Here is a 115343-nt window from a genome sequence, read left to right on the forward strand (position 1 = left end):
GTTTACTATGAAGATATTAAAGAAAAGCGGGGTAAAACTGAGAGAGTAAAGTTTGTTTTCGAGTCAATTAATTCAACCGACTAAGGGGAGTCTTTATGAGAACGATTGGTTATGTACTAATAATACTTTTTAATATATTCCTTTTTTCTGCTTGTAATAGTAGCAATGTTAATTCCAGTGACCATCCTTCTTCCAAATCCGATGTAGTAGCAAACCACACCAATGAGCCACTTTCAGAAGAAGTGAAAGTAGAAGAAAAACCATCGAAGGATATTATTACATTAATACCATCTGGATGGAGAGTACTAATTCAAGATGATGAACCTGTTACAACAGAAGGTGATTTAAATAAAGATGGAGTTACGGATGTTGCAATGATAATTGAGCAACTACAACCTAATACAGAAGAGGCTCCTGAACGGTCCTTACTAATAGCGTTTGGAACAAATGATTCTTACTTGTTATCAATAATTGCAGACAAAGTCATTTTAAAATCGGATGAAGGAGGCGTTTGGGGAGACCCTTTTGAATCTCTTTCTATTGATAGAGGATCTGTTGTCGTTAGTGATTATGGAGGCAGTAACTGGAGATGGTACAACAAATATAGATTTAGATTTCAAGATAATGAATGGTATTTGATCGGGGCGACGATGGGAGAGTACTTTTCTGGAAATGCAACTCAAGAAGAAGCAGATGAACAAGATTATAACTTACTAACTGGAGATTATATTATCCAGAAAACAAATGAAGATGGGAAGATGACGACGGAGCGGGGAAATAGAGGGAAGCGACAATTAATAAAACTCAAAGATTTCAATATTGAGAACATGTAAATGATAGAATAGATGAATTGATTATCGCCAAGCTTTTTGGCGGAAGGGAGGATTCGCGTTGAGTGGATTATTCGAAATATCTAATCTGTCCAAATACCATTGGGACACTGGAAATCATGCATCTAGATATCTGTTCTCACACATCTCTGCTCAACTCCCGGAGCCGGACCGGATTGCCCTCATAGGTGCTTCAGGCCAAGGGAAAAGCACGCTGCTGCGGATTCTGGCGCTGCTGGACTCTCCCGATGAAGGCGATTTGATCGTGGAAGGTGTCTCGTTCAAGGATATAAATCCCCGGCAATGGCGCATGGCAGTAACTTATGTAGCGCAGCAAGCGGTAATGCTGCCAGGCAGTGTGGAGGACAATTTACGGCTGGTCAGCCGGCTGCACGGTACTCCTTATGATTCGATTCTTGCCGCACAGCTCATAGAGCAGCTCGGTCTCGATTATCTGGATCTCGGGAAGAAAGCGGCAGACTGCTCAGGCGGAGAGAAGCAGCGGATATCGCTGATCCGTTCATTGCTGCTCCGTCCCCGGATACTGTTGCTGGATGAAATCACAGCTTCACTGGATATGAACAGTTCACAGAAGGTTGAAGCGCTGCTGCTAGATTGGCATCAGAAGGAAGGAACCTCCTTCGTATGGGTAACGCATGATCTGGAACAGGCCCGCAGAATCAGCAGCAGAACATGGATTTTGAGCCAAGGTAGCCTGCAGGATCATAGCAGTGATTGCTTATTTAAGGAACCGGTAGCGGAACTGGCCCGGAAATATATCCAGAGTACGGAAGGGGGAGAGCACTCATGAGCTTAACCGCGCTTAGCTTTACACTGCTGTTTGTCATCGGAACGATGCTGATCTCCATCTGGCAGAAGCTTGGGTTGGAAAAGGACATAGCCATAGGCACGATCCGTTCTGCCGTTCAGCTGCTGGCGGTAGGCTATGTGCTGCAGTTTATTTTTCAGGCGGAGCATATGGCCTTTGTCATTTTAATCATTTTTTTTATGATTGGTGTTGCTTCATTTAATGCCGCCAAGCGAGGCAAAGGGCTGCCGGGGCTGGTATGGAGGATTGCGGTGGCAATTTCCGCCTCGGAGCTGATGATGATGGGAATACTGCTCGGATTGCATATTATCGATGCTACACCGCAATATATTATTCCGATCAGTGGAATGACAATCGGAAGTGCTATGGTCGTCTCCGGCCTATTCATTAACCAGTTTAAGCATGAGGTTCAACAGAATAAAGGGGAAATCGAAACACTGCTGTCCCTGGGGGCAACCGCTCAGCAGGCTATGCAGACCGTCAGAGCCAGGGCTGTGAAATTCAGTATGATTCCTACGATTGACGGCATGAAGACTGTGGGGCTTGTACAACTGCCCGGGATGATGACCGGGATGATTATTGCTGGGGCCAATCCGGTCATAGCCGTGCGTTATCAGATACTCATCGTCTTCTCTTTCACGTCATCCGCTGCCATTACAAGCATACTGCTTAGCGTACTTATTTACCGGCTGTTCTTCACTGCCGGCCTACGTCTGCAGCTGCCGGGAGCCGGCAAATATTAGCTCATGAGCTTAGCGGATATTCACCTTAGAAGGTTGGGAACATCTCTACTCAAGAATCCCGGTATCTACAATTTTAACCTCCACTTTAGGGTGGAATTGCACTTTACGATAATCCTCAGACCAATTTTTCTCCTTCCAGACATTGTGATGATAAGCAATAAGCTTTCTCCCCACACCAAAGATATCACAGTTAGCCTTTTGGACTTCTTCCACAACCGATTCGGCTTCCTTTGTGAGAATGTCCGAAAGCGCTTGATTTATTTTTTGAAGATCTTTCTCTTTTAGCGAATGCTCTCCGGGAAACTCTTCTACGATGGCTTGAAGTTTCAACTCCAAATTGACATCAACACTTTCGTCAGCAGATACCGATACCTTGAATTTACGTTTCACTTTTTTTAAACCAACATTAATGGTAATGTACTCCTGTATATTATCCGGATAGCCCAGAACAATTTTCTTTGTGAATCGCGCATTTTTCCCCTTTTGCCCCTTCAGCAGGACTAGTAATATTGACTGATCCGGATTCAGCATCCCACTATAATACTGATCATTAAAAAGGGCCAATCCTTTCGTTATAATCTCATTGCCTTCTATAGCTATATAGGGAAGTGCAAAGTCCTGCCCCGGATCCTTCAGGAACCGGAACACGGTATCTAACGTTTCTTTTGGGAATACACTCATTTCCTCAAGACTTTCAATCTTTTGGGTAATGAAATCGCCAATTTTTAATTCCCCAACCATTTTTTGTTCAAGAATGTCGGAGGCATTTCCTTCCGCAATAATTACCCTAACGTTGGATGTCGGGTTGGTTGGATCCCTGAAGTTCACATCCAATTTAGAGTAAAGGCCTTGCTCTACCACTGACTTTCCGAGTAATTGAAAACCATTTTTCAGAAATCTTATGTTTCCCCTCACTCGATTACGCATCTCATTGCTGGCACTACGTAGGTTATGTCCATAACTCGTATGAATTTCGTTCGTAGTGGATTTTTGCTCAATATCAGGTGGAATGATTAATTCCACAGTTTCTTTTATCTTTCCATTTTCAGTTAGATCAAACCCCACACTGTAGGCCAGATGCAAGTCTTTCAAATATTCCCGGTCCCAGCATCCTGTCAGGCTGAGGGGGAAAAGAATAATCAGCACCGACAGTGCAACCGTTCCTAATTTCACGCGCCATCTCATGCAAGGCCACTTCCTTTTCTCTTTATAAATAGAGAAATGATTAACATTAGCAGCGGGAATCCAGCAATAAAGAGATAGGCGGCATTTGTAGAGGCTGTATCCAGTAGATGAATGCCAACAGAAGTTACTGGCGCAAGCGCGATCATAAATGTAATGATTTTCACAAACGGAGTAAATTTCCGATGGCTTTTCCGTCTAAATAAAGCACTGAGCCCAATGGACGCTGCATAGCAATAGCTTACGATAGAACATACAAGGGTTATGGTCCAGATCGGCAAAAACAAGATATCTGCACGGTCTACAATGAAAAAGCTTAGAGATTTCATTAAGTAAATGACCGGTTCGGGAATCATTTTGATTTGCTCGGAGTTAAAGAACATCAGACAGGTAGAGACCACAAAGAAATAGAACAGGGTCACAAACAAGTTAGAGAGACTGACCGTTATCAATTTTTGTTTATCTGTACCTTCAGACAGCGGGTAGATGATCAGCATTAATTCGAAACCATACATAGATATGGTTGTTTCCTTTGCTCCTTTCACGATATTCCAGAAGCCTTTTTCCAATAGCGGTAACATATTTTCCAGATGGGCTTGAGTTAATCCATAGATGATAAATAAAAATAGAGGAATAAAAAGCACGGAAGCCAGCGTATAAAATCTTGCCAACACTGTCAGCTTTTCTCTTGCGAGGTAGAGAGTCATGATAGAAAAAAGAGCTAGTACAGCCCATCTTGGCGTAGTTTGCAGCATCCATCTCCGGAGCACCTCAACGGTACTAAGCATAATATTGGAGCCAAGCAGAATAAAGTAACCAATATACAGAATAGTCAATAGACTGCCAATAATCGGGCCTGCAAGTTTCATGCAAATACCGAATAGGTTAAGTCCGGGGAATTTCTTCAGCAGGACCCACAGAAGAATGATGACAAGTTGGGTAATAACCCCTGCAACTAAAACAGAAAGTCCACCTCCACCTTTGGCAGTTTCGTTAAGTTTGTTAGGAAGAGACAGAATACCAACACCGATTTGGGCTTGAATAATAAAAAGGAAGAGTTGTCCCCTTGTGATCATTTTTTCTTTTTGAGCCACCGTATCAACTCCTGTAAGTACTGTGTAAATTAATGATCATTTATCCGTTTTTGGGTTGCTTGAACTCTTTCGGATAGACCAAATTGGAAAGCGTACGAAGGTATCTTTCAAGCCTTGAAATTTCAACGGACTTAAGGGTCTCAGGTAGGGTTGCCCAAATGATTCTAGCTTGCACAAATGTATGAAAATGAGTGTTAACCCAAATGATATCCCAATATATCCGAATAATGAGGCAGCAATCATCAATGGAAACCGCATAAACCGGATAGCAGAGCTCATTTCGTTGGAAGGGATAAGAAAAGATGCAATGGCAGTCAACGCTACAACAATGATCATCGAATAAGAAACCAATCCCGCCTTAACAATTGCATCCCCGATGACCAACCCCCCAACAATCCCAATAGTTTGACCTACACGGCTGGGCAGACGAAGTCCTGCTTCCCGCAGCAGTTCGAATATAAGTTCAAGCAGCATCGCTTCAATCAGCGGAGGAAAAGGGACCCGGGTCAATAAACCTTGAATCGAAAAAAACAATTGCAAGGGAAGGACATTGGAGTGGAAAGAAACGGTGGCAATGTAGAGCGCTGGCAACTGAAATGCTGTTACAAAGCCGATCAGACGGATAAACCGGACAAGAGAAGCGATCATCCATCGATTGTTATAGTCATCCGGTGTCTGATAAAAGCTGAAGAAGCTCGCCGGCAAAATCAGAGCTGTGGGGTCCCCATCCAGCAGTATGGCGACATATCCGTCCAGCAAATAAGCTGAGGTATGATCCGGACGCTCCGTATTGATTAGTTGCGGAAATATGGAGAAGGAGTTATCCTCCGTTAATTCCTGAATAAAGCCAGTGGAGATTATCCAATCGAGCGAAATTTTCTTTATTCTTGATTCTACAATCTTTATCAATTCAGGGTTGGCGATATTCTCCATATAGACTAAGCCTACCTGTTTGGGGGCGAATTTCCCAAGTGTGAAGTAGCGGACAATAAGGTTTGGGGAGGCTATTTGTTTGCGAATCAGGTATAAGTTAACCTTCATCTGTTCAATAAAACCGTTATGAGGTCCCCGAATAACCCCTTCATTCTCAGGTTCGCTAATGCTTCGTTCGTATTTGGCAGGAGTGTTGAGGACATAGAATTCAGACATTCCTTCTAAAAAATAAACACAGCTTCCTTCAAGAAGTCCCTGAATACCTTGGTTTAGTTCTGTTTCCAAACTGAAACTAAGTGTTGTGAAAAGCTTAGAGAGGTCTTTGTCCTGATTACGGCTAAAAGGAACAATCACGTTCCGTTCAATCAATTCCGTATCAGTGAGAGACTCCAGATAAAAGACCATTCCTTCCCTTCCCTGAAAGGATAAGTTTCTTTTTTTGAGGTCACTTGTATAGAATAGTGCGGCTTCGATATAATCGGAGTTTTGATCTACAGAAGGAAATGAGGTCTGAGTTTGGTTAGTCATTATAAGGCGCTCAACTTTCGATTAGTTTTGCTTTTAACGTTCCCGGATGATTTGCAGAATATTCCTGACGGGAGCTTTAACGTGTGATACAGAAGAGTACGGCGGATGATGTTGAGCAGCAGAGGTTTCTGTTTTGTTTTCCTAGGGACATGAAGTAGAGCAAAAATGAGCAAATCATCAATCGCTTAAGAGTAAAACCAAAGAATGCGCATTCATTCGTGAAGTGGTGGCATTTTGGGCTTCTTTTGCCATCCGCAACGTTTTACATTAAATGGTCACAGGCGTAAGATTCAAATCAACAACCGAATGTAATATAACTGTTCTCAAATGGCTGAATTCCGATAATGGGAACGGGGGAACCAATGGTGAATGCGGCTTTTGCTCAGATAGCTGCCGCTCACTTGGGGTGAATCCTTGTGCGTGCTGAACAGCCGCTTCTTACAAGGTAGGGCAATCTCGCTGCCCGAATCCGTCAGCTAACCCCGTAAGCCTCGAAGAGAGAGGATGAGCGCCATGATCGATTAACCGACCACGGAGAGCCCTGATGCTTCTGTGGTCTTTTTGCTGAGCATGCAGAAAGGAAAGTTGATCTGTATAAGAGTTTAATAATCTTATAACAACGTAAATCAGAGTCATTAGGCAACTATCTAAAATGCTTTAAAGGGGGGATTGTTATCGTTACTGTATTTATCGTGTGCTTCTGGGTTGGATTGCTGCTTCTCCTCAGCGGCGGATTTCATGGGCATGGCCTGGCGGGTCATCTGCATATGGGAGGTGGCGATGCTGGTGGTCCGGGCTTTGTGCCCATACTCCCTCTGATGGTGTTTGTCACGGTCTGGGGCGGCAGTGGTTATGTGCTTACCCGGTTCAGCGGAATGAATATGCTAGCAGTGGTGCTGATCTGCACCGTGCTTGCCTTGCTGCTGGGCTGTCTGATATATGCGGTGCTGGCCCGGGTGATGACTCGGTATGATAGTAGCATGAATAAAATGGATTATGAGCAGGCGGGACAACTCGGGTACATCAGTATTTCTGCAGTGGATGGAGCAGTGGGAGAGATGAAATATGTGCTGCATGGAACGATGCGTTCCATTGGAGTGCGGGCAGAAACCGGCCAGCAGCTCGCCAAGGGTGACAGGGTGATTATTTTGAAGGTGGATAAAGGAATGGCGGTAGTCACCCTCTTCGAGAGGGGAAACGAACAATTATAAATAACGGGGAGTGTCGAACCGAATGGTTATTCTTTATTTAATCTCGGCAATTGTTGTTGTTATCCTGCTGGCTTTGTTCAGTATCGTGAACGCTTATAAAAAGGTTCCGCCCAATCAGGCGATGATTGTATTCGGCCTCGGCGGAAAAAGAGTGGTTCAGGGCGGCGGGACGTTCGTCATTCCCGGCTTCCAGAACAATAAGACCATCTCCATGATGCTGATGAGCTTCGATGTCATCCCGGCGCAGGCGATGTTCTCCCGGCAGGGCATCAAGCTCAACCTGGAGGCGGTAGCCCAGATTAAGATTAAAAGCGATCCTACCGCTATTCTGACTGCCAGTGAGCAGTTTATCGACAGGCCGGAAGAAGACCGTGAGACGATTATCCTGCATTCGGTGGAAGGTCATTTGCGCGGCTTGATCGGACAATTAACGGTAGAATCCATTCTAAAGACACCTGACGAAATCAACAGCAAGATGCGGGAGACCTGCTCGGAAGACCTCGACAAGATGGGGCTTGAGGTAGTCAGCTTCACCATTAAGAAAATTACTGACGACAAAGGGTATATCGACAATATGGGGGTTCCGGAAATTGAGCGCATCCGCCGTGATGCCAGCATCGCCAAGGCGGAAGCAGAACGCGACATTCAGATCAAACAAGCCGAGGCGGAGAAGGAATCCGCCATTGCCAAAGCCAATGCGCATCAGGCCACCATTGAAGCGGGAACCGCCGCCCGCGCCAAGGAATCTCTGTTCGAGAAGGATTTGAACATTAAGCAGGCGGACTTTAAGCTGGAGACTGAAGTGAAGAAAGCACAGGCGGATCTTGCGTACGAATTGCAGCAGAACAAAATCAAACAGTCGCTGGTTACCGAACAGGTCAAGATCACGCAGATGGAAGCGGAGGCCAACCGGACCGTCCGGGAAATCGAAGTTGAGCTGAGACAGAGGGAGCTGGAGGCAACGGTGATCAAGCCTGCTGAGGCGGAGAACCAGGCTACGATCATGAGAGCGGAAGCAGCTAAGCAGCGGCAAATTCTTGAGGCGGAAGCAGAGGCGGCCACAATGACCAAACGGGGGCTGGCAACAGCGGAAGCAGAACTGGCGAAGGGAAAAGCCAACGCGGAAATTGTTCAGCTGGCCGGAGCAGCGGAAGCGGGGGCACTGGAGAAGAAAGCTGAAGCGTACAAACAGTTCACGCAAGCCGCCCTTATAGTGGAATTCTTGAAGGTTCTGCCAGAGCTGGCTGACAAAATCGCTTCCCCGCTGGCCAAGGTCGATAAGATTACAGTGATTTCCCAGGATGGAGCTTCATCCGGCGTAAACAAAATTACCGGCGATATCGCCAAAATCATGGCCCAGGTTCCTGAATTGACACAGACGCTTACCGGTATGAACGTGACAGAGGCTCTCAGCGGGCTGCTCGGCCGGGATAAAGAGCAATAATTCTATACAAGCTGGGATATTGAATTCCTTGCATAAGCAACGCTCTATTATGGAAAACTTCTGTAGTGCGAATAAACAGCATGATTCCATGTTTGGAGACTTATTTTGATTTCCTAGGAGGTTAAGATTATGACAAATCAGGATCCGCAGGAGCTGCTTAAGCGAAAACACGAAATGGATGAGCAAAAAAGGCAGTTCACAAATTTTTCCCGAAGTGTTTGCGGCCATGGTGAGTTAGAAGCAGGGCAGGAATTCAGTATTGACCGGGTGCCTGACGATCAGAACCGTATGAAATCTGTTGAGAACAAACGTGATTGATCTGAAGAAAGCTATAAAAATAAGCCGATCCTTTTCTGGATCGGCTTAAAAAATGATTATTACGTTCTACCCCTGAAAGGAGGGCGGAACTATCATCCGGGACTCGTTATTTCTCCCAAAGCTCAATCAGTCGGCCTTCAGGATCTTCAATCCAAACAAACTTTCCATATTCACTAATCTCTTTGTTCTTTGCAAGAGGTACACCAATATGTTCAAGATGCTTAATAGTCTCGTTTAGATTATATACTTGAAAATTCAACATCACTTGTTGTTCTATTGGAAAATAATTGTCATTCTCGGTAAAGAAAGAAAAGATAGTCTCATTTCCTACTTGGGGTTTTATCACAGTACCATTCCAATTTTCCATTTCAATCTTCAGCACTTCAGTGTACCATTTTTTTACATCTTCAAGATTCTTAGTTCTCCAAAATATTCCTCCGAAACCTTTTATCATTGTCTCTAACTCCTGTCTGTCATCAAATTTTTAGCTATCCGATTACATTAGATATTCGATATTTAAATTAGAGTTCCTTTTTCAACTATACTGCCCGTTTAGCTTGATGAAGAGTCGACAGACAAATAATTTATTATCTCAATCAAGAACATAATCCTTCATGACCCGCGCCCCACGCGGTTTTTTTTGTTTTAAGGGACCAAGGTTATAGATTCAACTATAAATATAAAGCGGCATTATCAGAACAACCGCTATTGACAAACCACTACTTTGTGTTACTATATAGTGGTAGTAAGTAATACTGAATACCAGTCATACAGAATAGCAAGGGGTGATTGTGCTGGAAAATCTGACGGAAATGCTCAAAGGCGTGCTTGAGGGCTGTGTCCTTGAAATAATAAGCCGCAAAGAAACCTATGGCTACGAAATCACGCGGCGGCTAAACGCCCTCGGCTTCACAGATGTTGTGGAGGGAACGGTGTACACCATCCTGATCCGGCTTGAAAAAAGCAAGCTGGTGGATACCACCAAAAAGCCCTCCGACATGGGTCCTCCGCGAAAGTTTTTTGCGCTCAACGATGCGGGGCGTGAGGAGCTGCGGAGGTTCTGGGAAAAATGGGGATTTGTTGCGTCGAAAATTAACCAATTAAAGGAGGAATAGTAACAATGCTTGATTCAATCATAAAATTGATAATAGGTGACATGGAAGAAAAACGGGCCTATAAACAAATGATGAAGCGGGTTGACGCCTTGCCGAAAGATTATCGGTTTGCATTTCGCAAAATTCAACATTATATGTTTAGCGTTGGCCCCCTTGGCGGCGGTGACATGACGATATTTACGGACTTGACGATGTTTAAGGACTTAGTGGATTTATTTGAAGCAAGTGCGGCAGAGGGCAGGCAGGTTCTTGATGTCATAGGCAGTGACGTCGGCAAGTTTTCTGATGAGTTTATGCGCGCGTCGGTTACCAATACCGAAACAGTGCGGGAAAAACTAAACAAAGAGATTATGGAAAAATTCAATAAGGAGGAGCAATGACTATGCTGGAGCTTATCAAAAAAATGATCGGGGATAAAAAAGAGTATAAGCAGCAAATGGCAAGGGTAGAAGCGCTACCTGAAGACTATCGGTTCGTATTTGAAAAAATCCATGGATACATGTGGAGTTTCGCAGTAGGAGACGGCTCAGATATGTTGAAAATTCAGCACGAATTGATCGAGTTGTTTGAAGCGAGCGCGGCGGACGGCAAACACGTTCTCGACGTGACGGGCGAAGATGTTGTCGGGTTTTGCGACGAGCTTCTGCGCGGCACGAAAATGTGGACCGATAACTTTCGCAATAAATTAAACCGCGACATGATGAACAAACTCGGAAGGGGGGACGATTCTAAATGAAAGACATCGCAATTCAAGTAAAGGATTTAAAAAAATCCTACAAGACCACGGAAGTCCTAAAGGGAGTGAATTTCGAGGCGCGGCGCGGCGAAATTTTTGCCCTGCTCGGCTCCAACGGCGCGGGCAAGACGACGATTGTTAAAACCCTCACCACGCTGCTTAAACAGGACGGAGGCACCGCCTTCGTAAACGGCTTTGACGTCGCGTCAAAGCCCGACCATGTACGTCAGTCGATTAGCTTGACAGGACAGTTTGCTGCCGTGGACGAGATATTGACCGGGCGGGAAAACCTCATCATGATTGCCAGGCTCCGACACCTGACAAATTCGATTCAGATCGCGGAGGATTTACTGAACCGCTTCGGCCTGACCGAAGCTGCCAACCGCAAGGTGTCTACTTATTCGGGCGGTATGCGCCGCAGGCTCGACATTGCCATGAGCCTTGTGGGAAAACCGCAGCTTATTTTTCTCGACGAGCCGACCACCGGGCTTGACCCCGAAGGACGCAACGAGGTTTGGAAGACAGTCAAAGAGCTTGCGAATAATGGCACGACGGTATTCCTGACCACGCAGTATTTGGAAGAAGCCGAGCAGCTTGCAGATCAAATTGCCATTCTGCATGAGGGCAGGATTATCGCGAGCGGCACACTCGCGGAGCTGAAAAAGCTGTTTCCGCCCGAAAAGGTGGAGTATGTTGAAAAACAACCCACATTGGAGGAAATATTCCTCGCAATCATCGGCAAAAAGGAGGGAAAGTAAATGGAAACGATTAAGAAACACTTTTTCAGCGATATGGGCGTTATGCTTGGACGTTCCATGCGCCATATTTTCCGCAGCATGGATACTATCATCACGGTCACCATCACTCCGATCGCGATGCTGCTGCTGTTCGTTTATGTGTTCGGCGGGGCGATTCAAACCGGCACAGATAACTATGTGAATTACCTGTTGCCCGGCATCCTGCTGATTGCGATTGCAAGCGGCATTGCCTATACGGCTTACCGTCTGTTTATAGATATGCAAAGCGGCATCTTCGAAAGGTTCCACTCCATGCCGATTGCGCGTTCGGCCGCGCTGTGGGGGCATGTGCTGACCTCATTGGTGTCCAATGCGATTTCGGTTGCCGTCATCATTCTCGTAGCGCTCATTATGGGCTTCCGCTCGCCGGCAGGAGTATTGTCATGGCTTGCCGTGGCCGGTATACTTGCGCTGTTTACGCTGGCCTTGACATGGATCGCGGCGATTGCCGGACTGTCCGCAAAATCGGTGGACGGCGCAGGCGCCTTTTCCTACCCGCTTATCTTCCTTCCGTTTATTAGTTCAGCGTTTGTGCCTACCGAATCGATGCCGTCGGCTGTCCGCGCTTTTGCCGAAAACCAGCCAGTAACTTCAATAGTGGAAGCCATCCGCGCGCTCTTGTCGGGGCAACCTGTCGGAAATGATATTTGGGTTGCACTCGCGTGGTGTTTAGGGATATTGATCGTCGCATATCTATTTGCGATGCGCACGTACAAACGGAAAGCAGCTTAATGTTTGCAGGCATTAAAATGAGAGTGGTCAATTGTCCCAAGTGTAAACAGGAAACGATAATTAATGTAAAGGAACTGAATATGTCAGCTATCAAAGAGCCAGACGCTAAGACGCAGAGCCGATAACCGTGAGTGAAATCACAGTTGTCGGCTCTTTATTTATGATAACTCCCCCAGCTATATGATTGACAGCAAAGGAGAATACGACAGTTCCCTGATAAAGAATATAGTTTTTATGAACCCGCACTTGAGACAAATCAAAACACCCTTCCACATTTTAAGTTATTACAAAATTCATTTAAGGGAGTACATTTTCTTATTTGCCCCGGAAGCTATAATGAAGGACATGAGAGCTCCTTAATACAGCCGGAGGGATGAGAGAAATGAAAGCGGTTTTAGACAGTCAACGAAACCATGTCGGAATAAAAAAGAGAAATACTTTTTGGTTCAGAATAAAAAGAGATGCCATCCTGTATGCCCTTTTACTGCTGCCTCTGTCGTACATTGCCATTTTTAAATATGCTCCCATCTATGGCTTGATTATGGCATTCCAGGATTACAACATTTTCGCAGGAATCGGAGGGAGCGAATGGGTGGGGCTGGATGTGTTCCGGTTTATTTTCCAGCAGGACAGCTTTTATCGCGCACTGAAGAACACGCTTGTTCTGAATGTTCTGGATTTGATCGCGGGATTTCCGGCGCCCATTTTGCTGGCGATTTTACTGAATGAAGTAAGACAGGCAAAATTCAAGAAAATGACCCAGACCGTGCTTTATCTGCCTCACTTTATGTCCTGGGTTATTATTGGGGGAATCGTATACCTGATGTTCTCCAATAGCGGTATGGTCAATCATTTCATGGCTAGTCTTGGTTTGGAGAAGATCGAGTTTCTGTCGCAAAAAACACCTTGGCTGATCACTTATATCTCCGTTGGCGTATGGCAGAATGTCGGATGGGGGACCATCATTTATCTGGCGGCCATTACCGGAATCAATAAGGACTTGTATGAGGCCTCCGATATGGACGGCTGCAGCAGACTTCGCAAAATGTGGCATATTACACTGCCCGGCATTAAGCCAACCATCAATATTTTGCTGATCCTCCAAATTGGCCGGATGGTTTCTATTGGATTCGACCGTCCCTTTGTGATGGGGAATTCGCTGGTTAGCGAATACTCCGATGTGATCAGTACCTTCGTCTACAGAGTGGGTATTAGTTCGGGAGATTTCTCCCAAGCAACAGCGGTAGGATTGTTCCAATCCGTGGTCGGCCTGACTCTGCTGGTTTCTGCCAACTTTATCGCGAAGAAATTAGGGGAGGACGGGATATGGTGAGGATGGCGGACACTATGCGTAAAAAGAAAAAAATGAGTGTAGCGGATATTTCGATTATTGTATTTATCGTGGCTTTGTCCTTCACATGTATCGTTCCATTCCTGTACATGATAGCGCTTTCCTTTAGCTCCAACGAAGCGATTATTTCGCAAAAGGTAGGACTATGGCCGGTAGGCTTCACAACAGAAACGTACAAAACCATCTTGAGCGATGTGGATATGCTTTATACACTTGGATACAGTATTGTGCTTACGATTTTCTACACCGTCGTGTGTATGTTCTTGACCATTTGCGCAGCGTATCCGTTAACGAAGAAACGGCTGTGGGGAAGAAACTTTATTTTGTCAGCCCTGGTCTTCACCATGTATTTCAGCGGCGGTTTGATCCCCTCCTATATTCTGGTTAAGAACCTTGGCATGATGAATACGGTATGGAGTCTGGTGTTGCCGGGCGCCATGAGCGTGTTTAACTTGATTATCCTGAAGACCTTCTTCACTTCTCTTCCGGAGAGTCTGGAGGAATCGGCTGCTATTGACGGATGTTCGGATCTGGGGATTCTCATCAAGATTATACTTCCCCTCTCGTTGCCTTCGATTGCCACTTTAAGCCTTTTCTATTCGGTGGACAGATGGAACGGATTCCAGGATGCACTGTTCTACATTACCAAAAAAAATCTGTATCCTATGCAGTTAAAGCTGTACCAGATCATTTCTGCCAATCAGCAGCTCGACAGCCAACAGGGAGGAGAAGGAAGTATCGGCTCCTACATTGTGCCTGAGTCTCTGAAAGCGGCCAGTGTTATGTTTACAACCATCCCGATTCTACTGATCTATCCCAAATTGCAGAAGTATTTCGTAGATGGTGTGATGACCGGAGCGATCAAGGGCTAAGGATAAACAGTTCAGATTGAAGGGGGGGATTCCCGGACTGGTGGATAATGGATGTAAAGATGCAAGGGATTTACAGCATGGACGATTTCAATAAATAGGGGCATGAAAGGGTGGTTTAAAGTGAATACGGGCATGAAGAAGACAACCTCAATTATGTTTAGTATAATGCTTCTGGCCAGTGTTGCGGCAGGCTGTGGAGGGAATGACAAGAAGAGTGGAGAGACGGCCTCACCAGAGGCGTCAACCGCTGCATCCGCATCACCTTCTGATCCTCCTGTAACCTTGACTGTGGAAGTGTTTGACAGAGGTGTTCAGGGACAACCCGACCTCAACAACAACGCGTGGACCAAATACGTCAATGAACAATTCGGCAAGCCCAATAACGCCATTGTAGAATATGTTTCTGTACCCCGCTCCCAGGAAGTAGACAAGCTGAATGTGTTGATGGCTGCCAACCAGGCTCCTGATATTTCCTTCACCTATGACGGGACTTTAGTAACCCGCTACGCAAAAAGCAATGGCCTCTATACACTGGATGAATTGCTTGAGAGCCAGGGCCAGCAATTGAAGTCTTACCTTGGTGAGAAAGTTCTCTCCTACGGGAAATATGATGGGAAACAAGTCTCCATCCCAGGTAAGCGGACGCTGATTGCCTGGAACGGTATGTTTATCCGCAAGGATTGGCTGGACAGTCTGGGCATGCCTGTTCCGACTACCCGGGATGAATTGTATGATGTGCTGGTTGCCTTCCGCGACAAGAATCCCGGTAATGTAAACGGTGTCATTCCGTGGGCCACAGCGGCTGCGGGCATGAACTACACTTTCGGCAACCTGGTACAATCCTTCTGGGGTGACATGTCGGAGGAGGAATTCGTTACCACCACCAACTGGCTGAAGCCCGGCAACAAGGAGGCATTCGAATGGCTGAACAAGCTGTACAATGAAAAGCTGATCAGCCCCGATTTTGCTCTGGACAAAACAACCAAGCAAGCGGATGCCGATGTCAGCAACGGCAAGGTAGGCTTCTACGCTGCCAACTGGGATTATCCGCTGCTGCAGAAAATTCGTGATCCGCTGCTGCAAAATGCGCCAGATGCCAACTATGTTCCTGTAGATACCTTCAAGAACTATGAGGGGAAGTACCTGAAAGAGGTATATAATGAGAACGGGCTATTCTCCTTTATTCCGAAAAGCAGCAAGAATGCGGAGCTGGCCATGAAGTATCTGAACTGGATGGCTAACCCGGAAGTATTGTTCTTCCTGCAGTTCGGCCAAGAAGGCATCAACCACAAGCTGCTAGACGGCATACCCCAGGGGATTGCCCAGACCGGAGAAAATATGCAAATGAGCAATCTGAATCTGGATTATACTCTGGTTGTAAACGGCGCTGAGCTAGGCGATACCGAAAAGAATGTCAGAACGTATGCAGCCGCTTTAGCATCTGGAGATCAGAGCTATGAGAAACTGGCTATCGATTCATACAAGATCAACACGACAGACGGCTATACCGGCTTCTACTATGGCGTCCCGAACGAAGCTAATATCAAATACGGCAAAACGCTCGGTGACATGAATAAGCAAATGATTGACAGGCTGGTCGTTGCCAAGCCGGCAGAGTTCGATGCCTTGTATGACAAGCTGGTGAAAGAATATATGGACGCCGGCGGCAAGGCTGTTCAAGATGAGAATGTGAAGAACTACAAAGAAGTCATAGCCAACAAAAAGTAATTCATTGTATTCGGATAAGCCATCTATTGTTCTTTAATGTGGTTTATCCGAATTTCGTTTGCTATTCTCGAACAGTTTTTCTATTATTCGGAGGAATCTATATGTTCAGGAGAGGATACCCATGTACAAGGTCATGATTGTAGATGATGAGTCGTGGGCGATTAGAGGAATCCGCAACGCCTTTGACTGGGAGAAGTATGGTTTTGAAATCATCGGACAATATACAAGCGCTTACAAAGCGTGGGATGCCATAAGAACGGCAGAACCGGATTTGGTGTTTACTGATATCCGTATGCCGGACATTTCCGGACTGGATCTGATGAAGAAGGCCAAAGCACAAGGGTTGAACATTGAGTTTGTCATCGTAAGCGGATATGCGGAATTTGAATATGCCCAGGAAGCGATGCGCTACGGCGCGCTGGATTATTTCCTGAAGCCGTTGGATGTTGATATGGCTGATCAGTTCATCACGAAGCTCGCCATGCACTTCTCCCGTAGAAACGCTGCACGCAATCACCTCCTTCTAGATGCGCTGACCTCAGCGGATCAGGACGAGATAAAGCGTTTTCTACCGCTTTCCGAATTCGCAGCTGTATGCTATTACCAGGTGCTTGCTATCTATTTCGAGGGCGAAAAAAAGGATTTCAGAAAGCTGCTGTCTTTGGAAGGAAGGCCTGTTTATGCTGTGGAAGTTGAAGCCGGAACCAGAAAAATGTTGGTTGTTCTGATGACAGAGCATAGGGCTTGTTTGGAAGGGAATTGGGATGAATCGCTTCTGAATAAGACTGGCATCAATGTTGTGGGCATTAGCAGTATCTCCAGCCAGCTTAAGCATATGAGCAAGCTGATTAAAGAAGCAGACCTGTCCGCCTCCCAGGTTTTTCTGGAGGAAGCTGCAGGCGCCGTTCACTATGAGCCGAAGCTTCATCTGGTGAAACCATGTATCGATGGGCTCTATAGTATCATTCAAGAGAATCAATTTGACAACATGGATATGTACATCAAAGGGCTGCATGAATACTTTAGGAATCATCATCTGGGCATGTGTGAGGTTGTCTACTTGTGGAATCAAGCTGTCGGGATACTTGTAAACGCATATTCTGAGGAATTGAAGGATATGGAACTGGAATTCCTGAATTATTCTGAGATCAAGGAACGATTTGAACACTTTGAATCTATGTGCAGCTTTTTGCATGACGTCCTCGCCTCCATCAGGCAAGGGAACAGCCGCTCCTTGCAGGAAGGGGATATCTTGTCCTGCTTCAACCGGATGATAGCCTATATCGACCGGCACTTTGAGCAGAAATTGTATTTGAAGGATTTGTCCGCCCAATTCTTCATCAATCAGGTCTATTGCTGTCAATTATTCAAAAAAAATCTGGGCAAAACCTTCTCCGAATATGTGTCGGAACTCAGGATCAATAAAGCACGTGAGCTTCTGAAGCAAACTGGCCTGTCCATTGAGAAAATTGCCATTAAGTCCGGGTATGTTGATTATTATTATTTCAATAAAGTTTTCAAGAAGCATTGCGGGATGACGCCTACCAAATTCAGAAAAAGTTAATATGAACGGAGAGGCGGGCCATGAAGACCAGTAAAGTGAAATTGAAACATCAGATATGGCTTATCTTTTTTTTCTCTATCGTTATATTCACAGTCATGGAATTTTATTTTTTTTATAGTTTCTCTAATTTAACCCAGAAGAGAGCCGCCACTTACGGCAACCAGATGATTGAGCAAACACGCCGCAAGATTGATTCTGTGTTTAATGATATCAGGGTCAGCACCAGCATTGCGGTCAATAGCAAACTGATTCAGGAATTTTCCGTAGTGGATGATGATTACAAAAGGGCGTTTGATAGTGGTCCATATGCGCTGGATCTCATGGAATATATGAGATCCTTTAATTCGTATGTGAACGGAATTGTAATTAATGATATTCGAGGAAGGCGGCTTTACAGTCTGGCGTCCGCAAGCGGCGATATTTTTTTTATCAATCGTTATGAAACCTTTATTCGCAAGTATAAGGATGATCCTTCGCTTCGGGATAAGGGGATGTTCACCACGATTTTAAAAGATGACAGAACAGAAACGGAACAGTTTTTTTATATCGCGCCGATTGTGGAGGCTATCGGGGGAATCTATTTCTCTCAAATTACGGGTTACTGCACAGTGATGGTCAATATGGAAAAGATGCAGGGGCTTGTGGAAAATACGGAATTAACGCAGAGCTCCACCTTGTACATTCTGAATAGCCGGGACGAGGTGATTGCATCCACGAATTCCAATGCCCGAGGCACGTTGTTCAGAGATGTTCTGTCTATGGATAAGGACATCTTGCTTAACGGCGTAAAAGCAACCATCGACGGGGAAGAAATTCTTGTCCAGGTCAAGGGTTTGGAGCAGGCAGACGGGTGGCGGGTTGTTAGTATGATTCCGGTGCATGAACTGACTGCAGACATGAACCCCATGCGGAAGGTCAGCATTATCGTGGGGATTGGAATTATTCTAAGCATGATCATAACAGGCAGTTTTTTTATGAACAATCTGATGCGTCCGATGATGGGACTTGTCATGGATATGAAGAAGGTAGGGAGGCGGGATATGGGCTTCCGTATTAAAGTCCGGTTTACCAATGAGGTAGGGTTGCTAGCCTGCGACATTAACCGGATGATGGATGAGATGGAGGAAATGGCCCGAGATATGTTCAATACTCAGGCTAGATTATATGAATCGGAGCTGAGCCAGAAACAGGCGGAGTTTGCTGCCCTGCAAAGCCAGATCAATCCCCATTTCCTCTATAATACGCTGAATTGTATCAGCAGCATCGGATTGGAATACGGAAGCAGAGAGATTGCGCAAATTACGTTTTGCATGTCTAAAATCTTCCGTTACAGCATCAAAAAGGATGATCTTGTACAGATCAGTGAAGAAGTTGACTGTATTCAGGCTTATATGAAGATTATCTTAATCCGGTACGAGAATAAGTTCTCCATGGAGCTTGATGTGGAGGACAGGCTGCTCAAAATGAAAACGCCCAAGATGATACTTCAGCCCATTGTGGAAAATTCCGTTTACCACGGGCTGGAGCGGATGGACCAAGGGGGGCGGCTCCTGATTACCGGGAGCATGGATGCGCATGGGGATGTGTGCTTCTGTATTACAGATACAGGGAGGGGGATGGAGCCGGAGGAGCTGGCCGCCCTCCAGGCCAAGCTGGGTATGGAGTACCCGGAGCACGCGCCAGACGGCCAACCGACAAGAGGCATTGGGCTAACCAATATCCATAACAGGCTCCGGCTGCTGTTCGGAGAGGGTTACGGAATCACCATAGAAAGCCGGTTCGGCCATGGGACGATAGTAACCGTGAAGATTCCAGAGCTGATAAACGACCGCAAACCTTTGGAAGAGTAGCAGGAAATTTGATTTGTATTACATAAAAGAAGGGAATGTGAGCTATGACTTCATCCATCCTGCGGACAGAATATCCGCGTCCGCAATTCGTAAGACCAGACTGGCAGCATTTAAATGGAACATGGGGGTTTGAATTTGATGACGAATGTGTTGGCGATACCGCACAATGGAGCAGCGGCCAGCAAGCCTTCAGCCGCCAGATTCAGGTCCCCTTCACTTACCAAAGCAAATTGAGCGGCATTGGAGAAACGGCCTTCCATGATCTGGTGTGGTACAAGCGCAGCTTCACGATTCCGGCGGAATGGGCGGGGCAGCGGGTTATCCTGCACTTCGGCGCTGTAGATTATCAGGCTACGGTCTGGGTAAACGGCAGGCAAGCAGCCTATCATGAAGGCGGCCATACGCCGTTCCAGGCGGATATCACGTTCGCTCTGCTGGATGGAGAGAATACTGTGGTGGTGCGGGCCGAGGATTTCAGCAGGGATGTGACCTTGCCACGGGGGAAGCAATATTGGAAGGAGGATTCGGCTTCCATCTTCTATACCCGGACGACGGGAATCTGGCAGACCGTATGGCTGGAGCCTGTTGCGGAGCTTTATATCAAGAAGCTAAAGTTCAAGCCGGACATTGACCGTAATGAAATCCAAATCCGCACGTTTATTAATCAAGCTCCGGTTGGCTGCAAGGCGGAAGTCCGCATCGACATCCGCTTCAAGGACGAATATCTGGCTACTACCAGCTACTCGATGGATCATGCGGAAGAAGCCCGCACCATCGGACTCCATGATTTTAACGATCACGGATTAGGGCGCTGGTGGTCGCCGGAGCATCCGAATCTGTACGACGTAACCGTTACGCTCATCGTGGACGGCATTCAGGACGACCAAGCGGAAAGCTACTTCGGCATGCGCAAAATAGCGGTGGAAGCCGGCAAGCTGATGCTGAATAACCGGAACTATTTTATGCGGCTGGTGCTGGATCAGGGGTACTTCCCGGACGGGATTCTGACGGCTCCCAGTGATGAGGCATTGAAGCAGGACATTGAATTGGCTAAACAAATGGGCTTTAACGGCGCACGCAAGCACCAGAAGATAGAGGACCCCCGCTTCTTGTATTGGGCCGACCGGCTCGGTTATCTGGTATGGGGGGAGATGGCCAATGCCTATGCGTATTCGGAGGAATATGTGCGCAAGGTAACGGCGGAATGGCAGGAGGCGGTGGAGCGGGACTACAACCACCCGTCTCTGGTGGTGTGGGTTCCCCTTAACGAAAGCTGGGGGGTGCCCAACATCTTAATCGATAAACGGCAGCAGCGCCATGCCATGGCGATGTACTATCTGACCAAATCCCTGGATGACAGCAGGCTGGTTATCTCCAATGACGGTTGGGAGCAGATGACCACGGATCTGGTCACCATCCATGACTATGAATGGAGGCGGGAGGATTTGACGGAGCGCTACAGCACCTTGGAGCGGATGTTGGAAGGAAAGCCGCCGCGCAGGGAGCTGTTTGTAGGGGGAACCGCATATGCGGGTCAACCGGTTCTGGTGACGGAGTTCGGGGGTATTGCCTATAAGAAAAGCGATTGGGAGGGCTGGGGCTATTCCGGTGCAGACAACGATGAGGATTTCCTGGCTAAGCTGGCCGACGTGATAGAGCCGCTGCTGCAATCGCCTCATGTCCAAGGCATTTGTTATACCCAGCTGACCGATGTGGAACAGGAGATCAACGGCTTGTTGACCTATGACCGGGCCCTCAAGGTTCCGTTGGACAAAATAAGACAAATCGTTGCCGGGATGTAATATAGAATGAGTTTGTAAAGGTTCGCCTTCAGGACACATCCTTTAATTGGGGATTGTGTCCTTTTTGTTTGCGGTCAGGGCTCCTTTTCTAAAACGGTTACAAAAACAATTTAAGATAGTACATTTTTATAATTTTCTTCGGAAGGTAGAATGAGGGCAATAGCCAGAAAAATCAGTACAACAGGGAGATGAAAAAATGAAAGCGGTTTTATGTGGCCCATAGGGCTGGGGAATGACGCATTTCTATAGTCCAGTATCTTACTATGATTCGAGGGAGGACTGCAAATGCTCAGGAAAAGATTCAGATATCTGCTACTATGTCTCGCAGTGCTGCTGATGCTGCCGCAATGGAGCGGAGCGGCTGCGGCGGCAGAGTCGACGCCAGATACGCCAGATTCGGCGTCGGTGCAGGGGGGGAAGAACGTGTCAGATTTCTACAATGTTATCATGCAGGCAGGAGCCGATCCTTGGGTTTACAAGCACACGGACGGCTATTATTACAACGTATTTGTCAACGCCAGCGGCATCATGATCCGCAGAGCGAAGACCATCACAGGCATTGATGCGGGCGAGAGGAGCCTGGCCTGGACACCGGTTAAGGGTACCATGTACAGTTCCAATGTTTGGGCGCCAGAAATGCACTATCTCAAAGATACCGATGGCAAATACAAATGGTATATCTACTTCGCGGCTGACAACGGAACCAACGCAAACCACCGTATGTACGTGCTGGAGAACGCCAGTGATAATCCGATGACCGGAACCTGGGAGTTCAAAGGGAAGATTACCGATTCTACCGACCGTTGGGCGATCGACGGCACTGTGCTGACTGTAAATGAGAAACACTATTTCATCTGGTCCGGCTGGGAGGAGACGGACGGAAGCTTCCAAAATTTATATATTGCAAAGATGAGCAGTCCTCGGACCATTAGTTCGGAACGGGTATTAATTTCGACGCCTGACCATGATTGGGAAACGTCTCCGGGCAGAATCAATGAAGGCCCCCAAATAACTATAAAGGGCGACACCATCAATCCGGTCTATTCAGCAAACGGAAGCTGGACAGACAGTTACTGCCTCGGGCTGATCACTGCCAAGATTGGCAACGATTTGATGAATACCAGCTCCTGGGTAAAACAGGCCAAACCGATCTTCTCCAGCGCCAATGGCGTTTATGGCCCGGGCCACCACAGCATCGTCACGTCTCCTGACGGTGCGGAGGACTGGATCATCTACCATGCCGCCCGCTGGCCGGGATCAGGATGGACCCGCAATGTCCGCACGCAGAAATTCACCTGGAACGAAGACAATACGCCGAACCTGGGAGAACCCGTCGATCCGAACAGACCGATTGTGAGGCCTTCGGGCGAGCCGGTGCGGAAGCGCTATGAAGCGGAAAACGCGTTACTGGTGAAAGATCCGAGTGGCGAAACTTCACCCGGTGTCTGGCGAGAAAGCACCGCTTCTGGCGGGATGAAGATCGCAAACATCAAGAACGCCAATGATTATGCACAGTTTACAGTTAACGTGCCGAAGGCGGGATTTTATGCGCTGTCCGTGCGCAATGCCAACGGCTCACCTAATGCGGCGGATGCCTCTCATTTCTTGTCGGTCAACGGCAGTTCCGGCGCCAATTTGAACATTGTCTATTCCGGTTCGAATCGTTGGGGAGCCTCCACGGCGAAAGTCTATCTTAAGAAAGGCGACAACATCATCCGCTTCTCGAAGGGTAACAACCTTGCCGAAATCGACAGTATGGATATATTCAAGCTTGATACGTCGGAAATTTTATTCGAATCTCCGGGGTACACGCTGGGGTTGGGTGAAACCCGCAGTTTCCCCCTGTATATGGTAACAGGCACTACTTATGCCCCTCTTAACACAGGAGTTTTCTTCAGTTCTTCCAACACCAGGGTCGCCGTTATTGACGGAGGGGTTAGGGTTAAGGCTGTCGAGGCGGGTAGTACCACTATCACCGCGACATATAACGGGAAAACGACCACGGCCACGGTTACCGTTGCTGCTGAGCCTAAATCTGTACAGTCCGTTGTCATCAGCGGATTGGACAACATCCTGACCAGCGGGAAGACTAGCCGGCCATTGCAGGTAACAGCACGCTATAACAACTATGAAGTTCAGAATGTGACAGATGATGCTCAGTATACCAGCAGCGATCCCGAGGTCGCCAGGATTGATTCTGATTCGGTCACCCAATCGGTATATGCGGTTAAACCGGGCAAAGCTCTTATTACAGCCGAATACAGCGGCAAGAAAGCGACACTCAACTTGACGGTAATTGCAGCTTCTGACGCGATTCAGGTTGTTTCATTAGTGAAGACTCCTTCTGGAGTGACCCCTAAGCTGCCCAGCGTTGTTGATGTTATCTACAATAGCGAGTCGAAGAAGGCAGAAGTCGTCAGCTGGGAGCTGGAGGGACTTGACTTCAACTCTCTTGGCACTGTCCAGGTGCCTGTCACCCTGAAACTGGGGGGGCGTAATATTTCTTCCACCGTTTCCGTAAAAGTTATTCCGGGATGGGGCCTTGATGAAATTGTGAATCAGCTCCGCAACAAGCTAGCCAATTTCTCCTATCCTTTGGGCAACGGTGTGGGCAACTATAGTCAATCCAAGTATAATGCCCTCCTGGCTGCGCTGGACCATGCGGATGAGTTGTCCACAGGCGGAAATATGACTGAAGAGCAGTTTAACCTGGCGCGGAATTCCCTTGCTGAAGCGGAAGCAGCTCTATCAGCATCACTCAACCTTACACAGGATGGCGTGACTTATAATGTTTACCGGGATTTCGAGAATGACACAACGGGTAAACAGCCTTTCGGAATTGAAGCCACCCGAATCCAGAGTGGCGGTGCAGCGCAGATCGTGGAAGAATCCGGGAATACGTTTTTGCGGCTTAGTACTGGACCCACGAAAGGATATGTAAATATGTTCCTTCCATATATAGGTCAGGTATCTGCGACCGGCGACCAAAGAGTCGTTGTAGAGTATTCCGCACGCTTTCAAACGGGTCTTCAGTATGCGAATGCTTTCCAGCCGAAAAACCAAGCAGGCGCCTACGCAATGACAGTAGCCTTTGAGAACGCCGGCAATGATCCATGGATTAAAGTGGCTGAATCATCCGTTAGGAAAAATGTGAAACCTTTCAGCTACGATACTTGGTATCATTTCAAAATCATTGCTGATATGGATGCGCAGACTTACAGCGTTTATATGGGGGATGAGGTCATTGCGGAGAACTTTGCATTCCGTACGGAGGGCAGTACTGTACTAACGGGACATGTCTTCGGCATCGACGGCTTCCCCAATGGGCAGGTGGATTTCGATAATATCCAAGTCAAGATTGCATCGGTGGCGGAAAAAGCCGAACAGGATGCGCCTTTGGGGCTTGGGCACCAAAAGGTTAGTTTCATTACAGGGACTGTCAACGGTACGATCGGTATTATAAACCAGCGGGAATCATGGAGGGATGGATATGTCGAATCCGACATATGAAAAATTTGAGCCTTTAAGGAATGCGAAACTTGTTTTGGGGTATCTGACATCCATGGTGGATGAGAAGGCGGACAACCTTCCGTATTGGCTTGTGCTGCCGCATAAAAATCCTGCTGAAGCAGCTCACTGCCGGGTAGACGATGCGGAGCTGGTTGGCTCCTGGTATGAAGCCATTGACGCCGTCCGGAAAATGCTGAAGACGGAAGAAGGCGCCCAGGTTCAGTTATCCTTTTACCGCCATCTCATGAAGTCTTGGGGAGAGCATGGGCTGCGCTTTCATGAGCCATACCCCTGGACCCATACGAATCATAGCTCCTTTCATGAAATGGGCTATATCCTTCCGGCGCTTAACAGGATGCTGGAGAACAACCCAGGGGATCAGGAGCCGGAGAAGAGGGCTTCTGAGCTTGTAAGAGGGCTCCGCTCACTTGTAATCGAAAGAAAGGTCAGAACCTTCTGGTCAGGAGATTTTGAGGAAAAGGAGCCGGTTTATGAATTCCCCAATGACGTGTATTTGAAAGACGGCGGGTTCGATCTGTCAAGGCACACCGGGCGGGGGGAGCAGGGGATCCGCAATGCAATTGTGCTTCACTCACTGGTGCGCAGATATGAAATCGCCGGTGACGAGGTTGCGCTTGATTTGGCTACTGGCATTGCCAACCACCTCTTAGGACCCTCGCGCTATTTTAATTACAAAATGGAGTTTTTCGGCCATGTCCATTCGGCAGGATGGGTTGCCTCTGGACTAGTCCGGCTTGGCCGCATCACCGGCAACCAACGCTACATTGCCGCAGGCAAAGGGATATATGACTATATCCGTTCCCTGTCCTCCTCCTTCGGCTGGGTACCCGAATATGCCCAATGGCATCCGCTGCATGAGGAGCACTGTGAAACCTGCTGCATTAAGGATATGATCGAATGCGCTAATGAATTGATTCTGGCCGGGTACGAGGAATATTGGGAGGATATGACCCTGTTTGCGCGGAACCAGCTGGTGGAAAATCAGTTGAAGGTGTCTTCCTATGTAGTTACAGACAATACCCGGCCTGACGCAGAGGGGATTAGCTACAGGGAGATTGACAAGAGAATGATTGGCGGCTTCACCGGAGGCTCCCTCGTCAATTCCATTTCGTTGTCCAAGTTCCGCTCCATTGCAGGCTGCTGCGTCGGCATGGCTCCGGTGGCCCTGGAAATTGTATGGAACCGGTCGGTGGAATTCCGCGATGGGAGGGTGCTCGTCAATATCCCTGTTGATAAGGAAACTGAGGAAGCCACGGTGTGCATGAATTATCCCGAAACAGGCTATATTTCCATCACGCCCAAGCGGCGGTGTGATGTTGCGGTACGGGTTTACGACTGGATGGGTCAGGATCTGGGCGGGAGGATTAATGGAATAGCCTGCGCATCCTCAAGGGAGGGCAATCTGGTGATATTCCGCAACGTAGCGGCAGGGGACCTTGTGGAGCTGGAGCATCCTTTGGAGACGGCGGTGGTGAAAGAAACGGTGCGGGGCGAGGAATATTCGGTATCATGGAGAGGCTGTGATGTCATCGATATTTTTCCGCGCGGAGAGCACTTGAGACTGTACCAGCGGAATTTACACATACCGAAATACTATCCGTCCGCGGAAGATGTTCATTTCACCGGGGCCGTCAATTATGGTCCTACCCAGCAGGCGCAAGGGGAAAAAGTAACGGCAGACACACCCATTACAGGACAATAATCAAGCAGTAATAAATCCTAAAAGAATGAAGCACACCGGAATCGGTGTGCTTTTTGCGCATTGCAATGCATGGAAGCAGCTTTACAGGGCTGCTTCCATGCTGGGTCACTCATAGAGTGTGGACCAACTCAGTGCTGACGCGGATTTTCTGTTTTAAGAGATCAAGTATTTTTCCTTTTGAACGGTTATGTTGCTGAACACCATGTTGCCATTCCCATATTTGCAAGTATGGAATTTGACCAAAATCTAAATAACAAGATACACCGTACGATAAACCTTGATAATATCAGGATTTCATTATAGTTTAGGAACCTTGTTACTCTCTAAGTATTGAATAAAAAAACCTTCCAAAGGCAAAATAAAAGATGAACTTAGGAGGGGTGCTCATGACATTGATGGAGAAGGTTCTTACAACGGATCTTGAGGATAGTGAGGCAATTCTGCGGGAGCTTCTCCATAATTCATCTGACGTAATGTTTCGGAAGCTGCATACAGATGGTCAAACCCTTCTGTTCATTTACGTGGAAGGATTATGTGATACTAATTTAGTGGAACAAATCATTCTTAAACCATTTTTATACCGAGGATTTTCGGGTGATAACTGTGAAGGGCCTCCGTTTACACACACGCTTAGACAACTGATGCTTCCGGTGCTTAATAAATCCTCGGCAACAAAAGCCGGAGAAGTTGTCAAGGGCGTTTTGGCAGGATACGTGGCTCTCCTTGCCGAAGGAGAATCCGAGGCCCAGATAGCAGACTTCCAGCACTATCAGCAGCGTAATGTTGAAGAGCCCTCGACTGAACCCGTCGTTAGGGGTCCTAGAGATGGCTTTACTGAGTCTCTTCGAGTAAATACGAGTTTGATCCGTAGGCGGCTCTGCACCCACGAATTGGTCAACAAATCGTTCCAGCTCGGAGAAAAAACCGGAACAAAAGTAGAAATTCTCTACTTAGAAGGGGTCGCTAAAGCTTCCATCGTGGAAGAAGTAACTCGACGCATCGGTGAAATCCGAATAGACGGAATATTAGAATCGGGATATATTGAGGAAATGATCGAAGATACTCCTTACTCACCCTTTCCTCAAATTCAGAATACAGAGCGACCTGATGTTGTTTGTGCTGCATTGTTGGAAGGCAAAGTGGCAATTGTCACGGCAAATACTCCTTTTGTGCTCATCGTTCCCATGACGTTCTGGTCCGGCCTTCAAGCATCAGAAGATTATTACGAAAGATCCATTTTCACAACACTTGTAAGGTGGGTTAGGTACTTCATGTTCCTGATCGCCCTGCTGCTTCCGTCAGTTTATGTGGCTTTAACTACTTTTCATCCGCAGATTCTTCCGACAGTCCTTCTAATCAGCATCGCAGCAGCAAGAGAAGGTGTCCCCTTTCCTGCCGTCATGGAAGCCTTCCTGATGGAATTTATGTTCGAGGCACTTCGCGAAGCGGGCGTCCGACTCCCGAAGACAATCGGTTCAGCCGTTAGTATTGTGGGAGCACTGGTTATCGGACAATCAGCTGTAGAAGCTGGCATCATCTCAGCTCCCATGGTCATCATCGTGGCAACGACGGGGGTCGCTTCCTTCGGAATACCCCGCTACAATCTCGGCACTGCTTTGCGTGTTCTACGTTTTCCCATGTTGTTGCTAGCTGGATTTATAGGAATTTACGGTATCTTAATCGGTATTACGGCGATCCTTATCCATCTGTCATGTTTGCGTTCATTCGGTGTTCCTTACCTCACACCCGTATCATCCGAAACGACAGGCTATGTTAAAGACCTCATCTTTCGCGCTCCTAGATGGAGCTTACGTTATCGTCCTAAAAACACGACAGGGAGTAAAGGTAACCGAATTTCATGATAAGCTCCTGTCTTTATTTCAAAGGAAGGTGACAGCTCATGTATCTAAAATTGGGGATTATCCTGCTACTGATTCTATCGCTCACAACGGCATGCTGGGACCAGAAGGAGCTTAGCAACCGGTCCCTCTGGATCGCCTCTGGGTTCGACAGGAACGAGAGAGGGGATATCGTCTTGAGTGGCCAAGTTTTGATACCGGGTCAACAGGGTGAAACCGGAGGGAAAGGGGGTTCCTCTGGCAAGGGTATAGGTAATTTCGTTGTTTCGGGAAAGGGGGAGAGTGTCAGTCAGGCAGCAGCCGATTTACAAGCAAGTCTTTCCCGAGAAGTATTTCCCAGCCACCGCAGGGTAGTTTTTGTAGGAGAACACTTCGCGAAGGACGGGATCGCCGACATCCTGGATGAACATTCCCGGAATCCGAAGGTCAGGTTGCGGTCCGATATCTTTGTCGTGAAAGGTGGTACCGCCCTTGAACTGCTCAAATCTTCGTATCCCTTAGAGAAGATACCCGCGATTGGCGCTTACAAAGAACTGGAATATACAAGTGGCCTGAAACAGGCGACATTAATGAGATTTTTAAGAGCAGCTAGCAGCGATGGTGTTAGCCCGACCTTACCCGTAATTTCTTTAGATCGGAAAGGTGACGAGAATCAGGAAGTGAAACAGCAAGAAATTTTTCGGATGAATGGCATAGCCATTTTTGATAAAGAAAAGTTGAATTTAAAAGGTTATATCAGCCAAATGGAAGCATTGAATGTGAATTGGATTACAGGTGTGCTAAACAGCACAACAGTAACAACTCTCGTGCCTAAAAATCAAGGGAGAGTCAGCCTACACCTATCCCGGATGGGACGAAAAATTTGGTCAGAATACAAAAGAGATAAGCTTGTCATTCATGTTCAGTTGATCGGCAAAGGATTAATTAGGGAGAACCAAGGCCGGTTGGATCTTCGTAATCCTGCCAATGTCAAATTGGTCAAGCAAGCTCTAGAAATTGAAGCAGCAAAGAGAGTTAAAGAAACCATCTTTAAAATTCAGAAGACTTTCCATGAGGATATCTTCGGGTTTGGTGAGGTACTTCACCAAAGAAGTCCGTCGTATTGGAAGAAATTAAAAAATAACTGGAATTTTTATTTTACTGAGGCAGAATTCGATGTGAAAGCTGATTTGACGGTAACCCAAATAGGGCTGACGGGACCTGCCCTGCATTTACAGGAGGAGGAAACGATACCGTGAACACGACTAAAATTTCTAACATTCAAGTGTTTTGGATAACGTTTTCGATGGAGAGTGCAATAACATTATTCTTGACCCAATCGCTTGTCATTCAGATGACGAAGCAGGATGCTTGGATTTCTTTCCTAATCGGGGGTGTTATCGCCTGCGGGATCACTCTCCTGTGCAGGGCCTTGTCCCTTCTGTACCCCGAACAGACACTCGGCGAATTCAGTGAAAGAATTTTAGGCCGCTGGCTTGGGAAAATAATAATTACTCCCTTTTTTATAGTGTGGATAATCACTTCGGGAACGCTTCTTCGCCAATTTTCGGATTTCTTCCAAATGATCTTGTTTGACCGAACCCCTTCAAGCGTGCTGATGTTACTCATGATGGTAATCGTAGTAAGCTTGGTCTGGGCTGGAGGAATCGAGGCGATTGGGCGGTGCAGCCAAATGATGGGGCCCTTAATTTTGGTGATTGTCATTGTGGTCACTTTCTTGAGCTTTAACAATTATGAATTCGCGCAAATTCTTCCTGTTTTCTCGGAATCAGGTGTAGGAACGATTATGCGAGGAAGTCTAGCGCCCGCCTCGGTGCTGGGAGACACCGTTTTCCTGTTGATGGTGACAAAATTCATGAAGAACCCCCGTCAGGGAACGAAATTTGCTGTTTGGGGCGTCGCGGCCGTTTCAATCATATCCTCTATAATGACCTTGACTGCTCTATCAATTTTCGGTTCAGCGTTAGCGGCAAAGATGCTGATTCCAACATTTGAGTTGATGCGATTCGTCTCCCTTATGGAGTTCATACAGAATATCGAAATTTTTTCGTCGGTTTTATGGTTCTTCAGTGTGTTTATCAAATTGAGCTTATATTTATTTATAACATGCTATGGAATGTCCCAATGGTTAGGATTAAAACGTTGGACCAATTCAATCTGGTTGATTGCACCGGCAGTGTATCTTATAGCATGGAAGAGTCCCCAAGCTGTTCTGTACAATTCCCAAATCCAGCTTTATCTGGGCGTTCGTTACGTAATGCCGTTTGAGCTGATTGGGATCCCATTCCTGCTGTGGATGGTTGGCACTATTCGTAAACGACGATCACGTCAGTAAATACATTTAAAAGCGCTCAGTGATCAAATCACCCGAAATACTTACAGCTTTTGAGCTTGAGCTCTCCGAGGAGAAACAAGGGGGGGATAGTTTGAGAAAATCTCTATTTTTGATAATTCCGCTTTGGCTGGCAAGTACTTTTTTTGCAATTTGGCCAATTCAGGCGGATTGGGCATATAATTTTGTTGTAAACGACGGTAAATCCTATATCATTTCTGACAATCGAGTGGAAAAGGAACAAATCGGTTCAATAATAGGCAAAGTTACATCATTTTCAGACAAGGAAGGCACATACTCAGGTAATTTTTCGAATCACTATCCGAAGGGCACTGAATATTACAATATCAAAGACGTGGACAAAAATGAGGCTATTGCGATTAAGATAAATGATGGGTCATTCATTAAAGCTAATTATGAGGGTGAATATGCCGGTTCCAGATTTGATTGGGGAAAAGTTGTATGGTATACCGCCGGCTTATTCTTGCTAGTCCTTGTCATTGTCATTGTGAAAAATAATCGGAAACGAAGCTAAGACTAAAAAGAAGGATCATTAAGATAACGGGAAACGTTAGTTAAATAAAACAGCGGCAGTCTAGGACTGGTTTTCTCGTCCTTTTACTGTCGCTGTTTCGGCTTCTGGTGTCAGTCTAATTATTCATTGGTGGCATCGCTAGGATTCAATCGGAATAGGCAACGGGCATCCTGGTAGGTTGTGCTTTAGCAGGGATGCGCAGACTCGTCGCCATAACAACCGGGATACCCGGCCATGCCTGCGTACAACCAATTGTGAATTGAGGTACCGAATGACCGGACAGGTGATGGAAATATGAAACATTCACCACATATAGAGCTCACTGAGCTTAATAAAAGTGGCAGCTTCCGGCAGTGTGCAGCAGCTTGAACAAGCGGCGGCTTTGTAGTCTGGGGCGATAGTATAGGTCTGTAAGTACATTGATTCCGCTTGTGTGATCAGACTAAAGCTGCCATCTTCACGCTGTTGTACCGTAAATGAATCAAGCGGCCGGGACAGCCCCGTGCCAATCGCCTTGATATAGCTTTCCTTTAATGTCCACAAGTCATAAAAAAAATCCTGCCGCTCCCCGGCAGACTTGCCTTGTAACGCCGCTCGCTCCTCCACAGAAAAAAAACGCTCTGCTATTTGAATATCTATGGGCCGTATCTGCTCAATATCTACTCCGAGTGAACCCTCATTCGTTCCCCAGATCATCAGCACCCAATCTCCTGAATGAGACACATTATACTCAAAATCAGGCAGCCCAGACACCCCCGGTTTGCCGAATGGATTCTCCTCGAACTGAATATTGCCATTCCGTTGACCGAGCTGGCTGCAGAGGATGTACCGCACCAGTATCTCGCCAAATAAAGACCGATATGCATCTTCCTTATGGAAAAACCGGGCGAGACGTGCGCGCCGGGCTTCCGATACCTGTGCTGCAAAATAAGCATAGCTCTCCAGACTTAGCTGCTCCGTGAGCTTAAAAGCAAGAATTTTGGACATAAACAACACCTGTCTTAGGAGATTTTATTTTGTTTTCGTTATTGTGAATATTGTGAAATATGAAGTCCGTTCTCTAAACAGGACAGCTATACGATTCTAGCATATTTATCTGAACTCACTCCATATCTAAATTGGTACTAATAGCTCTTTCCGAAATTTGCACATTATTGAACTACTGGCATTTTACGACATAATAGGACGTCGAATGCTGCAGATATATACACCATTCCATTAACTTACTTAAAATTATATTAATTATCTTTATTGTTATATAGTCCTAAAGAATGGTATTTATTTAAATATTTTCATAGTATAGTTGGTATTATCAAGACATCGTCAAAATCAGTTTTAATACTACAATAATATTGAATGAAAGCAATATTACGGGAGTGATATCATGTCATTGGAGAATGAATGTGAAGATAATAAGGCGGATATTGCCATTATTGGCCTCTCCATCCGTCTGCCTGGCATTGATACCGTTTCACAGTTTTGGGAAGCAATCCTGGGTGGAGAAGAGGTGGTTGCTAACACATCCCCGCAGGATAAAGCAGAAGTTGCTTCTGCGGAGGGAAGGCCAAACTTTATTCGCACAAACACCAACATTCGGAACATTGAGAATTTTGATGCTGCTTTCTTTAATTTCAACATAAGAGAGGCGTCCTTGATGGACCCGCAGCATCGTCTGCTTCTGGAGATGGCTTGGGAAGCGCTGGAGGCAGCCGGATATGATCCGGGAACTTATGACGGTCTTATCGGGATGTATGCGGGCGTGTACGCGAACTATTATCAAATGTTCAACCTTATGCCGCTTCTCAATGGCAACAGAGCAGCCTCCGAACTCCAAATGCAGATTGCAAGTGAGAAAGACCATGCAGCGACGATGGCCGCTTACAAGCTAGGCCTTACCGGACCAGTGCTGAATGTTCAGTCTGCCTGTTCCAGCTCGCTGGTTGCTGTACATCTGGCTTGCGAGAGTCTGCTCACTTACTCCAGTGACATGATGGTATGTGGAGGTGCAACACTCGGCATTCCCCAAGCCAACGGCTATTACTATCAAGACAACGGGTTGTTGTCCGCTGATGGGCATCTCCGGGCGTTCGATAAGCAGGCTACTGGAACCTTGTACAGCGATGGGGCAGGTTGCGTCGTACTGAAAAGATATAGTGATGCCCTTGAGGATGGCGACACCATTCATGCTGTTATTAAAGGTTCTGCCGTCAATAATGACGGAGCCCTCAAAGCCGGATATACAGCTCCCGCAGTCAAAGGTCAGATTCAGGTTATTGAACGCGCACAGATGAACGCAGACGTAAGCGCCGAGGACATCTGTTACATAGAAGCTCATGGTACCGGCACTCCTCTAGGAGATGCGATTGAGCTTGAGGCACTGCATGAGGTATTTGCCAGACATACTGAAAAAAACGCTTTTTGTGCTTTGGGTTCGGTCAAATCTAACGTCGGTCATACGGGGCCATCCGCAGGTATTGTTGGGTTAATCAAAGCAGTCATGGCCCTGCGAGAGAGGATACTGCCACCCGCTATTCATGCAGATACACCACACGACAGATTAATGACGGGCCAGAGCCCGTTTTATCTGAATCCTGTTCCGCTGGAGTGGAGCAGCCCCAATCAGCGGCGTCTGGCTGGGGTCAGCTCCTTTGGGCTTGGAGGCACCAATGCACATGTTATCCTGCAAGAAGCGCCCGTGTTGCCAAAGGAACCTTCCTTACGGCGCAGCAAATTGTTCGTCCTCTCCGCCAAAAGTGCAGAAGCGCTCAAGAGGCAAAAGCAATCCTTGCAGCAATTTCTAAGCTCTGCTTCAGAAGAACAGTTAGCGGATGCAGCCTATACACTGCAAACCGGACGGAAGCTGTTTGAGCACCGGGCAATTTGGCTATACGGCTGCGGAGGTGAGACGCAATGGATGGAACGGGAGACTAGCAGGAAGGATAACCCCGATCTTGCGGGCATGCCCTTGTTCCACTTCCCGGACCTATCCAATTTCGAGGCTCCTGAGCTTGGGGATTGGATCGCTGAGGAAACGGTATTCTACAACAACTTCGTGCAGGGTAAGAAGCTGGCAGAGGAATGGTTCGGTAAGGGAGATTCGGCATTGCAGGAACAAGCCACATACGCATTAATCGTGCAGATCTCCTTGTTCAAACTCTGGGAGAGCTGGGGAATCCATCCCTCGGGCTGCCAAGGTACGGGCAGCGGCTTATTTGCCGCCGCTTATGCCTGTGGCCTCCTGACTCATGCGGATGCTTTGTATCTGGGCAGCTCCTTTACAGCCGCACTCGCAACTTCGGGTGAGGCGCGGGGTACTTTTGTCCGAAGCTACCGGCAACGTGTCTCCAGTCTGAAAACGGGGCCGATGAAGGTTCCACTTGCAGCACCGCCGGGGAGGGACCCGATGACTCATACGGAGTGGAGCAGCAGCGATTTTTGGACAGCATATCTGGCGGATGCCCTGGAAAACGGAGCCTCATTACAGACCAGCAGTAAGAATGAAATAGATCGGCTGGTGCTTGATATGAATCTCGGTGAACCTTCGGAAAGTCATGGAGTGACAGAATGGAAGAGTATTTTCCTTCTTCTCGGCAAAGTCTGGATGGAAGGCTGCCCCGTCAATTGGAAGGCATATTATCAAGGGGAACGCCGCCGCCGCATTGAATTGCCTGCCTATCCATTTGAAAGAACACGCTGCTGGGTGGAGCGTGATGATTCTGCACTTGATACTACCGGACCGCTTCAGCCCATTTCGGAACCCGTCAACTTGCGGCCAGAGCAGTTGGATGGATACATCGCACCAAGAACAGAGGTTGAACGGGACCTGGTTGCAGCTTGGGAGCTGTATCTGGGGGTGGCCCCGATCGGAATCAACGACAATTATTATGAACTGGGAGGCAACTCGCTGCTGGCAGCTTCCTTGCATGCACATATATGTGAACAGTTTTGCGTGACGCTTAGACTTGAAGTTTTTTTGGAGCAGCAGACGATAGCCCGATTAGCCGAATCCATTGAATCCTGGAGACTGAATTCTATATCTGCGAAAGGCGGACACTGATATGGATCTTGTGAATAAGGCATTGCATCGTTTAAGCCATCCCCAAAAGAGAATTTGGTATACCGAATGCCTTCATCCCCAGACAGCCGTACATCATATTGGTGGCTGTGTGCGTATTCACGGAACGCTCGACTTCCCCCGTTTGGAAACTTCGATCCAGAATGTGATTCAATCTCATGATGGCCTGCGCCTGCGTTTGCGGGCACAAGACGGAGAACCGCAACAATATGTAGCGGATACTACTTCGCTACAGCCGTTGCCCCGCTACGACTTCAGCTCATATGCCAATCCCCAGACGGCTTATGAGAGGTGGGTGAAGGCAGAGGCGGCAAAACGATTTGAACTTTTCGATTCTCCTTTATACCACATCGCTACCTTCAAGGTGGGGGAGCAGGATAATGGTTTTCTCCTGAAAGCCCATCATATCATCTGCGACGGCTGGTCAATGGACCTGCTGACCAGACAAATTCTCGGACATTATGAATCGCTGGGCAGGGAAGACATCTCTGACTGTGCGGTGTCCGAACCCTCCTATTTGACTTATCTTGATCTCGAAAGTCAATACCTGAGCTCTCAGCGCTGTCAGAGCAACAAACAATTCTGGGAGAACAAATTTGACATTCTTCCCGAACCTCTGTTTGACAAAACTGCCACTGCTCCGGCCGGCAGCCGCTATACCCGCCTGCTCGACAAGCAGGCCACCGAGCAGATTACCCGTGTTCTGCCAGAGCTTAATGTGTCATTGCCCCTATTTTTATCTGCCGCATTCGGGTTGGTATTAGGCAGGTATTACCAGAGAGAAGATCTAATCCTGTCCATACCCGTGTCCAACCGCTCTGCACACACCAAGGCAACGGTTGGCATGTTCACTGGCAATCTGCCGCTGTCACTGCATCTTAAGGAAGGCCTGTCCATACGTACATTTTTACAGCGGGTACGCCGTGAATATTCACGTAATCTCGCTAATCACAAGTATCCGTTCGATCTCCTTGCAAAACATCTTCAGTTGCGAAAAAAAGGGCATGGCAGCTTATACCAGGCCGCTGTGAATTATTATAATACCCACCTGCTGACAACCGTGGACAGCATGATGATTAGCAATGAGGAGTTCTACTCCGGCGAGCAGGCTTATCCCGTACAGTTGATGATCAAGGACTGGTCCGAGGATGGCACGTTATTGTTCACTCTGGACTACCAGACTCAGATCATTGGCAAGGAAGAGGCAGAGTCGCTGGTGGAATGTCTCCTGCATGTGTTGAACCAGATGGTGCATACTCCAGACCTCCCATTGAAGGAACTGACGCTGTCTACCGAAAGACAATTGGAACAAACTTTGATTCATTACAACCAGCATTCAATCCATAACTATCCACTTGAAAAGACGGTTATGGATCTATACGCAGATCAGGTTCGGCTCCATCCGAATCGGATTGCCGTGAGCTGTGCAGATGAGAAGCTGACCTTTGCAGAATTGGCGCAGCAGGTCAATTGCCTTGCGGCAGCCCTGACCGTAGAATTTCCGCAAGTGTCAGGCGTTATAGGCGTACGGATGCATCATTCTCCCGAACTGATCATTGCAATTCTAGCGATTCTTCAGTGCGGTGCGGCTTTTCTGCCGCTTGACCCCGGAGTTCCGGCCGCCAGAGCGGAGTATACACTCCGAGACTCGGGAGCAATCTGCCTGTTGACCGATCTGCCAGAGGAACCGGCTTTCGTCTGGCCTATTCCAACGCGCAATCCCCGGCATCTGCTCCGGCATAGACCGTTGTCTGCGGGGGAACAGCAGAGGCCAAGGCCTGAAAAAACGGCTTACATCCTATATACCTCGGGATCTACAGGAGCGCCCAAAGGGGTTAAAGTTCTTCATTCTAACCTGGCCAACTATATCACTTGGGCAGCAGCAGAATACTTGACCTCGGAACACGAAGTGTTCGCCTTTTATTCCTCAATCGCCTTTGATCTGACGCTGACATCCTTGTTCGTACCGCTGGTCAGCGGCACCCAGTTGAGGATATACCCCTCCAGCGGCGAGGACTATACCTTGAGCCGGATTCTGAGCGAGAACAGAGCTACAGTAATCAAGCTTACCCCTTCCCATCTTGCGCTTATGGGGGAAGAACGGAGGCCGGATGCTGCCTTGCGGACACTGATTGTAGGCGGGGAGAGTCTCAAAACCGGCCTTGCAGCAGCCGTTCAGCAAGCCTACGGGCCCAATCTGGCTATTTATAACGAATACGGGCCAACGGAAGCAACCGTAGGCTGTATGATTTACCGTTATGATTCCATAAAAGACAAGGGAGCGGCGGTTCCTATAGGAGTACCTGCTGCAAATGCGAAGCTATATATATTGGATAGGGATTTGCGGCCGCTGCCTCCAGGTGCGAGGGGAGAACTCTATATCTCCGGCCCCGGTGTTGCGGCTGGCTACGTCCATCAACCCGAGCTGACGGCGGAACGATTCTTGCCGGATTCAGTGAACAAGGGCAACCGGATGTATCGTACGGGGGATCTGGTCCGGTGGGGTGAAGGCGGAGTGATGGAATATATCGGCCGCTGCGATACCCAGCTTAAGGTTAGAGGCTACCGAATCGAGACGGAAGAGATTGAACATCACCTGCTGGAGATGGAGGGCATCCGTAATGCAGTTGTTTTGACGGAGGGTGAAGGCCCCGGTATGGAACTGGTCGCCTGTATTGTCGGAGGCTCGCTTACAGCGTTGGATATCCGCAGCCGTCTGGCAGGCATCCTGCCTGGATACATGGTTCCGGGACGCATCATTTTCAGGGCAGAGATTCCGCTTACTGCTAATGGGAAGGCCAATCGGAGGCAGCTTGCACAAGATTTAAATGCCGCCGCTGCAGAGGTCCAGGAGTACGAAGGAGGGACGCAGACTGAACGCCTTTTATCCGCACTACGGACCGTTCTAGACCGTAGGGAAATCAGCCTGGAGGACCGTTTTTTCAATCTGGGCGGGGATTCCATCAAAGCGATTCAGATTTCAAGCCTGCTCAAAAACCAAGGACTTCAACTCAGCGCGGCTGACATTCTGGATCATCCCCTCATAAGCGAAATGCTGCTGCATCTCACGGAAGATAAGGTGGTTCAGCCGCAGGGTCCGCCGGAGGGAATCGTCCCGTTGACACCGATCCTGTCGTGGTTTTTCTCCCGGGAGCTTAAGAATGAAGACTACTATCTGCAATCGATGCTGCTGGAGATCAGAGAAGATGTTGCCACGCATACCCTTGAAGACAGTTTAAGGCAATTGATCCGGCTGCATGACTCCTTGCGCTTGCATTATGACTCTGTACAGCAGCAGCTAGCCTATAACAATAACCTTTCTGTGTATGAGTTCCAGCTAAATGTACTTGATTTGACCGGATTCGATCCTAAACAACGCGCTCAAGAGTTACTGTCATATACCTCCGCACTGAAGGCAGGCATACGCCTTACTGAGCAGGAACATTTCCCCTTCCGCGCCTGTCTGATTATGGAGCCGGGACGTGCTAATCGTCTGCTGCTGGCGGCTCACCATGTCTGCATAGACGGTGTCTCATGGCGGATTATTATGGAGGATTTGGGACGATTGCTTCAGGGAGAACGCCAGTGTCTGCCCAAAACATCATCGTTCAAGCGCTGGGCCCTGGCGCTGAGCGAACGCACTGAACCGCTGGTCCAGCGGGAGCGGGAATATTGGAGCGGAAATTACAACCTCCCAGATGATCATTGGCTTTGTTTAGGGCAACCGGGTAGTGGACGCACGACACTTCGTACGCTGACGTTCGGCCCTACAGAAACGGGGCTATTGCTTGAACAGTGCCAGCAGATTAACGGTCTGCAGCCCCATGAGCTGCTGCAGACTGCGCTTGCCCTGGCACTTCATGATACCTGGGACTGGCAGACGCAGGTCATTTGGCTGGAAGGACATGGCCGGGAGCCCTTGTTCCCTGAAATTGATCTCTCGCGTACCACTGGCTGGTTCACCAGTCTGTATCCGGTCAGAATTACGGTTGAGGCAGGTACAGGTGTAATCGAGAAGAGGGATAACATTCTCCAACAGTTTAGGGCGGTGCCCCGCAAAGGGCTGGGATATGGCATTTTGGCTTATGGATTAGGGCAGATTACACCGGCTGTTCCCCGGATTTTGTTCAATTATCTCGGGGAATTTCAGGAGGATTACGGGAATGGGCTGTTGCGTGTTCTGAATGAGCCAACAGGACCGGATATGGCCGAAGACAATGCAACACCATTCGCACTGGAGATCAACGCTTATATTCTGAAGCGCAGACTGTATCTGGAGTTACGTTATCCCTCCAGTATGCCGGACAAGGTCATGGAGCAGTGGATGGAGCGGTATGAAGCCCTCTTTGTGGAACTTCTCACTCAACCGCCGGTTCAGAGGGAGCCAAACTGGACACCCGCCGATTTTGATGCGGTGGATATGACACAAGAGGAGTTGGATTCGTTATTCAAATAACAGGGGGGATGGCATGAACCGCTTGCTAATCAAAATGCTCTGTGCCTGTATTCTGCTTGGTATAACTGCGCTGCCGCCAGCTTCGGCAAATACTGCTGGTAGCGGGATTTCGGCTGAGTCCGTCGACGAATATGTGCTTAGGCTGATGGATCAGATGGATCTTCCCGGTGTCTCTGTAGCTGTGCTTCGCGGTGACAAGACTTATGTTAAGGGGTATGGCAAAGCTGACGCCAGCCGGAATATACCGGTAACCCCGGACACCTTGTTCGAACTTGGCTCCAACAGTAAAGCCTTCACCGGCGTCGGTCTGCTGCTGCTTGTCGAAAGAGGGCTTGTAGACCTGGAAGCGCCGGTAACCCGCTATCTGCCATGGTTAGCACTGCAAGCGAAGGGGGAGTCTGCGGAACCAACGGTCGGGCATTTCCTCCACCAGACCAGTGGACTGGGCAGTGATTCCGTTGCGCTGATTGATCCGTCCACCGAAGACAACGCACTCCAGAATACGGTGCGCGGACTAAGCGAAAACCCGCTCTGGTATAAACCGGGGACCCAATTTCTGTACTCCACCGGAAATTATGATGTACTTGGCGCGATTATTGAAGCTGTGAGCGGGATGTCCTATGAATCTTATATGTCCGCTGAAGTTTTGCAGCCTTTGGGTTTAGAGCAAACATCCGCAGGAAGAGCGATCTTGCAAGGTGGCAAGGAAATCTCCCAAGGATACAAGCCTGGACTTATCGGCAACAGAGAGTATCAAGCCCCCGTCTACCGCGGGAATACACCCGCAGGCTACATTTTGTCAAGCGCTAAGGATATGGCCAACTGGTTGAATCTGCATATGAACCCGGCAGCAGCGCCTTCAGAGCTTAGGGGGGCCATTGCCCGTGCGCAGATTCCCGATGAAACGGTCAAGGCAACAGAAACTCCTCCGTACACGACACCTTTTCATTATGGCGGTGGCTGGCTTGTATTTAACAAAGGAGATCATACCCTCTATTCACACGGGGGCAATAATCCAAATTTCTCTTCTTACGTCTTGTTTGATCCAGTAAAACAAATCGGAGTTGCTGTCCTGGGGAATCGGAATACGACGGCGACTTACGCCATCTGCGAGGGATTGTATGCCTTGCAGCAAGATCTGAAACCTGCCGCTGCACCAATGGATACTATGGACACGGCGAATCTCGCAGGACGGATCATTATCCTCATTTGTGCGGCTCTTTGTCTCTGGATGATCTACGTATGGGTCAAGGATCTGCGTTTGATCCGCAGTGGCAGACGGATGAGCAGGAGACCTTCTTTCGCCCTATACGTCAAGACATCCGGTTTTGTTATCCTAGCCGCTTTTATTGTGGGCTTAGCCTGGTATATACCCAAAATGCTTTTTTGGGGTTATCCTTGGAGATTTATTGTCGTCTGGGCACCGTTTACGATAGTCCCGGCTATGATTTTGATCGCAATCACAGGAACGATGTTCCCGGCCTTAAGACTGTTAAAAATGTGGTTCCCGCTACATCCAGAGGTGCAAACGGACCGCCGGACACAGCCGCAAGTGATTCAAGAGGAGGCTTCCTTATGACTATCAAGCTTTTTACAATTCCGTATTCCGGCAGCTCAGCAGCCATCTACCTGAAATGGAGGACTCTGCTGCCAGAAAATATCGAAGTGGTACCCCTTGAATTTCCAGGCAGAGGCAAACGGTTCGGGTCCAAGCTATGCGGCAGTATGGAGGAATTGATTGACGATCTTGTACAGCATATTGGCAGCCAGCTTCAGGGGAGTCCATATGCGCTGTACGGACACAGCCTGGGAGGACTGGCGGCTTATGAACTGAGTGTGCGGCTCCTGGAGAGCGGACAGGCGCTTCCGGTACATGTCTTCCTCTCTGGCTGTAATCCCCCGCACCTGCGTTATGGAGAGGAGCAACTGCATAAACTGCCGGACGAGCTATTCCTTCAAGAAATCATCAAGCTGGGCGGTACCGCTCAGGAACTGGTTAATCACTCGGAGCTAATGAGAGTTTTTCTGCCGATCATCAAAGCGGACTATAGAATCTACGAGTTATATGCCGGTAACGGCCGGTGCGTGAAGCTTCCGGTGGATTGCACGGTCATGCTCGGCACCGATGATCCCTTGATGCCTGCGGAGAACGGGATAGAGTGGGAGCAGTATATCAGCGGGAGCATGGTGATCAAAAATCTGCCCGGCGGCCACTTTTTCATTCATGACCGGCAGGATGATGTGATCGCCGCCATTCAGGATGCACTTGCCGTTCATAAGTGAGGAGGCCCAAGATGAAGGTTGAGAAAAACAACGTCCAGGATATTTGGCCGCTGCGGCCGCTGCAGCAAGGGATGCTGTTTCATTATTTGCAGGGGGAATCCAAAAGTGAATACATGGAGCACCTTGTCCTTAGCCTGCAGGGGCAAGTCGATAACCGGCTGTTCAATGAGGCCTGGCTCGCTGTCTACCGTGCGAATGACGCATTGCGGTCCGTTTTCAAATGGGAGGGTCTCCGGTCACCTGTACAGGTGGTGCTTCGGAGCCGTGAACCGTTGCCGGAAATCTATGATTTCACGGGCGGAATTATCCCTGATGAATTTAAAGCCGTCATTTCCAGTGAAGATCAAGCGGCTCTGAAGCAGACGAAGAGCATAGAAGAACGGATGCAGCTAACTGCAGAAATCATTGGCAAACGGAACCGTACGATACGTTTCAACCTGACCCGGGAAACCCTAAGAATCGTATTATGTAAGTTCGACGGGGAATGCAGATTGTTCCTTACGTACCATCACATTGTGCTGGATGGCTGGAGTCTCGGCATTGTGCTGGAAGAATGGCTTCATGCCTACCGGGCACTCGCTGAAGATCAGGAAGTGTCCCTTTCAGCAAAGCCGGGAATGAAGGCTTACCTGGCTGCTGTCAAAAGCTCACGCGAACCGGAACGGGAAGCGGTGTATTGGGCCGATTGCCTGCGGGATTATGAAATAAAGCAACCGATACAGCCGTTCTACAAACCCCGGCGCTCGGGATTCAAACGGGTATCCCTGAACATACCGGAAACGGCAGCGGCGGGAATGCGGCTATTTTGCCAAAACAATGGCATGTCGGTAGCCACCTTGATGAATGGTGCGTGGGGCATATTGCTCCAGCGGTTCAAACATGTCGATGATATTGTATTTGGCTCGACGTTATCCGGCAGGGGCGTTAGTCTTACCGGCATCGGGCGTATAGTCGGGCTGTTGATCAATACGGTGCCGCTGCGTCTTTCCAGCCGAAGGATGGAAAGTGTTCTGGAGTATTTCGCGGGCGTTCATTCAGCAATCGCGGCCAGGCGTCCATATGAAATGGCTGGTCTGTCTGAGATCCGGGAATACGCTGGGATTCAAGGTACGGAGGAGTTATTTGATACCTTACTGGTCATGGAGAACTATCCGCTGGATAAGGTGCTGCTGGAGCAGCCGATGGCAGACTCAGTACCGGAAGATCTAACCGGGCAAGTTCCATTGTCGATCAGTTCCTTTGAAATGGTGGAGCACACTCATTATCCGCTTACTCTGCTCATTCGGGAGAGCAGCGGTTTCGAAATGGACTTCATCTATGATCAGGAAAGCTATGAGTATTTTGTGGTAAATCAGATGTCACAGTGCTTTGTGCAACTGCTGCATAATCTTGTCGCGCAGCCAGAGGTACTGGTGTCAGACATTAGGATCGCGGAGCCTGACGCACTAAAAATGAACGGACTGCTGTCATCCGCCGAACCCCTGAAGCAGTTCCGTGAACAATCTATTCCGCAGTGGTTCACCACGATGGCACGGAGCCATCCCCAGAACATTGCCATAATTCATGAGCAAGTCAAGTGGACCTATGCTGAGCTTGATCGGATGTCTGACCGGGTAGCCGCTGCACTGATTCGTCTTGGAGCCGGGCCGGAGCAATACATTGGAATCGAGTCTCGGCGGAGCCCGGAGACGATCATGGGACTGCTCGCGATTCTGAAATCCGGGGCGGCTTATGTGCCTCTGCACCCGGATTATCCCGAAGAGCGGATCAGGTTCATGATCGAAGATTCAGGAATGCGGCTTATGCTGTCAGACACGGATAGCCGGCTTTCTTTTATGAAATCCATGAATGTAGATACGCTGTGTTACCAAGATATCCTTGAGAAAGAAGACCCAGCACCGCTGGACAGCTTCCCTTCTCCGCATGATGGCGGACACCGTCTAGCCTGCATTGTTTATACTTCCGGATCTACCGGAAAGCCCAAAGGCGTAATGATCGAGCATAGAGGCATCGTGCGGCTGGTCAAGCATACAGAGTTTGTGAATTTCAGCGCCAGCGATGTGATTTTGCCGACATGTCCGTTTGAATTCGATGTCTCCAACTTCGAGATCTGGGGGGCACTGCTGAATGGAGCGTCACTGTACCTGATGGCTCAGGACAAGCTGCTGATGCCTCAGGTATTAAAAGAAACGCTGCTCCAGCAGAAAATAAGCTTGATGTGGATGACTACACCGCTGTTCAATCAATTAGCCAGTGTGGATGCTTCGCTGTTCCATTCCCTGCGTTATCTGATTATTGGTGGTGATACGTTGTCGCCAACGCAGATTAACAAAGTGAGACAGGCCTGCCCGGCTTTGGCACTCGTCAATGGCTATGGTCCTTCCGAGAATTCGGTGCTGTCCACCACATTTGCGATTGAACGGGAATATGAGACCAGAATCCCGATCGGCAGACCTGTCTCGAACTCCACTGCATATATTCTGGACCGGAATCAACAGTTTTTGCCTGTGGGAGCAATTGGTGAACTATGCGTCGGGCTGGAAGGCGTGGCAAGAGGGTATCTAAACAACCCTGAGCTGACCGAAGCCAAATTTATTCCCGATCCGCTTTATCCAGAGTACAGGATGTACAGAACAGGGGATTTGGCCCGATGGCTTCCTGATGGGAATATTGATTTTCTCGGGAGAGCCGACAATCAGGTGAAGGTTCGGGGATACCGGATTGAGCTGCAAGAAATCGAACATGAATTAAGCCGGCTGTCCGGAATAGAAGACTGTACGGTTATTATTATTCAGTCATCTGACCGGGAGAAGGAGCTGGCTGCATATTTTGTAGCGGGCGACAAACTGCAAGCAGGTTCGCTAAGAAAAGCGTTGCTGGAACGGCTGCCATCCTATGCGGTGCCTACGCGTTATATGCAGCTTGCTGCGCTGCCGCTGACGATCAACGGGAAAATTGACAAGAAGGCGCTGCGCAACCTGCCGTTCCCTTCCTCAGTCATCGGAGGTAAACCTGCAAAATCATTGGCCTTTATGGAAATCACGGTGCTGGAAGCCTGGAAGGAAGCACTAGGGGTGGAACAGATTAGACTTGATGACCCCTTTTTTGATATCGGCGGGAATTCGCTCCTGACGATCCGTATCAGCGATAAGCTGAATGCCTCCACCGGTATTGAGCTGTCGGTAACCGATTTATTCCGATATCCAACGGTCAGAGAGCTCGCCGCGTACATGGCCGCGAAGCAAACCGAAGGGAGCCCGAAGAACGACAACGATCATGTAGCTGTTCCCTCCCAAGTAGAGCAACAGCCGATGGAAGGCGCTTCAGCAACAACTAGTGATATTGCTGTTATCGGACTTGCCGGAAGGTTCCCAGGTGCTGCTGATCCGACGAGTTTTTGGCGCAATCTGCGGGATGGGAAGGAGAGCATTTCGTTCTTTTCCGATGAAGAATTACGCGCTGCGGGAATTGCCGAGACGCTGCTGCGTGACTCCATGTATGTGAAGGCCAAGGGGATGCTTGAGGATATCGAATACTTCGATGCGGAATTGTTCCATTACAGTCCGCAAGAGGCCGAACTTATGGACCCGCAGCTTCGCATTTTGCATGAACTCGCCTGGGCGAGCCTGGAGGATGCCGGATATGATCCCATGCGGTACCAGGATGCCATTGGCTTATTTGTGGGCGCAACGGTCCATTTGAACTGGGTAAACCGCCTGTTCGATTCGCTGGAGGACGATACAGAACGCTGGCGGGCGGCAAATCTTAATGTACATTCCTTGAGCATGCCCATCTCATATAAGCTCAATCTGAAAGGTCCGTCGTTAACCGTAGAAACCGCCTGTTCTTCGTCTCTAGTAGCGCTACATCTAGCCTGTAATTCCCTGATGCGAGGAGAGTCGGATCTGGCACTGGCAGGAGGGGTGTCGATCTCAGTACCCAAGAAATCGGGCTACACCTACCAGGATGGCATGATTAAATCGCCGGACGGGCACTGCAAAGCCTTTGATGCAGATGCCAAAGGGACAGTCAGCGGCGACGGTGCGGGTCTTGTGGTGTTAAAAAGGCTGGATCAGGCCGTTCGGGATGGCGATCATATCTACGCTGTTATTAAAGGATCTGCGATTAACAACGATGGAACGCGCAAGGCTGGATTCACGGCACCTAGTGTTCAGGGACAACTAGAGGTTGTGACGGCTGCATTGGAAGCCGCAGCCGTCCCTGCGGAATCCATCAGTTACATTGAGACGCATGGTACGGGCACCCCACTGGGTGATCCCATCGAGATCGAGGCCTTGTCCGGGTTGTTCCCCGCCTCCAATGGAACTGGAACAGCCATCGGGTCTGTCAAAACCAATATCGGACATCTCGATGCTGCTGCGGGAATTGCCGGATTCATCAAAACAGTGCTGGCACTGCATCACAAGCAGTTGCCTCCCAGCTTGCATTATAAGCAGGCTAATCCAGCCATCGGCTTCGACAAAAGTTCATTGTATGTCAATGCCACGCTTCAGGATTGGCTGCCGCCGGAAGGTTCGCCGCGCCGTGCTGGCGTAAGCTCCTTCGGAATCGGTGGAACCAACGCGCATGTCGTTCTGGAGGAGGCTCCGCTTTCCGTCGCGGCAGATCATGGGAACAGACAGAACCGGAGTGAGGGATCAACCGAATTGTTCCTATTATCCGCTGCGACAGAAGAAGCCTTGCTGCAAAAAACAGAAGACTTGCTCTGTTATCTCAGTTCGGCAGAAGGTCAAGAGCAACAGCTTGCTGATATCGCCTATACGCTGAATACAGGCCGTCAAGAATTGAACTGCCGGGTGGCATGGATTGCATCGGATGCAGCTGAGCTTGCTGCCGGCCTGCGTGCTTTCCAGAGCGGAACTCGCAACATTGCCCGTATCCGGGAGGCTGTGCATGTAGTATTCGCATTCCCGGGCCAAGGAACCCAGCATGCAGGAATGGCACGTTACCTGTATGATACGCAGCCGCTATTCCGGAGTGAAATGGATCGCTGTCTGGAGCTGGCCTCACCGATCTTGGCGACCGATTTGCGGTCCATCTGGCTGCCGCAGCGGGGGCCGGACTCGGGAGGGTCAACACTGCCGGCAACGACTTTGAAGGCTATCGACCAGACCGAAATTGCCCAGCCGCTGCTGTTCATGGTGGAGTATGCGCTGGCCCGGCTTTTGCAGCATTGGGGTATCTCACAGGCGGCTATGATCGGGCATAGCCTCGGTGAATACACGGCGGCCTGCATAGCAGGCGTGTTGACACTGGAGGAGGCTATCCGGCTGGTGATCCGCCGATCCTCGCTAATGCAGCAGATGGAACACGGTGAGATGATTAGTATTAGCCTGGGGCATGAGTGTTTGCTTCCAATGCTGGGCGAATGGCCCGATCTGTGCGTGGCTGCGACCAACAGCCCGGAACTCACAGTGGTCTCGGGACCGCCCGCATCCATTCGTGCCCTGTCAGCCGAACTGCGGCAAAACGGCCACGAGCCGTTCCGTCTGCAGGTATCGCATGCCTTTCATTCCGCGATGATGGAGCCGATGCTCGGCCCCTACAGCAAAGTGCTCCAAGAAATCAAATTGGCGGCTCCGGCAATTCCGTATATCTCCAATGTTACGGGTGAGTTCATCACAGCCGAACAAGCGGTGGACCCTGAATACTATGTGAATCATGTCCGGCAAACCGTCAGGTTCTCGGAAGGCGTGACAACGCTGGCGGAACAGCTTGAGCCTGTATTTCTGGAAGTCGGCCCGGGCCGGACGCTGGGTCAACTGATCCGCCGAAATCCGGGTATCAGCAGTACCAGTAAGATTCTTAGCATAGTACCCAAAGCCTCCGAGGCACAGGCCGCAGGTGTTCATCTGCTTCAGGCCTTGGGCGACCTATGGATGAGCGGAGTGGCTATCAACTGGGAGAAAGTATTTGAGAACCGCAAAGGACGGCGGGTTTCCCTGCCGGTGTACCCATTCGAGAAGCAATATTACTGGAAATATCAACAGGGGAAAGCAGAGAATATCCAACCGGACAGCTCGCTTTCCCGTAAACGTCCGGTTTCAGAATGGGCTTATGCCCCGGACTGGAGTGAGCAAGAGGGCAGTATGGAAGACAAACGTACTGCCTGCAACGGACAGACGGTGCTGTTGTTCACTGAGCGGAGCCTTTTCGCTGACCAGCTTACAGAGTTACTGGAGGAGCAAGGAGACCGCTGGATCAAGGTCTACCCCGAAGGGAGCTTTCAGAGGGAGTCTGCTGCTGAGTACACCCTTGATCCCGGCAACCCGGCCCATTATGCTCAATTGTTTGATGTGCTTGCCGAAGCCGGGATACAGCCGCCCGAACGGATCATTCATCTGTGGAGTCTCGGGTTGGAACAAGCCGAAACCTTGGTTCAGGCCCAAGTAGCGTCCGGTCGAAACGGGGAGAATCTTGCCGGCATTGAGGTGCTTAACCGCTGCCTGTACAGTGTACTGGAACTGGTTCGTGCGGCCGCTGTAGCCGCGCAAGGGAAGACGCTGGATCTTACACTGGTCACAAATCAAATGGAACGGGTCCATTCGAACGACATTGTAGATCCGCTAAAAGCTACCCTGCTTGGAGTAGCCAGCGTTATCCCGCTGGAGTATCCGCATATCCGGGTGCATACATTGGATCTCGACAAGGAGTCCGCCGCCGCGAATCCCGGACTTCTGCTGACACTGCCTTTCGAAGGGTCGGAGGGTAAGGCTTGCCCGCTTCCCACTCGGCAAGCGCTGCGGTCCTCACACCGATATGAACACGGCTTCATCCGGGTGCCCCTTCCCCGGAGAACCCTTCCGTGCGGCACCTTGCGCAAGGGAGCAGTGTACCTGATCACTGGCGGACTTGGCGGAATCGGCCTTGCGCTCGCCGATTATCTGGCTAGTCAATATCAGGCCAGGCTTGTACTGGTTAGCCGCAAGCCGCATCCGGTACAGGATCGGCTGGAGCAGTTAATTGTGAGCGGAGCACAGGTGCATGTGGAATATGCCGATGTCGCTGACCGAGCAACGATGGAACGCGTCATTTGCGCAGCAGCGGAGCGCTTCGGCCGGCTGGACGGAGTATTCCATGCCGCAGGAGTGCCGGATGGAAGCATGATCCACATCGCAACAAGAGAACAAATCGCAGCGGTGCTGCGGCCCAAAATCGCAGGTACCACAGCCTTATATGAGGTGCTTGCAGATATGCAGCAGCCACCGGCATTTCTCCTGCTGTTCTCTTCGATCAGCGGCACGTTCGGTGCTTTCGGGCAGAGTGGGTACGCAGCGGCCAATGCCTTTATGGACGGATTCGCCCGTGCACATGCCGGGGAGTCGTCTGGAATGCGCGTAGTCAGCATGGATTGGGATGCATGGAAGGAGACGGGGATGGCTGTTGAGGCTATGAACCGATTTAACGGGTCCGACAAAGACGATTTGGATACCCCAGCCTACAAAGAAGGGCTTACGGACCTTCCGCTGCGCATCTCCCACCCGCTGCTGACCTCCAAAAGTAATGCGGCAGGGGAGACGCAGACGGTTTATGTGTCCAAATTGTCGGCAGAGCATCATTGGGTACTGGACGGCCACCGGATGCTCGGTTCCTCCCTTTTACCGGGGACGGGTTATGTAGAGATTCTCAGGGCATCGTTTGAAGAGTTAACCGGAGATACCGGCCTGAACATTGTTGAACTGTTTTTTGTACAGCCGCTTGTGGTCGAAGAGATGTGTGAGCTAAGAACCGCATGGTCCAAAAACAGCAGCGGTTGGGAATTCTCCATGTCCTCCATAGGAGCGGCAGGAGAATGGGTACAACATGCCAAAGGCTGCGCGGAGCGCCTGGAAGAGCAGACTGATCGGACACTCAGCGACACAGAGCTCAATAAGCTCCATAACTGCCTACTGGCAGCAACGGTTCCTGTAGAAGCAGAACGATCCGAGGAGGGCGCGAAGGTACGCATGCAATATGGCCCTCACTGGAACAACATGCGCCGGTTCTTCCGAAACGAGAATGAAGCTGTTGCCGAATTGTCACTGCCAGAGGATCTGGCAAGGGACTCGGCTGATTACGGAGTTCATCCCGCTCTGATGGACCGGGCAACGAGCCTGCTCAACGAACAAACGGAGGACAGCCGTGCTTATCTGCCTTTTGCGTATAAGAACCTCCAGATTCTCCGGCCGTTTCCTGCTAATCTCTGCACCATTGTGCAAGAAGGGGAACAAAGTGAAGAAGCCCGGACGTATACCTGCCTCATTACTGATCTGGAAGGCAGTATACTCATGGAGATTGAAGAATATGTCATGAGAAAAGTCCGTGACCAGTCGCTGTCAGACAAGTTGCCTTTGGAACGCGAAGGAACGTTGCCTGTGGTCGGCAATTATCGGCTGGGATTAGCCGTACAAGGTGAACTGAACAGCCTGCATATCCTGTCTGAATACCGGATGCCTCCGGGACCGGATGAGGTAGAGATAAGAGTGGCGGCTAACGGCCTGAACTTTAAGGAAGTGCTGTATGCACTCGGTGTGCTTAAGCTGCCGGATACCTATGGTTTCAGCTTCGGCCTGGAATGCGCCGGGACGGTAACGAGGGTGGGGGCAGGCGTAACCGGTTGGCTGCCTGGAGATGAAGTGATGGCGATAGCCGGAGCAAGCTTGGGCAAATACGCGCGTGTGCCGGCAAGCTCGATGGTGCGCAAGCCTTCCCGGATATCGTTTGCTGAAGCGGCAACCCTGCCGATTGCATTTATGACAGCTTACTACGCGCTGATTATCCGTGGACAGCTCTCCTTGGGCGAGAAAGTGCTGATTCATACGGCAACAGGCGGCGTGGGTCTGGCAGCCGTGCAAATCGCCCAGTGGGCTGGAGCGGAGATTTATGCAACGGCCGGCACCGAAGAGAAACGAGACTACCTGCGTTCACTGGGTATCTCCCATGTGTACTCCTCTCGGGATCTTGCTTTTGCCGACCAAATCCGTGAGTCTGCCGGAACGGTAGACGTGGTTCTGAATTCCCTGACGGGAGAGGCTGTCGAAAAAGGCCTTTCCTTATTGGCCCCGCATGGCAGATTTCTGGAAATGGGCGTAAAGGACATTATGGAGAACAGCAAGCTGGGGATGCGGATTTTCGAGAAAGGAATTTCTGTGTCAGCCATCAGCATGGACAGTGGCCTGCGCGGCTACACAAAGCTTTTCCGCGAGATTGCCCGGCATGTGGAAGAAGGCACTTTTACACCGCTGCCTGTGATCCCCTACCGGTTCGCAGATACGGAAGAGGCTTTCCGGTATATGGCATCGGCCAAGCATATCGGCAAAATCGTCATTACCCAGGAACATGCTGCAGCTCAAAAGCCGGAGACGGTGCAGCTCCAGGATGGAATGACCAATGCTGAAGGAATGGAAGTGCTTGAGCATATTTTAACCAAAGTCATGAGTGCAGAGTTGTCCCACGTTCAGTGGCTGTTGTCAACGACCGACCTGAACACCCGGTATTCCTTACTTGAGGCTAACACGTCGGAGGGGATAAGACCTGCTAATAAGCCTCTTCCTGCGGGACGCAAGCGGAAACGGTCGGCTAACAGCACCGAATATGCACCACCGCTTACACAGACGCAGAAGAAGCTGGCAGAACTGTTCATGGACTATCTGGAGCTGGAGGCGATCGGGCTGCATGACAATTTTTTCGAAGCGGGAGCAAGCTCACTTGACCTGATTCAGATTAATGCCCAAATCAATGCTTTGTCCGTCAAAGATACCTCAATTGTCAAAATGTACTCCTACCCGACGATTCATCTGCTGGATGCCTATTTGTTCGCGGACAGGGAAGACCAGACGGACAAGAGCGAGGTTCTCAAAGATTCCGAAGACCGCAAAAGAAAAGCAAGCCGCTTGAAAACACTGGAGTCCATCAAGGGAAGAAGGTGACGTGATGAGTGAAGAGACCGCAGAGACCGGACTTGAGATTGCCATCATTGGCATGAGCGGTAAATTCCCGGGCGCGGATAATATCGAGGATTATTGGAATCTGCTGATGCAGGGCGCATCCTCCGTAACCCAATTCAGCTTCGAAGAGCTTCGGGAACAAGGGATTTCTCCAGAACGTTTGAGCCATCCTGATTACGTCAAAGCGAAGCCTTACCTGGGCAACGTATACGATTTTGATGCTTCTTTATTCGGATATGCTCCATGGGAAGCCGAGAACATGGACCCCCAGATCCGTCTGTTCCACGAAATTGTCTATCATGCGCTAGAGAATTCGGGCTATCACCCCGACCGCTATGACGGCCAAATTGGCATGTATGCCGGAGCCCCGCTCGACCTGAAATGGACGAGTGATCATCTGTCCCGTCACGGAGACGGAGAAGATGTGCTGGAGTCGGGCATCGTGTCGAGCAAGGATTTCTTAAGCCAACTGATTTCCTACAAGCTCAATCTGACGGGACCCAGCTACACCCTGTACACCGCCTGTTCAACCTCACTCGCAGCAGTCCATCTGGCTTGCCAGGGTCTCCTGCTTGGAGACTGCAATCTGGCCGTTGCCGGAGGGGTGACGCTGGAGCAGCCGGGCAAGTCGGGTTATCTCTACCAGGAGGGCACTATTTATTCTAAAAGTGGCGTTTGCCGCCCTTTCGACAGCCGGGCCGATGGCACCATCTTCGGAGAAGGCGCAGGCGCGGTGGTGCTTAAGCGCCTCTCGGAAGCTATAGAGGACGGCGACCATATCTATGCCGTGATTAAAGGCTCGTCGAGCAACAATGACGGGCGTCGAAAAGTAGGCTTTGCTGCCCCCAGCCTGGAGGGCCAGAAGGAGGTCATCCGCTCGGCCTGGAACCTTGCAGATATTGAACCGGATACCGCCGGTTACATCGAAACCCACGGTACCGGCACCAAAGTCGGTGACCCGATTGAATTTACCGCCTTACAGCAAGTGTTCGGGCAGGAGAGCCAGCACCGGCCCATCGGCTCGGTCAAGGGCAACATCGGACATCTTCATGCTGCTGCCGGGATTGCCAGCTTGATCAAGACCGCTTTGTCTCTGGAACGGCAGATGATTCCGCCGACAGCCAATTATGCTGAACCCAATCCGCTGCTGGAGATGGAGAAGTCGTCCTTTTACCTCAGCCGGGAACCCGTGGCGTGGCCTAGAGGGAAGCTGCCGCGCCGCGCAGGCATCAGTTCGTTTGGCGTTGGCGGCACCAATGTCCATCTGGTTCTCGAGGAGCCGCCAATCCGGGCGCTCAGTGAGCCGGCGGAGCTTCCGGCTGTTCTGCTTCTCTCGGCCAAAAGCCCTGCTGCCCTGGAGCGGATGCAAGGCGAATTGGCAGACCATTTGGAGAACAAGTCAAGCAGCGTACCGCTGGCCGATGTTGCGTTCACGCTGCAAATGGGACGGGGGCAATTCAAATACCGGTTAGCCTGCACTGCAGTGCAGACGGAAGAGGCTGTCCGCCTTCTAAGAGGTTCTGAAGGTGTTGGAATGATTCGATCTTCTCAGGAGCGTATCAACCGTCCGGTGGTGTTCATGTTCACGGGCCAAGGCTCGCAAGTCATGGGGATGGGCGCAGAGCTGTACCAGCGCCATCTGTCCTATCGCCAGGAAGTGGACCGGCTGTCGGAGCTGCTGCGGCCGAAGCTTGGCCTTGATATCCGCCGCTATATCGGTGTGGCGGAGGCAGAAGCTCTGACTCTTGCCGGCACTTCCTCCGATTCGGAGCTGGACCAGACCTGGCTCGCTCAGCCCGCATTGTTCGTTTTGGAATATGCGCTTGCCCGTGCCTGGATGAAGCTTGGTGTCCACCCTTCACACATGGTGGGACACAGCATAGGGGAATATGTTGCGGCAACACTCGCCGGGGTCTTCACCCTTGAGGATGCTCTCGATATTGTTGTGGCTCGCGGACGACTGATGCAGTCCGCTCCAGGTGGCATGATGTTAGCCGCAGCTATTCCTGCATCTGAAGCTGGCCGGTATGTCAGTGCAGACATATCGCTCGCAGCTATTAACCAGCCGGGGTTATGCGTATTCTCAGGCGACGAAGAAAAGCTGCGGCAGCGTCAGGAGGAGTGGAGCCGAGCGGGGATTTTCACGGCAAGGCTGAACACCTCTCACGCATTCCACTCTGCACGGATGGATGCCATTCTGGAGCCGTTCGGCGAGGTGCTCCGCTCCAAACACATGAATACACCCGAGCTGCCGTTCTATTCCTGTCTGACCGGTGAACCTGTCACTAGCGAGATGGCAGTAAATCCCGAGTATTGGACCGCGCAGCTTCGCGGGACGGTGAACTTCTCGGCGATGATCAGCGGCTGTCTAGCCAATGAGGACAATGTCTTCCTTGAAGTAGGCCCAGGCCAGACGTTATGCCGTCTGGCGAAAGCTCAGACCGGAAGTGACCGCCTCGTGCTGTTCAGCCTGGGAGCCACGGCAGCAACAAGTGAAGCAGTCGTTTTCGTGCAGACCTTGTCCCAGCTATGGCTGGCCGGGGTACCCGTCCAGTGGGAGCAGCTCTATCCGCCGCAGTCCCGCCGGCGGCTGCCCCTGCCTATGTACAGCTTTGACCGGCAGACCTATCTGCCTCGGCCAAAGCTTCCAGGGCCGCTCCGGGCGGCAACGGCGGAGCAGGACATTTCCTTGCTCTACCTGCCTGCATGGAAGCAGGAACCGCTCCCGGACGCACCAAATAATACCCGTTCGCATCCTCTAACCTGGCTCATTCTGCGGGGAGAAGGCCGTGCAGTCGAGCGATGTAAAGAACGGCTTGTTGAACAGGGAGACCGCTGTATCGAGGTGCTGGCTGCCGCGCAGTATCGACGGCTGGCACCGGATCTGATCGAGCTGAATCCGGTCCATGCCGGGGATTACCAGCGGCTCGCCGGTGACCTGCGAAGGGACGGCATTGTCATCGACCGCATTCTCCATGCCTGGATGCTGGAAGAGCAGCCGCAGCCCGGAATTCCGTCCGCTGCAGAGATGACGGGAGCAGCAGCAGCCGAGCGCGGATACCTGTCGCTCATTCATCTAGTCCCTGCCCTGGATAAGGATCTCTGCGGAGCGCAAGTCCAGCTAACGGTGGCGGCCAGCCGGATCTTTACGATCTTCGGAGCAGGAGGAGGTGAGGCGGAACGACGGGCCATCCTTGGGCCGCTCCTGACCTTGGGCCAGGAGCAGCCCGGCTGGAATGGCCGGCTGGTTGACTTCCAGCCTGAGGAGCCCGAAAGACGTCTGACAGACAAGCTTTGGCTGGAGCTCATGTCGCCCCCCGGCACTTCGATAGTAGCCGCTTACCGGGGCGGGACGCGGCTGGTGCAGGCTTTTGAACCATTTACAGCTCCAATTCAATTGGTCGAGCCTGCTATCTTCCCCGAAACAGCGGCAGCAACACCCGGGGAGGTTTATCTGGTTGTCTCTGCCGCTGGTGGCGCGGAGTTGATCCGCAGCTTTTTGGCAGCCCGGCCTGGTGTGGAGGTCATAGCGTCCGAAGGTCTAGGATCAGATCAGCTTCGTCAGGCCATTGCGGCAGCGGCTGGAATCTGCGGCCGGATTGACGGGGTGGTATACGAACCGGAGCTGCAAGCCTTGGAATGGCAGACACTTGCGGCGTTGTCTGCGGCGGCGAACCCCAAGGTTCCGTCGCCCCGCACCTTCCAGGAACTGAACAAGCTGCTGCAGAGCTGCGGTGCTGAGATCGGTTTTGGCTGGCTATTATCTTCCTTGTCTTCCGTAGTTGGCGGACTGGGCCTCACCGAACTGGCAGCGGCAGCAGGCGTGCTTGATGCCGCTGCGGAAGATGCGGGCAGCAGGAATATCCCCTGGCTGTCGCTGAGCCGGGATTTCATCCGCAGCACGGCAGCCCCGGGTCCGGGCATTACCCGGGAACAGGAATATGCCTTATATGAGCAACTGTGGCCGATCCGGGGACAGATCAGCCGGGCTATCATCTCTGCTCAGCCTCCAATATTCCGGTTGAAGATCGCCTCAGAGGGACAGCCGCTTCCGGCGGAAGCCCATCCCTCCGCCCATCCTTACGATGCTGCGGGCAGTCGCGAGCGCCCGGCTTATCTGGGAGCATACAAACCACCAGTGACGGAGCAGGAGGCCATCATCTGTGAGATTATCGCCGAACTGCTTGGAGTACATCCGGTAGGTGTGGATGACCATTTTTACGATTTGGGTGGACATTCGCTGCTGCTGACACGACTCCTGTCACGAATCAAGGATGTGTTTCGCGCCGAACTGCCGCTTCGTACCGTGATGGAGAATCCAACGGTGGAAGGGATGATCCACAGCCTGGTGAGCGAGTGGGGAGATGCCGGAACCGTAGCGGACATTGCAGATGCCTACCGGGAATATCAACGGCTGACCTATGAAGGTGTACAGTGAGCAGAATTCAGGACGGAGGAAGAACGATGGAACAGAGGATTGGCGTTGTAGGCTCAGGTGTGATGGGAAGCGGCGTAGCCCAGGTCTTCGCTCAAGGAGGGTACGACACGGTAGTTGTAGATGTATCCGAAGCGCAGATGCGCCGAACCCGGGAGAAGATCCGGGAGAGCCTTCGTTTTCAGAAAATGATGACGGGTGTGGCCCCGCGGGAACGTGCCGAGGTGGTGCTGGACCGCATCCACTTCACCCGGGAGATCGAAGACCTCGCTGCGTGTTCGTTCGTGGTGGAGAATGTAACCGAGAGCTGGGAAATCAAGCAGGCGGTATACGAACAGCTTAACAAGGTCTGCGCGAAGGATTGTATTCTGGGGGTCAACACGTCGGCGATTTCAATCACCCGAGTTGCCGCATTGGTGGAACGCCCCGAACGGGTTGTCGGGATTCATTTCATGAATCCGGTGCCGCTCAAACCTATGGTTGAGGTCATCAAAGGATACCATACCACCCCGGAGACGCTTCAGATGACGCAGGAAATGCTGGGAACCCTCGGCAAGCAAAGTGTAGTCGTTGACGACTCGGTCGGGTTTGTGACGAACCGGGCGATGATGATTTTTGTCAATGAGGCCATCTTCATGGTGCAGGAGCAGGTGGCTTCCTCGGAGGACATTGATATTTTGTTCAAACAGTGTTTCGGGCATAAGATGGGCCCCTTGCAGACAGCCGACCTCATTGGTCTGGACACCATTCTCAAGTCACTTGATGTGCTGTACGAAGGTTATAACGACAGTAAATACCGCCCTTGTCCCTTGCTCAAAAAAATGGTCGATGCCGGGCTTCACGGTATGAAATCCGGTCAGGGTTTTTATTCTTACAATTGATTACAGGAGGCTGATCCCTATGAATCATGAGGAAATCAAAGCACAGGTGACTACATTTCTTACCCGCTCGCTGCGTACCAAGGAACTTAAGGAGGACGATAACATCCTGGAGCTGGGCCTTGTGCATTCCCTGTTCATGATCCAGTTGATTATGTTCATCGAGAAGACCTTTCATCTGGAGCTGGAAGAAGAGGATTTGGATATGGACAATATCAAGACAGTCCGCGATCTGGTAGTGCTGATTGAACGCCATCAACCTACGGGAGCTGAAATCTAATGACTACGCCGCTAAAAGCGACCTCCGTCCCTACCGCCCTTGCCATCCGCCAGTTTGTTGACAAGCACATCCTGCCGCAGGCCGCCCAGATGGATCAGGAGCAGGAGATTCCGCGCGCATTGTTCACTGAGATGGCAGCCGAAGGACTTACAGGCCTTGCGATTCCAGAAAAATATGGGGGAACTGCCGTCGACTACGCTACACTTGGCGCCATTCATGAGGAGTTGGGCCGCGGATATGCCTCGGTGCAGAATGCCTGTACTGTGTTCGGCATGGTCTGCAAACCGCTGGCGCGATTTGGGTTGGAAGCCCAGAAGCAAAAATGGCTGCCCGCCATCGCGGCTGGCAGGGTAATTCCGGCGATTGCAATCACCGAACCGATGGTAGGCAGCGATATTGCCAAGCTGGAGACGGAAGCGGTTCAGGAAGATGGACAAATCATCCTGAATGGCCGCAAAAAGTATATCACGCTCGGGCAAACCGCCGATTTGTTCCTGGTGTTCGCCCGCTTGAACGGGCGCGGGGTCGCTGTACTGGTGGAACGGGGAACTCCCGGTTTGCAGATTGATCCAATGCGGGGGCTGATGGGGCTGAGAGCCAATATGGTTGCCGAGCTGACCTTCGAGCATTGCAGTGTGCCTGTGGATAATTTGGTTGGCAAAATCGGCTTCGGCTTCACTCATGTGGCGAACTATGCGCTGGACGAAGGCCGTTACACCACCGCCTGCGGCAGCGTCGGGTTGGCACAGGCCTGTCTGGAGCAAAGCATCCAGTATGCCGGTGAGCGGTTCCAGTTCGGTGAACCCCTACGCAAGCATCAGCTTGTGCAGAAGATGCTCAGCGAAATGATTACCGAGTCCAAAGCCGCCCGCGAGCTGTGTGCCGCCGCCGGGAGACTGCGGGAGCAGGGTGATCCGGCGGCCATCACAGAGACCTTGGTCGCCAAGTACCATGCTTCCAAAACGGCTGTCCATGCAGCAGATCATGCCCTGCAAATACACGGCGCTTCAGGCTGTATGAGCGGTAATCCGGTAGAACGGTTCTACCGGGATGCCAAGATTATGGAGATTATTGAGGGGACTTCACAGATGCATGAGCTGCAAATCGCACGCACCTTCCGTTTGTGACACTATGCCGCATCTTTGGCAGAAGGGTGAGGATCGGATGAACAATCAAGCAGACCTGGCTTTATTATTCCCTGGATCAGGGTCCCAATATAAAGGAATGATGCGGAGCCTCTATGAATCCTCGCGCATGGTGCAGGACACCTTGCATGAGGCAGATGACATTCTCGGTTTTGAATTATCCCGGCTGATGATGGAGGGCAGTACGGTGAAGCTGAACCGAATCGGGCATATGCTGCCGGCTATCTGTGCGGCGAGTGTTGCCCATTACCGCCTATACCGGGAGCAAGGCGGACCGCTTCCAGCCTACATGGCGGGACACAGTCTGGGCGAATATTCCGCACTAATTTGCAGCGGTGCCTTGTCCTTCAGGGACGGGCTGATGCTGGTCCGCTTCCGTGCCCGACTGGCGGAAGCGGTTATGGAAGCCACGGACGGCGCCATGAGTATTATGAAATCGGTTGATCCTGCACAAGTCGCATTGCTGTGCCTGAAACTGCAAGCCGAGGGGCGGGAGGTCAGCATTGCCTGTCAGAACTCCCGTAGCCAGATCGCGGTTTCCGGTCAAGACGCTGCACTGGTCGAGCTGGAGCAGCGGGTAACAGAAGCGTCAGATAATGCACAGATCAGCCACTTGATCGGAAGCGCCCCTTATCATTGTGCTCTAATGCAGCCGAGAGCCGCTGAAATGACGGAGGAACTGCTCAAGTATAACTGGAGCCTTCCGGCATGTCAGCTTCTGTCCAATGTAACCGGACGGCCTTATACATCTATCCAGGAGATGCAGGGGCTGCTGGCGCAGCAGCTATACAAACCGGTGCTGTGGCAGAACTCCATCATGTATCTGCTGGAGAACGGTGTTCAGACATTCATTGAAATGGGTCCGCAAAACATCCTCAAAACACTGATGCCCGAAATTTCTGAGCAGACCCGTGTATATGCCCATGATGAAAAGGTGGACCGGATGACCATTAGAGATCACATAGCCGCTTCTTCATTCACTCCTGTGCCCAGGCACAAGGCTGAGACAAGCCCGCCTGCCGCAGATTTGCGGCTTAAAGCAATAAGTATGTGTCTCACCCATGCCATGACCACCCGCAATAACAACCAGGCTGATGTTCCGGTTATGCCGTCCTTGGAGCTGTATACGCAAGTCAAACAGATGAAGCATGAGCTTGATCAAGGGGAAATAGCACTTGGAGAAGAGCATGTTGCCCTGGCAATATCCATGCTGCAGGCCGTGTTTGAAGATAAGCGTACCCCGGACAGTGAACGGGAGGTTCGATGGCTGCAGATCAAGGAAAAGACCGGTGTGGAGCGGCAAGCAGAGATTACTGCCATTGCAAGGAGGGAACCGGAATGAGTCTGCCTACTGTAGAGAACGAATTGCTGCATACGCTGCGCGGCTTTAACGATACCGCTGCGCCATATTCACAGGACACCACCATTGTCCAGCAGTTTGAAGCACGCGTGGCGGAGCAGCCGCTCGCACCTGCTGTATACGTGAAGGAGGCAATCTACACTTACGGGGAATTGAACCGTGCGGCGAACCGGCTGGCTCATGCGCTACGGTCAAGCGGTGCCGGAAACGGGTCGATTGTCGCTTTAATGCTTGAACGTTCTTTTGACATGCTGGTTGCCATATACGGAGTACTCAAAGCCGGAGCCGCGTATTTGCCGCTGGATCTGGAGAGTCCGCCTATGAGGCTGCAGACCATGCTGTCTGACAGCGCCCCGGGCTGGGTCATTACGGAGGGAGGCGTTTCCCGTCCGTCTGTGCTGCCTGCAACAGCAGAATGGGTCCCGCTAGATAGTCTGGCAGACCGTGATCTGCCCGAGACGAATCTGCCGGACGGACCAGAGCCAGGTGACCTGGCTTATGTAATTTATACTTCCGGTTCCACCGGCAACCCCAAGGGTGTGCTTGTGGAACATGATGCCTTGACCAACCGGATCGAATGGATGCAAAAAACCTTCCCCATTACCCACAAAGATATCCTGTTCCAAAAAACAGTATATACGTTTGATGTCTCGGTCTGGGAACTGGTCTGGTGGTCAACCGCTGGCGCTGCGCTCTGTCTTCTGCAGCCTCGCAAAGAGAATGATCCGCGCATGTTCGTGAGACTGATCGAGAAAACAGGGATCACTGTCATTCATTTTGTTCCCTCCGTATTGCGTTTGTTCCTTGAATATATCGGCAGCGATTTTGCACTGGAACGCTTGCGCAGCCTGCGTTATGTCTTTTGCAGCGGAGAAGCGTTGACCGTCCCGCTGGTCAGTCAGTTCTATCATACCTTCCCGCCCGGACAAGAAGTGAAGTTGATCAATCTCTATGGTCCTACGGAAGCGGCGATTGATGTCACCTATCATGTCTGTGAACGGGATGCTCTGGACCAGCCAGTTCCCATCGGACGCCCCATTGACAACATCCGCTTGTATATTCTGAGGGATGATTTGACGCTTGCATCCATTGGAGAGACGGGACAGCTATATATCTCAGGTGTGGGTCTGGCACGCGGATATCTGAACCAGCCACAGCTAACGCTGGAGAGATTCGTGCCCAATCCCTATGAACCCGGACAGCGCATGTACCGTACAGGCGATCTCGCCTCATGGACTATGGAGGGGGAGGTCATGTACGCCGGACGGGAGGACGATCAGATCAAGCTGCGGGGACTCCGCATTGAGCTGGGTGAAGTGGAGAGCTGTTTGCTCCGTGCAGCCCATGTAAAAACCGCCGTTGCCGGGGTGCGCATAGGGGATGCCGGGGAACAATTCCTAACCGCCTTTGTGGTTGCGGCTGCGGCTGCAGATGCGGAGCCCATTCGGGAACAGGACAAGCTGCGGGCGCTGCGCGCCGAGCTTGCTATGTATTTGCCTGCGTATGCGATTCCGACAGAGATCATCTGGATGGATGAAATTCCACTGAAACCAAACGGCAAGGCAGACCGGAGCCTCCTGCTTGCCATCCACGGAGGTAAGGCCGCACAAAGCTAAGGGGGCGGAACGGAAGATGATAAACAATGAGCTGTATGACAGATTATTGCGCAACAAAGGCATTTCAGTTCCGGGGCACAAGCACACCACAATTCCCCGTACAGGAGAATCTGGTTCCTTCAGCTTGTCCCCCGCGCAGCGCGGGATCTGGTTCCTCCAGCAGCTGCATCCGGGCAGCGCCGCCTTCAATAACAGCGCGGTGCTGAAGATCGAAGGGAACCTCGACACAGACTGCATGCGGGCAGCACTGCGCTCCCTGCTGGAGCGCCACGAACTGCTGAACGTGAATTACAGACTGCACCAGGGCGAACCGTGCGCTTGTCCTCACGCAGGAGACTTAGCTTTTGAAGTAGTGGGAGCGGAGGGCGGTGGCAAAGCCGCTTCTTCCGAATGGCTGCATGCCGAAATCACACATATTGCAGGCAGTCCGATAGACCTGGAGCATGATCCGCTAATTTCTTTTACACTGCTGCAGGTGAGTGAGCAGGAGCATATCTGGATCATCCGCATGCACCATATTGTAGCGGACGGCTGGTCCAAGGGGATTCTCCTTCGTGACTTCACACATCTGTATGAAGCAGAGTTGAACCGGACAGCACCAGACTTGCAGCCGCTTACGATCCAGTACCGGGACTATGTACGGTGGCTTGAGAGCCGGAGGGAAGAGACGGCGTATGCACGGGATATGGCATTCTGGCTGGACAAGCTGGAAGGCGCGCCTCCTATGCTGGACATACCCGCCGATTTTAAACGGCCAAGCTCCATGTCGGGCTTGGGAGGTATGGAGTCGTTTCGGATAGAGCCTGACGTGTATGAGCGCATTGGCAGCTTTTGCCGGAAGGAACGCTTATCGGTGTTTCATTTCCTGCTGACCGTCTTCAAGACGCTGCTCTTCCGGTACTGTGCAGAAGAAGATTTGCTTGTCGGAACGCCGGTAGCCGGACGGACAAGAACCGAGGTGGAGCCACTGATAGGGATGTTCGTGAATACTGTGGTAGTCCGTACGCAGCCGCGGGACGACCTGTCTTTTATAGACTATGCAAGGAGCGTTCAGGAAGAGGCTTTGCTGGCTTTTGACCATCAGGACCTGCCGTTCGATCTGCTTGTCGAGAGGCTGAACCCGGACCGCGAGCGAAGCGTACAGCCCGTCTTTCAGACCACGTTCCAGCTCGATAATCTGGAGATACCTGTTATGGAAGCGCAAGGTCTCCGCTTATCAGCCGTCCCGCTGGACATCGGGATTGCCCAGAATGATCTGTCCGTATCCTGCTGGGAGGAGGACGGAGCACTGCGGGGGACTTTTGAATTCAGCTCCGATCTGTTCACAAGAGCAACGATGAGACGAATGATCGGGCATTTTATCCGGCTGGCGGTGGCAGCTCTGGACGATCCGCAGGAGACGCTTGGACGGCTCAATCTGCTGGAGGCCTCAGAAGAGAAGATGATTTTACGGTCATGGAACGAAACGGAGCAACCAGTACCGGAACATGGATTTATAAGGTGGATCGAACGCAGAGCTGCCCAAACTCCAGAGAAATGCGCGGTGCTTGAGGGAGAACATACACTTAGTTACCGCGGCCTGAACCAGTGGGCGAACCGTCTTGCGGCACAGCTTATGGAGAAGAGCCTGCACGGGGAGACGCCGGTGATCGTCTGCCTTCCCTCCTCGGGACGTTTTGTGGCGGCTGCACTTGCCGTATCCAAAGCAGGGGGAGCCGTGGTGCCCGTTGATCCTGCGATGCCCCGGGAACGTATCCAGCAGATGGTGGAGGAGCTTGGCGACGTGTATGCACTTAGTGATGCCGTCCATTCCGAGTTGCTGTCGCTCCCGCCAGAACGGGTAATCTTGCTGGAGGAGCAGATCCCCGTGTTCGGTGAGCAGGACGAGCGGGGACCGGACAATGGATTATCGCCGCAGGCGCTCGCTTTTATCATCTTTACTTCCGGTTCGACAGGGGTTCCTAAAGGAGTCCTTCTGGAGCGGCGCAGCATCGACAATCTGGTCCACTCCTTTCTTTCATCGTACCAGGCGACGGACTTGGATCGTCTGCTGCCCATTACATCGGTTGCTTCTGCCAGTTTCATCGGAGAGTCGCTGCCGATTCTGGCTGCCGGAGGGACTCTCGTCTTGCCGGATACCGAAACCGTGCTACACCCGGGCAAGCTGCGGGCCTACATGGAGCAGCATCACATTACGATCCTCAGCACCGTACCCTCTATGATTCGGTCCTTGAATAGCGACGGCGGAACTTCTTCCCTGCTTCGCCTCATTCTGAGTGGTGGAGAGACTCTGCTGCCCACACATGTGGACAGGCTGCGCGGAATGGACATTGCCAACGGGTATGGACTATCGGAATCTGGCGTGTGCAGTACGTATAAGTTACTGAAGCCCGGCCAGGACGGGGAGCAAGCCGTTTCCGCCTCACTGGGCAGACCGGTAGCCAATCAGCAAGTCTATGTGCTGGACTCTCATCTACGGCCGGTTCCGATTGGGGTCAAGGGACAAATCTGCATCTCTGGACACGGATTGGCCCGTGGATATTTGAATCGTCGTGACTTGACCGAAGCGGCATTTGTTCCCCATCCATTCCGCCAAGGCGAGCGGCTGCTTCTGACAGGGGATACCGGATATTTGCTCCCCGGCGGCGAGCTTGCCTTTATCGGCCGCAGCGACCGGCAGGTCCAAATCCGCGGGTACCGGATTGAACTAAGTGAAGTAGAGCGGCATTTGTGCACGTTCCCGGAAGTCGAAGAGGCGGCTGTGCATCCTCAGCCCGATTTTGAAGGCAACCTGCGGCTGATCGCGTATTATACGGTCCGCAGCCAAGCGAGCATTATCGGCCAGCAATTGGCACATTGGCTGGAGTCGCGGATTCCTTCATATATGAAGCCAGCTACTTATATTCAATTGGAGCGCATTCCTTACAATGCCAATGGCAAGCTGGAGGTTTCTGCCCTTCCGCAGCCTGGCGAGAGCCTTGCCCGTAACGGGGCCGCCTATGAACAGCCCCAGACCGCCGCAGAGAAAACCATCGCAAAAGTCTGGGAGGAGATTCTTCAGCTCCGGCACTTTGGCGTGGAAGACAACTTTTTTGATCTGGGCGGACATTCGCTGCTGCTCGCCAAAGTGCATGACCGGCTCAGCCGGGAATTTCCCGTTCCGCTGACGCTGGTGGATTTGTTCAAATACCCGACGGTCCGTTCACTTGCCGGATATCTCAGCGAAGGTTCGCGCGATTCTCTGGGGACTGACATTTACGAGACGGCCGCGAAGCAAAAAAACGCATTTCTCCGTTACCGGAAAAAAGCTCCTTCCGTAGCGGTTCGCAGCACCATAGAGAAGGAGGAATAGATGCTATGAGTCATCCTGAGTATCCTTATAACGGAAATGAAATTGCGGTCATCGGCATGGCGGGAAGGTTCCCTCAGTCCGAGAACCTGGAGGCCTTCTGGAGGAATCTGACCGAGGGAAAAGAGTGTATTTCCCATTACTCCAGCCGGGAACTGGAGGAGGCGGGCATTGACCCCGGAATACTGAGTCAGCCGAATTATGTCCGGGCCAAAGGGGAAATCGGCCAGCTCGATGCATTCGATGCCGCTTTTTTCGGGATCAATCCCAAGGATGCGGAGCTTATGGACCCCCAACATCGGATGATGCTCGAATGTGCTTGGGAAGCGCTGGAGCATGCTGGCTACCAATCCTCGGAATGCGGAGGCTCCGTGGGCGTTTTTGCCGGAAAAAGCATGAGCTCATATCTGTTCCTGAACCTCTATCCTCATATTCAAAAAATGCTGGCCACCGGCAATTTGCAGGCAGCCATCGGCAATGACAAGGACAGTATGGCTACAACGATCTCCTATCGCCTGAACCTCAAAGGCCCGTCTATGGCGGTGCAGTCCTCGTCGTCCACCTCTCTGGTCTCCGTCTGCATGGCAGCACAGAGCCTGTTGACCTATCAATGTGACATGGCGCTGGCTGGTGGCATCACGGTTGGCCCGCCTGAACGTGCAGGCTACCTGTTTGAGCCTGGAGGAATTATGTCGGCGGATGGGCACTGCCGAGCTTTTGACGAGAACAGCAGCGGATTTGTTCCGGGCAACGGTTACGGTCTTGTCGTGCTGAAACGGCTGGATGAAGCGATCCGCGACAAGGATCATATCTGGTCTGTCATCAAGGGGTTTGCCGTCAACAATGACGGAGCGGATAAAATCAGCTATACCGCGCCAAGCGTAGGCGCACAATCCGAAGTCATCGCTTCGGCCCAGGCGCTGGCAGAGGTTCACCCGCAGACGATCGGTTACGTTGAAGCGCATGGCACCGGCACCCGAATGGGAGATCCCATTGAAATAGAGGCGTTGACCCAAGCGTTCCGCCTTGGCACGAATCAGCGCGGGTATTGCCCAATCGGTTCGGTCAAAACGAACATAGGGCATCTGGATTCTGCCGCCGGCATTGCCGGATTCATCAAAGCGACGCTCATGCTGCACCACAAGCAAATTCCGCCGACGCTCAATTATGAGCGCCCTAATCCGGCGATTGACTTTGACGGCAGTCCTTTTTACGTAAATACAGGGCTTACGGATTGGCCCGAGCAAGCCTACCCGCGTCGCGCCGGAGTAAACTCGCTCGGTATGGGCGGCACCAATGCCCACGTGGTCCTTGAAGAGGGTCCACGTATGTACAGTGCACCAGTCGCGCCGGGGTGTCATATTCTTCCAGTATCGGCGAAATCCGAGACCTCCCTGGCTGGTAATCTGTCCCGGCTGCAGCACTATTTACGCGAAGAGACGCAGACGAAATTAGCGGATGTAGCATATACACTGTCGGTTGGCCGGCAGGCTTTTGGGATCAGGGCGGCTGTGGTCTGCTCCACGCAGGAAGAAGCTGTCCTGGCAATGGAAGCGGCCGACCCGCAAGCGGTATACCAGGGAGAAAGTCCTTCCAGGAACCGTCCTGTGGTGTTTATGTTCACGGGGCAAGGCTCGCAATATATGGGGATGGCGGCAGGCCTATATGCTGCTGAGCCGGTATTTCGCGAGTATTACGACCGCTGCGCAGTGCAGATCCAAAGCCTGACGGGGATGGATATCAAGCTATTGATGCAATCCGTTAACAATCACCCGCAAATACTGGATGTGAACGAGACCGCGCTTACCCAGCCGCTGTTATTTGCTGTTGAGTACGCAATGACCCAGCTCCTGATCAGCCGGGGACTTCGTCCACAGGCCATGATCGGCCATAGTCTGGGAGAGTACGCCGCAGCCGCAATCGCAGGTGTGTTCCGTCTCGAAGATGCCGTTATGCTGGTCTGCCGCAGGGCAGAGTGGATGTCCCGGACCGAAAGAGGAGCGATGCTGGCAGTTGGGCTCAGCCGTGAGGCAGTAAACGGATATCTACAAGAGAGAATTACGCTGGCAGCGGTCAACAGCCCAAGTCTATGCGTGTTGTCGGGAGAAGAAGCCGCCATTGCCGGACTGGAACAGCGGCTGACGGAAGAAGGGGTTTTTAATAAAAAACTATCCACCTCTCACGCCTTCCATTCGCCGCTGATGCAGCCGATGGCCGCCGCTTACCGTGAGTTGTTGATGCAGGTGGAATTAAAGGAACCCTCTGTTCCAATAATGTCCTGTCTTACCGGTACCTGGCTGAAGGCAGAGGAGGCTATCGATCCCGAGTACTGGACACGGCATATTCTCGACCCGGTTGTCTTTATGGATGGACTTGGGGCCCTGCTGCGCGAAGGAAACCGGTTGTTTGTGGAATTAGGACCAGGCTCCACATTATGTGGTCTGGGGCGGCAGAACCCGGCAGCGGCTGAAGACAGTGTGTGGGTGCCCGCCTTGCGTTCTGTCCACGGACAAGACGAGGACACGCGGGTGTTGGCACAGGCTATAGCCAACCTATGGGTATGTGGTGCAGATCTGGACTGGGGGCTTTATTTCGGAAATGAGACGTGCCGGCGGGTTCCGTTGCCAACGTATGCGTTCTCCCGGCAGAGCTACTGGGTATATCCCGAAGCTGCCCCGTCCGGCACAAATGCCTCGGTTACGGCTACGTCAGGGACACAAGCATCCGGGATATCCGTGCCGTTCAGTTCCATTCCCGAGCAACCTCAAACCGGATCACGCCATGCCCGCCCCAAGGTAACGGCAGCGTACCGTGCGCCGGAGGGGAGCATTGAGCAACAGCTTGTGGAGATTTTGGAACGGGAGCTTCATATTCAACCGGTGGGTGCGGATGATAACTTTTTCGAGCTGGGAGGTCATTCGCTGCTGGCCACCCAGGTACTTGACCGGATTCGGCAAGCTTTGGGCGTACAACTGTCCATCGAGAACATCTTTCTGCACCCGACCGTAAGCGGAATGGCTCAAGTGCTGGAGAACACCTCCGGAGGGACCCGCAAAGAGCAATCCATTGTAAGTTTGTTCCAGGAAATAGCTGCTATGAGCAGTGGCGAAATCGTCAGCAGCCTTGCAGATGACAAACTCAAACCGAGCGGAGGGAAGGGGTAATGGCCGAACAAGTAGCCTTATCCTCATTGTCGCCTGAGCAAAAACAATGGTTCCGGCTGCAAATGCGTGAACGGGGCATTCCCGTGCTGCAAATTCCATTGGAAAAACAAACACGCGATGGCAATGGATTAGCGTTGTCCTACAGCCAGGAGCGTTTATGGCTGATGGAGCAGCTAGGCGGCACCGCCTCCAGTTATCATCTGCATCAGGCAATCCGAATTACCGGTGCTCTTGAGAAGGGGCATTTGGAAGCCAGTCTGCGCCTGCTGGCGGCCGGTCACGAGAGCTTCCGGACCTCATTCACCGCAGCAGAGGGGAAGCCGCAGCAGCACATCGCCGCCGACAGCGTCATTCCGCTGCTGCAGGTCAAGGTCACAGGGGCAACAGAAGCGGAGCGGCTGCGCCTAGTCGAACAAGCGGCTCAGCCGCTGCTCACGCAGCCGTTTGATCTCGGCAGGCCGCCATTGCTGCGCGCCGGATTGTACGAGCTGGCAGAGGATGACCACATGCTTGTGTTCGTCATTCATCATATTGTTGCCGATGGCTGGTCGCTTAGATTGCTTACAGAAGAATGGGTGCAGCTCTATAACGTATTATGCAAAGGTCAGAGCCTACCGCATAATCAGCGTGAATACGACTATGCCGATTATGCCTGCTGGCAGAGAGAATGGATGCAGGCAGAGATGCTGACGGAAGGTCTGCATTACTGGAAGGAGCAACTGCAGGGCGCGGATCCTTTCTATACAATTCCTTCACACCGCCCGCGCCCGCGCTTGCTGACCTCGGGCGGAGATAGCTGCACGCTGCGGATCGAAGCGGAAGAGCTTGAAGCGCTCAGAGTTCTCGCAAGGTCTGCAGGCGCCTCGCTCTTTATGATTGTACTGGCTGCCTTCAACGTGCTGCTGTACAGATATACCGGCAGGGGAGATGTTGTGGTCGGTACTCCGACGGCAGGAAGATGCCGGGAAGAAACCGAAGAGATGCTGGGCTGCTTCGTGAACAATGTGGTGTTAAGAACGGATATCCGCGAAGCGGGCAGCTTCACAGAGGTCCTGCAACTGACCATGCAGACAGTGCTTGGAGCCCTGAAAGCTCAGGAAATCCCGTTCGAGCATGTACTGGATGCATTGAATCCGCCCCGGGACATGGCATATTCGCCTTTATTCCAGCTCTTTTTTATCTTTCAGCAAGGCGGCATGTCATTGGATCAACTGGACGGTGCTGTCTGCACGCCGCAGAAGTGGACTCAGCCGTCTGCTAAATTCGATATCACACTGGAAGTTATCGAACATCTCCACCATTTGGATGTAATGCTGGAATACAACACCGATCTCTATGACAAAAGAATAGCAGAAGGTCTGCTCGCCAACTATGTCTGGATGCTTGGGAATTTGCCGGCGAAAACGCAGCAGACGCTCCCGCAGCTTCCATTGATTTCCCCGTTTGAAGAAGCGGAGCTGCAAAAGGCAGGCATCGGCCCGGGTGTTGTTTACCCGGAGCGATCGACACTGTATTCACTGGTGGAGCGGCAAGCCGCAGCCAATCCGTCAGCCGTGGCAATTGTATGCGGCCCTCGTTCCTATACTTATGCCGAATTGTATGGGGCGGCAGAGCGGTTAGCAGCCTATTTGCAGTGCTCAGTCGGCGCAGGGCCGGGCCACCGCGTTGGCATCTGTGCCCGTCCTTCGTTCGAGCTGGCGGCAGGCATCCTGGGCATTCTGATCAGCGGCAGCGCTTATGTTCCGCTCGACCCGGCCTTTCCAGAGCAGCGGCTGCAATACATCGCGGGCCACGCCGAACTGGACTGCATTCTGGTAGATCATCCTGCGGAGGCCGAGCGGTTCGGCGACCATCGCTGCTGCGACATCAGCCCAGGCAGCCCATGTTGGCAGACTAATCGTGCTCTGTCTGACTCCAAGGCATCTGAAAGACCTCATCACGCTTATATGATTTATACCTCCGGGAGTACAGGCCAGCCCAAAGGGGTAGCCGTGACTCACCGGAATGCGGTCCATTTCCTCTATGCCATGCAGGATCTGCTGCATGTGACATCCGAGGATTCGCTGTTGTCTGTGACGACATGCTCATTTGATATTTTCTTGCTCGAACTGTTTTTGCCATTATCCGCAGGGGCAACGATGATCTTCCCACAGGAGGGAAGCAGCAGCGATCCAGGACTGCTTATGGAGAATATGAATCGTTATAAGCCGACCTTTATGCAGGCAACACCGGTATTGTGGCGGCTGCTGCTGGCAGAGGGCTGGAAGGGTTCGGAACACATGACTGTACTCTGCGGTGGTGAGGAACTGAGGCCGGAGCTTGCTGCACAATTGTTGCACCGGGGTAAAGCGGTATGGAACCTGTACGGTCCCACCGAAACGGCGGTATGGTCTCTGGCCCACAAGCTTACGCCGGATGACCTCCTGCACAAAGTCCCGATTGGCAGACCGATCGGACGTACAACCTGCTTGGTCCTGGATGAAGCGCTGGCTCTTGTGCCATTCGGAGCCGAAGGTACACTGTACATCGGAGGTGACGGCGTAACGGACGGCTATCACCGTCAGCCGGAGCTGACCGCGCAGAAGTTCATCATGAACCCGCTGGACCAGGCGGGAGGGCGGCTATTCAATACGGGGGACCGGGTCCGGCTGCTGCCTGGAGGAGAAATGGTCTATCTCGGCCGTAAAGACCAGCAGCTCAAGCTGCGGGGCTTCCGTATCGAGCCTTCTGAGATTGAACAGCAGTTGAACCTTCAGCCAGAGATTGCGGCAAGCGCCGTAGTCGCTTGCGACGACGGACAGGGAGAACAACTGTTGGCTGCGTATTGGGTGCCGGCCCCTTTAGCCTCTGGCAAGGAGACCATTCCTGACGAGGCAGACTGGAAGGAAACACTCCGTGAGGTACTTCCCAGTTATATGATCCCGGCACGTTTTGTTAAGCTTGCTGAGCTGCCTTTGACACCAAACCGCAAGGTAGACCGGCAATTCCTTTCACGGCTGCCGCTGGACAAGGCGGTATTAACCCGCAGTTACACAGCGCCGCGAAGCACAACTGAGATCCAGCTCGCCGAGGTATGGGGAGAGGTGCTGAACCTGACCAGCGTCGGAATACATGATCATTTTTTTGATTTGGGCGGTAATTCTTTGTTGGCTGTCAAGCTGCTGACTGAAATCCGCTCCAGGATGCAGGTGGAGCTGACGCTCCGGGAGCTGCTCATCGCTTCCACCATTGCCAACATGGCAACTGAACTGGATGACGCTGCGGTGGCACCTTTGTCAGAGACGGGAAGCTCAGCCAGAGTGGACTTACCCGAATTTACAGTGTCGCCGCAAGAAGCCTTTGAACCTTTTCCTTTGACCGAAGTACAGATGGCCTATTGGAGCGGAAGACGGACAGGCAGCGCCGCCACTCATGTCTATCAGGAGATGGAGTTTGCGGGTCTTGATATTGAACGTTTCGAACAGTGCTTCCAGACGCTCATTAAGCGGCATCCTATGCTGCGGGCAATGGTCTTGCCGGACGGCATGCAGCAGATTCTGGAAGAGGTCCCGCCTTACCCGGTGAGAATGGCAGACGCAAGCGGCTGCTCCGAAGCGGAGCGCGTCTCACGGCTGGACGACATCCGTCAAGTGATGTCGCAGACCATTCATACCGGCAGTTGGCCGATGTTCGCCATTGAAGCGACCCGGCTGCCCGAAGGACTGACCCGGCTGCATATCAGCTTTGACCTTATGATCGCCGATGCACTGAGTTTTCGGATTATTCTGGAGGAACTGGCTGCGCTGTATGCCGGAACAGCCCAATTGCCACCACTGGAAGCAACTTTCCGTGATTATGTGCTGTCCTTGCTGTCCGTAACCTCTGCAGACCGTTATAGAATGGCGCAGACCTATTGGCAAGAGCGGCTACCCCGCCTCCCGGCCGGTCCGCATTTGCCTGTTGCGGTTTCTCAAGGCTTGAAGCGGCAGGAATTTAAGCGCTGGAAGGCCGTTCTGCAGGCCAGTCTCTGGTCGAAGCTGTCAGCGGCGGCACGCAAACGGGGGTTAACTTCCTCCGCATTGCTGCTCGCCTGTTATGCGGAAGTACTTGCGCTGTATGCAAAGCAGCCGCATTTCCTGTTGAATCTAACGCTGTTTAACCGTCTCCCGCTGCATCCGCAAATGGAACATTTGGTTGGCGATTTCACAACCATCAGTCTGCTGGAGGTCGATTACCGTGAACCTCTTCCTTTTGGCAGCAGGGCTGGGCAGCTCCAGAAACGTCTGTGGACTGATCTCGATCACCGCCTTTACAGTGGCATCCGTGTGACAGAACAGCTTATGGCCCACAGCATTCTGAGTGAACCGGTTCCGGTGGTGTTCACAAGCCTGCTGGACTTGTCTGACAGGGAGGGGACGACAGCCGGATTTGATCAGATCTTCCAGCGGAGGAATGAATCCGAGACGGAAGCACGCAGTCTGTCGGAGACACCTCAGGTATGGCTGGATCACCAGGTAGCTGAACGGGACGGCGAGCTTCACTACAATTGGGACGCGGCCCTGAGCAAGTTCCCGCCGGGAGTGCTGGATGAGATGTTTGCCATCTATGGAAGCTTGCTGCGCCGTTTGGCAGAAGAAGAAGAGGCCTGGGAGCAGGCCCTGCCGCTGGCCGATTCGGGTTCAGCCGGATTCGCACACCGCCTGAGACTGGCGGAAATTGACACACGGCACCGACACAAACAGGAGACGCAGGACATTGCCTTGCATCATGGCTTTCAGTGGATGGCCCGCACTCAGCCCAATGCTCCGGCCCTGATTGTGGGCGGATATACGTTCTCTTACGGAGAGTTGAACCGCAAAGCCAATGCTATAGCGCATCAGTTGGTGGCGTATGGCATACAGCCGGAGACATTAGTTGCCGTAGTGATGGAAAAAGGCTGGGAGCAGGTAGCGGCGGTTCTAGGGATCTTAAAGGCCGGAGCGGCCTACCTGCCGGTAGATGCAGGTCTGCCTGCCTACCGCATTGGAGAGCTGCTGGAGCTCGGACAGGTTCAAGTGGTACTGGTCCAGTCCTCTGTCCCTGTAGGTGATTGGACCACTACCGGTATTAAGACCCTAGAGGTCAGCGAAAATACCGGAAACGAAGAGACGCCGGAATATGGAGGCAATGCAGACGGAATAGGCGAGCAACTGGCCTACGTTTTATTCACTTCCGGCAGTACAGGAACGCCTAAAGGGGTGATGATCAGCCATATAGCCGCGGTTAATACGTTGACCGATATTCACCGCAGCCAGGGGCTGAACCCGCAGGATCTCGTGCTTGGCCTTTCTTCGCTAAGCTTCGATTTGTCCGTATTCGACATCTTCGGCTGCTTGGCGGCAGGAGGCACACTTGTGCTGCCAGAGCCGCAGCGGCTGCGCGATCCAGCACACTGGCTGGAGCTAATGCAGAAGCACCGGGTTACGGTCTGGAACAGCGTTCCCGCCTTCATGAACATGCTATTGATCTATGCCGCATCTGAGGTACGGCTGGACTCCCTCAGACTGTGCCTGCTGAGCGGAGACTGGATTCCTTCTACTCTTCCGGGAGCTATTCGCCGCCTAAGTACTCAGGCCGAGGTTATTGCGCTTGGCGGGGCAACCGAAGCAGCGATCTGGTCGATTCAGTTCCCGGTTCACACTGTCGATCCGGCTTGGACCAACATTCCCTATGGTCTATCCATGTCCGGCCAGCGTGTATATGTGCTGAATGCACGGATGGAAGAATGTCCAGTATCGGTGCCGGGAGAGTTATATATTGGCGGTCTGGGTGTTGCCAGCGGCTACTGGCGGGATGAGCTCCGCTCTGCTGAACGCTTTGTCATGTCGCCTATCACCGGAGAACGCCTCTACCGGACGGGGGATTGGGGCCGCTATGGATCAGACGGGGTCATTGAATTCCTTGGACGCGACGACCTCCAGATCAAAATCAGCGGCTACCGCATTGAGTTAAGCGAAATCGAAAGCACCCTGAAGACCTGTCCCGGCATTCAAGAGGCTACTGTGCTTGCTGAAGGAGAGGAGGACGCGAGACGTCTGCGCGCTTTTGTGGTTCTCGGTTCGGAACGGCAACCCATGCCGGACCCGGCTGCACTGCGTTCCCATCTGCGCTCCCGGCTTCCAGGCTACATGGTTCCTTACAGCATAAGCATTCTCGAAGAATTCCCTTTGACTCCCAACGGCAAAACTGACCGCAAAGCACTCCTGGCCATTCTGCCTGAGACGATTGAACCCGCAGTGGGGCCGACGCAATCCGTACTGGAAGAAGGTATTATCTCCATTTGGAAGGAACTGCTGAACCGTCCGCATATCGGCAGGGATGAGCATTTTTTCGACCTTGGCGGCAATTCGCTCAAGCTGGTTCAGATGCAATTGAAGCTGCAGGGGATGCTGAACCGCGAGATTCCTATCATCGAACTGTTCAGGCATACTTCCGTCGCAGCGATGGTTGAATTTTTCGGAAGTGCTTCAGTGGACAAGTCCCCTACAGGTATGGAGCAAAAAGCGGCGGACCGCGCGGACAGACGGTTTCAAGCAAGACAGACGCGCCGCAGATGATTTTGAACATAAGGGAGGAAACACAGTGAGCAAGGAACAGTCGGAGCAGGATATAAGCAATGATATCGCCATCGTCAGCATGGTGTGCCGTTTCCCCGGGGTGGATACCGTGGAGCAGTATTGGGAGCTTCTAGCTAGTGGGACGGATGCGCTTCAGCTAAGCCCCGCACCGGCAGGACCAGGCATAGAACCCCTGAACCGCTTGGGGACCGAAGGTCTGATCCCGGTGAATACTTCATTGAAGGACACTGAGAAATTTGATGCTGCCTTCTTCAAGCTGACCAGCAGGGAAGCCGAAATCACCGATCCGCAGCATCGGCTTTTTATGGAGAACGCCTGGAAGGTACTGGAGAAGGCAGGGTATAACCCGCTGAATTATCCCGGACTGATTGGTTTGTTCGCGGGAGTCAGCACCAGTACTTACCTGATTAACCACTTACTTGCGGACAGGGACCGGAACGAATCCGTCAGTGATTTGCAGCTTATGATCGCCAATGACAAGGACCATATGACCGCCCAAATTGCCTATCGCCTAAATATTTGCGGACCTGTCGTTGCCGTACAAACTTCTTGTTCGACTTCTCTCGTAGCAACGCATCTGGCCTGTGAAAGTCTGCTCAGCGGACAATGCGACCTTGCACTGGCAGGGGGCGTGACGCTCAAATTCCCGCAAGTTCCGGGCTATCTGCATCGCCAAGGGGGGCTGACCGCAGCAGATGGGATGATTCACGCTTTTGACGCAGAGGCTACTGGGACTGTATACAGCAATGGCCTGGGAATCGTCGTCTTGAAAAGGCTTGAAGATGCACTGCGGGACGGAGATATGATCCAGGCCGTAATCAAAGGTTCGGCAATTAACAGCGACGGCGCTAACCGGATCGGCTACGCTGCTCCCGGTGTAGATGGCCAGGCGGCGGTCATTGCTGAAGCCATGAGCATCGCACAAGTCCAGCCGGATGCAATCAGCTACGTTGAAGCTCACGGCAGCGGCACGCCGCTTGGAGATGATATTGAGCTTGAGGCGCTAAGCAGAGCGTTTGCAGCGGCGCGCTCCAACCGTTTTTGTGCAATTGGTTCGGCCAAAACCAACATCGGCCATGTCGAGATGGCTTCTGGGGCAGCCGGTCTGATCAAAACAGCCTTGGCGCTCAAGCACAGGAAAATTCCGGCAAGCCTTCATTTTGAGACACCCAATCCCAAGCTTGAGGAGCAAAGCAGCCCCTTCTACGTAAATGATATGCTTGCTGACTGGGATGCCGGGGAACATGGGCGGTATGCCGGAATCAGCTCCTTTGGACTAGGTGGAATCAATGCTCATTTGGTGCTAACAGAAGCACCGGTTCAGGCGAAAGGGGATGCGGAGAAACGCTGCGAGCTTCTGGTCCTGTCGGCCAAGACAGCAAGTGCGCTGGAGCGGATGTGCGCCAATATGGCGGCCCATATAGAAATACACCCGCAGCTTAATCTAAGCGACTTGGCCTATACCCTTAAGACAGGACGGGCGGTATTTGCCGTTTCAAAAGCTATTGTCTTTCGCGGGCGCACCGATTTGCTGGAGCAGCTAAGGGCTGCGAGTGTAATCGGAACTACACGTCAGGGATCTGCAGCGGAGGGCAAGCAGGCAGTTTGTTTAAGCTTCTCCCAAAGCTGTGTGCTCTCTGCAGAGGAGGCTCGCGATTTATACGAATCGAGTCCGACATTTCAGCAGTTGATTAGTGAGCTGTCCGACCAAATCCGCCGCTCATATCCACTCGACCTGCGACATTATGTTCGGTCCGCCCTTGCACCTGAACCATCTTCTGCTACCGCGAGAATGCTGTCGTTTGCGCTGCAATTGGCGCTTGGCCGCCTGTTCCTTGGCTGGGGTATCCAAGCCTCTTCCATCGTTGGTACCGGAATAGGCGACTGGGTCAGACAGGTGTTGAAGGGCGAATGCGCCCTGGAGGATGCTTTACATCAGCCCTACAGCGAAGACAAGGATCATACTTCCGGTCATGCACCTGTGCAGGAGGAGCAGGTCTATGTCCTGAACCTGGGCAAGCCCAGCCAATCCGACGGGCAGATTGCAGCGGCAGGTCAAGTACCCGGACTCTATTGGCTGCAAAGCGAAATCGCCCGATTATGGCTGGCAGGCGCTGAACTGGATTGGGTGCTGTATTACGAAGGAGAACGCAGACGCAAGCTAGAGCTCCCAACCTATCCTTTTGAACGAGGTGTATTCTGGATCGGCCCTTCCAGCGGGCGTGCCACAGCAGATGTTGAGAGTGGAAGCCGCCAAGGAAACAGAATGGCAGACAATAACTATTATCAGCAGAAAGTCAAAGAAATCTGGGAGCAGAGCCTTGGGCTCGAGATCGCGGATGGACAGGAGACCTTCTTCGAGCTGGGCGGGCATTCCCTGCTGGCGACCCAAATTTTGTTTGTGATGAACAAGACCTTCTGTACAGAAATTACGCTCCAGCAATTTTTCAATCATCCTACTGTGGACGATCTGGCTGCATTGGCAGCAGAGCAAGCCGGGCAAGGCATCAGTGCGTATACTGATCTTCCCGAGGTGCAGATTGCCTTGGCCGAGCGGTATGATCCCTTTCCACTGACCGATGTGCAAAAGGCCTACTGGATCGGCCGTTCGGAGGGCCTAGAGCTTGGAAATGTATCGACCCATATGTATTTTGAAAATGATGTCGCTGACCTTAATCTAAGCACGTTCCAGCAGGCGTTCCAAGCGCTGATTGAGCGGCATGATATGCTTCGCTCGGTGATTCTTCCGGATGGGCAGCAGCAGATTCTGCCTCAAGTTCCCAGCTATATAATCCGTTCCTATGACATCACCGCTTTTGGGGAAGAGGAGCGAAGCGCCCATGTGCAGTCCATTCGTGAAGAGATGTCGCACCAGGTGCTGGATTGCTGCCAGTGGCCGTTGTTTGATGTCCGCGCGACGCGGCTGCCTGAAGGCCGGGTCCGGCTGCATATCAGCGTCGATCTGCTAATCGCCGATGCCTGGAGCCTGGAGCTGCTGCTGCGCGAGCTCTCTGTGCTGTATCTGAATCCAGCCCATGTCTTCGAGCCGCTGACCTTGTCCTTCCGCGATTATGTGCTGGCTACTGCAGAGATTGAAAAAAGCGAATTATTCCGCCGCTCCGAGACGTACTGGAAGGGCCGGCTGGACTCCCTGCCGATGGGACCGCAGTTTGAACTGGTGAAGGAACCGTCCCAAGTGCTGAAGCCGGAATTCAGACGGCGGCAGCATGTCATCTCCGCCCCACACTGGAAGCAGCTCAAAAAGAGAGCGGAAGGTTATGGCATTACCTCTACGGTGGCTTTACTGTCTGCTTTTTCGGAGGTGCTGACGTTATGGAGCCGCAAGGCGCATTTCGCCCTTAATCTGACCTTATTCAACCGTCTGCCGATCCATCCCGAAGTGGGCGAGGTCATTGGGGACTTCACCTCCCTGACTCTGCTGGAAATTGACAACCGCGAACCGGGTGCCTTCATCAGCCGGGCCCAGCGCCATCAGCGCAGGCTGCTTGAGGATATGGATCACCGCTATTTCAGCGGTGTGCGGGTGACGAGGGAGCTGCTGGCCAAATACAAAGAGCCATCGAAGGCGATTGTACCCGTAATATTCACAAGCATTCTGAATCAGACGGAACAAGCTGCGACCGAAGGACAGCCCGCCCAGGCCTTGCAGGAGGATCGCTACAGTGTCTCACAGACTCCTCAGGTGTGGCTGGATCACCAGGTGCTGGAACGGGATGGGGAGCTGCATTTCAATTGGGATTCTGTAGATGAACTGTTCCCGGCCGGCATGCTGGACGAGATGTTCGCTGCGTATTGCGGGCTGCTGGACATGCTGGCTAAGGAAGCACAAGTCTGGGATGAACCCCTGCCCCTGAGTATGGAGCTTTCGCGCAGGATGCCGCACCGCGAACGTCTTCATGAGGTTGCAACGTTCCATACCCGGCCACTGCCGCCTAATCCGTCACCTGGATCACTGCTGGAGCGTTACCACAACAATGTACGGCAACGACCGTCCGCAGTGGCACTTATCGCCTCCGGCCTACAGCTTAGTTATTCCGAATTGAATGACTACGCCGATTACGTTGCCGGTCAGCTTATCCTTAATGGAACCCGTCCGGGCGAACCGGTGGCCGTTGTGATGCACAAGGGCTGGGAGCAGATTGCTGCTGTTCTTGGGATTCTCAAGGCTGGCTGCGCGTATCTGCCCGTGGATGCCTCGCTTCCCCAAGCCCGGATAGCTGAGCTTCTGCGGCTTGGACAAGTCGCAAATGCCGTCATTCAGCCCCATTTGGATCACACAGATTGGCCGCAGCTTATGCATATTGTTCTTAACGGGCAGTGCAAGCCGGACGGCAAATACGGAGCAGAGGACCCGGAGGCAGCGGACCGCCTGGCGTATATTATGTTCACTTCAGGGAGCACGGGCGTTCCCAAAGGTGTCATGGTCAATCAGCGCTCTGTTCTCAATACCATTGAAGATATTCTTCACACTTATAAAGTTGGACCGCATGATGTCATGTTCGGCTTGTCTGCGCTGAACTTTGACCTGTCCGTGTTTGATATCTTCGGCATGCTCTCTGCAGGAGGCACACTCGTTCTGCCAGACAAGGATCATCTCCGGGATCCTGCACATTGGCTGGAGCTGATGAACCGGACAGGCGTAACCCTCTGGAATACAGTTCCTGCACTCCTCAGCATGCTTACGGAACTGGTCAAAGATACGAATTCGCCAGTCTGCAGCTCGCTGCGTCTGGCTCTGCTTAGCGGTGACTGGATACCGCTGGGCTTGCCTCAAGCAGCCAGCCGGTTGAAGCCAGGGCTTGAGGTGGTCTCGTTAGGCGGTGCCACCGAAGCAGCCATCTGGTCGATTGCTTACCCGGTTCAGGAGGTGTTGCCTGGCTGGACCAGCATTCCTTACGGACGTTCACTCGCCAATCAACGGGTTTACGTGCTGAACGAACGGATGGAGGAGTGCCCTATAGGCGTATGCGGGGAATTGTATATTGGGGGAGAAGGCCTCGCTATGGGCTACTGGCAGGATGAACTGCGAACCCTGGAACGATTCATCCGTCATCCTCTGACCGGCCAGCGGCTCTACCGCACCGGCGATCTCGGGAGATATGCGGAGGACGGAAATATAGAATTCTTGGGCCGGGAGGATCTGCAGATTAAGGTACACGGGCATCGCATTGAGCTAGGCGAGATCGAAGCTGCCCTGAAATCCCATCCGTATATCAAGGAGGCTACCGTAATCAGCCAAGGGGAAGGCGAACGCAAACGGTTATCCGCCTATGTGACCGTGGACCGTGAACAGGCTTACGGTGTCGCGGGGATGGCTGGGCAGGAATTGATTACAGGGGCAGTGGACCGGATGTTGTTCAAGCTGAATGAACCCGCATTGCGAAATAATCTATCCGGTAAAAGCTACAGTCTGGGCGATGCAGCGGAAGGCAACGATCCATTCTTGCGGCGGCGCAGCTACCGCAGCTTTGTGAAGGAACCGATTTCCCAGCAGCAATTCGGGGCATTTACGTCCGCTTTGTCACAAAGGACTTTCGATGGTCTTCCTTTTCCCAAGTTCCAATATGGTTCTGCAGGCGGGCTGTATCCAGTCCAGGTCTACTTCCATCTGAAGCCTGGAGCGGTAGAGGATCTGCCTGGCGGGCTGTATTATTACAACCGCAAGGAGCATCAGCTTGTACTGCTCGAAGAACATCCAAGGATGGATGCTGCCATTCATGCACCGGGGAACCGTGAAGTTTTTGAAGCTTCGGCCTTCCAGATTTTCCTGATCGGCTGCATGGATGCAATCGTCCCAATGTATGGACAGAAGGATGGCCTGGGCTATTCGATGATGGAAGCCGGGATCATCTCGCAGCTCTTGGAAGATAAAGGTCCTGAGCACGGAATTGGCTTAATTCAAATGGGTACTCTGGGCTTCGAACACATCCGCCCAATGTTCCGGCTGCGTAGTAACGATGTATATCTGCATTGCCTGCTTGGAGGCGGGATTACGCCTGAGCAGATGACTCTGTCTGGACAGGTGGAAGAGATGAACCTCTATTCTTCCAATAAAACCACAACCAAGGAGAGCAAACCGGACATCGGCAAAGCCCTAACCGTTTATTTAAAAGAGAAATTGCCTTCATACATGGTGCCGTCCGCTATACTGGAGCTGGAGAATTTCCCGCTGACAGCCAATGGCAAAGTAGACCGCAAAGCGCTTGCGCTTCTGGCACCGCAGCTCCCGGAAACCGATGAAGCGGCCGCTATGACGACAGGCGAACTCCCCTCTGGATCCGCTCCGTTGCTGCAGCAGATTGCGGATGCCTGGCGCAAAGTTCTGAACCGCCAGGATATTGGCCTGCAAGATAACTTCTTCGATCTTGGTGGTGATTCGATCAGTATGGTTGCGCTCTTCCGCGAATTACAGGAGGATTATGGAAGCAGGCTGACCATGATCGAACTATTCAGGTATCCGACGATTAAAGATCTCTGTGAATTTCTGCTGGAAGATGCAGCAGATTCACCGCCGCAGGAAGGCTTGCCCCTGGAGCGTGAACGGGCTGATTCCCGGCGCAGTTCCCTGGCCCAGTTAGCCGGCAAACAGCGGCAAGGCCGATAAACAACCTAAATTCAGGAGGGAACAGAACATGAAGAAATTTATGCTGCTATTATTTATTGCGCTGCTGGCCTGTCCGAGTGGCACTGCCTTATCGGCAGCCGCTCCAGCGGTCAAGATCTCGTGGAATGGAACACCGATTACCTTTACAGGGGCCTCACCGGTTCAGGAGGGCAAGACCTGGCTCGTACCGATCCGGCCTGTCTCCGAAGAACTGGGTGCAGATTTGCAATGGGCTGCCAAAGAAAAGAAGCTTACCCTGTCAACATTTGCCCGGACAGCAATACTGGTTATCGGCAGCAAGCAAATGAAGGTCAATGAGCAGACCATTACTCTTCATGCAGCCCCTAGACAGCACCAGTCCGCCATCCTCGTTCCACTGGAGGCGCTGGAGGCAATTGGGCTTGTAACAGCCTGGAATCCGGCGAAAACCGCAGTGGATCTGAAGCCGGAATTCACCGTTGTTAAAAAGTACGTTTTCCCAATTCAGGTTGCAAGCATCCGTTACCGCGGCCAATACGAGGAAATTACCAAGGTCTTTACCCTGCTTGACAGCAAAGTGAAAGATGTAATCAATGGTCAAGGCATGAGTTTGTATTATGAGCAGAATTATGAATTAGGACATGACACAGAGATTTGCATTCCGGTCAGCAAGGCTGTGGAGGGCGAGTCTATAGAGTACAAGGGCCAGAAGATTCCGATAGTTACCAAAACGCTGGAAGGCGGTTATTTCCTGTCGGTGGTTCACCAGGGAACGCCGGATACGCTGGGTGACGTCTGGGCGCAAATGGACTTATATGCTAAAAATACAGGAGTCCAGCTTACATCACCGTCACGGGAAGTATATGTGCATGAGGATCTGAAGGATTATCGTAAACAGGTTACCGAAATTCAGCTCCGGTTCAAAGACCTATGAAGCCTTATAACGAAGGTACGTTTTGCTGGGCCGAGCTGGGCAGCGGTGATCCGGCAGCATCCGCTGCATTTTATACCGCATTATTTCCTTGGAGCACACAAACGACAACTATGGAAGATGGGCGAAGCTACACGGTATTCCAATCGGACGAACAAGATGTGGCTGCCATGTATTCCTTAGGTGATCCCAAGCTGGCCTCTTTCTGGGGCTGCTACATTGCTGTTCAGGACGTGGAGTTCTCAGCTGAACGGGCCCAGTCACTGGGAGCGGAAATGCTCATTGCTCCAAGACGAATAGCAGACAAAGGCGCTATGTGTGCATTCCGTGATCCTACCGGAGCAATGGTGGCCTTATGGGAAGCGGCAGAGCATCTGGGCTCGGGCGTTCAGCACGAACCGTACTCTATCGACTGGCATGAGCTGTATACAACAGATCTGAACGCCGCCGCTCATTTTTATACGGAACTGCTGGGGTGGGCAATGGAAGAAGTGCCAACTCCGTCAGGCCGTTATCTCCAGTTCAAAGTTGGAGCAGACTACGTAGCCGGCATGAAGGAAATTCCCCAAGACATGGCGAACATGAGCAGTGGCTGGGGATTATATTTCAAGGTTCCCGGAAGCGAGAAGGTCACTCAGCAAGCGGTAGCCTTGGGAGCTGCTGTGATTATCCCCCTGGCGCCAGTGCCGGGTGGCGGGACATTTGCCACTTTGCAAGACCCGCAGGGAGCTTTCTTTTCGATCCAGCACGGGTTCTAGGCACAAATTCTTCCGGGATAGCTTTAAACAACCGTTTGGTTATCCCGGATATTTCAAAAAGAATAGTGAGGTAGTGACACAATGACCTACTTGCAAATTACCAAAGAAAACATCGAACAAGAACATATCTGCTGCGCCCTGGGCGCGAAGCAATATGAGCAGGCGGTCCGGGACAAAAAGCAATGGCTGAGTGAACGGATGGAGGAAGGGCTGGTTTTTTACCGGCTGAATGACCGGGCGAAGGTTTTTATTGAATATTTGCCTGCCGAGAAGGCTTGGATCCCGCTTAATGCCCCTAACTATATGTATATTAACTGCTTGTGGGTATCTGGAAGACACAAGGACAATGGTCATTCCAAACTGCTTCTGGATAAGTGCAAGGCAGATGCCCAAGCCTTGGGCATGGATGGCATTGTGCATATTGTCAGCAAGAAGAAAATGCCTTATTTGAGCGATAAACGTTTTTTTGAGCATATGGGGTTTCAAATCACTGATGAAGCAGATCCTTATTTCGAGCTGGCAGTTCTCAAATGGAACGATGAGGGGGAGCGCCCGTCTTTTGCACATTCCGTGAAGTCTGCGCCAGCCACGGGCGACGGGATTAGTATTTATTACACAGCACAATGTCCTTTTGCCGTTGGCGTTTTGGAGGATTTGCGGTCAGTGGCGAAGGAGAGGGGTATCCCGTTTACGGCTCATCTCCTGACTACCCGGGAGGAGGCCCAGGCCGCCCCTTCGGTATGGACAACCTTCAGTCTGTTTCTTAATGGTACGTTCATGACTCACGAGATTATGAGTCCGGGCAAGTTCGCGAAACTGCTCGACAGCGCCAAATAGTAAGGATACAGGGAGGAAGAAACTTGAATTTAACTTATCTTACCGCTTCCGATGTGATCCGGCTGCTTGAACAGGGTGAGGTGAATTCCAGGCAACTGCTGGATCACTATTATGGCCGGATGGACCTTGTGAATGAAGGGCTCAATGCCGTGGTGCAGCAGCAGCGGGAAACTGCCTACGCCCAGGCGGATCAGGCCGACCGGGACAGAAAAGAAGGCCGGAGGTACGGGCCACTGCATGGTCTGCCGCTTACGGTTAAAGAGTCATTTAATGTCAGCGGGATGCTTACAACCTCTGGAGCCCCGCATTTAAAACATAACATTGCTACAGAGCATGCGGCCACGGTGCAACGATTGATTCAGGCCGGAGCGATCGTTATGGGGAAAACCAACGTACCGGTGATGACTGCAGACTGGCAGACTTATAATGATCTATACGGCACGACCAACAACCCATGGAACACAAACTTGACACCAGGGGGTTCATCTGGCGGCAGTGCGGCCGCTTTGGCGTCTGATTGCACGCCTGTGGAATTCGGCAGCGATCTGATCGGCTGCCTGCGGATTCCTGCGCATTATACCGGTGTATATGCCCATCGCTGCAGTCTTGGAATGCTGTCGCTTAGAGGACATGTTCCCGGCAATCCTCCCGGTGATCCAAGCGAACCCGATTTGTCGGCGGCTGGCCCGCTGGCCCGAAGCGCCAAGGATCTGCGGCTGATGATGGATGTGCTGTATGATCCCTGGGTAGATGTGCCTGTCCCTCCTGATTTCCGCACCAACACATTAAAGGAGCAAGCGAAGATTAAAGTCCTGACCTGGTTTGAAGCTCCTGAGCATGAAATAGATGAACGTATTAAACGCAGATATGCTGATTTTACCGCAGGTTTATCAAGGATGGAGGGGGTGGAGGTTCACCACGGAATGCCTCCTGAGATCCAAATGGACAAGTTGTTCGACCTGGCTATGAAGCTGTCTGGACGGCTTGTCGGCACCTCATTCAATTCAAGGCAGCGCCTGACTGCAAGTCTGGCCTCCCTTGGCCTGCGGGCATCCCGTTTGGTGACGAAGGCTTTTCCTGAAGGGCTAGAGGACTATTACCGGGGAATGAATCAGAGTGAGGGGGAACAAGAGGACACGGACCGCCTGCGTCAGGAATATAACCGTGTGATCACTTCCTTACTTCAGGAATATGATGTTCTGCTGCTGCCCATCAGTCCGGTATTGGCAATTCCCCACATGCAGCAGGCGGTAACTAGAAGGATTCTGGAAGTGAATGGAAGAGCAACTGGATATAACGAGCATTTAATCTGGAATATGCTCGCGACTGTCTTTGGGCTGCCTGCCACAATTTTGCCGCTGAACCGCTCTAACGATGAATTACCTTGTGGAATCCAGATTATCAGTGGGCATTTCAAGGATCATATCACCATTGACTTTGCCGAAATATGCGAGTCATTGACAGAGGGATTTCAAATTCCTCCTGGCTATTCATAACTGCACTACTCACCTTACATTTTCAAAATCACGATAAATATTATTTTCATCTTCAATAGTTTACGGATAGAAATGAGTAATAAAAGCACAGGGCCGCGGCTATGTGCTTTTTATTTGGCGGACGCTTATGCCGGGCAGCGCATGTATAGCCCCCGCCTGCTCTGTTATGTAAACGGCTCAAGCCGTTTCACTTTGCGATGCCTCGCGTTCTTCGGCCGATTGTATCTCAAGCTTACGGACAAGGGAGGGAAGTGAAAAAAGGTAGAAGAAGCTGACCGCTACTGTACATAGAGCGAGTATATAGTGCAGCCAAGTCACCGAAATCCATGCGGGAAAGGCCAGGGCGACAATACCCAGTGCCATGGAGTGGCCCAGCATCATGACCGGATCAATCAAAGCATTAACCCGGCCCATATTACGGGCGGGAACCAATTCGGGCATCCAGCTGCCAAGAACGATATTGATTGGCGCAATTGCAATACCCGCGAGCAGAATAATGACTAAGTATATCTCGACCCGACCGGCAAAACCGAGGCCCCCAATAAGCAGGCTGGCTGCGAATAACCCCGTTATAAGCACCGGAGTCCGGGTGAAGCGGGCAATGAGACGAGGACCGAGAATGCTGCCCAGCAGGAAGCCGATGCCAAGAAAAACGGTAATCATCGAGGAATAGACGACATAATTATCCGGACTCAGCTTATATTTCATTGCAAAAATCGGAAGCACAGCAAACACACCATTTACGATCCCAAAGAACAAAAAACCGCTGATAAGTACGAGCAGCAGCCGATTTCCGGTGATATAACGAAGACCCTGCCAGAAATCTGTAATGAGGTGCGAAAAGCGAAGCTCGCGAATACAGTTCTTGCCGTTAGGCATTCGGGCATTCTCGGGAAAATCCCCCCAGGCCAGCAGCAGACCCGAGATTAGAAAACTGGCACCGTCGACGATGATAGCGCCTTCAATTCCAACAAAATGATAAGCGGTCGCTCCCAGACTCATCCCGAATAACATGAACATTCCCATAACGATCTGGTTCAACCCTGATGCCTGAACATACTGGTCATGACCGATGCTTCCCTGCAGCAGCCCCATCTCAGCCGGACCAAAAAATTTGGAGATCGAGCTGCGCAGAAACAGGACCAGAAAACATAGCACGATTAGATCGTAATGCACGAATACCAGCAGCAGCAAGGTCAAACCGGCACGGATCCAATCGCTGTATGCGGCGATATGCTTTCGGTCGAACCGGTCGGCCACAACACCGACGATCCAGAATACTGCCAGTGTAGGCAAGGAATACATCAACTCCGCGGTCGTTGCCAGTGAGGGGCGCTCGCTGAACCGGTCTACCAGATAATAGGCAAAAGCCATGTTGCCGACCACCGTACCCAGTTGGGAAGCAAAAGCCGCAATAAACAGCTTGCAGAACACAGGATTGCGAAAAAGTGACTTCATTGAATCTCCTCCCTTAAACTCAAGAAATCCATTGCTTGGCCGGCTGACGGTTGAAGCAGCCTGTACAGATAGTGAAGTAGTGCATTGAATTGCATACTGGTATCCGCTTGCTTGATGCCAACCGTGATGGAATGTGTAACGATACCTTCCTGAAAGGAGGAGACCACCCTGGATATCTCACTAAGATCCATGACTGGAGTAAATTCGCCGCGGCTTACCCCCGTCCGAAGCAAATCTGCAAAACGTTCGATGCCTCTTTCGTACCGTCTTTCAAGCAGCTCTCTGCGTGGAGAATCACGCCAGCCGACTAGAAAATACTCGTAAAAAGCAGACATCATACCGCCGCCCTCCATTTGCTCCAAATCATGAAGCTGCTGGGTATAGAGTGTGATAATGACTTCCCACATGGATGATGAAGCAGCCTTCAAGTATTCAAGATACTGTTCATACTCAAGATCCTGACGATCCAGCAATGCTTCAAAAATTTCCTCCTTCGTTTGATAATAGAGGTAAATCCAGCCCCGGCTCATGCCTGCTTCCTCGATAATATCCTTCAGCGAGACCGCGCCGTAGCCTTTTCTAATAAATACACTTTTAGCAGCATCCAATATCTGCCGGCTTCGCTGTTCTTTCCGGTGATCCGTCAATCGGGGAGACATTTACCCGCCACCTTTCTAATTATCCAAAATGAACCGCGTGTCATTATTATTTTAATGACACGCGGTTCATTTTGCAACAAATAAATAGCGTAATAATCTATAATTATTAATAAGATTCTCTTGTTATATTGTCTTTAAATTCCAGGTTATTCTCCAATGGAACTAAGTTCTTGTTCTCCGATGTAAGAAGACAAGAACATAGTGCCATTAGAACCCGAGCCAGGCGAGGATATCTCACGAAATAAAAAACCACTTAGGCTCGGAAATCCCAAGCTCAAGTGGTTAATCGTGCTTTTATATCTTACAACGACCTTAAGTTGTCGGGTTCAATGCCCCTTGATACTCATTCATTAAATTGTCGATAATCTGCTGTACGGACAAAATCTCTTTAATCTCATGGACTCTGGACCCAGCAAAAACCAAACCGTTCTTAACATCTCCTCTAAGGGAAGTAAGCAGGGACTCCATTGTACAGAAGCGATGGGAACAAACCTTTAGACAATCATAGCATTTGACTATCTTTAATTTGGCATTATCACTGATCCGGTCCGTAAATTCATTCCGAATCGCTCTACCTTCTAGACCCACTGTAGACTTGATGAGGACAGTATCTCCTTGCTGAGCATCTACATACTTTTGCTTGAAGGCTAAGGGAGCATCACACTCATGGCTTGCCACAAAACGGGTACCCATTTGAACACCAGATGCGCCAATCCGAAGGGCTTTTGCGATATCATCCCCTGTCAGAATCCCACCCGCAGCAATAACCGGAATGGAAACGGCCTCTAAGACTTCAGGAAGGATATCAAACATGGATCTGTCTGTACCTAAATGGCCTCCAGCTTCGAACCCTTCCACAACGACTGCGGAGGCACCAAGTCTTTCGGAAATTCTGGCTAATTTGGCGGATGAAACAATAGTTACCACAGGAGTACCATATTCTTTACCCCAAGCATAAATATCTCTAGAAATTCCGGCTCCAGAAATAATAAAGTCAACCTTTTCTTCCAAAGCAACCTTCATTTTTTCGGCAAAATCCTTTACTGCGAATAGTACATTCACACCGATATAGCCACTCCCTTTAGAGAGTTCTCTTGTTTTGCGAATATGCTTTCTCAGCTCTTCAGTAGTGATCCCTGTACCAGAGATGGTGCCGATCCCGCCTGCATTGGCTACAGCAGCGGCTAGTCCACTTAAGGATATACCTACGCCCATTCCACCTTGAATAACAGGAACTCTGGATTTAATATGTCCGAATTGGATTGTTGGAAGTTTCAATTACACACCTCTTTCACAAATTGTAGATATCATAAAAACTCCTATGGAGTAATTAGCTATAACTTAACACAGTTAAGTCTTTCCCGATGTGACTGTGAGCATGCTCAAACTATGTTAAATATCATGTCTTATTGTGTTATTCTGTCTAATAGTGAACTCAATTTAGAGAGCGGGATGTTACTTGAAAAGAAAGATATTATATATTGAAGATAATGAGAAAATAGGCAATTGGGTAAAAGAAGAATTGGAGCAGCGAGGATTTTCAGTTCAGTGGCTGCTTTCTGGTGATGGAGCCGAAAAAGAAGTAAATCAGCATGAAATCGTTATTTTGGATATCATGTTGCCCGGATTAGACGGATTTACTGTGGGAAAACGATTAAAAAAGGCAGCTCCTGCTGTTCCTATTTTGCTGTTAACTGCCCGAACATCGATAGATGATAAGGTAGAAGGTTTACAATTTGCTGATGACTATTTAACGAAACCATTCCATACGGATGAATTAGTTGCAAGATTAGAAGTATTAATCCGTCGAAGGGGTGGAGCACATTCCGAACGCATTTCATTAGGGGATTATATTGAAGTAGATCCAGAAGTTCAAATGGTATTTGACAAACACACAGGAGAAGAAATTATATTGACAGGGAAACAACATCAAATTTTAATGTACTTCTTACGCCACCCTAATCAAGTTTTACCAAAAGAACAAATCTATGAAGCCGTTTGGGAAGAAGCTTTTATAACAGGTGATAAAACATTAATGGTACATATCCATCGACTGCGTCAAAAGCTGGAACGTCATCCGGATTCCCCAGAGATTATTGAAACGTTGAAGGGAATAGGCTATCGGGTGAAACTATGAAACAGACTAAATCATTATTTCGTCGTTTTCTAAAAGGACATTTTCTGTTTATCTTTTTTCCTCCGATTGTACTTATTTTCTTATCTGCGTTTATTGAGTCTCCTTTTAATGAAGAAGAGCTGAACAAGTTAAATTATTTTTACGTAGTATTGCTTTTGTTTGGTTTTATTATTGTAGCATTTGTTGTAATATCTTGGATTTTCTTCTTGAGGCTTCGTAAACGTCTCACCCGCTTACAGGAAGTCATGTCATTTTCAGCTAACAATTTTCCTAAACCAATATCTGTTCAAAGAGATCGTATGGATGAAATAGACCAGTTAGGAAGTTCTTTTAATTGGATGATTCAGCAGCTTGAAGACAGCCGCAAGCGAGAATATGAAGAGGAATTATTACGACATCGGCTCATTGCGAGTTTATCTCACGACTTACGAACGCCACTTACTATTTTGAGAGGACATATCACCAGATTAAATAAAGAAGCAATAAGTTTAGAAGGACAAAACTCATTAACAGAGATGAACCATACGATTACAAGAGTCGGAGATCTCATGGATGATTTACTTTCCTATACATTGCTTACATCAGGGAAACATCCTTTCGGGCCCACTTCAACAGATATTGGACGTTTAGTAAGAGCATCTGTTGCTGCGTGGTATCCTGTATTTGAAGAAAAAGAAATTCAGATCGATGTTGATTTACCGGCAGAGGCGACTTTTTATTGGGAAGCAGATCCTAAATGGATCACACGGGTTCTGGATAATTTATTTCAGAATATTCTTCGCCATGCAGCAGAGGGGAAATATGTAAACATTGTGGTTGATGTAGAAAAAGAACAGATCATTGTTGCAGACAGAGGTCCAGGTATGGATAACTCTTCCTATGAGCGTGGGGCGGGGATTGGTTTATCGGCTTTAAATTATATGTTGAAAAAAATGAAGCTGAAAGCTGACTTTATATCAAATGAAAATGGCACAAGAGTGGTTATTGGTAGAGCTTAACCTAAAGGTAACCCAGAATTAAACAGCATGATCACCGGGATGTAACTTTGCTTCTTTATAATTAGAACCATAACAGAAAGGAAGTGTTATGGTTGCTTACAATTGATAACTTAGTCAAACATCGCGGAACTGGGGAAATCTTATCAGGTATTAGTTTTAAAGCTAGACCAGGTAGAGTAACTGGTTTTTTAGGTCCAAATGGGGCAGGTAAAAGTTCTACACTTCGCATCCTGCTTGGATTAGATCGTGCCACCTCAGGGAGTGCGCTAATTAATGGAAAGCCATTCGCAGAATTACATAACCCTCTGGCAACAGTAGGTGCCGCACTTGATGGATTTGGAGCTCATCGTATGCGAACAGGACGGGCACATTTGCGTTGGATTGCCCGTGCGGCAGGATTGTCCCGCTCACGTGTCGAGGAAGTTCTGGAAATAGTAGGTCTTACTAATGCAGCTGGCAAAAGAGTTGGAAGTTATTCCCTTGGTATGGGGAGAAGACTTGGAATGGCTGCTGCATTACTTGGTGATCCACAAATATTGATTTTAGATGAACCCGTAAACGGGCTCGACCCAGAAGGAATTCGTTGGATTCGGACATTTTTACGTGAACGTGCTGATTCTGGAAACACGGTGTTACTGTCCAGTCATCTAATGGGAGAACTTGCAGAGACTGTTGATGATGTGGTGATTATTAAGCATGGAAAAATCGTTGCAGATGGAACATTGGAAGAAGTAATAGGTAACCATTCCACGCTGGAGGAAGCCTTTTTTGCCCTGACATCTGAAAATGCAGGTGAGGTTGTATGAGAGCATTCAACGCGGAACTATCTAAATTGTTCTCCCTGCCGGGCATTTGGCTTGCCTTTCTTCTTGGAGCATTTGCCCCAGCGGTCATTGCTGCCTTGGACAGTATAGCAGAAAAAGATGCGATTATAGCTGGAGTTAGCACACGGCTATCGGAAGTTGGATATATTGGCTTAGCTCTTGGTGTGCAAGGTGTCATTATTATTGGTGTGCTTGCTGTCAGCAGTGAGTATTTGACAGAGAGCAGTGAATCTGGTGGAGGACAACAGATTACAACAAGTTTAACTGTTGTTTCATCCCGATTTCTTTTTTTGCTGGCAAAAGCAGGCGCTGTGACAGTGATCAGCATACTGCTATGTATTGTTGCTATTATGACAACTGTGTCTGCAACGCATCTTATTCTCGGTGAATATGCCCCTGCATTTGAATGGTCTAAACTAATCGGTGCAGTTTGTTACTGGACATTCACTGCTCTTTTAGCCTTTGGGATTACTATTCTAACAAAGAATGGTATTATCCCGCTTGCTGTGCTCATGATAAATTCATCCGTTGTATCATTTAGTGTCCTGCTTTCTAAGGTTACAAAGTTGGCGTTTTACTTACCAGATAGGGCCGGCGCTGAAATGTTTATATTAATGAGCGACAGATTTCATACCCCGTTCACAGGCGGTGTAGTCATGTTTGCCTGGGTAGCCGTTATTTTCATTGTTGCAGCTATTGTATTCCATAGGAGGGACGTTGCATCATGAGTGTCTCATCTAGTAGAAAGATAACACAAATCCTTGGTGCTGAACTGGATAAATTAGTTACATTACCATTGATATGGCGCACTCTTATGTGTACCTTCATTCTTAATTTAGGTTTAGCCGCAGCTTTTACTTCTGCTGGTCTACAAGGAGCAGCAGGAACGCAAAGTATACTGAATATAGGACTTGCTTCTATGGGATATCTTCAAGCAGGGTTCATTATTCTTGGTATCTTCGCTACTTGTTCGGAGTATACGGGTGGACAGATTCGAACTACTTTAACTACGATACCTTGGCGTGGGTTTCAATTATCCACGAAGCATTTGGCATTGGCAATTATAACCATTCCTGCTGCATTTATTATTGCTGCATCAGGTGTACTATATACTTTTATTATGATGAGAGACACAGCAGTAGTGATAGAAATAGACACAATGATAAAAACATTAGTAGGTGCAACAGGCTATCTAACCTTAACCACACTTCTCAGTGCAGCTATAGGTGCTTTATTAAGACGAACTACTCCTGCTTTAGTGGTACTGCTTGGTTATTATTTCATTGTCAGTCCATTGTCGAGAGATTTTCTACCTAGTATTAAAAATTATTTTCCGGATACGGCAGGATATTATATGTATATGCCGCCTTCCTCTGATGAGATAAATGTCCTTACACCCATGCAAGGAACAGGTATTTCAATGTTATGGACACTGATCTTTTTTACAGCAGCTATTGTATTTTACCGTAAACGAGATGCCTAAGTTTATTCCATTGATGAATCCCACGGGATGTTCTTGAGAAAATTGAGCGGGAATAGCTTAGGAACAAAAATACTCTCTTTTATCTGCTTGTATAGCAAATAGAAGAGAGTATTTATTATATTTCGATAAGCAAAGTAGTACTCGAAGTATTTAATTTGTAATTCCAAAGCTAGTATTAGTTATATATTTCGGTTCATTGCTATGCAGGACATGAGAAGGGTTTCACAGGTTTGGCAGTCATGATAACGTTCTTTCTGTGCCTGTTCATACTCCGTTCATCTTGCCGTCACGTAGGGGACATCTTGGTTGATTACACTTTGAATATGTCGCTTGCGCGGCTCTACAGATATAAAGACAGGAGAAGATGAACGTGGCAGGAATGGTGGAAATAAAGACAGGGAACAGAATCCGCAAAAAACAGAAACTATGGTTGAAAATAATAGGAGGTCTTCTCGGGGCGCTTGTGCTGTTCATGGGCATCTTGTTTATCGTTAATGTGATCAGTAACGGGGTCGAGAAAAAGAAAATCGAACCGTACGGCCAGTATGTCAATGTGGATGGTAAAAAAATGAATGTGTTTATTCAAGGCAGCGGCGAACAGACAATCGTCCTTCTTCCTGGACAAGGAACTCCTTCGCCAGTGCTTGATTTCAAATTGCTGATCGATGAATTGTCTCCAGAATACAAAGTCGTAGCGATTGAGCCGTTCGGATACGGGTTGAGCGACGAAACTGAGAAGGAAAGAACAACAGAGAATATCGTCAGTGAAGTTCACGAAGCTGTGCAGCAGTTGGGTATTGACCGTTACGTTCTTATGGGACATTCCATCACTGGACTATACGGAGTGTCTTACGTGAACAGTTACCCGGATGAGGTTCTTGCTTTTGTCGGCATCGACAGCAGTGTTCCGAATCAGCCCGGAATGGATGTCAAATTGCCTCTAAAATCCATGCAGTTTCTGCAAAAATCAGGTCTGATGAGATTGTTCCAAAAGGTGAGCGAAGATCCATATGAGTCACTTGCCTTCGATGAGTATACTAAAGAACAAATGCGTCTCATTTCGAATCAAGTCGCAACCAATCCAACAATGATGGATGAGCTCAGACATCTCGGTACCAATTTCAAAAATGGAGAACAGCTTACCTACCCTAACGATTTGCCGGTGCTTCTCTTCGTCCAGTCGAATAACGAGAACAATGAGCAGTGGGTTCCGCTGCATGAGGCACAAGTCAAACAATCGGCACAGGGAAAAATGATCCCGATGGAAGGCTCACATTACCTGCATCATACGAAATTCAAAGAAATCGCCGGGGCATTCAAAGCGTACATGAAGCAAACACAACCATTCAAATAATAAGAGGAGAGAGAGAGTTTGGCACAAACAGCAGGAGAGGAAGTAAGGAAGCGTTCAATAGTGAAAAGAGTGCTGCATATTTCATTAAAAGTAATCGCCGCAGTGGTTATAGCTATTCTACTTTTTATCGCCATCGTATTTACTGTAAACAAAATCAGCAGTCATTCAGAACAAAAAAGAATGGAGCAGTATGGTCAGCTTGTGTCTGTAGATGGTAAGCATATGAATGTTTTCATCCAAGGCGAAGGCGAAGAAACCGTAGTGCTTCTTCCCGGTTATGGAACAGCGGCGCCTGCACTTGATTTTAAGCCACTCCTATCAGAGTTAAGCCCTTATTATAAAGTCGTCGTGATCGAACCTTTTGGTTACGGATTGAGCGATCAATCCCGGAAGGAGCGCAGTTCAGCCAACATTGTAAGTGAAATTCATGAAGCGTTACAAAGTCTCCGGATCGATCGTTACACCCTTATTGCTCACTCCATTTCCGGGCTCTATAGTCTGGATTATGTGAACCAATATCCAAATGAAGTGAAAGCCTTTATCGGGCTGGACAGCAGTGTTCCGTCACTAAGCGAACAGAAAATTGATTCGTCTGATACAGAACCGGTTAAATGGTTCCGCAACCTGGGCTTTGCCCGGTTACAATTGAAACTGAGTGCTGACCCTTATGAAGGACTGCCCTATGATAAAGCGGCTAAAGAACAATTGGACATCTTGATACGCAAAAACATGTATAATACAACTCAATTAAATGAGGCAGTGAGTATGTATTCCAACTTTAAAGCAGCAGAAAAACTCACTTTTCCTGCCAATTTACCTGTCCTTTTCTTTCTTCAGGCGAATCACCCTGCGACGGACCGATGGATTCCGGAACATGAGAAGCAGATACAGAACTCTGTACATGGAGAAATGGTCTTATTGGACGCGGGACATTATCTGTATCGTTCCCATTCTAAAGAAATCTCTGAAAAAATAAGGGGATTTACGGGAGGAATAAACTCAACAGATTAACAGTCTGGTACCATCATAAATCGCGCGCTGCGCGATTTTTTTTGCGTTGCAGTTACTCTCTTTTACGAACAAAAGGAGGCGAAAATTGATCTTTTCTGAAAAATCCACGGATGTCAAAGTGAAAATCGAAATGACAGGAATCTGCAGAAAGGATCGGGCCCCCAATATTTCCAACGGCGGCAGCCTTGAACTAGAAAATAAAGTTATAGACTGCCGCTGTTTGTTGAAATAACGTTTCCTTTTAGTTCAAAGCCACGTGGAAGTGAACTAATTTTCGTCCTCTGTAATATGCTTCAACAACTTGGCTGGATTACCTGCGACAATCGCATTTGCAGGTACATCTTTTGTTACTACCGAGCCCGCCGCAACAATAGAATTGTCACCAATCTTCACACCTGGCAAAATGGCGCAGTGCCCACCAATCCAGACATTGTTGCCAATCGTAATCGGTATGCCGTACCCAGTTTTATTTCGGTCCTTCGGTTCAATTGAATGACCCGCTGTATAGATTCCGACGTTCGGTGCAAACATGCAATCGTCGCCAATGTGAACTTCAGCCATATCCAATATGGTGCAGTTATAGCCAGCATAGAAGTTGCGTCCCACATGAATGTTATAACCTACGTCACAATGAAAATTATGCTCGATGCTTATTCCTTCACCAGCGCTTCCAAACAACTCTCGAATCAATCTTTCTTTCTCTTTCCCATCCTCAGGGTCGCAGTCATTGAAAGCCTTAATAAGCTTCTGGACACGCAAGCCTTTCTCCCGTAGTTCATCCGTTCCACGTTCGTAGTAGAACTTTCCTTTATTAGGTTCGCTCATAAATATCCCCTTATTCCAACATTTTACTAAGTATATACGATAGGGCGTTCACATAAAAACTATTCTGATATGATCTTGGATTGAAATTACAATCTGTAATAAGATTTACGTTGTCAACAATCACCATTTACCGCTTCTATTATTTTATAGCAGAGCATTGCCATTTCTGCAGCGGATTGCTTCGCACCGCTTCTAATCCAACTTGCAGCTACACTGTAGATGGCACCGCTCCAAAAGTAAGCAGCGTAGTTGGTAAGTAAGGATACTTCTTTTGATCTAATCAATTGTGCGTCTTGCATTTCGCTAAGTATAGTATCTGCCATGTTAACTTTCAGGATAATTTGTAAGCAGTCGATATGTTGTTCTAAAGTGTGAAATAAAGCAAGCCAATAATCATAAGAGTTTCTAATTGGATGATGCAGATTCATCGCAGCAACGATTTTATCTACAATTTCCTTCATCGTACTCTGTAGAATATCTTCTTTGGAGTTGTAATTCCGGTAGTAAGCAGTGCGGGACACCCCGGCCCGTTTAACGATACCTGTAATCGTTATATCCTCAAAAGCCTGATCCTTCATAAGCAGCACCAAAGCAGCTTCAATACTTGATCTAGTGATTCGATTAGATTCCTCATTTGATAACCTGAGGCCTCCCATACGTTGTAACTCTGTATCTTCTTTCTCAGACATTACAATCTCCCCTTCTTTGTTAAGCCCGTTCTATCATGCATTGACCCTGTTTGATATGATGTTACAATTGTAATGTCAGTTCGAATGTATGTTATTTAATGAATTTTGTCAATTGAATTTAAGAGGGGAAATCTTATGAAAGCACTAATTCTTGAAAAACCAGGGGAACTGGACAGCCTTACTGTTGTTACAAATAGGGAGATGCCAGAACCCAAAGATAATGAGATCAGAGTGAAGGTCTATACAGCAGGATTGAACCCTTCGGATTACCAAGTGGCTGAGTACGATGGTCTGGAGTCCGAGAAGAAACGCGTTCTGGGATTAGAAATTGCAGGAATTGTAGATGCCGTTGGCAGCAGCGTGAACAATTTTGAAATTGGAGACCGCGTGTACTATCTTCGCAGCATTAATAATCTCGATGGCGGATTTGCGGAATACTCTGTGACTACAGCTCACACTGCAAGCAAACTGCCGGATGAAGTGCCTTTCGAACTGGCAGCGGTAGTTCCGGCAGCAGGATATACGGCGTATCAAGCGATAATGCAGAAGCTTAAGCCGCAATCCGGTGGCACCATATTGATTCATGGCGGTGCAGGGGGTGTAGGGGGATATGCGATTCAATTAGCAAAAATATGTGGATTGAAAGTGATTACTACTTGCTTAGGAAAGGATATCGACTATGTACGCGTTCTTGGGGCAGATGAGGCAATTGATTTTACTAAAGGAAGTGTATATGAAGACATCTTGAATCTGACTAATGGCCGGGGTGTTGATTACGTTTTAAATACGATAAGTCCCGATAGTGCAACTAAAGACCTTGAGATTCTTGCCTTCGGCGGCGAAATGGTTGTAACGGCTGGATTCCCTGATTTTAGCAGAATCCGTTTTTATGATAAAGGGATGTCTTTACACGAGATAGCACTTGGTGCTGCTCATACACAAGGTGATTTTAATGCACAATCCAATCTGGCAAGAATTGGAGATCATTTTGGTAAATTGCTTGCAGAAGGAAAGATTGTACCTCCACAAATCACAACGATAACCATGGAAGAAATTCCATCCTATTTGAAAAAATTAAAAGAAGGCAAGATCACCGGCAAGGTTGCAGCCAGAGTCATTTAGGAGCGACTATTTGCAAAAGAGGGATCAATGATCGTTCTGATAGGTAGACGGAAGGAAAAATTGGAGGGGATTTCGGCGTTAATATCTCTATCAAACGGCCAATCCTGTATAATATCAGCAAATGTTACATGCCTAGAAGATGTGAATAAACTGCGCGAGCAAGTGTTAAGCCGTTTCGGGAGAACACTTTAGCTGTTGAGGAAAAAGAACATGGTATAAGGTTTACGTGGATTCATTTGTAAAAAACATGACTAAACGCCAATCAAATTGCAGTAAAAAACATAATTAAACGACTGTAAACAACCGTAAATAATCGGTTGTTTTTTGCATTAGATGCATTAGAAAGGGGGTACTCGGCAAATGGACAAGAACATGGTACTATTGCCGATTTGATGATTATCTAAAAGCTCCATTCCAGAAGGCGATGTTATATGAAGTGTAGTAATGGACCGTGGAGCGGATCTGTAGCCCGTTGTTGTCCAGACTGTTGCTACCAAAATGCTGGAGATAATAGTCATAGGTTCTCTCAGCATTATAAACCGATATCTCCGAAATATTGAACCCCTATCCGAAATTCAAGCCATATATAACAGAGATTTTATAGTTTATAATGTATTTCATAAAATCCATATAATTACATCAAAGAATTTAATTCGCAATAAAAAAAGAATATATTTCATTTTATGAAAGGAGAATATGTATTGCCGGAAATATCAATCATAATCCCGAGATAAAAATTATATATAGGATAGGTGAATAAAATGATTGATTTATTACAGTTACAAAAAAGAGTTTATCAGAATAAAATTGCGAAAGGATTTAATGTAACTGATATTTTCCAAGAATTTTGTTTTATATATGGCGAATTATCAGAAGCTTGCGAAGCTTATCTGAAAAAGAAAGACGATTTGGGTGAAGAATTGGCTGATGTTGCACTCTACTTAATAGGGCTTTCGGAACTTCTAGGAATTAACTTGGAAGAAGAGATAGTGTGTAAAATGGAAAAAAATGAAAAAAGAATATACGAAAATAAAGATGGTGTACTTACAAAAGTAAAAGAATAAAACTTTCCCCCACTCGGCACACGATATGACACCTCATGTAAAGATAGGGGCAGATCCAATTGAAGCAGGTGACTACATCATTCCAACCAAAGAAGTTTTACGCTTAATGGACAAAATGATGAGCGTAGTTTATTGAACACAACTCACTGGAGTTGTGTTTTGTAAGAGGACAAGAATATATACCTTTTGAAATCCGCGCAGGGCGCGGATTTTTTATTATGGCTTTAGCCAGTTGAGTGCGTGAAACGCGCGAAACAAAAAACCACCCGCTATGCGGGTGGAGGGATCGAGGGTTTGACCAACAAGACCATTCCGATAAAATTGAGATGTTCAGGCGAGGCGAAGGGAATGGTCTTAGATGGCAAACAGAGCTATAGTTTAGCTCACACAAAGTGGATGTGCAAATACCACATTGTATTCACCGAGCACTGTGGGTCTAAAAGAAGCCAACGTAGCAAAGTACATTCGTGAACAAGAAGCACATGACCAAGCCATAGATAAAGTGAGTGTAAAAGAGTACGAAGATCCATTCAGTGACAAAAGGAACAAAAAGAAATAAACCCGTTTAACGGGTAAGTGGAAATGACAAATTACACTGAGCCTGAACAAATTTGTGGTCAGGCTAGCGTCTTTAGGCGCAGTTTGGCAACAGGGGGTTATACCCCAAGAGCAAACCACCCGTTGGACGGGTGGTTTTGATTTTATGGGTACAAGAGCTTGTTCCTATTACCGTAAATATTTTTTTGAAAAAGTCGTAAATAGGCGACGATGGTAGTGAGTGCAGGGTAAATACAGGCCATTGAATGTTGCGAATGTTTTATGAATAAAAAACTAATTTCCGCTCAGTTAAATCTGGCTCTGATCTTAGATGTATCGAGCGGTCACTTATTGCTTCGACGTCCTGCCGGTCATGGGTAACAAACAGGCAGGTCATCTCCGCTTTCTTTAAGATCGTCCGCAGCTCGGAACGGATCGATTCCTTTAGCCCCGCATCGAGGTTGCTGAAAGGTTCGTCCATCAGCAGAATCGTCGGCTTCTGCGCCAGCGCCCGAGCGAGCGCCACCCGTTGCTGCTGCCCGCCGCTGAGCTCATGGGGATAACGTTCCTTGAATTCGCCAAGCTGGACAAGGTCAAGCATTTCCTCCAGACGCTTGGCCCGCTCTTTTCTCGGAAGCCGGTGAAGGGCGAACTCGATATTTTTCCGGACATTCATATGAGGAAAAAGCGCGTAATCCTGGAATACCATCCCGACACCCCGTTGCTCCGGCTGTACAAAGGTACTTTCATTGACCACAGGAGCGCCGTTAATCCGGATTTCCCCTCCAGCCGGAATCTCCAGGCCCGCGATCAGCCGCAGCAGCGTGCTTTTTCCGTTGCCGCTTGCGCCGACAATGCCGACAATATCCCCTTTTTCAATGGAGCAGGAGAACCGTTCGATAACCGGGGGAATCCCCCGTCCGTAAGAGAACGAAAGATTATGGATTTCTACAATACTCATTTTTCCCACTTCCTGTCTAAGCGATGCATTACATAAACCGAGATGAAGCTGATGAAGATAATAAGCAGAGACGGGATGGATGCTTCGAAAATTTGTTCGTCGTTCGCGTACCGGTAAGCTTTTGTAGCCAGGGTCTCGAAATTGAAAGGTCTGAGTATCAAAGCAAGCGGAAGTTCCTTGCAGATTTCCACAAAGGTTAAGATACAACCGCTCATTACCGCCCCCTTGATCAAAGGCAGATCCACTTTAATAAATGTTTTCGTCATCCCAAGCCCCAGCATCCTGGATGCTTCCGTAAATTTCTGTCCCGTTTTCTCAAATCCGACTTCCACAGCATTGAATCCTGTAGCCATAAACCGGATCACATAGCCCATAACCAGCATGGCCAGGGTTAAACTGAGCACAAGAGGTGTTCCGTTTAATGCAAACTGATGATGAACAGCGGCCCAACCTTTATCCAACTGCAGGAACACGACCAGCACACCGATGGCAATAATCGCTCCAGGAATGGAGTAGCCGGCGGTTACCGCTTTGGAGAGAAAAAATGAAGCTGTAGAACGCGAACGATTCGCAGCGGCTACAATCAGCGCAAACACCATAATAATCAGGGTGGAAACAGCAGCCACGGACAAGGTCTGATAGACAAGATGGACAAAGTCCCCATTCCACATGGTGTCAAAGGTCCAACTGGCCCATTCGATCAATTGAAGAAGCGGAAACAGGAAAGAGGCACACCAGACAATCATACAAAACACGGCTGCCGATATTCCCGGCAATCCGGTAAGTCGTCTTGGCACAAGCGGTCTCGATTTGCTGGTTGTAGAGCTGTAAGCCCGCCGTTTGCGAAGCAGCATTTCGACAAAGAACAGGCCTAGCACAATAATCATCAGCCAGGCGGCAAGGCGCATGGCCGAATCGGCATCGTACATCCCGAACCAGGTCTGAAAAATTGCCGTAGACACGGTCTGTATTCCGAAATAGCTGGTGACCCCGTAATCGCTCAGCACCTCGAACATGACCAGACTGACGCTACCTGCGATCGCCGGCCGGGATAATGGAAGGGCGATACGGATATAAATGGACCAGCCATTTCTTCCAAGCAGCCGGGCGTTCTCAATATAAGAAGCGCTCTGTTTTTCCAGGAACGATTTGGTGATCAGGTATACGTAAGGGAACAGAAACAAGGTGAATGCAATAACCGCGCCCCGCATTGAAGAAAACGTAATAAGTTCCTGATCGGGGACGATCCCGAACCGGTTCCGAAGCGTGGTCTGGACAACACCGGTGTAGCTGAACATCGTGCTGTACGTAAATGCGGCAATATAAGGAGGAATCGCCAAAGGCAGGACCAGCGCCCACCTGAAGAACCGTTTCCCCGGAAAATCAAACACCGCTACTAGCCAGGCTAGCGTGACACCGAGCAGTCCTGTAAGTACGGCAACCGTCATTGTCAGCTGAACCGTCTGGGCAATATAATCCTTGACCAGGTACTGCCTGATTTGCACCCAGTTTTCGTTCGGCGGATCAAAGATCGAGAGGAATACGAAAAAAATGGGCAGCAAAATGACTGCTGCCCCCGCTAAGCTTACGATCCGCCAAACGCTAAGGCGCCTTTTTAACTTTACCTTAACTGCGCTAAGATGCATATGTTATTTCCAGCCTGTTTTGTTCATGATCTCAATCGCCTTGGCATTGTGAACGCCCAGTTTGTTGAAATCGATTTGCTGCGCTTTGAAAGTTCCCCAGGATTTGAGCAGTTCAGGCAGCTCTGTTTTTGCATTTACCGGGAACTCATAGTTTTCATTGGTAACCATGGTCTGCGCTTCTGCGCCGGTCAGGAATTCAATGAGCTTCACGGCATTTTCCGTATTCTTGCTGTGTTTGATTACGCCTACACCGCTGATATTTACATGAGCGCCTGTTGTTTCCTGGTTCGGGAAGAATACACCGATGTTTTGCCCGACCTTCACTTCTTCAGGATCATCCGAGTTCAGCATCAGACCTACATAGTAAGTATTCATAATCGCAACATCGCCCACACCAGCAACGATAGCTTTCGCCTGGTCACGGTCGTTTCCTTCAGGAGTACGGGCCAAGTTGGCAACAAGTCCTTTGGACCACTCTTCAGCGTTCACCTCTCCGTTCAGTTCAATGAATGACGACAGAAGGGACTGGTTATACAAGCTTGAGGAAGGACGGACAAGTACTTTACCTTTCCAAGCAGGGCTTGTCAGATCCTCGTAGGTGGACAGTTGTTCGGGTTTAACCCGATCCTTAGCGTATACAATCACACGGGCGCGTGTGGAAAGTCCGATCCACTCATTGTCGGGATCACGAAGTTCTTGAGGTACGTTTTGATCGATGGTTTCCGAAGTTACCGGCTGAAGCAACCCGGACTGCTTGGCATTGTTCAATACGCCTCCGTCAACGGTAAGGAACAAATCAGCCTGTGTGCTTTCTCCTTCACGCTTAAGACGCTCAATCAATTCCTCTGCCTTGCCATCGATAAGATTTACTTTGATTCCGGTTTCCGCAGTGAATTTTTCATACAGCAGGGCGTCTACGTCATAACTGCGAGCGGAATAAACATTTACTACTTGCTCAGCAGCCTGTGCAGTTGGCTGGTTCTCCCCCGAGTTAACGGCGCTTGTTTCATTGGTCTTGTTGGCGCCGCAGCCTGCCAACAGTCCGACAGTCAAGATTCCTGTAAGCAATGGAACTAAAAACTTTCTATTCATCATACCAAAACATCCCCCTGAAATTATAATGATTCTCATTCTCATTAAGGGATATGATAACTTTTATGATCTCTTTATGTCAATAAAAATAAACTCAACTGATTCATCGGGAGTCATTTTTTTCTGCATATTGTCATCGTTTGTAGTTGTTGCAGGCGATGTAGTCCTCAACACGTTTCCTTAGCTCTAGATAGATCTTACAGCTTCGATACTCCAGGTCATACTAAAGCTATCCTGTTCTAATAATGGGTAACCCTGTAGTGTATTCCCCTTATCATGGTTCTGAGCGTTCTAGCTCCTGGAATGGAACTGAGATTATGGATTACGGAAAGAAACCGTTCGTCATCAACATTGAGCAAGTTACGAAACTGAATAATACCTTTCGAACTGCTTTATGGTCGGGAGAATATTTTCAAGTTACAGTTATGAGCATTCCGGTTGGAGATGACATTGGTTTAGAAGTACACCCTCATACAGACCAATTTATCCGAATTGAAGAGGGCCAGGGTCTCGTTCAAATGGGTGACTTAGTCTATGTTATTTACGCGCCACCAGAGCATCCGACCGGAACCATACATGTTACAAAGGTGGAGGCAATGGTATCACATTGATAGACGACGCTTTAAATTTAGTATTTATAACTTCAGTTTCATTCAGCAGACAATTATCGAATAGAACAACTGATTTGAAGAAACATAATGTCAAACATGTACGCAATGCGCCAACGTTAGTCCCCTCCTTAGTTAAATGAGCCTTTCACCGGATAAAGTTGAGTGAAAGGCTTCTTTCTCGTGTTCATATCCTTTTGCTATCTTCATAACTTCTTCATAAGCTGCAAATTTGTTCTTCATAACTCTCTTATATAGTGTAACTATAAGGAGGAGATACAAATGAAGAAACTTTGGATTGGATTATCAGCATTGGTACTTGTTATGGGGATTGGAACCGCTGGCGCTTACGCTGCAACAGCAAACAATGATACTAACGGCAGCAGTTTTTTAGGAAAAATGCTACCCTTTGCCAAACAAATGCACCCAAACCTGTCAGAGGACCAAATCAAGCAAATGCATGATAATTGCAGCACTTCAAACGGTACGGGAATGTCAGGAATGATGCAAAATTCTCAATATAGCAGGGGTATGATGAACTTCTAATCCGATCATGATAAGATAAGACCTCATAGAAATGAGGTCTGTCTCATTTTAACAACAAAGCAGGTGATGAAGTTCGTGAAAATTTTAGTGGTGGATGATGAAGAAAATATCCTGCAGGTCATTAAGGCTTATTTGGAAAAGAATAATTATATTGTGTACAAAGCCGACACAGGAAGAGGCGCGATTCATCTTTTTGAAACCTTTCAGCCCGATCTGATCGTGCTGGATTTGATGCTTCCGGATATGACCGGAGAGGAAGTATGCAGAATGGTACGTAAATCATCGAACGTTCCGATACTCATGCTGACTGCAAAGAGCAGTGAGGACGATATGGTGAATGGGCTCATGATTGGAGCCGATGATTATATTACCAAACCATTCAGCCCAAGAGAGCTGCTCGCCCGGGTGATTAGTCTTTAAAGAAGAACCAATCAGCGGGAACAAGGGAATATGTCACTGCTGTCATATGCGCAAGGCTGTTTAACAATGGATTTGGAACGTTATGAGGTGAGAATTCACGAGGAGCCCGTATCCCTTACCCATATGGAGTTTAAGCTGCTGGAAATTTTAGCGAAGCATCCGAAGAGAGTGTTCTCACGCCTTGAACTGGTTAACCTTACCCAGGGTGATACCTTTGAAGGATTCGAGCGAACCATCGATGTTCATATCAAGAATATTAGACAAAAAATTGGCGATGACCCTAAACACCCTGTTTTTATCGGTACAGTATTTGGAGTGGGATATAAATTCTTGGTGAGTCCGGATGAGAAATAGAGGCGGATTGAGCAGAAAGCTTCTTATATCCCATGCCGGTGTGGCTCTTGCTGCGCTTCTGTCTATTGTCCTGCTTGTCAACATAGTAATGAATGTTTCGTTCAACCAATATCAGAAAAACCAGGAGCGGGCGGAAATACAAACGTTACTGGAAGATCTAAAAGAAGCTTATAATGAGTCAACCAGCCAATGGAATACAAATGTATGGATGATGATTTCGCACCAGGCGATGGTTAGTGAATATATCGTTCGTGTATATGACAAAGACCACCAATTGATTTGGGACACTAGCCAAATGGGGATGCAAAGAGAAGTGAATTCCCAGCCTAAGCAAGACACCATTACAAAAACAATCGTAAAAGACAATCAGCAGGTCGGGACATTGGAATTTCAACCAGTGAACGAAACATCGCAAAGCCAAAATCAGCAGTTTCTGCGAATGTTTAATACATTGTTATGGGCCGCAATGATTCTCGTTATTGCCGGGACGTATCTGTTTAGCAGCTATATGGCCAAAAGCATTAGCCAGCCTCTTTTAGAGATTAAAGATATCGCTTCGCGAATGAGGGAGGGAGATCTCACTTCCCGGGTTGAAGTTATAAATCAAAATACAGAGATTGATGACGTGGGGCGTGCGCTCAATCATTTGGCTGAAGGGTTGGAAAAGCAAGATCAGTTAAGGAAATCACTGACTGCTGATGTGGCGCATGAGCTGCGAACGCCCTTAACTACTATACAAAGCCATTTGGAAGCTTTTCAGGATGGCATATGGGAACCGACGCCGAATAAGCTTCAAGTGTGTCATGATCAAGTCCTGCGACTGGTTCGACTCATCAGTGATTTGGAAAATCTGGCTGCAGTAGAGAATCCAATGGTTCAGCTGAAGACGGAGATCGTATCTCTTAACGATATTGTTGAGATGTCGTTAAATACAGTAGCCAGCCAGTTTAGGCATAAAGGACTTTCAGCTGACCTGATAAGTACAAATGACGTTTGGATCACAGGGGACCGTTCGCGGCTCGTTCAGGTATTCGTAAATCTGATAAGCAATGCATTCAAATATACGAGTTCTGGAAGTATTCATATTGAAGTGTTAAAAGAGAAAGCAGAGGGCGTAGTCATCGTATCCGATACCGGAATGGGAATACCTGAAGATGAACTTTCCTATATCTTTGAACGTTTTTACCGCGGGGAGAAATCAAGGAATCGGAAGACTGGCGGAGCCGGAATAGGACTAGCGGTTGTTAAAGCCATAGTGGATGCTCATGCCGGATCTATTCATGTTGAAAGTGAGAATAAAAAGGGAACTACTGTTTGTGTTCGTCTTCCATTAATACGATGAAAGGATGAGAGGAAATGATGATGGGTTACGGCTCTGGGTTCGGAACATTTGGATTAGTCATCAATTTTTTACTGATCGTAGGTGTAATCTATTTGGTGATAAAATGGGTTAGGGGCAATGGGAATTCACGATTTATTGACAATACTCCAGAGAGAATCTTGGATGAACGCTTTGCAAGAGGTGAAATCACGGAGGAAGATTATTACCGGATGAAGAGCATTTTGCGGGATTGATAACATTAATGGAGATATGGCAAAAGAACAAGGAGCCCACCTCATTTGATTTATCTCCCTCCTGGTTTGTTTATAATTCTAAAAAGATCATCTTTTGGGGAGACGAGAAATATTCCCTTCAAGTAAACACTCGTAAAAAACCTAATGTTATTACTAGGAACGAGTACACTTGGAGGGGATCCTTTTATGGCCAGAAAAGGACAAGTATTTCAACAGTATACGGAAGATTTCAAGATGGCGGCGGTCAGGGAGTATCTTAAGGGATCAGCCAGCTATAATGTAGTGACAGAAATGTTGGGTATTCGGAACAGCACCCAACTGAAAGTGTGGGTGAGAAAGCACTGAAGCGAAGGATACCGACTCTTTATCTGGAGGGGCTGAAACAAAGGCTTGCTTTGGCTATTCTGATGTAATTGATAACAATGTAGGTAACTTTGTGTCATTTATGTAGGCAACATTGTGTCAATTTGTGTTGTCCTAAAAGGGAGAGTATATATCAACCTACATACTTATGTACAAAATACGGGTTTTGTGAATAAGTATCATGTAAATAAACCGGACCAGCCTAATTTAGCCGTTATTGCTTCTGATCTGGCTTATTATGCTTGTGGTATTATAAATGATATTTTACTACTCTTTATCATTTTTTTAGAATATTAATTTCTTTGCATGATACTTTTCATTTCATTTATTTAATATGTTCATTCTATACGATATTCTGTAATTAGACTGTACTTGGTGATGTAACTCGAATCGTTTGAATTATCAAATGAATTTCTCCGGATCTTACTTAATTCTGATCCTGCAGTCCCAACTGCAGGATTTGCCGTTAATTCATTTATTCCTTTACTTATGGATCCAATTAGTCCTGTTAATTAATTTGGCAATAAAATTTCATTTACACTGTTAACTGCCTCATTATGAGGTTTACTGATTACATTTTCTCAGATTAGTTGATCCTATTTTTAACTCATGTCACCTCCCTCTTTTATTATTAAATATTTACCATATAATAACATTTTAAAACATGATCCATCTGAATATTTTGAATTCATCATGAAGTCCTTCACTTAGTTAGCTCCGAAACCTGTATTTCAATTTTTTCGATACATCTAAATCTGAACTTCTATAACATTTGTAATATTGAAGCAATTATAGCCCATTTGATTTTTCAGACAAAAAAGTCCCGCAATCAACTTTCTTTCATTGATTGCGGCACTTTTTTGTGATTTTCATACAGGATTTATTTATCTTGAAGTTTATTAATTAAAGCTAATACCCGGTTATTCTTTGTTTCTTCCTTTTTAGCAATTTCAATATAATTTATCTGCTCTCGCTTAATGTAATCAGGCTGAGTTAGGAATGTATTCAGTATGTGGTGATCTTCAAGGCTTTTTGAAATGTAATCAGGCAAAACAATATTACGGTTTTCCTCACATTTTTTAAGAACTACATGGAGTTTGTCACCGAGTTCTTTATGTACTGCTCTTCGAATAAATTCATTATAAACAAAATAATGCCCATTTTTTGACGGCAACAACGTATGGTCAAACTCGTGCCCGTCCACGGTGATTTGAACAGATACTTTACCATTAGTATCGAATACTTCCCTTACTGAATATGGGAAATAAACTACTTTCCATTTCATTTTACCTTCCAGCATCTTTATCTCACTATCAAATTCATAGACCATATTGAATAACACTCCTCATTGTAAAGAAGCTGTTTTCTATTACTCACGTTATCATAGCCACTTTACTGCTTCTAGGTGGTTCGAATTCAGTATATTGTTGCAATAACCTATATGATGTTGAACATGTCGGATTTGCATTAGGATTACATCAGTTTTGGTTATTTCTTCGTATAGTACACATGGTTCCAATAATCTGTCATCAGTAAGTTCATCCAAAAACCTACGGGCCACACTCAATATCTCCTCAACATACTCCGTCATTTCCTCTTTAGTAGGGTAGTCAGAGCACTCCTTATCTAGGGCTTCTGTTATATCCTTGCCGAAGTCAGGTATTTTGAAATCTTCATCCTTCTGCTGCCTAAACCAAAATTTCATACTGGTTGTAGCATGAAATATCTGCTTCCAGTATTTTTGCTTGGCATCCATCCAAAAATCATCAGGACATACTTCGATAAGTTGCTTCAACATTTCTAACGTCGGTTCAAACTGTCTTCTTAAGACAGCTACCATCTTGTCACTCATGCTCATCAACTCAATTCTCATAATTTAGTATTGTGACTATATTCTTGATTTCAACATCAAAACCTTCTCATTCTCAGCAGTGCTATTGGCAAATTTGTGAACCCCTAAGCTAGCTCCACCGAATATGTATTTCAAATAGTTTCCTGATCACTTCGGCGTTCCTCGCTCAGTCTGAATCGCCTTTCAACATTCAGTTTACGCGATCTAATAAGCACTCTTATACACGGAACAAAGTAAAACAGGCTGCCTCTAGGGCAGCCTGTCGTAGTTAAAGTTATTTCCGAACCGAAAAGATGAACTTCTCCAATGATCCTATATCGGTAATGCTCTGATTGCAAGCATCGCTCTCCAGACATACGTACTGGCCAATAGAAGAAATATTATCCGGTGAAGCGTTCGCTGGCTTGGTCTTAACCGTGAGGAATGCAAGCTCTTGATGACGATTACAGAACAAGCAGTACCCTTTCTTGTTAGTGGGCGTGATTCTTCCCTCGATACCAATGAACTGTCCTTCGAACGGATAGACAATGAATAATTTGTTCGTAGCTATGTCTACCCAACTCAGATGCGTTACATATCGGAAGTCGATAGATCCTAAGTCAGGCACCTTCAGCTTCTTATACTTAGGAAATAGTTTCTGAATCTGCTTCAACGTAATTGGTGGAAATGGCTCCAGATAGGGTTCTAATGCGCTCAGAAATCTCTGGAAATCATATGCACTTTCGAAGGTCGATATTTGTTCCAGCATTTGCTGCTGATCATTTGTAAGATTAGGAATGGCTTCAATAATATTCGCAGCTGCACGATATCTTACAGTCTTCAAGACGTTTCGATCCGCGACGGTTCGCAGCGTTTTCTGCAAAAAATCCGTTTGTTTCTTAATGACGTTATATTGATGGTTTCTAATAAATGGTGTATTCATAGCTCTTCAGCCCCTTATTTTTTATATAAAAACATAAGGTGCAAAGCCTATTATTAGAAACGATAAAGTCAAGGTTGGGCGATCGTATCCATCCTACCGCCCCCACGCAAAGTATCGCCCCAGATTAGGCTTTACATGAGGACTTCCTAGCTAATGAGCAATTCTGCTTTGCCATCAGTAAAACCCCCAATCAAATTCACATGGGAAAAGTATATCAAGAAACCCCAGGAGGTGCAATTTTTCTGTTTCCCTCTCACCAATTTTAGCGCCAATACATGTAAGCGGTATCAAGATAAAAACACTCTCCGCTCTCTTGAAAATGTACCTGTAAGCTTCAATTCCTCTCCGCTTGCATGCTCATACCTCAGCTCAAATGGAGATAAGCACTTTACAATAAAGGGACCGCATAAATTATGCTGTCTTTTTGGCATGTTATCTGTAGTAGTCAATGAGTGCATCACTCAAGCTAAATTTTACCACTCCCTCCCATGCTCCAGTTCAGTTGACTGACGTTCTAAAAAGGTTTACATTTAAATAGTTAAACCATGTTAACTATTAAAATATTTAAAGTATATTTTTGAGGTGATGACTACTGGACAAGCAGGATCAGCTATCTTATTTAATCAGCCGTCATATGTTGACACTGGTAGCGAGCTACACCAAATTACTGGACAACAATTTAACGGCGCCCCAATATTTTATTTTGCAAACCCTGGCGAAGCATGACATGCAGACCAGCTCCTATTTTGCCAATGTGCTGGGTGTAACGCTCTCCGCCATCACCAATTTAAGCAGTAAGCTCGTTCAGAAGGGATATATTGAACGTGTGGTATCTGAAACTGACAGGCGCCAGGTGCACTTGAAGATTACAGACCAAGGGCGTGAAGTCGAACAACGGATGCTGGAACGGTACAAACAGCTGACAGACGGATTATGGAGTGAATTTTCCGGCACAGAGCTGGACCTTCTCATCCATTCTTATCAGAAGATGATCGATCACTTAGAACTGAAAATGAATATAACCAATACACAGTCACAGGAGGAATAACACATGGGAAGATTAGATCATAAAGTAGCGGTTATTACTGGAGCAGCCGGCGGGATGGGTAAAGCAGACGCCCTGCTGTTCGCCAAAGAAGGCGCCAAAGTTGTAATAACTGACTTACAGGAAGAGAAGCTGCAGGAGGTTGTCCAAGAGATCCGGGAAAACGGTGGCGAAGCCATTGGAATAAAGCAAAACGTTGTCTCCGAAGAAGATTGGGCACGGGTCGTTGATGAAACCTTGAAGGCGTACGGCCACATCAACATTCTTGTCAACAACGCCGGTGTTTCTGATCCAACTCCATTTATGGAACAAACCGTGGAACGCTGGGAGAGAACGATGGGCATCAATGTAACCAGTATTTTCCTCGGACAAAAAGCAGTCATTCCGCACATGATCGCAGCCGGCGGCGGCTCAATTGTCAACATCTCTTCGATCGCCGGGTTGACCGGCGGAAGCGGCGCAGGTCCATACACTGCCAGTAAAGGTGCCGTACGTATGCTGACCAAAGCCACTGCTGTAGATTATGCCAAGCATAATATCCGCGCCAACTCCATACATCCTGGCTATATCGAAACTCCAATGACCGAGGATCTGCTCAAGGATGAAAAAATGAAGCAATGGTTCTTCGCCCAGACCCCGCTTATGCGCCTGGGCACAGCTGAGGACATCGCCAAAGGCGTCCTGTTCCTGGCTTCGGATGATTCCTCCTACATTACAGGCGTGGAGCTGCCAATTGACGGCGGATACTACGCTAAATAAATAATTCTAGGCTACGCTTCTGCATTTACAGTAAGCTGCTTTGTACACCAAAGACCCAGGTTGTCGGATTCCCTCCGCTTCCCGGGTCTTTTCTCGTTTGAAATCTGTATCGGAAATTTAGAAATTCAAAAATCATGGAGTGAACACCGCTAAACCGCCAAATGTACTGTACCGTCTTTGTAAATATCTACTCTTTGCGCGCAAAGCAGCATGCCCAGTCCATTAGCTTGACCTTTTTCTCTTAAGTCTCTCTCTCTGCGTTCCCAGATTTCTCTGTCATGGATAATGTCATATAAATAGTAGCTCTCGGAATTAGCACCTTCCATCTCTTCCACGAAGATAAAGCTGCCTTGAAAAAGTGCCTTGAACCACTCAACCGCTTCCGTATGTGAGCTGAATACAGGGAGATCCTGTTCAAACCGCTCCGACAAATAACGTTGCTTCAGCCTGCCGATCCTTACATAATATTCATCAAGCGTTTGTGGAGTAATCATATCAAAGCCCCCTTATGCTACACTAAAAACTTTTTCCAAAAATATCATGTTCCTCAGCGGAGGGATATGATATTCTTCATTCTCGGGCAACAACAATCACTGGCGGATTGTTCACGACTGAGCATGACGGGTATTGAAATGTAGAGAATACACCACACCATTTATAATAGGGAGGCTATATCTTTGGAAAATACGGATTGGATCTCACTCGCGGCACTGATACTCACGTTGCTGCTTATGCTCAGGGTAATCAGTCTCAATAAGCGAGTCAACGAATTGCAGTCACAGCTGGAACGGATCGACAGCCGGTCAGCGATGGATGGAGGTTTTATTAAGACGGGGATTGCTGCCCCGACGCCGCAATTTGTGCAGAATATTGATTTAATGCCGGATTTGGAGAACAGGCTGCGCCTGCTGCTGGCCGAAGGCAAGAAAATCCAAGCCATAAAAGTACTGCGTGAAGCGCGGGACTTATCCCTGATGGATGCCAAAAATTTTATTGATGATATGGAGCGGGGGAAATAAGGAAAGCTGTACCCGCTTGAATCAGAAACGGCTGCGCCCTCCTTAAAGGAATGGCGCAGCCGTTTCTTTGCAAGTTATATAATCCTATATATCCTTACTCATGAAGATACGTAACGAAACCAGATAAGATCCAAATAGGATTATAATATAGGCCAAACCACTGATAACCGGGATCAGAATACTCTCGGTCTTGCCCGTGCTGACCCAGTTCGCCAGATCAGGTAACCATTTCATGAGCTTGGTCAAAGCGGCGAAATTAAGCATAATTAACATGATAAAAATAAAATTGACCACCTGAGTCCCTTTTTGGCCCAGCCAGTAGTGCAGCGGCAGGTACACTGCGGCTAGCAATGGGAAGCTCGCAATGCACAGGGCAAGCTCTCTCCAGGCAATGGGCTCTGTAGCCCGACCGGCAAAGAAAGCAACACCATACAGCAGCAAGGTACAAGCTAAACTGAGCAGGCAAGAAGGAAGCAGCACCAAATATTTGGCCATTACAATCTGCTGCCTCGGCATAGGGAGACTAATCAGGAATTTCTGATTGTTCTGCTGCACATCCACTGTACATGAATTGATTAGAATCAGCATGGCCGGAAATAAGGCGAACATGGTGTAGTTGTCAAAGTTGGTGTAGCCCATAATGATGTAGTATGGAACAAGCAGTAGCAGAAACTTTTGCAACAACATGAAGTCTTTACGGATTAGATACAGCGAGTTATACATGCACATCACATCCTTTTACAGTAAAATACATGATTTCCTCCAGCGTTGGCGTCTCGCAAATTGCATTGTCCTTGAAGAAGCGCTCCCCCTCTGCCCGGTTCCCGACCAGACCCTCGAAGCCAAGCGCACTTTCCCGAATCCCAAGGAACAAGCGGCGGACATCGCGGTCAAGCAGCTCCTTGCCGCCTTTGACCAGCAGATATTTCTCCGTCAGCGCTTCCTTCATCTCATTAAAGACCATCTTCCCGTCATTGATAAAGACGATATAATCGGCAATCCGGTCAAGATCTGTTGTGTTATGCGTGGAGAACAGAATCGACTTCTTCTCATCCTGAATATGTTCAGTGAGCAGATCCAGCATTTCTCTGCGGAACACAGGATCTAGACCCGATGTAGGTTCATCCATTATGAGTAAATCGGCTCCATGTGACAAGGCAATCGCCAGCGAGAATTTAATCTTCATTCCCTTGGACAAATCCTTAATCTTCTTGCCTGGCGGAAGCTTGAACAGCTCCTGGTATTTCAAGTATGTATTCTCATCCCAGCGGCTGTAGAAAGGAGCAATAATCTTCTTCATCTGCTTGACGGTAAGCTGCTCGTAGTAAATATTCTCATCCGACACATAACCGATTCTGCTCTTGATGGCCGGTTGATGCTCCTGGTTATCAAGTCCGAATAGGCTGATCTCTCCCTGATCCGGATGAACCATGCCCATGATCATTTTAATCAGCGTTGTTTTGCCTGCTCCATTCGGGCCGATCAGACCGGTAATATACCCTTCCTTCATCGCCAGTGAAATGTCCTGCAGCGCAAAACGGTCATAACGCTTGTGCACGTGACTCAGCTCTATACAGTTACTCATCCCTTCTCCTCCTCATATAGCAGTTTCAGCATGTCCACAATCTCGGTGTATTGGAGTCCAAGCGCCCTGCTCTCATCAATGACTTCCTTCAGCTTAAGCTCCATAATCCGCAGCCGCTGCTCCTTGATAAATTCCTGATCAGCCCCGGACACAAAGGAACCCTTGCCGACGATGGAATTGATCAGCCCTTCTCTCTCCAGTTCCTCGTATGCCCGCTTCGTCGTGATGACACTGATCTGCAGCTCTTTGGCCAGCAGGCGGATAGACGGCAGCGGTGTCCCGGATACCAATTCACCCTGTAGAATCAGTTGGCGGATCTGCCCCACAATCTGGGCGTATATCGGCTCACCCGAGGTACTCGAAATCAAAATGTTCATGTTGCTGCACCATCATCCTTTTGTAACAATGTAGTTAGTGTATATATGTAATATATACATTATATATAGGTATGTCAATAATATCCTTTTATAGAACACAAAACAGGCTGAACCCTCAATTGCTTGCGGGCGCAGCCTGAAGTGAACAGTCTCTTCTCATCATCTTAAACCAATAAATCCGGTTGTTCTTAAGAAATGGCGCACGATGTCCAACTGGTACTGTACCCGTA

At 49.3% G+C, this 115343-nt stretch carries 83 protein-coding genes, 2 pseudogenes and 1 riboswitch (2 of these 86 only partly in view); of the genes and pseudogenes, 63 read left to right on the plus strand and 22 right to left on the minus strand.

Annotated features, from left to right (window positions below):
• The 4 genes in view from ACAN56_RS00965 to ACAN56_RS00980 are tightly spaced (at most 58 nt apart) and all read left to right on the plus strand, a layout consistent with a single transcriptional unit that may run on beyond the window.
• On the plus strand, window positions 1-84 hold the 3' portion of the coding sequence (locus tag ACAN56_RS00965) for an SPL family radical SAM protein (RefSeq protein ID WP_379139813.1). It extends 708 nt beyond the left edge of the window; the window shows 84 of its 792 coding nt (coding positions 709-792); the start codon falls outside the window, past its left edge; its stop codon occupies window positions 82-84.
• Between the two features lie 11 nt (window positions 85-95).
• The gene (locus tag ACAN56_RS00970) at window positions 96-833 is read left to right on the plus strand and encodes a hypothetical protein (RefSeq protein ID WP_379139815.1); all 738 of its coding nucleotides are present in this window, start codon (window positions 96-98) and stop codon (window positions 831-833) included.
• Window positions 834-891: 58 nt separating this feature from the next.
• Complete coding sequence (locus tag ACAN56_RS00975; RefSeq protein ID WP_379139817.1) at window positions 892-1641, plus strand: ABC transporter ATP-binding protein; 750 nt, start codon at window positions 892-894, stop codon at window positions 1639-1641.
• Window positions 1638-2402 carry an ABC transporter permease gene (locus ACAN56_RS00980; RefSeq protein ID WP_038592396.1) on the plus strand — a complete coding sequence of 255 codons (765 nt, stop codon included), beginning with the start codon at window positions 1638-1640 and terminating at the stop codon, window positions 2400-2402. Before ACAN56_RS00975 ends, ACAN56_RS00980 begins: the two co-directional genes overlap by 4 nt.
• A 45-nt stretch (window positions 2403-2447) precedes the next feature.
• Here the strand turns inward: ACAN56_RS00980 and ACAN56_RS00985 are convergent, their stop codons facing one another.
• The 3 genes from ACAN56_RS00985 to ACAN56_RS00995 are packed head-to-tail and all read right to left on the minus strand — an operon-like array spanning window position 2448 to window position 6139.
• Window positions 2448-3587 carry a Ger(x)C family spore germination protein gene (locus ACAN56_RS00985; protein WP_038592399.1) on the minus strand — a complete coding sequence of 380 codons (1140 nt, stop codon included), beginning with the start codon at window positions 3585-3587 and terminating at the stop codon, window positions 2448-2450.
• A complete protein-coding gene (locus ACAN56_RS00990) occupies window positions 3584-4678 on the minus strand; it encodes a GerAB/ArcD/ProY family transporter (RefSeq protein WP_052092101.1) in 1095 nt (364 codons plus the stop codon). Before ACAN56_RS00990 ends, ACAN56_RS00985 begins: the two co-directional genes overlap by 4 nt.
• Window positions 4679-4714: 36 nt before the next feature.
• Window positions 4715-6139, minus strand: a complete 1425-nt coding sequence (locus ACAN56_RS00995; protein WP_379139820.1) for a spore germination protein — start codon at window positions 6137-6139, stop codon at window positions 4715-4717.
• A 319-nt stretch (window positions 6140-6458) separates the two neighbouring features.
• A riboswitch (cyclic di-AMP (ydaO/yuaA leader) is annotated at window positions 6459-6645 on the plus strand.
• A 168-nt stretch (window positions 6646-6813) separates the two neighbouring features.
• On the opposite strand from ACAN56_RS00995, the gene ACAN56_RS01000 reads away from it, so the two are divergent.
• From ACAN56_RS01000 to ACAN56_RS01010, 3 genes are all read left to right on the plus strand, one after another.
• Window positions 6814-7350 (plus strand): NfeD family membrane protein, encoded by a 537-nt coding sequence (locus tag ACAN56_RS01000; protein WP_489685687.1) that lies wholly within the window; start codon window positions 6814-6816, stop codon window positions 7348-7350.
• Window positions 7351-7372: 22 nt separating this feature from the next.
• Complete coding sequence (locus tag ACAN56_RS01005) at window positions 7373-8794, plus strand: flotillin family protein (RefSeq protein ID WP_379139825.1); 1422 nt, start codon at window positions 7373-7375, stop codon at window positions 8792-8794.
• A gap of 129 nt (window positions 8795-8923) precedes the next feature.
• Complete coding sequence (locus ACAN56_RS01010) at window positions 8924-9112, plus strand: hypothetical protein (protein ID WP_076110877.1); 189 nt, start codon at window positions 8924-8926, stop codon at window positions 9110-9112.
• Window positions 9113-9218: 106 nt separating this feature from the next.
• On the opposite strand, the gene ACAN56_RS01015 is transcribed toward ACAN56_RS01010, so the two are convergent.
• Window positions 9219-9566, minus strand: coding sequence for a VOC family protein (locus tag ACAN56_RS01015; protein ID WP_379139828.1), 348 nt, complete (start codon window positions 9564-9566; stop codon window positions 9219-9221).
• Between the two features lie 358 nt (window positions 9567-9924).
• Between ACAN56_RS01015 and ACAN56_RS01020 the strand changes: the two genes are divergently transcribed.
• The 18 genes from ACAN56_RS01020 to ACAN56_RS01105 all read left to right on the plus strand — a co-directional run bounded on the left by ACAN56_RS01020 (window position 9925) and on the right by ACAN56_RS01105 (window position 31618).
• Entirely contained in the window at window positions 9925-10227 is a 303-nt protein-coding gene (locus ACAN56_RS01020; RefSeq protein WP_269322569.1) for a PadR family transcriptional regulator, read from the plus strand.
• Between the two features lie 5 nt (window positions 10228-10232).
• Entirely contained in the window at window positions 10233-10607 is a 375-nt protein-coding gene (locus ACAN56_RS01025) for a DUF1048 domain-containing protein (protein WP_379139830.1), read from the plus strand.
• A gap of 2 nt (window positions 10608-10609) precedes the next feature.
• Window positions 10610-10963 (plus strand): DUF1048 domain-containing protein, encoded by a 354-nt coding sequence (locus ACAN56_RS01030; RefSeq protein ID WP_341093362.1) that lies wholly within the window; start codon window positions 10610-10612, stop codon window positions 10961-10963.
• Window positions 10960-11721 (plus strand): ABC transporter ATP-binding protein, encoded by a 762-nt coding sequence (locus tag ACAN56_RS01035; protein WP_379139832.1) that lies wholly within the window; start codon window positions 10960-10962, stop codon window positions 11719-11721. Before ACAN56_RS01030 ends, ACAN56_RS01035 begins: the two co-directional genes overlap by 4 nt.
• Entirely contained in the window at window positions 11722-12492 is a 771-nt protein-coding gene (locus ACAN56_RS01040; RefSeq protein WP_038592423.1) for an ABC transporter permease, read from the plus strand.
• A 17-nt stretch (window positions 12493-12509) separates the two neighbouring features.
• Window positions 12510-12617 carry a cysteine-rich KTR domain-containing protein gene (locus ACAN56_RS01045; protein WP_231578488.1) on the plus strand — a complete coding sequence of 36 codons (108 nt, stop codon included), beginning with the start codon at window positions 12510-12512 and terminating at the stop codon, window positions 12615-12617.
• Between the two features lie 257 nt (window positions 12618-12874).
• Window positions 12875-13825, plus strand: coding sequence for an ABC transporter permease (locus ACAN56_RS01050; protein WP_038592426.1), 951 nt, complete (start codon window positions 12875-12877; stop codon window positions 13823-13825).
• 14 nt (window positions 13826-13839) lie between these two features.
• Window positions 13840-14715: a carbohydrate ABC transporter permease gene (locus ACAN56_RS01055; protein ID WP_038599854.1), complete on the plus strand. Its 876-nt coding sequence runs from the start codon at window positions 13840-13842 to the stop codon at window positions 14713-14715.
• A 153-nt stretch (window positions 14716-14868) separates the two neighbouring features.
• Window positions 14869-16443 (plus strand): extracellular solute-binding protein, encoded by a 1575-nt coding sequence (locus ACAN56_RS01060; protein WP_379139836.1) that lies wholly within the window; start codon window positions 14869-14871, stop codon window positions 16441-16443.
• 121 nt (window positions 16444-16564) lie between these two features.
• Complete coding sequence (locus tag ACAN56_RS01065) at window positions 16565-18007, plus strand: response regulator (protein WP_379139838.1); 1443 nt, start codon at window positions 16565-16567, stop codon at window positions 18005-18007.
• A gap of 20 nt (window positions 18008-18027) precedes the next feature.
• The gene (locus tag ACAN56_RS01070) at window positions 18028-19857 is read left to right on the plus strand and encodes a sensor histidine kinase (RefSeq protein WP_379139840.1); all 1830 of its coding nucleotides are present in this window, start codon (window positions 18028-18030) and stop codon (window positions 19855-19857) included.
• Window positions 19858-19901: 44 nt separating this feature from the next.
• Window positions 19902-21659: a glycoside hydrolase family 2 protein gene (locus tag ACAN56_RS01075; protein ID WP_379139842.1), complete on the plus strand. Its 1758-nt coding sequence runs from the start codon at window positions 19902-19904 to the stop codon at window positions 21657-21659.
• 285 nt (window positions 21660-21944) lie between these two features.
• Window positions 21945-25169 carry a family 43 glycosylhydrolase gene (locus ACAN56_RS01080; protein WP_379139844.1) on the plus strand — a complete coding sequence of 1075 codons (3225 nt, stop codon included), beginning with the start codon at window positions 21945-21947 and terminating at the stop codon, window positions 25167-25169.
• The gene (locus tag ACAN56_RS01085; RefSeq protein WP_379139846.1) at window positions 25150-26892 is read left to right on the plus strand and encodes a glycoside hydrolase family protein; all 1743 of its coding nucleotides are present in this window, start codon (window positions 25150-25152) and stop codon (window positions 26890-26892) included. Before ACAN56_RS01080 ends, ACAN56_RS01085 begins: the two co-directional genes overlap by 20 nt.
• 386 nt (window positions 26893-27278) lie before the next feature.
• Window positions 27279-28754 carry a spore germination protein gene (locus tag ACAN56_RS01090; RefSeq protein ID WP_052092104.1) on the plus strand — a complete coding sequence of 492 codons (1476 nt, stop codon included), beginning with the start codon at window positions 27279-27281 and terminating at the stop codon, window positions 28752-28754.
• 38 nt (window positions 28755-28792) lie between these two features.
• Window positions 28793-29989 carry a Ger(x)C family spore germination protein gene (locus ACAN56_RS01095; RefSeq protein WP_379139849.1) on the plus strand — a complete coding sequence of 399 codons (1197 nt, stop codon included), beginning with the start codon at window positions 28793-28795 and terminating at the stop codon, window positions 29987-29989.
• A complete protein-coding gene (locus tag ACAN56_RS01100) occupies window positions 29986-31086 on the plus strand; it encodes a GerAB/ArcD/ProY family transporter (protein WP_379139852.1) in 1101 nt (366 codons plus the stop codon). Before ACAN56_RS01095 ends, ACAN56_RS01100 begins: the two co-directional genes overlap by 4 nt.
• A gap of 91 nt (window positions 31087-31177) precedes the next feature.
• Window positions 31178-31618: a hypothetical protein gene (locus ACAN56_RS01105; RefSeq protein ID WP_379139854.1), complete on the plus strand. Its 441-nt coding sequence runs from the start codon at window positions 31178-31180 to the stop codon at window positions 31616-31618.
• A gap of 303 nt (window positions 31619-31921) precedes the next feature.
• Here ACAN56_RS01105 and ACAN56_RS01110 read toward each other — a convergent pair whose 3' ends face one another.
• Window positions 31922-32605 carry a 4'-phosphopantetheinyl transferase family protein gene (locus ACAN56_RS01110; protein ID WP_379139856.1) on the minus strand — a complete coding sequence of 228 codons (684 nt, stop codon included), beginning with the start codon at window positions 32603-32605 and terminating at the stop codon, window positions 31922-31924.
• 397 nt (window positions 32606-33002) lie between these two features.
• On the opposite strand from ACAN56_RS01110, the gene ACAN56_RS01115 reads away from it, so the two are divergent.
• The 19 genes from ACAN56_RS01115 to ACAN56_RS01205 all read left to right on the plus strand — a co-directional run bounded on the left by ACAN56_RS01115 (window position 33003) and on the right by ACAN56_RS01205 (window position 85828).
• The gene (locus ACAN56_RS01115; protein WP_379139858.1) at window positions 33003-35675 is read left to right on the plus strand and encodes a type I polyketide synthase; all 2673 of its coding nucleotides are present in this window, start codon (window positions 33003-33005) and stop codon (window positions 35673-35675) included.
• A gap of 1 nt (window position 35676) precedes the next feature.
• A complete protein-coding gene (locus ACAN56_RS01120) occupies window positions 35677-40149 on the plus strand; it encodes an amino acid adenylation domain-containing protein (protein WP_379139860.1) in 4473 nt (1490 codons plus the stop codon).
• A 13-nt stretch (window positions 40150-40162) separates the two neighbouring features.
• Window positions 40163-41728 (plus strand): serine hydrolase domain-containing protein, encoded by a 1566-nt coding sequence (locus ACAN56_RS01125; protein WP_379139862.1) that lies wholly within the window; start codon window positions 40163-40165, stop codon window positions 41726-41728.
• Window positions 41725-42432 carry a thioesterase II family protein gene (locus ACAN56_RS01130; protein ID WP_038592454.1) on the plus strand — a complete coding sequence of 236 codons (708 nt, stop codon included), beginning with the start codon at window positions 41725-41727 and terminating at the stop codon, window positions 42430-42432. The genes ACAN56_RS01125 and ACAN56_RS01130 overlap by 4 nt, the downstream gene beginning before the upstream one ends.
• Window positions 42433-42443: 11 nt before the next feature.
• Window positions 42444-52361, plus strand: a complete 9918-nt coding sequence (locus ACAN56_RS01135; RefSeq protein ID WP_379139865.1) for an amino acid adenylation domain-containing protein — start codon at window positions 42444-42446, stop codon at window positions 52359-52361.
• Between the two features lie 4 nt (window positions 52362-52365).
• Entirely contained in the window at window positions 52366-56817 is a 4452-nt protein-coding gene (locus tag ACAN56_RS01140) for a type I polyketide synthase (protein WP_379139867.1), read from the plus strand.
• 26 nt (window positions 56818-56843) lie between these two features.
• A complete protein-coding gene (locus ACAN56_RS01145; protein WP_379139869.1) occupies window positions 56844-57695 on the plus strand; it encodes a 3-hydroxyacyl-CoA dehydrogenase family protein in 852 nt (283 codons plus the stop codon).
• Between the two features lie 19 nt (window positions 57696-57714).
• Window positions 57715-57972 (plus strand): acyl carrier protein, encoded by a 258-nt coding sequence (locus tag ACAN56_RS01150; RefSeq protein WP_209993038.1) that lies wholly within the window; start codon window positions 57715-57717, stop codon window positions 57970-57972.
• Window positions 57972-59099, plus strand: a complete 1128-nt coding sequence (locus tag ACAN56_RS01155; protein ID WP_379139872.1) for an acyl-CoA dehydrogenase family protein — start codon at window positions 57972-57974, stop codon at window positions 59097-59099. Before ACAN56_RS01150 ends, ACAN56_RS01155 begins: the two co-directional genes overlap by 1 nt.
• A 37-nt stretch (window positions 59100-59136) precedes the next feature.
• Window positions 59137-60459, plus strand: a complete 1323-nt coding sequence (locus ACAN56_RS01160; RefSeq protein WP_379139874.1) for an ACP S-malonyltransferase — start codon at window positions 59137-59139, stop codon at window positions 60457-60459.
• Complete coding sequence (locus ACAN56_RS01165) at window positions 60456-62093, plus strand: non-ribosomal peptide synthetase (RefSeq protein ID WP_379139876.1); 1638 nt, start codon at window positions 60456-60458, stop codon at window positions 62091-62093. Before ACAN56_RS01160 ends, ACAN56_RS01165 begins: the two co-directional genes overlap by 4 nt.
• 16 nt (window positions 62094-62109) lie before the next feature.
• Window positions 62110-65445, plus strand: a complete 3336-nt coding sequence (locus ACAN56_RS01170; RefSeq protein WP_379139878.1) for a non-ribosomal peptide synthetase — start codon at window positions 62110-62112, stop codon at window positions 65443-65445.
• Window positions 65446-65450: 5 nt separating this feature from the next.
• Window positions 65451-68606, plus strand: a complete 3156-nt coding sequence (locus tag ACAN56_RS01175; protein WP_379139880.1) for a type I polyketide synthase — start codon at window positions 65451-65453, stop codon at window positions 68604-68606.
• On the plus strand, window positions 68606-75181 hold the full coding sequence (locus ACAN56_RS01180) for an amino acid adenylation domain-containing protein (RefSeq protein WP_379139882.1): 6576 nt from the start codon (window positions 68606-68608) through the stop codon (window positions 75179-75181). Before ACAN56_RS01175 ends, ACAN56_RS01180 begins: the two co-directional genes overlap by 1 nt.
• Before the next feature lie 25 nt (window positions 75182-75206).
• Entirely contained in the window at window positions 75207-81827 is a 6621-nt protein-coding gene (locus ACAN56_RS01185) for an amino acid adenylation domain-containing protein (protein ID WP_379139885.1), read from the plus strand.
• A 28-nt stretch (window positions 81828-81855) separates the two neighbouring features.
• Window positions 81856-82740, plus strand: coding sequence for a stalk domain-containing protein (locus ACAN56_RS01190; protein WP_379139887.1), 885 nt, complete (start codon window positions 81856-81858; stop codon window positions 82738-82740).
• Entirely contained in the window at window positions 82737-83495 is a 759-nt protein-coding gene (locus ACAN56_RS01195; protein WP_379139889.1) for a VOC family protein, read from the plus strand. The genes ACAN56_RS01190 and ACAN56_RS01195 overlap by 4 nt, the downstream gene beginning before the upstream one ends.
• Before the next feature lie 81 nt (window positions 83496-83576).
• The gene (locus ACAN56_RS01200; protein WP_379139891.1) at window positions 83577-84332 is read left to right on the plus strand and encodes a GNAT family N-acetyltransferase; all 756 of its coding nucleotides are present in this window, start codon (window positions 83577-83579) and stop codon (window positions 84330-84332) included.
• Window positions 84333-84355: 23 nt separating this feature from the next.
• Window positions 84356-85828, plus strand: a complete 1473-nt coding sequence (locus tag ACAN56_RS01205) for an amidase family protein (protein WP_379139893.1) — start codon at window positions 84356-84358, stop codon at window positions 85826-85828.
• A 177-nt stretch (window positions 85829-86005) separates the two neighbouring features.
• Here ACAN56_RS01205 and ACAN56_RS01210 read toward each other — a convergent pair whose 3' ends face one another.
• From ACAN56_RS01210 to ACAN56_RS01220, 3 genes are all read right to left on the minus strand, one after another.
• Window positions 86006-87286, minus strand: coding sequence for an MFS transporter (locus ACAN56_RS01210; protein ID WP_379139895.1), 1281 nt, complete (start codon window positions 87284-87286; stop codon window positions 86006-86008).
• Window positions 87283-87945 (minus strand): TetR/AcrR family transcriptional regulator, encoded by a 663-nt coding sequence (locus ACAN56_RS01215; protein ID WP_379139897.1) that lies wholly within the window; start codon window positions 87943-87945, stop codon window positions 87283-87285. The genes ACAN56_RS01210 and ACAN56_RS01215 overlap by 4 nt, the downstream gene beginning before the upstream one ends.
• 312 nt (window positions 87946-88257) lie before the next feature.
• Window positions 88258-89223: an NAD(P)H-dependent flavin oxidoreductase gene (locus ACAN56_RS01220; protein WP_379139899.1), complete on the minus strand. Its 966-nt coding sequence runs from the start codon at window positions 89221-89223 to the stop codon at window positions 88258-88260.
• 181 nt (window positions 89224-89404) lie between these two features.
• Here ACAN56_RS01220 and ACAN56_RS01225 point away from each other — a divergent pair, with 181 nt between their 5' ends.
• The 7 genes from ACAN56_RS01225 to ACAN56_RS01255 all read left to right on the plus strand — a co-directional run bounded on the left by ACAN56_RS01225 (window position 89405) and on the right by ACAN56_RS01255 (window position 95752).
• Window positions 89405-90082 (plus strand): response regulator transcription factor, encoded by a 678-nt coding sequence (locus ACAN56_RS01225; RefSeq protein ID WP_379139901.1) that lies wholly within the window; start codon window positions 89405-89407, stop codon window positions 90080-90082.
• Window positions 90079-91080, plus strand: a complete 1002-nt coding sequence (locus ACAN56_RS01230; protein WP_379139903.1) for a sensor histidine kinase — start codon at window positions 90079-90081, stop codon at window positions 91078-91080. The genes ACAN56_RS01225 and ACAN56_RS01230 overlap by 4 nt, the downstream gene beginning before the upstream one ends.
• An 83-nt stretch (window positions 91081-91163) precedes the next feature.
• Entirely contained in the window at window positions 91164-91886 is a 723-nt protein-coding gene (locus ACAN56_RS01235) for an ABC transporter ATP-binding protein (protein WP_489685684.1), read from the plus strand.
• Window positions 91883-92632 (plus strand): ABC transporter permease, encoded by a 750-nt coding sequence (locus tag ACAN56_RS01240; protein WP_379139907.1) that lies wholly within the window; start codon window positions 91883-91885, stop codon window positions 92630-92632. The genes ACAN56_RS01235 and ACAN56_RS01240 overlap by 4 nt, the downstream gene beginning before the upstream one ends.
• Window positions 92629-93387 (plus strand): ABC transporter permease, encoded by a 759-nt coding sequence (locus ACAN56_RS01245; protein ID WP_379139909.1) that lies wholly within the window; start codon window positions 92629-92631, stop codon window positions 93385-93387. The genes ACAN56_RS01240 and ACAN56_RS01245 overlap by 4 nt, the downstream gene beginning before the upstream one ends.
• 364 nt (window positions 93388-93751) lie before the next feature.
• Window positions 93752-94741: an alpha/beta hydrolase gene (locus ACAN56_RS01250; protein ID WP_379139911.1), complete on the plus strand. Its 990-nt coding sequence runs from the start codon at window positions 93752-93754 to the stop codon at window positions 94739-94741.
• 18 nt (window positions 94742-94759) lie between these two features.
• Window positions 94760-95752, plus strand: coding sequence for an alpha/beta fold hydrolase (locus ACAN56_RS01255; protein ID WP_379139913.1), 993 nt, complete (start codon window positions 94760-94762; stop codon window positions 95750-95752).
• Between the two features lie 267 nt (window positions 95753-96019).
• Here the strand turns inward: ACAN56_RS01255 and ACAN56_RS01260 are convergent, their stop codons facing one another.
• Together ACAN56_RS01260 and ACAN56_RS01265 are read right to left on the minus strand one after the other, a co-directional pair.
• Window positions 96020-96577, minus strand: a complete 558-nt coding sequence (locus ACAN56_RS01260; protein WP_379139915.1) for a sugar O-acetyltransferase — start codon at window positions 96575-96577, stop codon at window positions 96020-96022.
• Window positions 96578-96690: 113 nt separating this feature from the next.
• Window positions 96691-97266, minus strand: a complete 576-nt coding sequence (locus ACAN56_RS01265) for a TetR/AcrR family transcriptional regulator (protein WP_379139917.1) — start codon at window positions 97264-97266, stop codon at window positions 96691-96693.
• Between the two features lie 135 nt (window positions 97267-97401).
• Here ACAN56_RS01265 and ACAN56_RS01270 point away from each other — a divergent pair, with 135 nt between their 5' ends.
• Window positions 97402-98388 (plus strand): zinc-binding dehydrogenase, encoded by a 987-nt coding sequence (locus ACAN56_RS01270; protein WP_038592525.1) that lies wholly within the window; start codon window positions 97402-97404, stop codon window positions 98386-98388.
• 396 nt (window positions 98389-98784) lie between these two features.
• Here the strand turns inward: ACAN56_RS01270 and ACAN56_RS01275 are convergent, their stop codons facing one another.
• A complete protein-coding gene (locus tag ACAN56_RS01275) occupies window positions 98785-98943 on the minus strand; it encodes a hypothetical protein (protein ID WP_379140406.1) in 159 nt (52 codons plus the stop codon).
• Between the two features lie 206 nt (window positions 98944-99149).
• Here ACAN56_RS01275 and ACAN56_RS01280 point away from each other — a divergent pair, with 206 nt between their 5' ends.
• Together ACAN56_RS01280 and ACAN56_RS01285 are read left to right on the plus strand one after the other, a co-directional pair.
• Window positions 99150-99452: a MazG-like family protein gene (locus ACAN56_RS01280; protein WP_197073598.1), complete on the plus strand. Its 303-nt coding sequence runs from the start codon at window positions 99150-99152 to the stop codon at window positions 99450-99452.
• 348 nt (window positions 99453-99800) lie between these two features.
• Window positions 99801-100011, plus strand: a pseudogene (locus ACAN56_RS01285) (hypothetical protein).
• 258 nt (window positions 100012-100269) lie between these two features.
• Here ACAN56_RS01285 and ACAN56_RS01290 read toward each other — a convergent pair.
• The 3 genes from ACAN56_RS01290 to ACAN56_RS01300 all read right to left on the minus strand — a co-directional run bounded on the left by ACAN56_RS01290 (window position 100270) and on the right by ACAN56_RS01300 (window position 103691).
• A complete protein-coding gene (locus ACAN56_RS01290) occupies window positions 100270-100950 on the minus strand; it encodes an ABC transporter ATP-binding protein (RefSeq protein WP_038592528.1) in 681 nt (226 codons plus the stop codon).
• Window positions 100947-102512 (minus strand): ABC transporter permease, encoded by a 1566-nt coding sequence (locus ACAN56_RS01295; RefSeq protein ID WP_331281723.1) that lies wholly within the window; start codon window positions 102510-102512, stop codon window positions 100947-100949. Before ACAN56_RS01295 ends, ACAN56_RS01290 begins: the two co-directional genes overlap by 4 nt.
• A gap of 87 nt (window positions 102513-102599) precedes the next feature.
• A complete protein-coding gene (locus ACAN56_RS01300; protein WP_038592535.1) occupies window positions 102600-103691 on the minus strand; it encodes a Fe(3+) ABC transporter substrate-binding protein in 1092 nt (363 codons plus the stop codon).
• Window positions 103692-103933: 242 nt separating this feature from the next.
• Here ACAN56_RS01300 and ACAN56_RS01305 point away from each other — a divergent pair, with 242 nt between their 5' ends.
• The 6 genes and pseudogenes from ACAN56_RS01305 to ACAN56_RS01330 all read left to right on the plus strand — a co-directional run bounded on the left by ACAN56_RS01305 (window position 103934) and on the right by ACAN56_RS01330 (window position 107536).
• Window positions 103934-104299, plus strand: coding sequence for a cupin domain-containing protein (locus tag ACAN56_RS01305; protein WP_379139921.1), 366 nt, complete (start codon window positions 103934-103936; stop codon window positions 104297-104299).
• Window positions 104300-104578: 279 nt separating this feature from the next.
• A complete protein-coding gene (locus ACAN56_RS01310) occupies window positions 104579-104842 on the plus strand; it encodes a hypothetical protein (RefSeq protein WP_038592538.1) in 264 nt (87 codons plus the stop codon).
• Window positions 104843-104908: 66 nt separating this feature from the next.
• Window positions 104909-105616 (plus strand): annotated as a pseudogene (locus ACAN56_RS01315) (response regulator transcription factor).
• Window positions 105606-106958: a sensor histidine kinase gene (locus tag ACAN56_RS01320; protein WP_379139923.1), complete on the plus strand. Its 1353-nt coding sequence runs from the start codon at window positions 105606-105608 to the stop codon at window positions 106956-106958. The pseudogene ACAN56_RS01315 and the gene ACAN56_RS01320 overlap by 11 nt, the downstream one beginning before the upstream one ends.
• Window positions 106959-106972: 14 nt before the next feature.
• Window positions 106973-107191: an SHOCT domain-containing protein gene (locus ACAN56_RS01325; protein ID WP_038592547.1), complete on the plus strand. Its 219-nt coding sequence runs from the start codon at window positions 106973-106975 to the stop codon at window positions 107189-107191.
• Window positions 107192-107377: 186 nt separating this feature from the next.
• Entirely contained in the window at window positions 107378-107536 is a 159-nt protein-coding gene (locus ACAN56_RS01330; protein ID WP_038599888.1) for a transposase, read from the plus strand.
• 898 nt (window positions 107537-108434) lie between these two features.
• On the opposite strand, the gene ACAN56_RS01335 is transcribed toward ACAN56_RS01330, so the two are convergent.
• The 3 genes from ACAN56_RS01335 to ACAN56_RS01345 form a co-directional block, all read right to left on the minus strand.
• Complete coding sequence (locus ACAN56_RS01335; protein WP_379139927.1) at window positions 108435-108884, minus strand: YdeI/OmpD-associated family protein; 450 nt, start codon at window positions 108882-108884, stop codon at window positions 108435-108437.
• A gap of 51 nt (window positions 108885-108935) precedes the next feature.
• Window positions 108936-109406 carry a DinB family protein gene (locus ACAN56_RS01340; protein WP_379139929.1) on the minus strand — a complete coding sequence of 157 codons (471 nt, stop codon included), beginning with the start codon at window positions 109404-109406 and terminating at the stop codon, window positions 108936-108938.
• Between the two features lie 274 nt (window positions 109407-109680).
• On the minus strand, window positions 109681-110328 hold the full coding sequence (locus ACAN56_RS01345) for a FusB/FusC family EF-G-binding protein (protein ID WP_379139931.1): 648 nt from the start codon (window positions 110326-110328) through the stop codon (window positions 109681-109683).
• Window positions 110329-110962: 634 nt separating this feature from the next.
• On the opposite strand from ACAN56_RS01345, the gene ACAN56_RS01350 reads away from it, so the two are divergent.
• Together ACAN56_RS01350 and ACAN56_RS01355 are read left to right on the plus strand one after the other, a co-directional pair.
• The gene (locus tag ACAN56_RS01350) at window positions 110963-111376 is read left to right on the plus strand and encodes a MarR family winged helix-turn-helix transcriptional regulator (RefSeq protein ID WP_379139933.1); all 414 of its coding nucleotides are present in this window, start codon (window positions 110963-110965) and stop codon (window positions 111374-111376) included.
• 3 nt (window positions 111377-111379) lie between these two features.
• Complete coding sequence (locus ACAN56_RS01355; protein ID WP_379139935.1) at window positions 111380-112132, plus strand: SDR family NAD(P)-dependent oxidoreductase; 753 nt, start codon at window positions 111380-111382, stop codon at window positions 112130-112132.
• A 149-nt stretch (window positions 112133-112281) separates the two neighbouring features.
• Here ACAN56_RS01355 and ACAN56_RS01360 read toward each other — a convergent pair whose 3' ends face one another.
• Window positions 112282-112626, minus strand: coding sequence for a hypothetical protein (locus ACAN56_RS01360; protein ID WP_038592564.1), 345 nt, complete (start codon window positions 112624-112626; stop codon window positions 112282-112284).
• 183 nt (window positions 112627-112809) lie between these two features.
• Here ACAN56_RS01360 and ACAN56_RS01365 point away from each other — a divergent pair, with 183 nt between their 5' ends.
• On the plus strand, window positions 112810-113151 hold the full coding sequence (locus tag ACAN56_RS01365; protein ID WP_379139938.1) for a ribosomal protein L7/L12: 342 nt from the start codon (window positions 112810-112812) through the stop codon (window positions 113149-113151).
• A gap of 84 nt (window positions 113152-113235) precedes the next feature.
• Here ACAN56_RS01365 and ACAN56_RS01370 read toward each other — a convergent pair whose 3' ends face one another.
• From ACAN56_RS01370 to ACAN56_RS01385, 4 genes are all read right to left on the minus strand, one after another.
• Window positions 113236-113874 carry an ABC-2 transporter permease gene (locus ACAN56_RS01370; RefSeq protein WP_379139940.1) on the minus strand — a complete coding sequence of 213 codons (639 nt, stop codon included), beginning with the start codon at window positions 113872-113874 and terminating at the stop codon, window positions 113236-113238.
• Complete coding sequence (locus ACAN56_RS01375; protein WP_038592573.1) at window positions 113867-114736, minus strand: ABC transporter ATP-binding protein; 870 nt, start codon at window positions 114734-114736, stop codon at window positions 113867-113869. The genes ACAN56_RS01370 and ACAN56_RS01375 overlap by 8 nt, the downstream gene beginning before the upstream one ends.
• Window positions 114733-115113: a GntR family transcriptional regulator gene (locus ACAN56_RS01380; RefSeq protein WP_038592576.1), complete on the minus strand. Its 381-nt coding sequence runs from the start codon at window positions 115111-115113 to the stop codon at window positions 114733-114735. The genes ACAN56_RS01375 and ACAN56_RS01380 overlap by 4 nt, the downstream gene beginning before the upstream one ends.
• Window positions 115114-115272: 159 nt before the next feature.
• On the minus strand, window positions 115273-115343 hold the 3' portion of the coding sequence (locus ACAN56_RS01385) for a M99 family carboxypeptidase catalytic domain-containing protein (protein ID WP_379139943.1). 616 nt of this gene lie beyond the right edge of the window; 71 of the gene's 687 nt are visible here — the last part of the coding sequence; the start codon falls outside the window, past its right edge; the stop codon is at window positions 115273-115275.

The organism is Paenibacillus paludis (assembly GCF_042610515.1).
In the GTDB taxonomy this organism is placed as follows: domain Bacteria; phylum Bacillota; class Bacilli; order Paenibacillales; family Paenibacillaceae; genus Paenibacillus_AQ.

Excerpts from the sequence above, each read along its gene's own strand:
- ACAN56_RS00970 (WP_379139815.1), top strand. The coding sequence starts at position 96 with ATGAGAACGATTGGTTATGTACTAATAATACTTTTTAATATATTCCTT.
- ACAN56_RS00980 (WP_038592396.1), top strand. The coding sequence starts at position 1,638 with ATGAGCTTAACCGCGCTTAGCTTTACACTGCTGTTTGTCATCGGAACG.
- ACAN56_RS00985 (WP_038592399.1), bottom strand. The coding sequence starts at position 3,587 with ATGAGATGGCGCGTGAAATTAGGAACGGTTGCACTGTCGGTGCTGATT.
- ACAN56_RS00995 (WP_379139820.1), bottom strand. The coding sequence starts at position 6,139 with ATGACTAACCAAACTCAGACCTCATTTCCTTCTGTAGATCAAAACTCC.
- ACAN56_RS01005 (WP_379139825.1), top strand. The coding sequence starts at position 7,373 with ATGGTTATTCTTTATTTAATCTCGGCAATTGTTGTTGTTATCCTGCTG.
- ACAN56_RS01010 (WP_076110877.1), top strand. The coding sequence starts at position 8,924 with ATGACAAATCAGGATCCGCAGGAGCTGCTTAAGCGAAAACACGAAATG.
- ACAN56_RS01015 (WP_379139828.1), bottom strand. The coding sequence starts at position 9,566 with ATGATAAAAGGTTTCGGAGGAATATTTTGGAGAACTAAGAATCTTGAA.
- ACAN56_RS01020 (WP_269322569.1), top strand. The coding sequence starts at position 9,925 with ATGCTCAAAGGCGTGCTTGAGGGCTGTGTCCTTGAAATAATAAGCCGC.
- ACAN56_RS01025 (WP_379139830.1), top strand. The coding sequence starts at position 10,233 with ATGCTTGATTCAATCATAAAATTGATAATAGGTGACATGGAAGAAAAA.
- ACAN56_RS01030 (WP_341093362.1), top strand. The coding sequence starts at position 10,610 with ATGCTGGAGCTTATCAAAAAAATGATCGGGGATAAAAAAGAGTATAAG.
- ACAN56_RS01035 (WP_379139832.1), top strand. The coding sequence starts at position 10,960 with ATGAAAGACATCGCAATTCAAGTAAAGGATTTAAAAAAATCCTACAAG.
- ACAN56_RS01040 (WP_038592423.1), top strand. The coding sequence starts at position 11,722 with ATGGAAACGATTAAGAAACACTTTTTCAGCGATATGGGCGTTATGCTT.
- ACAN56_RS01045 (WP_231578488.1), top strand. The coding sequence starts at position 12,510 with ATGAGAGTGGTCAATTGTCCCAAGTGTAAACAGGAAACGATAATTAAT.
- ACAN56_RS01050 (WP_038592426.1), top strand. The coding sequence starts at position 12,875 with ATGAAAGCGGTTTTAGACAGTCAACGAAACCATGTCGGAATAAAAAAG.
- ACAN56_RS01055 (WP_038599854.1), top strand. The coding sequence starts at position 13,840 with ATGCGTAAAAAGAAAAAAATGAGTGTAGCGGATATTTCGATTATTGTA.
- ACAN56_RS01060 (WP_379139836.1), top strand. The coding sequence starts at position 14,869 with ATGTTTAGTATAATGCTTCTGGCCAGTGTTGCGGCAGGCTGTGGAGGG.
- ACAN56_RS01065 (WP_379139838.1), top strand. The coding sequence starts at position 16,565 with ATGTACAAGGTCATGATTGTAGATGATGAGTCGTGGGCGATTAGAGGA.
- ACAN56_RS01070 (WP_379139840.1), top strand. The coding sequence starts at position 18,028 with ATGAAGACCAGTAAAGTGAAATTGAAACATCAGATATGGCTTATCTTT.
- ACAN56_RS01075 (WP_379139842.1), top strand. The coding sequence starts at position 19,902 with ATGACTTCATCCATCCTGCGGACAGAATATCCGCGTCCGCAATTCGTA.
- ACAN56_RS01080 (WP_379139844.1), top strand. The coding sequence starts at position 21,945 with ATGCTCAGGAAAAGATTCAGATATCTGCTACTATGTCTCGCAGTGCTG.
- ACAN56_RS01085 (WP_379139846.1), top strand. The coding sequence starts at position 25,150 with ATGTCGAATCCGACATATGAAAAATTTGAGCCTTTAAGGAATGCGAAA.
- ACAN56_RS01090 (WP_052092104.1), top strand. The coding sequence starts at position 27,279 with ATGACATTGATGGAGAAGGTTCTTACAACGGATCTTGAGGATAGTGAG.
- ACAN56_RS01095 (WP_379139849.1), top strand. The coding sequence starts at position 28,793 with ATGTATCTAAAATTGGGGATTATCCTGCTACTGATTCTATCGCTCACA.
- ACAN56_RS01110 (WP_379139856.1), bottom strand. The coding sequence starts at position 32,605 with ATGTCCAAAATTCTTGCTTTTAAGCTCACGGAGCAGCTAAGTCTGGAG.
- ACAN56_RS01115 (WP_379139858.1), top strand. The coding sequence starts at position 33,003 with ATGTCATTGGAGAATGAATGTGAAGATAATAAGGCGGATATTGCCATT.
- ACAN56_RS01120 (WP_379139860.1), top strand. The coding sequence starts at position 35,677 with ATGGATCTTGTGAATAAGGCATTGCATCGTTTAAGCCATCCCCAAAAG.
- ACAN56_RS01125 (WP_379139862.1), top strand. The coding sequence starts at position 40,163 with ATGAACCGCTTGCTAATCAAAATGCTCTGTGCCTGTATTCTGCTTGGT.
- ACAN56_RS01130 (WP_038592454.1), top strand. The coding sequence starts at position 41,725 with ATGACTATCAAGCTTTTTACAATTCCGTATTCCGGCAGCTCAGCAGCC.
- ACAN56_RS01135 (WP_379139865.1), top strand. The coding sequence starts at position 42,444 with ATGAAGGTTGAGAAAAACAACGTCCAGGATATTTGGCCGCTGCGGCCG.
- ACAN56_RS01140 (WP_379139867.1), top strand. The coding sequence starts at position 52,366 with ATGAGTGAAGAGACCGCAGAGACCGGACTTGAGATTGCCATCATTGGC.
- ACAN56_RS01145 (WP_379139869.1), top strand. The coding sequence starts at position 56,844 with ATGGAACAGAGGATTGGCGTTGTAGGCTCAGGTGTGATGGGAAGCGGC.
- ACAN56_RS01150 (WP_209993038.1), top strand. The coding sequence starts at position 57,715 with ATGAATCATGAGGAAATCAAAGCACAGGTGACTACATTTCTTACCCGC.
- ACAN56_RS01155 (WP_379139872.1), top strand. The coding sequence starts at position 57,972 with ATGACTACGCCGCTAAAAGCGACCTCCGTCCCTACCGCCCTTGCCATC.
- ACAN56_RS01160 (WP_379139874.1), top strand. The coding sequence starts at position 59,137 with ATGAACAATCAAGCAGACCTGGCTTTATTATTCCCTGGATCAGGGTCC.
- ACAN56_RS01165 (WP_379139876.1), top strand. The coding sequence starts at position 60,456 with ATGAGTCTGCCTACTGTAGAGAACGAATTGCTGCATACGCTGCGCGGC.
- ACAN56_RS01170 (WP_379139878.1), top strand. The coding sequence starts at position 62,110 with ATGATAAACAATGAGCTGTATGACAGATTATTGCGCAACAAAGGCATT.
- ACAN56_RS01175 (WP_379139880.1), top strand. The coding sequence starts at position 65,451 with ATGAGTCATCCTGAGTATCCTTATAACGGAAATGAAATTGCGGTCATC.
- ACAN56_RS01180 (WP_379139882.1), top strand. The coding sequence starts at position 68,606 with ATGGCCGAACAAGTAGCCTTATCCTCATTGTCGCCTGAGCAAAAACAA.
- ACAN56_RS01190 (WP_379139887.1), top strand. The coding sequence starts at position 81,856 with ATGAAGAAATTTATGCTGCTATTATTTATTGCGCTGCTGGCCTGTCCG.
- ACAN56_RS01195 (WP_379139889.1), top strand. The coding sequence starts at position 82,737 with ATGAAGCCTTATAACGAAGGTACGTTTTGCTGGGCCGAGCTGGGCAGC.
- ACAN56_RS01200 (WP_379139891.1), top strand. The coding sequence starts at position 83,577 with ATGACCTACTTGCAAATTACCAAAGAAAACATCGAACAAGAACATATC.
- ACAN56_RS01210 (WP_379139895.1), bottom strand. The coding sequence starts at position 87,286 with ATGAAGTCACTTTTTCGCAATCCTGTGTTCTGCAAGCTGTTTATTGCG.
- ACAN56_RS01215 (WP_379139897.1), bottom strand. The coding sequence starts at position 87,945 with ATGTCTCCCCGATTGACGGATCACCGGAAAGAACAGCGAAGCCGGCAG.
- ACAN56_RS01230 (WP_379139903.1), top strand. The coding sequence starts at position 90,079 with ATGAAACAGACTAAATCATTATTTCGTCGTTTTCTAAAAGGACATTTT.
- ACAN56_RS01240 (WP_379139907.1), top strand. The coding sequence starts at position 91,883 with ATGAGAGCATTCAACGCGGAACTATCTAAATTGTTCTCCCTGCCGGGC.
- ACAN56_RS01245 (WP_379139909.1), top strand. The coding sequence starts at position 92,629 with ATGAGTGTCTCATCTAGTAGAAAGATAACACAAATCCTTGGTGCTGAA.
- ACAN56_RS01250 (WP_379139911.1), top strand. The coding sequence starts at position 93,752 with ATGAACGTGGCAGGAATGGTGGAAATAAAGACAGGGAACAGAATCCGC.
- ACAN56_RS01260 (WP_379139915.1), bottom strand. The coding sequence starts at position 96,577 with ATGAGCGAACCTAATAAAGGAAAGTTCTACTACGAACGTGGAACGGAT.
- ACAN56_RS01265 (WP_379139917.1), bottom strand. The coding sequence starts at position 97,266 with ATGTCTGAGAAAGAAGATACAGAGTTACAACGTATGGGAGGCCTCAGG.
- ACAN56_RS01270 (WP_038592525.1), top strand. The coding sequence starts at position 97,402 with ATGAAAGCACTAATTCTTGAAAAACCAGGGGAACTGGACAGCCTTACT.
- ACAN56_RS01280 (WP_197073598.1), top strand. The coding sequence starts at position 99,150 with ATGATTGATTTATTACAGTTACAAAAAAGAGTTTATCAGAATAAAATT.
- ACAN56_RS01290 (WP_038592528.1), bottom strand. The coding sequence starts at position 100,950 with ATGAGTATTGTAGAAATCCATAATCTTTCGTTCTCTTACGGACGGGGG.
- ACAN56_RS01300 (WP_038592535.1), bottom strand. The coding sequence starts at position 103,691 with ATGATGAATAGAAAGTTTTTAGTTCCATTGCTTACAGGAATCTTGACT.
- ACAN56_RS01305 (WP_379139921.1), top strand. The coding sequence starts at position 103,934 with ATGGGTAACCCTGTAGTGTATTCCCCTTATCATGGTTCTGAGCGTTCT.
- ACAN56_RS01310 (WP_038592538.1), top strand. The coding sequence starts at position 104,579 with ATGAAGAAACTTTGGATTGGATTATCAGCATTGGTACTTGTTATGGGG.
- ACAN56_RS01320 (WP_379139923.1), top strand. The coding sequence starts at position 105,606 with ATGAGAAATAGAGGCGGATTGAGCAGAAAGCTTCTTATATCCCATGCC.
- ACAN56_RS01325 (WP_038592547.1), top strand. The coding sequence starts at position 106,973 with ATGATGATGGGTTACGGCTCTGGGTTCGGAACATTTGGATTAGTCATC.
- ACAN56_RS01330 (WP_038599888.1), top strand. The coding sequence starts at position 107,378 with ATGGCCAGAAAAGGACAAGTATTTCAACAGTATACGGAAGATTTCAAG.
- ACAN56_RS01335 (WP_379139927.1), bottom strand. The coding sequence starts at position 108,884 with ATGGTCTATGAATTTGATAGTGAGATAAAGATGCTGGAAGGTAAAATG.
- ACAN56_RS01340 (WP_379139929.1), bottom strand. The coding sequence starts at position 109,406 with ATGAGTGACAAGATGGTAGCTGTCTTAAGAAGACAGTTTGAACCGACG.
- ACAN56_RS01345 (WP_379139931.1), bottom strand. The coding sequence starts at position 110,328 with ATGAATACACCATTTATTAGAAACCATCAATATAACGTCATTAAGAAA.
- ACAN56_RS01350 (WP_379139933.1), top strand. The coding sequence starts at position 110,963 with ATGTTGACACTGGTAGCGAGCTACACCAAATTACTGGACAACAATTTA.
- ACAN56_RS01355 (WP_379139935.1), top strand. The coding sequence starts at position 111,380 with ATGGGAAGATTAGATCATAAAGTAGCGGTTATTACTGGAGCAGCCGGC.
- ACAN56_RS01360 (WP_038592564.1), bottom strand. The coding sequence starts at position 112,626 with ATGATTACTCCACAAACGCTTGATGAATATTATGTAAGGATCGGCAGG.
- ACAN56_RS01370 (WP_379139940.1), bottom strand. The coding sequence starts at position 113,874 with ATGTATAACTCGCTGTATCTAATCCGTAAAGACTTCATGTTGTTGCAA.
- ACAN56_RS01375 (WP_038592573.1), bottom strand. The coding sequence starts at position 114,736 with ATGAGTAACTGTATAGAGCTGAGTCACGTGCACAAGCGTTATGACCGT.
- ACAN56_RS01380 (WP_038592576.1), bottom strand. The coding sequence starts at position 115,113 with ATGAACATTTTGATTTCGAGTACCTCGGGTGAGCCGATATACGCCCAG.